Source organism: Agromyces ramosus (assembly GCF_004216665.1).
In the GTDB taxonomy this organism is placed as follows: Bacteria; Actinomycetota; Actinomycetes; order Actinomycetales; family Microbacteriaceae; genus Agromyces; species Agromyces ramosus.
The window spans coordinates 891,962-1,003,844 of the sequence record NZ_SGWY01000002.1 but is presented as its reverse complement, the minus strand read 5'-3'; the positions used below and the strand labels follow the sequence as shown (position 1 = coordinate 1,003,844).

The window sequence follows — 111,883 nt, the reverse complement described above, 5'->3', positions numbered from 1 at the left end:
TGTCGATGCCCGACTTCGACGTGGACTTCGACGAGCGTCGGCGCGGCGAGGTGATCCGCTACGTCACTGAGAAGTACGGCGACGAGCGCGTCGCCCAGATCGTGACGTACGGCACGATCAAGGCCAAGCAGGCGCTGAAGGACTCGAGCCGCGTGCTCGGCTTCCCCTTCGGCATGGGCGAGAAGCTCACCAAGGCGATGCCGCCGGCCATCATGGGCAAGGACATCCCGTTGGCCGGCATCCTCGACAAGGACCATCCCCGCTTCAAGGAGGCGGGCGACATCCGGGCACTCATCGAGACCGACGCCGAGGCGAAGACCGTCTTCGAGACGGCGCTCGGACTCGAGAACCTGAAGCGCCAGTGGGGCGTGCATGCCGCGGGCGTCATCATGTCGAGCGACCCGCTCATCGACATCATCCCGATCATGAAGCGGGAGCAGGACGGCCAGATCGTCACGCAGTTCGACTATCCGGCGTGCGAGGCGCTCGGCCTCATCAAGATGGACTTCCTGGGGCTGCGCAACCTCACCATCATCGATGACGCGCTCGACAACATCGAGGCGAACCGCGGCTTCCGCCCCGTGCTCGAAGACCTGGCCCTCGACGATGCGGGCGCCTACGAGCTGCTCTCCAGGGGCGACACGCTCGGGGTGTTCCAGCTCGACGGCGGGCCCATGCGCTCCCTGCTCCGCCAGATGAAGCCCGACAACTTCGAGGACATCTCGGCCGTCATCGCGCTCTACCGCCCGGGGCCGATGGGCGCGAACTCGCACATCAACTACGCACTGCGCAAGAACGGCCTGCAGCCGATCTCGCCGATCCACCCCGAGCTCGAGGAACCGCTGAAGGACATCCTCGACACGAGCTACGGCCTGATCATCTACCAGGAACAGGTCATGGCGATCGCGCAGCGGGTGGCGGGCTTCTCGCTCGGCCAGGCCGACATCCTGCGTCGCGCCATGGGCAAGAAGAAGAAGTCCGAGCTCGACAAGCAGTACGAGGGATTCTCGGGCGGCATGAAGGCCAACGGCTTCTCGGATGCCGCGGTCAAGACGCTCTGGGACATCCTGCTGCCGTTCTCCGACTACGCGTTCAACAAGGCGCACTCGGCCGCCTACGGCGTGCTCAGCTACTGGACGGCCTACCTCAAGGCCCACTTCCCGGCCGAATACATGGCCGCGCTGCTCACGAGCGTCGGCGACGCGCGCGACAAGCTCGCGCTCTACCTGAACGAGTGTCGCCGCATGGGCATCAGGGTGCTGCCGCCCGACGTCAACGAGTCGATCGGCTACTTCGCGGCCGTCGGCGACGACATCCGCTTCGGCCTCGGCGCGGTGCGCAACGTCGGCTTCAACGTGGTCGACGCCATCCGTGCTGCGCGAGAGGAGAAGGGCCGCTTCGAGTCGTTCCACGACTTCCTGAAGAAGGTCCCCATCCAGGTCGCCAACAAGCGCACGGTGGAGTCGCTGGTGAAGGCGGGTGCGTTCGACTCGCTCGGGCACACGCGCCGTGCGCTCGTCGAGATCCACGAGGGCGCCGTCGAGTCCGCCGTGAAGGAGAAGCGCGCCGAGGAGGTCGGCGACATCGGGTTCGACTTCGACAGCCTCTTCGAAGAGCATGAGCGCGAGGCGGCACCATCGCTCGTGCCCGACCGGCCCGAGTGGGCCAAGCGCGACAAGCTGGCGTTCGAGCGCGAGATGCTCGGACTGTACGTCTCGGACCACCCGCTCGCCGGCCTCGAGGTGCCGCTCGCGAAGCACGCGTCGACCACCATCACCGAGCTGATGTCGTCGGATGCCACGCAGGACGGCGACACCGTCACGATCGCCGGCCTCGTCACGAGCGTGCAGCACCGCGTCGCCCGGCAGAGCGGCAACCAGTACGGCATGATCCAGGTCGAGGACTTCTCGGGCGAGATCACGGTCATGTTCATGGGCAAGGCGTACCAGGAGTTCGCGCCGGGCCTGAAGGCCGACTCGATCGCGGTCGTGCGGGGCAGGGTCAGCATGCGCGACGACGGCATGAACCTGCACGCCTACAGCGTCTTCAGCCCCGAGCTCGGGCAGGGCGACGAGTCCGGACCCGTCGTCATCTCGCTGCCCGACATCCGCGCGACCACCGACACCATCACGGCCCTCGGCGACGTGCTCATCCGGCACCGGGGCGACACCGAGGTACGGCTCCGCCTCGTGCGCGGGCGAACCGCGCGCGTGTTCGAGCTGCCATACCCCGTGCAGGTGACCGCCGACCTCTACGGCGAACTGAAGAGCCTGCTCGGTCCGAACTGCCTCGTGTGACGGGGGCGGCGCTCCGGCGGGGCGCGGCTCGGTAGGCTGGTGTGGCCATGCTGCGAACGATCGACCTCCGGGGAATACGCCCGTCCGCGAGCGAGCTGCTCGCTCTCGTCCCGCGCGCCGCGACCGACGTCACGGCCGCGCTGAACTCCGCCCGCGCCCTCATCGACGACGTGCGCGAGCGCGGGGAGGCGGCGCTCCTCGACCAGGCCGAGCGCTTCGACGGGGTGCGCCCAGCGGCGGTGCGCGTGCCGGCCGACGAGCTCGCCGAGGCGCTCGAGTCGCTCGCTCCGCAGACGCGGGCCGCCCTGGAATCGACCATCGCACGGGTGCAGGCCGCGAGCGCCGCGCAGGTGCCGGCGCCCGAGCGCACCGAGCTCGGCGACGGCGCGATCGTGGAGCAGCGCTGGCAGCCCGTGGGCCGCGTCGGGCTCTACGTGCCGGGCGGCAAGGCCGTGTACCCGTCGAGCGTCGTCATGAACGTCGTGCCCGCCCAGGTGGCGGGCGTCCGCTCGATCGCGCTCGCGTCGCCGGCGCAGTCCGCCGCGGGCGGGCGCATCCACCCCTCGATCGCCGCCGCGGCCGCACTGCTCGGCATCGACGAGGTTTACGCGATGGGCGGAGCCGGAGCCATCGGCGCCCTGGCCTACGGGGTTCCGGGTATCGGGCTCGAGCCCGTGCAGCGCGTGACGGGTCCGGGAAACGTGTACGTCGCGGCGGCCAAGCGGCTCGTCCAGGGCGTCACGGGAATCGACGCCGAGGCGGGTCCCACCGACATCCTCGTGATCGCCGACGACGCGGCCGACGCCGACTTCGTGGCGGCCGACCTGGTGAGCCAGGCGGAGCACGACGAGCTCGCGGCATCCGTGCTCGTCACCGACTCGGCCGACTTCGCAGCGAGCGTGCGCGTCCACCTCGCCGCGCGCATTGCGGCGACGAAGCACGCGGAGCGGATCCGCAACGCCGTCGCGGGCCGGCAGTCGGCCGTCGTGCTCGTCGACGACCTCGAGCAGGCCGCCGACTTCTCGAACGCGTTCGGTCCCGAGCACCTCGAGATCCAGGTGCGCGATCCCGACGCGGTGCTCGCGCGCATCGAGAACGCGGGCGCGATCTTCATCGGCCCGTACTCGCCCGTGAGCCTGGGCGACTACGCGGCAGGGTCGAACCACGTGCTGCCGACGGGAGGTCAGGCACGCTCCGCGGCGGGCCTCTCCGCGGCGACGTTCCTCCGGCCGCAGCAGGTCGTGCGCTATGACGAGCACGCCCTGCGCGAGGTCGCGCCGGTGATCGCCGCGCTCTCGGCCGAGGAGGACCTCCCCGCGCATGGCGAGGCCGTCTCGGCGCGCTTCGAGCGCTGACGTCGGCCGTACGCCGATCCCGCCCCGCTAGGCTGGGAGCACCATGTACTGTCCGTTCTGCCGTCACCCGGATTCCCGCGTCATCGACTCGCGCACGAGTGACGACGGACTCTCCATCCGGCGCCGCAGGCAGTGCCCCGAGTGCGGCCGTCGCTTCTCCACGACCGAGACGGCGAGCTTGGCCGTGATCAAGCGCAGCGGCGTGATCGAGCCGTTCAGCCGCGAGAAGGTCGTGCTCGGCGTGAAGAAGGCGTGCCAGGGCCGCCCGGTCACGGACTCGGACCTCGCCGTGCTCGCACAGAAGGTGGAGGAGACGATCCGCTCGACCGGCGCCTCGCAGATCGAGGCGAACGACATCGGCCTCGCGATCCTGCCGCCGTTGCGCGAGCTCGACGAGGTGGCCTACCTCCGCTTCGCGAGCGTGTACCAGGCGTTCGAGTCGCTCGACGACTTCGAGGCCGCCATCGGCCAGCTCCGCGCCGAGCACGGGCGCCTCCCCGCACGCCCGGTGGAGTGACGCCGTCGCGTGGGCGCTCGGCGCCGTCATCGGCGCACAGGCGCCTCCGATAGCCTGAATCCCGGCATGTATCGACTCCTCTTCTCCCTCGTCTTCTCCCGCATGGATCCCGAGGACGCCCATCACGTCGCGTTCCGGGTCATCCGGATGCTCCCGACGCTCGGCTTCGGCCGCCTGGTCGAGCTGTTCACGCGACCCGACCCCGACCTGGCGGTCGAAGCCCTCGGCCTGCGGTTCCCGTCGCCGTTCGGCCTGGCCGCGGGGTTCGACAAGGACGCCGTCGCGGTGCAGGGGCTCGGCCAGCTCGGCTTCGGGCACGTCGAGGTGGGCACCATCACCGCCGTCGCGCAGCCGGGCAACGCGCGCCCGCGCCTGTTCCGCCTCATCGACGATCGCGCGCTGGTCAATCGCATGGGCTTCAACAACGGCGGGGCGGATGCCGCGGTCGGCCGCCTCTCGCGGCTCGCGCGCCGCCGGCACCGGCCGGTGCTCGGCGTGAACATCGGCAAGAGCCGGGTGACGGCCGTCGAGGACGCGGTCGGCGACTACGAGCGCAGCGCCCGCGTGCTCGCGCCCTACGCCGACTACCTCGTCGTGAACGTGAGCTCGCCCAACACGCCCGGGCTTCGCGGCCTGCAGGAGCTCGATGCCCTCGCACCGCTCCTCGAGGCCGTGCGCGCCGTCGCGGCCTCGACGCCGCTGCTCGTGAAGATCGCACCCGACCTCGCCGACGAGGAGGTGGTCCGCATCTGCGAGCTCGTCGCGCGGCTCGGACTCGACGGGATCATCGCCACGAACACCACGATCTCCCGCGAGGGGCTCCGGGCACCGGCATCCGTCGTCGAGGGGATCGGGGCGGGTGGGCTGTCGGGCGCGCCGCTCGCCGCCCGCTCGCTCGAGGTGCTGCGGCTGGTGAGGGCCAACGTGCCCCCCGGACTCTGCGTGATCTCCGTCGGCGGCGTGGAGACGGCGGCCGACGTGCAGAACCGCCTCGACGCGGGTGCGACGCTCGTGCAGGGGTACTCGGCGTTCGTCTATCGCGGACCGACGTGGGCCCGCCAGGTGAACCGCGGACTCTCGCGCATCCGGCGGACCCGCGCCGATCGCGCGGCGGTCGCCGCTCCCGCCTGAGCCGAGGCCGGCGACAGGCCGCCGCGGTGCCGTCAGGCGCCCGCAGCGCTCACAGGAGGCCGGCCTCGGTGAGCAGGTCGTCGAGCGTCGCGCCGTCGCTCGCCGACACCCACGGCACGTCGGCGCCGTGCTGCTCGGCCTTGGTGCGGCCACCGGCCAGCACCGCCTCGCCCGTGGAGAGGCGCCGGATGGCGACCGCGGCGACGCGGTCGGGATGCTCCGCGGCGAACCGCGCGTAGAGTTCCTCATCGTGCTGGCCGTCGTCGCCGATGAGGAGCCACCGGACCTGCGGGAACTCCTCGGCCAGCCGGCGGAGGTTCTCCTCCTTGTGGGCGCGCCCGCTCCGGAACAACCGGTCGTGGGTCGGTCCCCAGTCCGTCAGGAGCAGCGGGCCCGCGGGATAGAGGTTCCGCGACAGGAAGCGCGTGAGCGTCGGTGCGACGTTCCACGCGCCCGTCGACAGGTAGATGACGGGTGAGCCCGGGTGCGCGCGCACGAGGCGCTCGTAGAGCACGGCCATGCCGGGGGTCGGGATGCGCGCGTGCTCGTCGAGCACGAAGGTGTTCCAGGCGGCGACGAGCGGACGGGGGAGGGCGGTGACCATCACCGTGTCATCGACATCCGAGATGATGCCGAAGTCGACGTCGGGCCCGACGATCCAGATCGGCGCCTCGACGTCCTCGGATCCCTCGGTGCGCAGGATCGCCTGGTGCCACCCCGGTGTGAGGGCCACGGGGACCCGCGTGTCGACGACGCCGCCGCGGTCGGCGAGCACCTCGATCCGCTCGGCGCCGACCTCGATCACGACGGGGACGTCGCCGACCGGCACGCTCGTGAAGCTGCGCCAACCGCGGATGCCCTGCTCGCCGCGCCGGCGGCGGCGCTTCGAGGTCTCGTCGGGGTCGATCGGCTTGCTGAGGAGCACCCGGCAGAGCACGCGCACCCATTCGGTGGAACCGTAGCCCGTATAGGGGACGATCGTGGGAACGTGGCCGCGTCGCCGGGCCCAGCGCTCCCGGAGGTCGTGGACCCAGTCCTCGAGGCGCGCGGCACGGTGCCGGACCTGGCGCTCCAGGGATCCGGCCGGGGTGGGAGGACTGGCCGACATCCACTCAGTCTGTCATGCGGCCCGGCCGCGCCGGAAAACGCGCCGCCCGTTCTGGTCGGGCCGCGGCGGCGCGCCGGGTAGAGTGGAGGCCGCAAAGTGAGGGAGGTTCCGTGCCGAATGTCGACCTGATCCTAGGGGCCGATCCGCGCCGGAAGCGCTCGGTTCGCACCGAGCCGACCCAGCGGCGCAGCACCCAGCGGCTCGACGCGCTGCTCGATGCTGCCGCCGAGATCGTCGACGAGACCGGATTCGAGCGCCTGACGACCCAGATGGTCGCCGAGCGCGCGGGCGCCTCGATCGGCACGGTCTACCGCTACTTCCCCGATCGCGTGGCCGTGCTGCACGCGCTGCGCGAGCGCGCGATCCGTCGATTCCGCGAGCGCGTCGCCGATGACCTCGAAGGCACCGAGCTCGCGACCTGGTGGGACGTCATCGACGTCGCGCTCGATGCGTGCGCGGCGCTCTACCGCGACGAGCCGGGCTTCACGGTGGTGCACGCGGGCCGACGCGAACTCGCGGAGGGCGACATCGAGCCCGAGTTCGCGCATCGCATGGCGAAGCTGATCGAGGCCGAGTTCGACCTCGGCGCCGACGCCGAGGAGCTGCGCTTCCGGCTCGGCGTCATCATCGAGCTCGCCGACGCCCTGATCAGCCGGGCGTTCGAGCGCGATCCCGCGGGCGATGAGCGCTACCTCTCCGAGGCGAAGCGCCTCGTGCACGACTACCTCGCCGAGCACCTCGGCGAGGCGCGTGCGGCCAGCTCCGCCGCCTGATCGGGTTCGCGGCCCGCCGGCCGACGACCATGGCCGACACGACACGCGGTGTCAACGCGTTTGCCCTCGACTGGGAATGGTGTTTGGCTTGAACTCCGGCATCCGGGGCTCCGCCCGGTGCTTGGAGTGAGGCAGCCATGATCGAGTTCCGCCGCGTCACCAAGCAGTTCCCAGACGGCACCGTCGCGGTCGAGGACGTCGACATCGTCATGCCCCCGCACAAGACGACGGTCCTCGTCGGGTCGTCCGGCTCGGGCAAGACGACCCTGCTGCGCATGATCAACCGCATGGTCGACCCGACCGGCGGGCAGGTGCTCATCGACGGCATGGATGTCGCCACCCAGGATCCGGTGCAGCTGCGTCGGGGCATCGGGTACGTCATGCAGAACTCCGGCCTGCTGCCGCACCGCAAGGTGATCGACAACGTGGCCACCGTGCCGCTCCTCCGCGGGGTCGGCAAGCGGGAGGCGTACGCCCACGCCCTCGAGCTGCTCGACACCGTCGGGTTGGACCGGTCCCTCGCGGATCGCTATCCGAGCCAGCTCTCGGGCGGCCAGCAGCAGCGCGTCGGCGTGGCCCGTGGGCTCGCGGTGGACCCGAACATCCTCCTGATGGACGAACCCTTCGGCGCGGTCGACCCGATCGTCCGGGCGGAGCTGCAGCAGGAGCTGCTCCGCCTGCAGGGCGAACTGGGCAAGACGGTGGTCTTCGTGACGCACGACATCGACGAGGCGTTCCTGCTGGGCGACCAGGTCGTCATCATGCAGCAGGGGGGCAAGATCTCGCAGGCCGCGTCGCCGGCCGAGATCCTCGCGCATCCGGCCGACGACTTCGTGGCCGACTTCGTCGGGGCCGACCGAGGCAAGCGGGCGCTGCACGTCACCGAGGTCGACGGGCGCAACGTCGTGGTCGACGCCGACGGGCGCCCGGCGGGAGTCCTGACGTCGTGAACTGGCTCTGGTCGAACCTCGACCTCGTCGGCGAGCTCATGCTCGTGCACCTGGCATTGTCGGTGCCCGCGATCATACTGAGCTTCGTGATCTCGGTCCCGATCGGATGGCTCGCGCACCGCTATCGCTGGTCGCGCGGCGTGCTGCTCTCGCTCTGCGGGCTCCTCTACGCCATCCCGTCCCTGGCGCTCTTCGTCGCCCTGCCGCCGATCACCGGCCTGAGCCTGCGATCCCCCCTCAACCTCGTGATCGCCCTCACGCTGTACGGCATCGCGGTCATCGTGCGCACCTCGGCGGACGCGTTCGATTCGGTCGAGCCCGACATCCGGCAGTCGGCCACGGCCGTGGGGTACTCCGCGGTGGGCCGGTTCTGGGGCGTCGAGCTGCCGCTCGCCGGTCCGGTGCTGCTCTCCGGCGTCCGCGTGGTGATCGTGAGCACGGTCAGCCTCGCGACGGTCGGGGCGGTCATCGGGGTGCCGAGCCTGGGCAGCCTCTTCACCGACGGGTTCCAGCGCGGCATCCAGGCCGAGATCGTCACCGGCATCGTCGCGACGATCGTGCTCGCCCTGGCCCTCGACTGGGCGAGCGTGCTCATCGGCCGGCTGCTCCTGCCGTGGTCGCGACCGAGCGCGTCCGCACGGCGGCTCTCGGTCGCACGGGTCGAGCGGGTGGATGCCGCATGAACCTCTTCTTCGACGGCATCGCCTGGATCCTCGACCCGACGAACTGGACCGGCCCGGGCAGCATTCCCGAGCGCATCGGCCAGCACCTCGTGATCTCGGCCGTCGTGCTCGTGATCGCCTCGATCATCGCCCTTCCCGTCGGCGGGGCGGTGGGCCACACGGGGCGCGGCAAAGACCTGTCGGTGATGGTCTCGGGAGGACTCCGGGCACTGCCGACCCTCGGCGTGCTCACCCTGTTCGCCCTCTGGCTGGGCATCGGGCTGCAGGCGCCGATCATCGCGCTCGTCATCCTCGCCATCCCACCGCTGCTCGCCGGCGCCTACGCGGGGCTCGAGTCCGTCGATCGGCGCACGATCGACGCGGCGCGCGCGATGGGCATGCGAGAGGGCCAGATCGTCGGCCGGGTGGAGCTCCCGCTCGGCATGCCGATCGTCGTCGGGGGCATCCGTTCCGCGACCCTCCAGATCATCGCGACCGCGACGCTGGCCGCCTATGTCGCCGACTTCGGCCTCGGCCGCTTCATCTTCGCCGGCCTGAAGACCCGCGACTACGCCGAGATGCTCGGCGGCTCCATCCTCGTGATCATCCTCGCGCTCGTCGTCGACGGATGCTTCGCGATCACGCAGCGCCTCGTCGTCCCCGCCGGCGTGCGGGCCGCGATGGCCACCGATCTCCGCTCCCGGCCGACCCGGCCGCGGGCGGCCGTGGGGCGACCCATCACCGAAGGGAATCCAGAATGATCACAGCAGGAAAGGGCCGGCTCGTTGCGTTCGCAGCGGTCGCGGTCGGGGCGACAGTGGCCCTGGCAGGGTGTGCGTCGGGCGATCCGCTCGACGGTGGATCGACAGGCGACGGCGCGTCGTCGGAGACGATCGTCGTCGGCTCGCAGGACTACTACTCCAACGAGATCATCGCCGAGCTGTACGCGCAGGCGCTCGAGGAGAACGGCTACACCGTCGAGCGCGACTTCCGCATCGGCCAGCGCGAGGTGTACGTCCCCGAGATCGAGGACGGCGCCATCGACGTGTTCCCCGAGTACACGGGCAACCTCCTCCAGTACTACGTGCCCGACACCGAGGCCACCACGAGCGACGACGTGTACGCCGAGCTCGAGACCTCGCTGCCCGACGGGCTCAGGGTGCTCGACCAGTCGCCCGCGACCGACCAGGACTCGTACAACGTGACGAGGGCCTTCTCCGACGAGAACGGCGTCACGAGCCTGGCCGACCTCAAGAACGTGACGACGCCGATCACGCTCGGAGGCAACTCCGAGCTCGCGACGCGTCCGTACGGCCCCGAAGGCCTCAAGTCGGTGTACGGCGTCGACGTCGCCTTCACGCCGATCGAGGACAGCGGCGGCCCGCTCACCCTCAAGGCGCTCGTCGACAACCAGGTGCAGATGGTCAACATCTACAGCGCCGACCCGAACATCGCGGCGAACGACCTCGTCACGCTCGAGGACCCCGAGGGCCTGTTCCTGGCCTCGAACGTCGTGCCGGTCGTGAGCGAGAAGGTCACCGACGAGATCGCGGAGATCATCAACACCGTCAGCGCGGCGCTCTCCGCCGAGGACCTCGTGGCCCTCAACTCGCTGAGCGTGAACGACCAGGAGTCGGCCGACCAGATCGCGAGCGACTGGCTCGCGGAGAAGTCGCTCTTCTAGCGGTTCCGGTCGCGGTTCGAGGGGTCGGATGCTTCGGCATCCGGCCCTTCGTCGTCGGGGTCGACGCCCGCGGGCACCGAGCCGACGGCGTCGAGCAGGTCGTCCTCGTCGCGCGCCGGCGCGTCGAGGACGACCGCCATGTGCTTCGCCTCCGACCGCACGATGAGCTTCTTCACGCCCCAGACGACCAGCAGGAACGCCGCGATGACGGCGACGAACAGGTATCCGGCCCAGTGCAGCTCGCGGCTGAGCTCCCGGTAGCTGCCGGCCGCGAGCCAGCCGACCGTGACGTACGAGAACGACCAGATCACGCAGGCCGGCACCGTCCAGGCCATGAATCGCCGGTATCGCATGGTGCTCATGCCGACGGTGAGCGGGATGAGGGAGTGCAGCACCGGGAGGAACCGCGAGATGAACACGGCCGGACCGCCGCGGCGGTCGAGGTAGCGCTGCGCCTTCGCCCAGTTCTCCTGGCCGATGCGCTGTCCGACCCGCGAGCGCTGGATGTGCGGCCCGAACCAGCGTCCGAGGGCGAACCCGATGCTCTCGCCGATGAGCGCACCCGCGATCACCGCGAACGTGAGGGCGAGGTACTCGCCGACGCCGTCCACGGCGGTCGACGCCACGAGCACGATCGTGTCGCCCGGCACCACCAGGCCGACCAGCACCGAGGTCTCGAGCATGATGCCCAGCCCCGCGAGGAGCGTGCGCGCGACCGGATCCACGGCCTGCACCGTGTCGAGGACCCAGTCGAGGAGCTCGTTCACGGTTCGAGCGTATCCACGCCCCGGACTCCGCGCGTCACCCTAGGGGACGATTCCGAGGATCGCGATCAGCGCGACCACGGGCACCATGACGAGTGCGACGGATGCCGCGAGCGCCGCCGCGCGAACGGACCGGATGTCGCGCTCCCGGCGCTCGGCGACCGACGGATCGACGCCCAGCCGGCGGAGTCGAGCGTCGAGCATGGCCGCATCGGGATTCGCGCCGGACGAGGACTCGGGATACGCACCCGACTCACCGGCATCGCCGACCCGCTCCAGCGCCCGACGGAGCGCGTCCGTTCCGACGGCGCGCCGGGCGCCGTCGTCGGCGAGCATCTCGGTCAGCGTGATGACCGCTCGCTCGGCGCGATTCGCGATGGGGAACCACGGGATGGCGCTGTGCCAGGCGCGGAAGGCGAGGCGCACGAGGTGGTGGAGCTGGTCGAGGTGGGTGCGCTCGTGCGCGATCACGGCAGCGAGCTCGTCGTGTTCGAGCGCCTCGATGAGTCCGTCGGTGAGCACGGTCGCGGTGCGGATGCCGGGTACGCAGTACGCCAGCGGCACGGGGTGCGCGAGCACGCGCGTGCGGGGCTCGCCCGGCAGCGGGTCGCTCAGGAGGTCGATGAGCTGGTGCTGGCGGCGGCGCTCGCGCTCGGCCCGCACGGCGGTGAGGGCGAGGTTGAGCATGAGCAGCAGTGCGACGGCCGCGGCGAGCGTGAGCGCCGCGACCTGTGCCACCCCGAATCCGGCGGGCAGCGGCCCGGTGAACAGGTGCGGGGCGAGCGCGGCGACGGCCGCGGGCAGGGAACCCGCAGGTGCCGAACCGAACGCGAGGAGGCATCCGATCATCGACAGCCCGCCCGCGAGCGCGATCGCCTGCCAGAGCGCGAGCGCCGCCGCCGGAGCGCGCGTCGGCCATGCCGCGCGCGAGAGCGCCACCGGCACGGGCCAGGCGAGCGCGACGGCGAGGGCGCCGAGCACCGCCGAGACGGCGAGCATGCTCAGCTGCGCGCGAGCTCGTCGAGGAGGCGGCGCAGGGTGGCCGCCTCACCCGCGGTCGCGGTGCCGACGAACCGGGCGAGCGCGGCGTCGCGATCGGTGGTGCGGTCGAGCACCTCGTGCATCAACTCGGCGGTGTGCTCCTCGCGGCTGAGCAGCGCGCGGTAGCGGTGGGGTCGCACCTCGCGGGTGCGCGTGACGAAGCCCTTGCGCTCGAGGCGGGAGAGCACCGTGAGCACCGTGGTGGTGGCGACGGATCGGCCGGGCTCGTCGCGCAGCGCGAGCGCGTCGCGCAGCTCGTTCGCCGACAGGTCGGCGTCGGTCGTCCAGAGCACCTCCATCACGGAGCGTTCCAACTCGCCGAGACTCGCCATGTCACCAGACTACCGCCGTGCGGCCGAATGTTCTACGCTCTGTAGAAGAAAGACTCCGGGACGTCGCCACGTGCGAAAGGGACATCCGTGAACGAACTGCTCGACCCGCTGCTCCTCGCCAGGTGGCAGTTCGGACTCACCACCGTCTACCACTTCCTGTTCGTCCCCATCACGATCGGCCTCGCCACCACCGCGGCCGTCTTCCAGACCGCGTGGTACCGCACCGGCAAGGCCGAGTACCTGCGCATCACCCGCTTCTTCGGCACGATCTTCCTCATCAACTTCGCGATGGGCGTGGTCACCGGCATCGTCCAGGAGTTCCAGTTCGGCATGAACTGGTCGGAGTACTCCCGCTTCGTCGGCGACGTGTTCGGTGCGCCGCTCGCCATGGAGGGCCTGCTCGCATTCTTCTTCGAGGCGACGTTCATCGGGCTCTGGATCTTCGGCTGGGACAAGCTGCCGCGCGGCCTCCACCTCGCCACCATCTGGGCCACTGCGATCGGCAGCATCCTGTCGGCGTACTTCATCATCGCGGCGAACGCCTTCATGCAGAACCCGGTCGGCTACGAGATGAACGCCGAGCGGGGCAGGGCCGAGCTCGTGGACATCTGGGCCCTGCTCTCGAATCCGGTGGCCCTCGCGGCGTTCCCGCACACGATCGCCGCGAGCTTCATGGTCGCGGCCGGCCTGATCATCAGCGCGTCCGCATGGCATCTCGCCCGCAACCAGCACCTCGACACCATGCGGCCGGCCCTGAAGTTCGGCCTCTGGACGATGGTGGGCGCCGGCATCCTGACGACGCTGTTCGGAGACCAGCTGAGCCTCGCCATGGTCGCGACGCAGCCGATGAAGATGGCCGCGGCGGAGGCGACGTACGACACCGTCTGCGGAGCCGCGGCGTCGTTCTCCCTCTTCACGCTCGGCACGCCCGACGGCTCCACGGAGCTGTTCTCGATCCGCGTCCCCTACCTGCTCTCCTTCCTCTCGACGCACACGTTCGACGGCTGCGTGGAGGGCATCAACGACCTGCAGGCCGAGTACACGGCGCTGTACGGCCCGGGCGACTACGCGCCGATCATCTGGATCACCTACTGGTCGTTCCGCTGGATGATCGGGCTCGGCGTACTGCACGTGCTGATCGCGGTCGTCGGGCTGTGGCTCACGCGCAAGGGTCGGATGCCGAGGCAGGCCTGGATCTGGAAGATCGCGATCTGGAGCTTCCCGCTCTCGCTCGCCGCCATGATCGTCGGCTGGATCTTCACCGAGATGGGCCGGCAGCCCTGGATCGTGTTCAGCCTGCTGCCGACCGCGTCGGCCGTCTCGCCGAACGTCACCGGCCTCGACGTGCTGATCTCGCTCGTGGCGTTCACGCTGGTCTACGGAGCGCTCGCGGTCGTCGAGGTGCGGCTGGTCATCCGCGCGATCAGGAAGGGGCCGCCCGACGTCGGCGAGCCCGATCCCGAGACCGGTCGCGTCGAACCCGCCGCCACGGTGTACTAGGAGGAAGTGGACATGGATCTCTCGGTGCTCTGGTTCTGGATCGTCGCGTTCCTCTTCGTGGGCTACTTCGTACTCGACGGGTTCGACTTCGGCGTCGGCATGTCACTGCCGTTCCTCGGCAGGGACGACACCGATCGGCGCGTGCTCATCAACACCATCGGCCCGGTGTGGGACCTCAACGAGACCTGGGTCATCGTCGCCGGTGCATCACTGTTCGCGGCGTTCCCGGAGTGGTACGCGACGCTCTTCTCGGGGTTCTACCTCGCCCTGCTGCTGATCCTGCTCGCGCTCATCGCCCGTGGCGTCTCCTTCGAGTACCGTCACCAGCGTCCCGAGTCCCGGTGGAAGCGGTGGTTCGACGGCATGATCATCGTCGGCTCGGCGGTTCCCGCCCTCCTCTGGGGCGTCGCCTTCGCGAACATCGTCCAGGGCGTGCCGCTCGACGCCGACCACAACTACACGGGCACCCTCTTCGACCTGCTGAACCCCTACGCGCTGGTCGGCGGGCTCACGACCCTGCTCCTCTTCTTCACGCACGGCGTGGTGTTCGTCTCGCTGAAGACGGAGGGGGACCTCCGCGAGCGGGCACGGCGGCTCGCCGCGCGTTCGGGGCTCATCACCATCGTCGTGGCCGCCGGGTTCCTGGCCTGGACCGGACTCGCCTTCGGCACGCCGTGGTTCTGGATCTTCGCCGCCGTCGCCGCGCTGGCGCTGATCGGCGGGTGGCTCGCCAACGCGCGCGGAGCCGAGGGCACCGCCTTCACGCTCCTCGCGGTCACGGTCGCGGCCGCCGTGCTCGCCCTCTTCGCGTCGTTGTTCCCCGACGTGATGCCCGCGTCGAACGACCCCGCGAACAGCCTCACCGTCGCGAACGCGTCGAGCACGACCTATACGCTCACGGTCATGAGCTGGCTCGCGCTCGTCTTCCTCCCGCTCGTGCTCCTCTACCAGGGCTGGACGTACTGGGTGTTCCGCAAGCGGGTGACGCGCGCCTCCATCGAGGCGTCGGCGCACTGATCACGTGAAGCCACTCGATCCGAGGCTCGTGCGCCGCTCCCGCGCCGCGCGCTGGTTCCTCCTCGCGGGAGGAGCCCTCGCGGTCGCGCAGGCCGCCGCGGTCATCGTGTTCGCGTCGGCGCTCGCGTCGCTCGTGGCCGGGTTCGTCGACGGCATGCGGATGCCGCAGGCCTGGCCACTGCTCGCGACGCTCGTCGCCGCGGCATCCGCTCGCGCCGGGGCCGCGTGGCTCTGGGACCTGGTGGGCTCTGCGGGCGCGATGCGCGTGAAGGCCGAGCTGCGATCGGAGCTCCTGGCCGCGCTGGAGGCGAGGCCGGGCGGTGTGCCGGGCTTCCCGACGGCCCGGGTCGCGACCCTCCTCGGCCCCGGCCTCGACGCCCTCGACGAGTACTTCGGACGCTACCTCCCGCAGCTGGTGCTCACGCTCGTGGCGACGCCCGCGTTCGTGGTCGCCGCGTGGATCGCCGACCCCCTGTCGGGCCTCGTGCTCGTCATCGTGCTGCCGCTCATCCCCGTGTTCATGGCGCTCATCGGCATGGCCACGGCGGCGGTGCAGCGCCGGCAGTGGGACAGCCTCGCCGCGCTGTCGCGGGGATTCCTCGAGGTCGTCGGCGGGCTCTCGACGCTCATGGTGTTCGGCCGTGCCGAGCGGCAGGCCGCGCGCATCCGGGCGGTCACCGACGAGTACCGCCGGGGCACGATGAAGGTGCTGCGGATCACGTTCCTGTCGGGGTTCACGCTCGAGCTCGCGGCGAGCCTCTCGGTGGCGCTCGTGGCCGTGTCGATCGGGCTGCGGCTGGTGGCGGGCGACATGTCGCTGGCTCCGGGGCTCTTCGTGCTCGTGCTCGCACCCGAGGTGTTCCTGCCGCTGCGCAACGTCGGCGCCGCCTTCCACGCCTCGGCCGCGGGGGTCACGGCGTCGGGCGATGCGTTCGACCTGCTGGCGGCCGCGCGGGGGAGCGGACCCGGTGCGGGCGAACGCGGTGCGGCACCGTCCGACGGCGTCGGCGCGAGCAGCGCCGGCCCTGCCGGCGCACGGCCGGCCGCGGCATCCGCTGTCCATCACGGACTCGTGGTCGAGCATCTCCGCGTGCGCCGGGGGGCCCGCGTGGTGCTCGACGGATTCGACCTCGAGGCCCGCCCCGGGGAGGTCATCGCGGTCACGGGCGCGAGCGGCTCCGGCAAGTCGAGCCTGCTCGCCGCCCTGCTCGGATTCGCCGACGCGGACGGGAGCATCACGCTCGCCGGCCGGGCCCTGGCGCCGGGGGACCGGTCGTCGATCGCCTGGGCCGGGCAGTCGCCGTCGCTCCTCGGCGGCACGATCGCCTCGAACGTGCGCCTCGGCGACCCCGATGCCCGGCCCGAGCTGCTCGCGCGCGCCCTGCAGCTCGCCGGGGTCGAGCTCGACCCCGAACGCGTATTCGGACCGGCCGGCGGCGGACTCTCGGGCGGGCAGGCCCAGCGCGTCGCGACCGCGCGCGCGATGCACCGACTGCTGGCCAGGCACGCCCGGCTGCTGCTCCTCGACGAGCCCGGCTCGGCGCAGGACCCCGGCCGGGAGGCGGTGCTGGGCGAGCGCCTGCGGGAGCTCGCCGCCGACGGGCACGTGGTGCTCGTGACGACGCACCGTTCCGGTCTCGCCGCCGCCGCCGATCGCACCATCGAGCTGGAGGCCGTGCATGCCTGATCCGACGCGGGCGATGCTGCGCGGTGCCGTGCCGCGGTTCTCGCGGCTGGCGCCGTCGATCCTGCTGGGCATCGGATCGGCCGCCTCCAGCGTGGCCCTGCTCGCGTGCTCCGCCTGGCTCATCGCCCGCGCCGCCGAGCAGCCGCCGGTGCTCTACCTGTCGCTGGGGATCGTCGGCGTCCGCGCGTTCGCGCTCGGGCGTGCCACCTTCCGCTACCTCGAACGGCTCTCGGGCCATGACGCCTCCTTCCGGCAGCTCGCGACGATCCGCTCGGGGGTGTTCGAGCGGATGCTGCCGCTCGCCCCCGACGGACTCGCCTCGAGTCGGCGCGGCGACCTGCTTGCGCGGTTCGTCGGCGACGTCGACGAGCTCCAGAACGTGCCGCTTCGCGTCGTGCAGCCCCTCGTGAGCGCCGTGATCGTGCTCGTGCTGGCGGTCGTGGGCATCGGACTGCTCGCTCCGGCCTCCGCGTGGGCGGTGCTCGCCTGCCTCGTCCTCGGCATCGGAGCGACCCTCCTCGTGCAGCGTCGTGCCGCGGCTCGGGCGGAGCGCACGCTGGCGCCGCTCCGCGGCGACCTGCAGGCGGCCGTGGTCGAGCACGTGCAGGCGCTCGACGTGCTCATCGCGTTCGATGCGGCCGATGCGAGTCGGCGGCGGATCGACGACCTCGGGGCGCGGCTCGGCCGCGCCACGCGAGCGCGTGCCGCGGCGACGGGCGCGGCATCCGCTTCGATGACGGCGATCGGCGGAATCGCCGTCGCCGCGAGCCTCGCGGCCGCGGCACCGCTGCTCGACGCGGGACGGATCAGCGGTCCCACGTTCGCCGTGCTCTGCCTCGTGCCGCTCGCCATCGCGGAGGTCGCTGCGGCGATCCCCCTGGCGACGAGCGCACTGCGCCTGTCACGGGCGAGCGCCGAGCGGGTCGCCCATGCCGTCCCCGCCGACGTGCCCGCGGGCATTCCGATTCCGCCGGTCGACCCGGTCGATGCGCCCGCGACGGGTCGTGCGCCGGCCATCAGGCTGCGCGGAGTCCAAGCGCAGTGGCCGGCCGCGACGGGCGAGGTGCACGGGGCATCCGGAGCGGGCGACGGGGCGGAGTCGCGCACCGCGACCTCCGCGCACGTCGGCCGGCCCCCAGCCCTCGAGGGCCTCGACCTCACGATCGCGTCGGGCGAGCGGATCCTCGTCCGCGGGGCCTCCGGCGCCGGCAAGACGACGCTCGCGCACGTGCTGGTGCGGTTCCTCGACTACCGGGGGTCGTACCGGATCGGCGACGTCGAGGCATCCGACCTCGAGCCGTCGGCCGTGCGGCGGATCGTGGGGCTCGTGGAGCAGCGCCCGTGGCTCTTCGACGAGGATGTGCGCCAGAACCTCCTGTTCGCACGCGACACGGCGACCGACGATGACCTCCTCGACGTGCTCGACCGCGTCGGGCTGCGAGGGTGGCTCGCGGAACGCGGCGGACTCGACGCGAAGGTCGGCGAGCGCGGGGCGCTGGTGTCGGGCGGGCAGGCGCAGCGCATCGCCCTGGCCCGCGCCATGCTCGCCGACTTCCCGGTGCTCGTGCTGGACGAACCGACGGCGAGCGTCGACCCGGGTCGCGCCGATGCACTCCTCCGTGATCTCACGGATGCCGCCACAGGATCGGGACGCACGGTGGTGCTCATCTCGCACACCGGAGCGCCCGCCGGACTGGTCGACCGCGCGGTGACGCTCGATGCCGGAAGGCTGGTGGAATCCGCGGCCCGCGAAGCGGAGACCGACCTCCGGTCGACGCGGCCGCTGCGCGATGCGTGATCGCCGGCCCGCCGGGATCGGGGCACGCCGCGGCTCTAGGCTGAGAGGATGCCACGCCGCATCCGCTCACGCCTGCTCGAGGGGTGGCGCGACCCCGAGGCCGTCTTCACGGCCCGGTATTCGGATGCCGCGTACGCCGTGTGGCTCGACGGCGGCGCGGATGCCGCGACCGGGGTGAGCGTCATGGCCGCGGCCCACCGGGCGAGCGAGCTCGTCACGGCCGACGTCGCGCACGGAACCGTCACGCGCTCGACGCCGCTCGGCGTCGATGCCGCCGGGTCGACGGTCGCGGGATCGGTCTTCGACGTGCTGGCCGAGCGGCTGCCACTGCGCCGCGCCGAGGGGTCGTCGGAAGCGCTCGCGCCGGACGCGGGCGACGGCGGCCCGCTCGGCTGGTTCGGGTGGTTCGGGTACGAGCTCGGCGCCGCCCTCGACGACGTGCCGACCTCGCCGGCCGAGACACCGGATGCCGCGTTCCTCTTCGTCGACCGGGCCGTCGTGTTCGACCACGGCGCCCGCACCGTGCGACTCGTGTGGCTCGCGTCGGCGGAGCCGGTCGGCGACGAGGGGGAGCGTTGGGCGGACGAGCTCGCGGCGGCGCTGCAGCAGGTGCCCGCGGCATCCGCGTCGTCGGCATCCGCGCCCTCTGCGTCGCCGGTCGCGGGCCCGACGGCGCACACCGCTGCGGCGCCGGCGCGATGGCGACACGATGCGCGGCGGTACGCCGAGCTCATCGCGCGCTGCCAGGAGGCGATCGTGCGCGGCGACGCCTACCAGCTGTGCCTCACGAATCGCATCGACGTCGAGGTGCACCCCGATCCCGCCGCGGCATACCTCGCGCTGCGCGGGTCGAGTCCCAGCCATCACGGCGGATACGTGCGATTCGGCGACGTCGCCCTGCTCAGCGCCTCGCCAGAGCAGTTCCTGCAGGTCGACGCCGACGGCATCGTGTCGACGAAGCCGATGAAGGGCACGCGCCCGCGCGGGTCGGATCCGCGACGGGACGCCGAGCTGCGGCGCGAGCTCCTCGAGAGCGAGAAGGAGCGCGCCGAGAACCTCATGATCGTCGACCTCATGCGCAACGACCTCGGACGCATCGCCGAGCTCGGCACGGTCAGCGTTCCGAGCCTGCTCGACGTGGAGGAGTACGCCCACGTGCACCAGCTCGTCTCGACCGTGCGGGCCCGGATCCGGCATCCGCTGACCGTGCTCGACGTCGTGCAGGCGGCGTTCCCGGCCGGGTCGATGACGGGTGCGCCGAAGCGCAGCGCGATGACGATCCTGCACGAGCTCGAGGAGGGCCCGCGCGGCATCTACTCGGGAGCGTTCGGCTACCTCGGGATCGACGGCAGCGCAGACCTCGCGATGGTCATCCGATCGATCGTGCTCACACCCGACGGGGCGAGCATCGGCACGGGCGGCGGCATCACCGCACTCTCGGTCGCGGCGGAGGAGATCGAGGAGACCCGGGTGAAGGCGCGGGCCCTGCTCGCGGTGCTCGGCGCGGCATCCACACCGCTGGAGTGAGTAGGCTGGTTGTCCGAGTGCGCCGGGTTCCGGCGTGCCCGGAAGATGTGCGGAGCGAACCCCCGCAGCGACACGATTGAGAGTCACGTGGCACACGATCAGGATCAGGCCCACGCCGATGCCGGCGCGTACGACTTCGCCGCACTGCAGGCGAAGTGGCTTCCCGTGTGGGACGAACTCGAGCCCTTCCGCGCCGGGCGACCCGGCGAGACCAAGCCGCGCAAGTACATCCTCGACATGTTCCCGTACCCGTCGGGCGACCTGCACATGGGTCACGCCGAGGCGTTCGGCTACGGCGACACCGTGGCGCGCTACTGGCGCCACCAGGGCTTCGACGTGCTGCACCCGGTGGGCTGGGACTCGTTCGGGCTGCCCGCCGAGAACGCGGCCATCAAGCGCGGCATCGACCCGCGCGCCTGGACCTACGAGAACATCGAGCAGCAGAAGCGGTCGTTCCGCCAGTACGCGCCCTCCTTCGACTGGTCACGAGAGCTCCACACGAGCGATCCCGAGTACTACACCTGGAACCAGTGGCTGTTCCTGAAGCTCTACGAGAAGGGCATCGCCTACCGCAAGGCCGGCCTCGTGAACTGGTGCCCGAACGACCAGACCGTGCTCGCGAACGAGCAGGTCGTCGACGGGCACTGCGAGCGCTGCGGCTACGTCGTCACGAAGAAGGCGCTGACGCAGTGGTACTTCCGCGTCACCGACTACGCCGACCGCCTCCTCGACGACCTGAACCAGCTCGAAGGCTCGTGGCCGTCGAAGGTCGTCACGATGCAGCGCAACTGGATCGGCCGCTCGTCGGGCGCCGACGTCGAGTTCGAGATCGAGGGCCGCGACGAGCGGGTCACGGTCTTCACGACCCGACCCGACACGCTCTACGGCGCGACGTTCATGGTCGTCGCACCCGACTCCGAGCTCGCCGCCGAACTCGCGGCCGGGGCATCCGCCGACGTCCGCACCCGGTTCCAGGACTACCTCGACTCGGTGCGCGCCGAGAGCGACATCGACCGGCTGTCGACCGAACGGCCGAAGACCGGCGTCTTCCTCGACCGCTACGCCGTGAACCCCGTGAACGGCGAGCGGATGCCGATCTGGGCCGCGGACTACGTGCTCGCGGACTACGGCCACGGCGCCATCATGGCCGTGCCCGCGCACGACCAGCGCGACCTCGACTTCGCGCGCGCGTTCGGGCTGCCGGTGCGCGTCGTGGTGGACACGAACGCGCCCGTCACGGGCGTCATCCCCGTGATCCAGCTCGACGAGCAGGGCGACCCGATCCTCCCCGAGGACCTGCCGGCCGTCGATCCCGCATCCACGGGCATCGCCCTGGCCGGCGAGGGGCGGCTCGTGAACTCGGGGCCTCTCGACGGGCTCTCGAAGTCGAACGCGATCCGCCGGGTCATCGAGCTGCTCGAGCAGCGCGGCCTCGGGCGCGCCGCCAAGAACTTCCGCCTGCGCGACTGGCTCATCTCGCGCCAGCGCTACTGGGGCACGCCGATCCCGATCATCCACTGCGCCGAGTGCGGCGAGGTGCCGGTCCCCGAGGCCGACCTCCCGGTTCGACTGCCGGATGCCGCGGGCCTCGACCTGAAGCCGAAGGGGTCGAGCCCGCTCGGGGCGGCCGAGGACTGGGCGAACGTCGCCTGCCCGACCTGCGGCGGAGCCGCCCGCCGCGACTCGGACACGATGGACACGTTCGTCGACAGCTCGTGGTACTACCTGCGCTACCTGAACCCGAACGACGACACCAAGGCGTTCGACACGGCCGAGGCCGAGAAGTGGATGCCCGTCGACCAGTACGTGGGCGGCGTCGAGCACGCCATCCTGCACCTGCTCTACTCGCGGTTCATCACCAAGGTGCTGTTCGACCTCGGCTACCTGAGCTTCACCGAGCCGTTCACGTCCCTGCTCAACCAGGGCATGGTGATCATGGACGGCACGAAGATGTCGAAGTCGAAGGGCAACCTCGTCGAGTTCGCGAGCGAGCTGGGCGCGCACGGCGCCGACGCGCTCCGCGTGACGCTCGCGTTCGCCGGCCCGCCCGAGGACGACATCGACTGGGCGGATGTCTCGCCCGTCGGCGCCGCCAAGTTCCTCGCACGTGCGTGGCGCATCTCCGGCGAGGTCACGTCGAGCCCCGACGTCGAGTGGAAGACCGGCGACGCCGCGCTGCGCCGCATGACGCATCGCCTCCTCGCCGATGCCCCCTCGCTCGTCGAGGCGTTCAAGTTCAACGTTGTGGTCGCGCGCCTCATGGAGCTCGTGAACGCGACGCGCAAGGTGATCGACTCGGGCGCCGGCCCGGCGGATGCCGCGGTGCGGGAGGCATCCGAAGTCACCGCCATGATCCTCGACCTCTTCGCCCCGTACACGGCCGAGGACATGTGGGAGCGCCTCGGCTACCAGCCGAGCGTGGCCCTCGTGGCGTGGCGCAAGGCCGACCCCGCGCTCCTCGTGGAGGAGTCGGTGACGGCCATCGTGCAGGTCGACGGCAAGGTGCGCGATCGACTCGTGGTGTCGCCGAAGATCTCGGGCGAGGAGCTCGAGGGGCTCGCGCGCGCGTCGGCCGGGGTGGCCCGGGCGATCGGCGAGCGCGAGATCGTGAACGTCATCGTGCGCGCGCCGCGCATCGTGAACATCGCCACGCGCGCCTGATTTCCGCTTCGACGGGCTGACTCCTCCTCGACAGCGCCGATCCCTCGTCGCCGGTGCTCATCCGGGGCCGGGTGCGTCGAGACCGTGGGACGCGGGCGTAGCGTGCGGGCATGCCCGCGACCCCCGTTGCCGACCCGTTCGACGCGCTCGACCCCGTCGCACGCCGGGCGACGCCCCGCGTCCGCATCGCGGTCGGCGCGGCCGTCGTGCTGTTCATCGCCGCGGTGGCCATCGCCGCCCTCGTCTCGTCCGCGGCGACCGGTGGTGGAGCGCAGGGCACGATCGTCGCCGGTGGCGGTGCCCCCGCGACCGACCTGGGCGTGGCAGCGGCCTCCGATGGCGGGGCGAGCGGCTCGCCCCGCGTCGCGACGCCGCCGCTGCTGGTGCACGTGCTGGGGGCGGTGACGCGTCCGGGGCTCGTCGAGCTGGCCGCGGGCGCCCGCGTCGTCGACGCCGTGGCCGCGGCCGGCGGGTTCACCGCCGAGGCGGATCCTGCCGGAGTGAACCTGGCACGACCGGTGGTCGACGGCGAGCAGCTCATGGTGCTCGCCGTCGGCCAGGCTCCGCCGCCCGCCACCGGCGGTGCGGGCGCTTCCAGCGGTGCGACCGCCGACGGAACCGTGCACCTGAACACGGCCGACGTGGCCGCGCTCGACACGCTGCCGCGCATCGGTCCGGCCCTCGCCCAGCGCATCATCGACTGGCGCGAGGCCAACGGGCCGTTCACGAGCATCGACCAGCTGCTCGAGGTCGCCGGGATCGGCGACACGGTCTTCTCGGGGCTCGCCGACAAGGTCGCGCCCTGAGTGCGCGACCTGCGGCTGCTCGCCCCTGCCGGGGCGGCGTGGGCGACCGCCTGGTGCACGGTGGCGGCACCGGATGTGGGAGTCCCCGCCGCCGTCGTGGCGTGGGCGATCTGGGGGCTGGGCACCGCGACGCTCGCCGCGGTCCTGATCGGATCGAGCCGCGCAGCTCGCTGGACCTCCGCGGCGGCCATCGCGCTCGTGCTGCTCGCCGCGGCGGGCCTCGTCTCCGCAACCACGGCCGTCGGGCTGCAGCAACGAGCGGAGTCCCCACTCGCCGTCGTGGCGGACTCGCATCGTGTCGCCGACGTCGTCGTCGAGGTGGTCTCGGCTCCGCGGCCGATCCGCCCGCCGGCGTGGGGTGATCCGGCGCAGGCGCCGTCGTTCCGCGTCGACGCCCGCCTCGTCGCCGTCGACGCGCGGCCGGCGGTCGCCGTTCCGATCACGACCACGGTCGACCTCCCGCCCACGGCCCTCTCGATCGGCGCGCGCCTCGCGTTCGCCGCACGCGTCACGCCGCTGCCCGGTGCCGAGCAGAGCGGGTTCGAGCTGCGCCCCGCAGGCGACGTACGGGTCGCCGCGGTGCCCCCCGCCTGGCTCGGCTGGGCGGTCGGCCTGCGCACCGGCTTCGCAGGTGCCGCAGGCGGACTCGGTGGCGATGGCGGCGCACTCGTGCCCGGACTCGCCATCGGCGACACGAGCGGGGTCGACGAGGAGCTCGACGCGGCGATGCGGGCGAGCTCGCTCAGCCACCTCACCGCGGTATCCGGAGCGAACTGCGCCATCGTCACCGCCGCCGCGTTCGCCCTCGCCGCCCTCTGCCGACTCGGCAGGGGAACGCGCGTCGTCGCGGCCCTCGCCGCACTGTGCGGCTTCGTCGTGCTCGTGACGCCCCAGCCCAGCGTGGTCCGCGCGGGTGCGATGGCCATCGCGGTGCTCGTGGCCATCGCGGTGGGACGCCCGGGCGGCGGCATCGCGGCCCTCGCCGTCGCCGTCATCGGACTGCTCGCGTTCGACCCGTGGCTCGCCCGCGACTACGGGTTCGCGCTGTCCGCCGCGGCGACGGCAGGACTGCTGCTCCTGGCAGGCCCGCTCGCCGGCCGGCTCGCCCGGGTGATGCCGACGCCGCTCGCGGTCGTCCTCGCGGTGCCGCTCTCAGCCCAGCTCGCGTGCCAGCCCATCCTCATCCTGCTCGACCCGGCGATCGCCCTGTACGGCGTGCCCTCCAACCTGCTCGCAGCGCCGGCGGCTCCCGTGGCCACGGTCGTCGGACTCCTCGGCTGCCTCGTCCTGCCGGTGCTGCCGTCGGTCGGCGTGGGCCTCCTGCAGGTCGCGTGGCTGCCCGCGTCGTGGATCGCGCTCGTGGCGCACGGTGCCGCCGCGCTCCCGGGCGGCCGGTTGCCATGGCTTCCGGATGCCGCCGGTGCGCTGCTGCTCGCAGGCTGCACGGCGCTCGCCCTCGGCCTGGCCATGACGGGTCGGCGGCATCCTCGGGCGCGTGCGGTCGCAGCGGCCCTGCTCGCGGTGTGCCTCGCCGTGCCGATCGGCAGCGGGCTCGGAGCACCCGCGGTGATCGGCGCGACGCGCCCGGGTCGCTGGGATGTCGCCGCGTGCGACATCGGACAGGGCGATGCGGTCGTCGTGCGGTCGGCGCAGGCCACTGCGCTCATCGACACCGGCCCCGAACCGGCAGCGCTCGAGCGCTGCCTCGCACTGCTCGGGGTCGACCGCATCGACCTGCTCGTCGTGACGCACTGGGACGCCGACCACGCCGGCGGGGCGGCCGCCGTGGTGGGCCGCGTCGACACCGTCATCCACGGCCCGCTCGACGGCGGGCGCTCGGATCGCGTGCTGGGTCCGCTCGTGCGCGGCGGAGCGGAGGCCGTCGAGGTCGTGGCCGGCCACCAGGGGCGACTCGGCGACGCCGGTTGGCGCGTGGTCTGGCCGAAGCCTCGGGCCGCCCCGGGCAACGATGCCAGCGTCGTGATCGCCCTCGATGCTCCGACGTACCGCGCCGCGTTCCTGGGCGACCTCGGCGAGGGTGCCCAGGAGCGGATGCTCGCCTCGGTCGAGCTGGGTCCGGTCGACCTCGTGAAGGTGGCGCACCACGGATCCGCCGACCAGAGCGAACGGCTGTACGAGGAGCTCGACGCGACGGTCGGGGTCATCGGGGTCGGCGCCGACAACGGCTACGGACATCCGACCGATCGCCTGCTCGGCCTCCTGCTCGAGTCCGGCACGACCGCGGTGCGGACGGATCGGTCGGGTACGGCGACGCTCACCGCCGACGGCGAGGGCGGGTTCCGGCTCTGGTCGGAGCGGGGCGAGGTCGGTCCCCGCCCGTAGACTTGACCGGGACGGGGAGGTGCGTTGGCGGCACGAACAGGAGCGGTGCGATCCGGCGCGTCACGGGCCGGCGCACCCACGCGCGCGAAGGCGGCCGCGATTCCGCAGCTCGCCTGGAACGAGGTGCGTCCCGCACCGGTGGTGCTCATCACCGGACCTGAGACCGTACTGGCAGAGCGGGCCAGCGGCATGCTGCGCGACTTCCTCCGATCCGAGGACCCGGCGCTCGAGGTGAGCGATCTCGAGGCCGACGACTACCGGCGGGGCGAGCTCCTCACGCTCGCGAGTCCGTCGCTGTTCGGCGAGCCGCGCCTCATCCGCGTCGGCGCGGTCGAGCGGGCGAGCGACGACTTCCTCATCGACGCGCTCGAGTACCTCGAGCAGACCGCCGAGTCCACCACGCTGGTGCTCCGGCACGCGGGCGGGCAGCGCGGCAAGAAGCTCCTCGACGCGATCCGCGCGGGAGTCGGCGGCGGGGTCGAGATCGTCTGCGCCGAACTGAAGAAGGACGTCGAGAAGCAGGACTTCGCCGCGGCCGAGTTCCGCGCCGCCGGGCGTTCGATCCACCCGCGGGCGCTCCGGGCGCTCGTCGCCGCATTCGCCGACGACCTCGCGGAGCTGTCCGCCGCGTCTCGGCAGCTCATCGCCGACGCGCCGGGCGAGATCACCGAAGCCGTCGTGGCGCGGTACTACGGCGGCCGCGTCGAGACCAACGCCTTCGCGGTGGCCGACGCGGCCATCGCCGGCCGTCACGGCGAGGCGCTCATCGCCCTGCGCCATGCGCTCGAAAGCGGCGCCGATCCCGTGCCCATGGTCGCCGCGTTCGCGATGAAGGTGCGCACGATGGCGAAGGTGTCGGGGGTGCGCGGCGGCGGCCCGCAAGTGGCATCCTCCCTCGGGCTGGCGCCCTGGCAGGTCGACCGCGCCCGCCGCGACCTCGCCGGCTGGACCGACGAGGGCCTGCAGCGGGCGATCGAGTCGCTCGCCGCGACGGATGCCGCCGTCAAGGGCGCCGAGCGCGACCCCGTGTTCGCGCTCGAACGCCTGGTCGCCGTCATCGCCGCGCGGGGGCGCACCGTCTCCTGACCGGTCGGGTCGGCACGGGACCCGAAACGCCGAAGGCCCCGCACGACGTGCGGGGCCTTCGAGCGGGATGGCGTGCGTCAGAGCGCAGCGACCTGCTTCGCGATCGCCGACTTGCGGTTCGCGGCCTGGTTCTTGTGGATGACGCCCTTGCTGGCGGCCTTGTCGAGCTTGCGGGTGGCGGCGCGGAGAGCGGTCGTCGCCTTCTCCTTGTCGCCCGAGGCGATCGCCTCGCGCGCGGCGCGGACGGCGCTCTTGACCTCGCTCTTGACGGCCTTGTTGCGCTCCTGCGCCTTCAGGTTGGTGCGGATGCGCTTGATCTGCGACTTGATGTTTGCCACGTGGTTATCTTTCGTTCGTGTGTGGGTACCGGATGTGCCGAGCGAAGGTAGAGGGGCCTCGCCGGCGAATCGTGCGGGGTGGGACCCACACGCAAGCCAACAGACAACGATACCAGTAGGGTGCCGACCTCACCAAAGCGGGCGACGCGCGGCACCGGACCGCGCAGCTCCGCAGCGGCTCATCGCTCGGGCGGGATGAACTGGCTCGCCGTGAAGACGCCGCCCTGCGGATCGCGCACGAGCGCCTCACGCGTCCAGACCGTGTCGGTCGTCGCCAGCACGGTGCCGCCGAGCCGCTCCGCCGCCGCCGCGCTCTCATCGCGGTCGGCGACCGTGAAGCTCACGTGCCAGTGCGGCGGCTCGTCGTCGTGCGCCGGGGCGAGCCAGCCGATCGCGTCCTCGAAGCGAGTCGGCGTGACGTCGCTCGACTGGCGCTCCCGGATGTCGGGATCGACCGTCGCCGCCAGGTGGTCGCCGTAGCCCGGGCAGCGGATGAGGGTCCCGAAGCCGAGGTCGTCGAACTCCCACCCGAACACGGTCACGTAGAACCCGGGCTCGGCCGGGTCCGACGTGTGCAGGTCGGCGAAGTTCCATCCGCCGGGCACGTTCACCGCCTGCACCCCCGGTCGCTGCCCGGCCTGCCAGAGCCGGAACGGGGCGCCGGCGGGGTCGACCGCTCCCGCTGCACGTCCTGCGCCGTCGACGTCGGTCGGCGCCGTGACGATCCGCCCGCCCGCCTCCACGATGCGCCGGCCGACGGCATCGGCGTCGGCCGCGGCCACATAGGTGTTCCAGGTCGGTGCGCCCGGGGTGCCGTCATCCCGCGCCTCGCCGAGGCCGGCGGCCAACCTCCCGTCCAGCCGAGCGATCACGTACGCCGCGCGGGTGTCGGGTCCTGCGGCGGAGTCGAAGTCCCAGCCGAACAGCCCACCGTAGAACTCCTGCGCCGCGGGCAGGTCGGCCTGCTCGATGTCGATCCACGAGGGCACGCCCTCGGGGTACGTCCTGGTCCCGGTCATCAGCGGTCTCCCGTCCCTCCGTCGCCTCTCGACGATCGTCCGATCCGCAAGGTGCCGCAAGGGGTGGCGGGGGCGGCGGCGGCGCGTTACCCGGGCGGTGCGACGGGTTGGCGGCGGCGGTCGCGCGCCGCGCGTGCCTCGAGTTCCGCGGCGACGCCGAGCACCACGGCCGTGAAGTCGTCGGGCCGTGCCAGGCTCACCAGGTGCGTCGCGCCGGGCACGACGACGAGCCGACCCTCGTGGGCGGCGCGGAGCATGCGCCGTTCCTCGAAGCGGAAGTGGTCGAACCGGCCGTTGACGAACCACACCGGCAGGTCGATGCGACGCAACGCGGCCTCGGGGTCCAGCGAGCCGACCGCCTCGAGCGCCGGCGCCATCACGTCGAGCGCGACGCCGCCGGCGAGCACGTCGTCGACCCCCTCCTCGGAGAGGAACGCCTGCACCATCAGGTCGTTGAGCGCACGTCCGCGATCGGGCAGCCTCCCGATCGCCGCCGCGAGCCGCCGGTAGCCGGCGAGGCCGGCGCCGCGGGGCCGCGTGCCGCACGAGGCGGCGACCAGTCCATCGAGCCGGCCCCGATGCGTCGCCGCGTACTCGATCGCCAGGTAGCCGCCGAGGCTCAGCCCGACGAGCAGCCGGGGAACACGGGGGCCGTCGGCCGCCGCAGCCAGCGCCGCGTCGATGACCTCCATCGCGGCGTCGAGCGTGAAGGCCTCGTCCATGCGAGTCCCGTGTCCGGGCAGGTCTACGGCGGTCGCGTCGACGTCATGGCGCGCGAGGGCCGCGAGCTGCCGCCGCCACATCGTCGCCGAGGTGCGGAGTCCGTGCACGAGCACGACGCGGGCGCGCGGCATCCGTCAGCCCGCCCTGATCGCCCCGAGCTCGCGGGCGCGCGCGACCGCCGCCGTGCGCGAGCCGACGCCGAGCTTCGTGAAGATGTGCACGAGGTGCGACTTCACCGTCGCCTCGCTGAGGAACAGCTCGCGGCCGATGTCGCGATTCGAGCGACCGTCGGCGACGAGCGAGAGCACCTCGGCCTCACGCACGGTGAGCCGGTCGCCCGACGCCATGGACGCGTCGAGCCGCGACGACACCGCCGGTGCGAGGGCCGACTCGCCCACCGCGGCCGCCCGGACCGCCGCGACGAGCTCCGCGGGCGGTGCGTCCTTCAGCAGGTAGCCGCTCGCGCCGGCCTCGATCGCGCCGAGGATGTCCGCGTCGGTGTCGTAGTTCGTGAGCACCAGCACGCGTGGCGCGGCCGCGTGCGAGCGGATCCGGCGGGTCGCCTCCGCGCCCTGCATCGCGCCCGGGAACTGCAGGTCCATGAGCACGAGGTCGACGTCGGATGCCGCGGCGAGCCGCACCGCGTCCTCGGCCGTCGCCGCCTCGGCGACGACCTGGAGGTCGGCTTCCGACTCGAGGAGCGCGCGGATGCCCGCCCGCACCACCGGGTGGTCGTCGCTCAGCAACAGCCGGATCACGGTGCCTCCACCGGGATGCGAGCGGAGACCGCCGTGCCCTGGCCCGGTGCGGACTCGATCTCGATCGAGCCGCCCTGGCGCTCTGCCCGCTGCCGCATCGCGCGCAGGCCGAACGCGATCCCGTCGACCTCCTCGCGGTGCGCCGCCCGGGGGTCGAACCCGATCCCGTCGTCGACCACGTCGAGCGCGACCTCGTCGCCGAGGTAGCTGAGGGTCAGCTCGGCTCGAGCGGCATCCGCGTGACGCAGCACGTTCGCGAGCGAACCCTGGGCGATGCGCAGCAGGGTCGCGTCGACCGCCATCGGCAGCATCACGGGGTCGCCGCTGGTGCGGAACGTGACCCTGGTCGCCGAGCCCGACTGCTCCGCCTGCTCGTTGACCGCTTCGGCCAGCCGCCCGAGCGCGGCGGGCAGGGTCTGCTCGTCGAGGGACGGGGGAGTGAGCTCGCGGATGAACCGGCGCGTCTCGCCGAGGTTCTCGGCTGCGGTCTCCCGCGCGAGCCGGAGCTTCTCACGGGTGCGCTCGTCGTCGACATCGCGCTCGGCCGCGTGCAGCAGCATCTGGATGCTCGAGAGGCCCTGCGCCACCGTGTCGTGGATCTCACGCGCGAGGCGTTCGCGCTCGGCGAGCGTCCCCGCCTCGCGGCTCGCGGCCGCGAGCTCCTCTCGGGTCGCCAGCAGGTCGAGGATGAGCGCCTGCCGGTCGCTGGTCTCCTGCGACATGGCCCGATAGCCGAGCCCGATCACGATGGCGACCCCTGCGCTGATGAGGGGCCCGAGGATGGTGCCAACCTCGAACCCGAGGTGGGTCGCCGTGCCCCAGACCGACAGCCCGAAGGTGATCACGACGAGCGGCACCGCGATGGGGGCCTCGAGCACGTGCAGCTCGAGGAAGAACAGGGGGAACGCGAGGAACGCGGCATCGGGGGTGAGGAACGACATCGCCACCCACAGGCCGAGCAGCGCCACGAGCCACGCGACGCGCGCCCACGTGGGGAAGTGCCGGTGCGCGGCGGCCACACCCGCGCCGTACCAGGCGAGGAAGGCCACCGCGAGGATCGTGACGGAGACCTCGGTCGGCGCGTCGGCGAGCAGCGCTCGCACGACCACGAAGAGCGTGAGCCCGACGACGAGCAGGTGCAGTCCCAGCCGGAGGGTCAGGAAGACCGGGCGCAGGGCCGATGGCGCCACGCGCGCGTCGGTCTCGTCGATCACGGTCATGGTGCTGTCAGCGTAGCCCCGGCGCCGGCGACGCGGCATCCGTCGAAAGTGGGAAGCGAAGTCATGGGAGAATCGTCAGGATGTCCCCTCGAGCCGCCAATCCTCCGGTGCCCGCTGCCACCGACCCCGCGCTGATCCGCAACTTCTGCATCATCGCGCACATCGACCACGGCAAGTCGACCCTCGCCGACCGCATGCTCGGCATCACCGGCGTCGTGAGCGACCGGGACATGCGGGCGCAGTACCTCGACCGCATGGACATCGAGCGCGAGCGCGGCATCACCATCAAGAGCCAGGCCGTGCGCATGCCATGGCAGGTCGGCGACACGTCGTACGCGCTGAACATGATCGACACCCCGGGCCACGTCGACTTCAGCTACGAGGTCTCCCGCTCCCTCGCCGCCTGCGAGGGCGCGATCCTGCTCGTCGACGCGGCGCAGGGCATCGAGGCGCAGACCCTCGCGAACCTCTATCTCGCCCTCGAGAACGACCTCGAGATCATCCCGGTGCTCAACAAGATCGACCTGCCCGCGGCGGAGCCCGAGAAGTACGCGAAGGAGCTCGCCGACCTCATCGGCGGCTCGCCCGACGACGTGATGCGGGTCTCGGGCAAGACGGGCATCGGCGTCGAGGAGCTCCTCGACCGCGTCGTCGAGCGCATCCCGGCGCCGGTCGGCCGAGCGGATGCCCCGGCGCGGGCCATGATCTTCGACTCCGTCTACGACAGCTACCGCGGCGTGGTGACCTACGTGCGCATGGTCGACGGACACCTGAACCCGCGCGAGCGCATCCAGATGATGTCGACCCGGGCGACCCACGAGATCCTCGAGATCGGCGTGAGCGCTCCCGAGCCCACGCCCACCAAGGGCCTCGGCGTCGGCGAGGTCGGCTACCTCATCACGGGCGTGAAGGACGTGCGGCAGTCCAAGGTGGGCGACACGGTCACCACTGCGGCGAAGTCCGCCACCGAGGCGCTCCCCGGCTACACCGAGCCGTTGCCGATGGTGTTCTCGGGCCTCTACCCGATCGACGGCAGCGACTACCCCGAGCTCCGCGAGGCGCTCGACAAGCTGAAGCTCTCGGACGCGGCGCTCGTCTACGAGCCCGAGACCTCGGTCGCCCTCGGCTTCGGCTTCCGCGCCGGATTCCTCGGCCTGCTGCACCTCGAGATCGTCACCGAGCGGCTGCGCCGCGAGTTCGGGCTCGACATCATCGCGACGGCGCCGTCGGTGGTCTACGAGGTCACCACGGAGGACAAGAAGTCCGTCACGGTCACGAACCCGAGCGAGTTCCCGACCGGCGCGAAGATCTCCGAGGTGCGCGAGCCCATGGTGCGCGCCGCGATCCTCGCACCGAAAGACTACGTGGGCACGATCATGGAGCTCTGCCAGTCGCGCCGCGGCACCATGCTCGGCATGGAATACCTCGGCGAGGACCGCGTGGAGATCCGCTACAACATGCCGCTCGGCGAGATCGTGTTCGACTTCTTCGACCAGCTGAAGTCGAAGACCGCCGGCTACGCGAGCCTCGACTACGAGCCGACGGGCGACCAGGCCGCCGACCTCGTGAAGGTCGACATCCTGCTGCAGGGCGAGCAGGTCGACGCGTTCAGCGCGATCGTCCACCGCGACAAGGCCTACGCCTACGGGGTGCTGATGACCGGCCGGCTGCGGGAGCTCATCCCGCGCCAGCAGTTCGAGGTGCCGATCCAGGCGGCCATCGGCGCTCGCATCATCGCCCGCGAGTCGATCCGCGCCATGCGCAAGGACGTCCTGGCCAAGTGCTACGGCGGCGACATCACCCGCAAGCGCAAGCTGCTCGAGAAGCAGAAGGAGGGCAAGAAGCGCATGAAGATGGTGGGCCGCGTCGAAGTGCCCCAGGAGGCGTTCATCGCCGCACTCTCGGGCGACACCGAGAAGAAGGACGCGAAGAAGTAGGTACCGGATGACCCGACGCAGCACCTTCACCGACCAGTCGGTCACCTATGGCGCCATCGGGGCGACCCTCGCACCCGACCTGCTGCGCTACCCGCCCGCGGGCTACCGCCCGGCGGAGGACTCGGTGCGCCTCGGCAGCGGGCAGGAGCGCTTCGATCGCGCCGCCGAGGCGCTCATGACCTGGGGCGTCCAGCAGGGCGCCGGGTTCGAGGTCGTCGACGTCTCCGCAGGCACGGGTGCGCAGTACCCCGGCATCGTCTACGACGCCGAGGGCATGCCGCTCGCCGAGCAGCCCGCGCCGCGCTCCGAGGACCGCTTCGGCGCCGACGGCACGCCCTACATCACGGCCGGGGTGACGGCGACCCTCCGTCGCAGGGGGCGTTTCCGCGCCCACGACACACCCGTGCTCGTCGTGTACGTCATCGACGAGCCCGACCGCATCGGCTTCGCCTACGGCACGACCGCCGAGGGTCCGGAGAGCGGCGAGGAGTCGTTCATCCTCGAGCACCGCGAGGACGACACCGTGTGGCTCACGATCCGCTCGCTCCTCGGCACACGGGGCGGCATCCATCGCCTCGGCGCGCCGCGCCAGCGCCGCAAGCGCCGCGAGCTCACCCGCGTCGAGCTCCGCGCGCTGCACCCCGCGGGCGGCGTGTAGCCGGTGGCATCCGCCCTGCCGCTGGGCGAGCCCGCCCCGCTCGACGGCCTGCTGCCGCCCTCGGCGGCCGACGGTGCGCCCGACCGCGCGTTCGGGGTGTACGTGCACGTGCCCTTCTGCCGCGTCCGCTGCGGGTACTGCGACTTCAACACCTACACCGCCGGGGAGCTCCGCGGCGCCCGCCAGGTCGACTACGCCGATCATGCCATCGGCGAGATCCGGATCTCGCGGGGCGTGCTCGAGGCATCCGGAGTCCCCGCACGTCGGGCCGACACGGTCTTCTTCGGCGGCGGGACCCCGACCCTGCTGCCGGCCGACGACCTCGTGCGGATGCTCGCCGCCGTACGCGACGAGTTCGGGCTCGCACCCGATGCCGAGGTGACCACCGAGGCGAACCCCGACTCGGTCGGCCCCGACGACCTGCGGCGCCTCGCCGACGGCGGGTTCACGCGGGTGTCGTTCGGCATGCAGTCGGCCGTGCCGCACGTGCTCGCCGCCCTCGATCGCACGCACGACCCCGACCGCATCCCGTTCGTCGTCGGCTGGGCGCGCGACGCGGGACTCGACGTGAGCCTCGACCTCATCTACGGCACGCCGGGGGAGTCGCTCGCCGACTGGCGGCGGAGTGTGGAGGCGGTGGTCGCGCACCGGCCCGACCACGTGAGCGCCTACGCCCTCATCGTCGAGGACGGCACCAGCCTCGCTCGCCGGATCCGCCGCGGCGAGCTCGCCGAGCCCTCCGACGACCTCGAGGCCGACATGTACGAGCTGGCCGACGAGCTCCTCGGTGCCGCGGGCTACGAGTGGTACGAGGTGAGCAACTGGGCGACGGATGCCGCGCACCGATCCCGGCACAACCTCGGATACTGGCGCGGCGACGACTGGTGGGGCGTCGGCCCGGGGGCGCACAGCCACGTCGGCGGCGTGCGGTGGTGGAACGCGAAGCACCCGGCCGCCTACGCCGAGCGCGTGACCGCGGGCCTCTCGCCCGCGGTCGGCCGCGAGCGCCTCGACGATCCCACGCGCGAGACCGAGCGCGTGCTGCTCCTCACGCGCATCCGCGACGGGATCGAGATCCCATCGCTGCACGTCGGAGGCCGGCACGCGGTCGCGGGCCTCATCGCCGACGACCTCGTGGACGCGAAAGCCGCCCTCGCCGGTGTGCTGACGCTCACCAGGCGGGGGCGGCTGCTCGCGGACGCCGTCGTCAGGCGCCTGCTGGAGGAGTGAACCCGATCAGCTCACGAACTTGATCGAGAGCGGGTACGTGTAGAGCTGGCCCTGGTTGGCCTTCACCGCGGCGATGATGCTGAACACGATCACGACCACGCCGATCGCGATCGTGAGGAAGATGCCCACGACGGCCAGCCACAGGACGTAGCTGATCACGTAGGCGATCGCCATCGTGATCTGGAAGTTCAGGGCGGTCGCCGTGTGCTCCCGGATGAAGGGCCCCCGGTCCTTCAGGACCAGGTAGCCGATCAACGCGGGGATGAAGCTGAAGAAGATGCCTCCGATGTGGATGAGCGTCGCCCACAGCTTCTCGTCGCTCGGGTTGAGCTGCGAGCTCTGCTGGTAGGGGCTCTGCGGCGGTGGCGGGGGCCCCTGTGGGGGCGGCGGCGGGCCCTGCGGCGGCGGCGGCGGCGGAGGCGGGCTCTGCGGCGGCGGGGGAGGCGGGGTCTGATCGGACATGCGGACTCCTTCTTCGGGCTCGTCCTTCGGCGAGACTCGGTGGTCTCATGCTGGCACAGCAACGCCCGCCGCGGGAGTAGGACGCTCCTTCGACGGGCGAAACCGGGTGCCGGTGCTACTTGATGAGGCGGATGGCGAACGGGTAGCGGTAGTGCTTGCCGTCCTTCACCTGCAGGAAGGCGATGATCGAGAAGACCACGCCCACGATCCAGACGGCCCACGTGAGGAGGTAGCCGACGAAGACGATCCAGAGGATCGCCGAGATGATGTAGCCGAAGATGAGCGTGATCTGGAAGTTCAGCGCCTCCTTCGCCTCGGTGTTCGTGAAGGAGCCGCGATCCTTGAAGACGAGCCAGATGATGAGCGACGGCAGGATGCCGAGGACGCCGCCGAGGTGGGCGAACGAGCCCCACTGCACGTCCTGTTCGGGGGAGAGCTGGGCGCTGGTGGCCGTGGGAGATGCCGGCTGCTGGGGCGAGGTCGGGGGGACGTTCGGGTCGGACTGGGCATTGGGGTCGGTCATTGCGTGCCTTTCGGGGGTTCAGGGGTGAACCGCGACTGCGTGAAGGGGGGATCGCAGCCAAGGGGGTGACTCGCGGATTATCCATACGGTATCGCCGCCGCTGACGGGTGGCAACGGCCAGGTCACGGGATGTCGCGATAGGATTGGCACTCAGTCAGAACGAGTGCTAAGCGATGAGGGAAGCGAGGACCATGGTCTCCGAACGCAGTCTCGCGGTGCTCCGGGCCATCGTGCAGGACTACGTAGCGTCGCGTGAGCCGGTGGGCTCGAAGACGATCGTCGAGCGGCATGCGTTCGGCGTGTCCGCCGCGACGATCCGCAACGACATGGCGCTCCTCGAGGAGGAGGAGCTCATCGCGGCGCCGCACACCTCGTCGGGCCGCATCCCCACCGACAAGGGTTACCGCGTCTTCGTCGACCAGCTCACCGACGTCCGCCCGCTCAGCCACGCGCAGCGGCAGGCGATCGAGACGTTCCTGGGGGAGTCGAGCGACCTCGACGAACTGCTGGCCCGCACCGTGCGACTCATCGCGCAGCTCACCAAGCAGCTGGCCGTGGTGCAGTACCCGAGCTTCGGCAGCGCCCGCGTGCGCCACGTCGAGCTCGTCTCGCTCGCACCGAATCGGGTGCTCTGCATCCTGATCGCCGACTCCGGCCAGGTCGAGCAGCGCCTCGCCGAACTCGAGCAGCCGGTCGACGAGGAGACCCTCTCCGCCATGCGAGTGCGGCTGAACGACATCGCGGGCGGCCGCACGATGGCCGAGGCCGCCGAGGCGTTGAGCGCCGAGGCCGTCAGCACCGACCGCCGTCACGCGGTCGTGCCGCACACGCTGGCGGCGACGCTCGCCGAGCAGGCACGTGCGCAGCGGCAGGACCGCCTCGTCGTGGCCGGCGCCGCGAACCTCGTGCGAACCGAGCAGGACTTCGCCGGTTCGATCCTCGGGGTCATCGAGGCGATCGAGGAGCAGGTCGAGCTCTTGAAGCTCTTCGGCGAGATGGCCGGCGACGAGCACGCGGTCGCCGTGCGGATCGGCCGCGAGAACGCCTCGTTCGGACTCGGCGAGACGTCGATCGTCTCGAGCGCGTTCGAGATCCCCGGACGCGACATCTCGCGCCTCGGCGTCGTCGGCCCGACCCGCATGGACTACTCCAACAGCATGGCGGCCGTCCGCGCCGTCGCCCGCTACCTCTCCCGCACCCTCGGCGAGAGCTGACTCCCGCTGCCGAATCGCACCGGCATCCGGCAATCGAAAGGACACGCCCTCCGTGGCAGACCACTACGAGGTCCTCGGCGTCTCGCGTGACGCCACCCCCGACGAGATCAAGAAGGCGTACCGCCGCCTGGCGCGCGAACTCCACCCCGACGTGAACCCGGGTGCCGAGGCATCCGAGCGGTTCAAGGCCGTGACGCACGCGTACGACGTGCTCTCCGACCCCAAGCAGCGCCAGCAGTACGACCTCGGCGGCGGCCAGGCCGGCTTCGGCGGCCAGGGCTTCGGCGGGTTCGGCGACATCTTCGAGACGTTCTTCGGCGCCGGCCAGCAGACCCGAGGTCCCCGCTCGCGGCGCGAGCGCGGCCAGGACGCGCTCATCCGCGTCGAGGTCGGCCTCGACGAGGTGATCTTCGGCACCCACCGCGACATCGAGGTCGACACGGCCGTCACGTGCGACACGTGCCACGGATCCTGCTGCCAGCCCGGCACCTCGCCGGTGACGTGCGACATCTGCCACGGCACCGGGTCGATCCAGCGTTCCGTGCGGTCCCTCCTCGGCAACGTCATGACGTCGAGCCCGTGCGGCAGCTGCCGCGGCTACGGCACCATCATCGCGACGCCGTGCGTCACGTGCCAGGGCCAGGGCCGCGTGCGCGCCCGCCGCACCGTGCCGGTCGACATCCCCGCGGGCGTCGACACCGGCGTCCGCCTGCAGATGCCGGGTTCCGGCGAGTCGGGCCCAGCCGGCGGCCCCAACGGCGACCTGTACCTCGAGATCAAGGTGCGCAACCACGACGTCTTCAGCCGGAACGGCGACGACCTGCTCTGCACGCTCGAGGTGGCCATGACCGACGCCATCCTCGGCGCGCACACGACGATCCCCGCGCTCGACGGCGACGTCGACGTCGAGCTCCGGCCGGGGCTGCAGAGCGGCGAGATCCTCACCGTGAAGGACCGCGGGGTCACGAGGCTCCGCGGCACGGGTCGCGGCGAGCTGAAGATCGGCGTGCAGGTCGTGACGCCCACCAGGCTGTCGTCGAAGGAGCGCGACCTGGTGCAGCAGTTCGCGGCGTCGAAGAAGGCGCCCGCGCCCGAGCTCACGCACTTCCAGCAGGGGCTCTTCGCCCGCCTCCGTGACCGGTTCCTCGGCTGACGGATGCCGCGATGAGCCACCTCTACCTCGACGAGTCGCTCGACCTCGCCGGGCTCGCGCCGGGCGCCGTCGTGCAGCTCTCGGGCGATGAGGCGCGGCACGCCGTCACCGTGTCCCGGGTGCGCGCCGGCGAGCGGATCGCGATCGGCGACGGCCGCGGCATCGTCGTGCACGGCGTGGTGACCTCGACCGGCCCGCGCGAGCTCGCGCTCGAGGCCGACGACATCGTGATCGAGGCGCCGCCGACTCCGCGCATCACGCTCGTCCAGGCGCTCGCGAAGGGCGACCGCGACGAGCTGGCGGTGCAGGCGGCCACCGAGCTCGGCGTCGACGCGATCGTGCCGTGGGCCGCCGCGCGCTCCGTCTCGCGCTGGGAGGGTCCGAAGGCCGAGAAGGGCCGCCAGCGCTGGGCGACGATCGTGCGCGAGGCCGTGAAGCAGTCGATCCGGTCGTGGCTGCCGCCCGTCGCGCCCGTGACCCCGACCGCCGGCCTGGCGACGGCACTCGACGGCAGCCGGATGCTCCTCCTCGAGCCGACCGCCGCGATCGCGCTCACCGACGTCCGGCCCGACGGCCGCGACCTCGCGCTCGTCGTCGGACCCGAGGGCGGCATCGCGCCCGTCGAGCTGGAGCGACTCGTCGCCGCCGGCGCGGAACCCGTGCGGCTCGGGGCATCCGTGCTGCGCACGTCCACCGCGGGGCCCGCCGCCATCGCGGTGCTGAACGTCGCGCTCGGGCGGTGGTGAGTCATCCCTCGCTACGATGGGAGGATGACCGAGTCCGCTGCCGAGCCGACGCTCTTCGAGCGGATCGCCGCGCGTGAGATCCCCGCGCAGATCGTGGCGGAGACCGACCGGGTCATCGCGTTCCACGACATCGCCCCGAAGGCGCCCGTGCACGTCGTCGTGACCCCTAAGCAGGGCCACTACCGCGACGTCGTCGAACTCGCCGAAGGCGACCCCGAGCTGCTCGCGGAGCTGGTCGCGGTCGCCCGCGGCATCGCCGCCGACCTCTCCGACGGCGACTTCCGGCTCATCTTCAACACCGGCGGAGGGGCCGGGCAGACCATCTTCCACGTGCACGCCCACGTCCTCGCGGGCGGCCTCGAGGAGGCATCGCTTGCCGGCTGATCCGCAGGGTCCCGACGCGGCTGCGTCGCAGCCCGTCCGCGACGACGAGGTGCGACTCCGCATCGACGGCATCGCGATGGTGCGGCTCCTCGGCCCCCAGGATCGCCTGCTCACGTCGATCCAGCACGAGTACCCGGGCGTCGAGGTGCACGTGCGCGGCAACGAGATCGCGATCCGCGGCGACGCCGACGAGCGCAACCGGGTGCGCCGCCTCATCGAAGAACTCCTGGAGCTCGTGCGAGCCGGCCAGGATCCGACACCCACCGAAGTGAGGAGCTCGGCCCGAATGCTCGATGCCGATCCCAATGCCAAGCCGTCCGAACTGCTCGGACAGGTGATCGTCTCCGCGCGCGGCCGGACGATCCGCCCCAAGACCGAGGGCCAGCGCGAGTACGTCGACGCGATCGACGAGAACACCATCGTGTTCGGCATCGGCCCCGCCGGCACCGGCAAGACCTACCTGGCCATGGCGAAGGCCGTCCAGGCGCTGCAGCGCAAGGAGGTCAGCCGCATCATCCTGACCCGTCCCGCCGTCGAGGCCGGAGAGCGGCTCGGATTCCTGCCCGGCACGCTCACCGACAAGATCGACCCGTACCTCCGTCCGCTCTACGACGCGCTCAACGAGATGATGGACCCCGAGATGGTCCCGAAGCTCCTCGCGGCGGGCACCGTCGAGGTGGCGCCGCTCGCCTACATGCGCGGCCGCACGCTGAACGACTCGTTCGTCGTGCTCGACGAGGCGCAGAACACCACGCCCGAGCAGATGAAGATGTTCCTCACGCGCCTCGGCTTCGGCTCGAAGATGGTGGTGACGGGCGACATCACCCAGATCGACCTGCCAGGCGGCGCGAGCGGGCTGCGCCTCGTGACCCGCATCCTCGACCACGTCGACGACATCCACTTCGTCCGCCTCACGAGCGACGACGTCGTGCGCCACAGCCTCGTCGGCCGCATCGTCGACGCCTACACCGAGTACGACCAGCGCACGCAGGCGCAGCGGTTCGAGCGCGACCAGGCGCGCGAGTTCGCCAACCGCGCCGAGCGACGGGGCCACGCCGCGCCGCGCGATCACCTGCCCAGGAAGGGTGGCAAGGCGTGAGCATCGAGGTCAACAACGAATCCGCCGTCGCGGTCGACGAGGCCGCGCTGCAGCGCCTCGCGGTCTATGCGCTCGACGCGATGCACGTGCACCCCGACGCCGAGCTCGCGATCGTGCTCGTCGACGAGGGCGCGATGGAGCAGCTGCACGTGCAGTGGATGGACGAGCCCGGTCCCACCGACGTGCTGAGCTTCCCCATGGACGAGCTCCGCCCCGGCACCGAGGACCAGCCGGCGCCTCCTGGGCTGCTGGGCGACGTCGTGCTGTGCCCGCAGGTCGCCGAGGCGCAGGCGAGGAGCGCGGGGCATCCGCTCATCGACGAACTGCTCCTGCTCACGACGCACGGCATCCTGCACCTGCTCGGCTTCGACCACGCCGAGCCCGCTGAGGAGAAGGAGATGTTCGGCGTCCAGCGCGACCTCCTCGTCGGCTTCGCGATGCAGGAGCGACGCCGCTGACCATGCAGCCCTGGCTCTTCCTCGGCGCCGCGTTCGTGCTCGTCGCGTTCGGCGGTCTCATGGCCGCGGTCGACGCAGCCCTCGGGGTCTCCAGCCGGGCGGATGTCACCGAGCTCGCGTTCGGCGCCCGGGCCCGGCGGTCGCTGCTCGCCATTGCCGACGACACCGGCGCGCACGTCAACGCCGTGAACTTCATGCGCATCATCGCGGAGACGACCGCGGCCGTGCTCGTGACCCTCGCCTTCACGTCCTTCCTCGACAACGTGTGGCTCGTGCTGCTGTACTCCGCGCTCATCATGACGGCGGTCTCCTTCGTGCTCGTCGGCGCGAGCCCGAGGAGCGTGGGTCGGGCGCATGCCGCGACCGTGCTGCGGCTGACCGCGCCGCTCGTCCACTTCCTGCGCGTGCTCCTCGGTCCGCTCGCGAACGCCCTCGTGTCGCTCGGCAACCGGGTGACCCCCGGCCGCATCCGCTTCGCGGGCGTCTCGAGCGAGGAGCAGCTGCTGAGCATGGTCGACGAGGCCACCGAGCTCGACGTGCTCGAGGAGGGCGACCGCGAGCTCATCCACTCGATCTTCGAGTTCAACGACACGGTCGTGCGCGAGGTGATGGTGCCGCGCACCGACATGGTCACGATCGACGCGTCGGCGCACCTGCAGCAGGCGATGGCGCTGTTCCTCAGGGCCGGGTACTCGCGCATCCCCGTGATCGAGCGCGACGCCGACGACGTCACCGGCATCCTCTACCTGCGCGACCTCGCCAGGCTCGGCTTCGAACGACCGCTCGACGCCGAGGGGCTCACCGTCGGCGAGCTCGTGCGGCCTGCCGTGTTCGTGCCCGACTCGATGAAGGCCGACGCGCTGCTGCGCAAGATGCAGCTGGAGTCGAACCACCTCGCGATGGTCGTCGACGAGTACGGCGGCATCGCCGGTCTCGTGACCCTCGAGGACCTGATCGAGGAGCTCGTCGGCGACATCTCCGACGAGTACGACCGCGAGGCCGCCCAGGTGGAGGACCTCGGCGGCGGACGCTACCGCGTGAACGCGCGGCTGCCCGTCGACGAGCTCGGCGAGCTGTTCGGCCTCGACCTCGAGGACGAGGACGTCGACTCGGCAGGCGGGCTGCTCGCGAAGGAGCTCGGGCGGCTGCCGCAGCCGGGGGAGCGCGTGACCGTGTCGGGGCTGATCCTCGAGGCCGAGCGCACCGAGGGCCGGCGCAAGCGCATCGCCACCATCCTCGTCGAACGCGATCAGGCGCTGATCGACGCCCAGTCGGCCTTCGACCCGGGCGAGCTCGAAGGAAGGAACCACCGTGGCTGAGTACCGGGCCGGATTCGTCTCGATCGTCGGACGCCCCAACGTCGGCAAGTCGACCCTCACGAACGCGCTCGTCGGCGAGAAGGTGGCGATCACGAGCTCGAAGCCGCAGACCACGCGACGCGCCATCCGCGGGATCGTGCACCGCGAGCACGGGCAGCTCATCCTCGTCGACACCCCGGGACTGCATCGCCCGCGCACGCTCCTCGGCGAGCGCCTCAACACGCTCGTGCAGTCGACCCTCGGCGACGTCGACGTCATCGCGTTCTGCGTGCCGGCGAACGAGGCGGTCGGGCCGGGCGACCGCTACATCAACGAGCAGCTCGACCAGTACCCGAACGCGAGGAAGGTCGCGATCGTCACGAAGACGGATGCCACGTCGAAGGCCAAGGTCGCCGAGCAGCTGCTCGCGGTGTCGGAGCTGCGCGAATGGGCGGCCATCATCCCGGTGTCGGCGCCGAAGGGGGAGCAGCTCGACGTGCTCGTCGACGAGCTGCTCGCGCTCATGCCGACCGCGGAGCACGCCCTGTACCCGGCCGAGACGCTCACCGACGAGGACGTCACCGAGCGCATCGCCGAGTACGTCCGCGAGGCTGCACTCGAGGGCGTGTCCGACGAGCTGCCCCACTCCATCGCGGTCACGGTCGACGACATGATCGAGCGCGACGACAAGGACCTCGTCGAGGTGTACGCGAACCTCTACGTCGAGCGCGACAGCCAGAAGGGCATCATCATCGGCAAGGGCGGGTCCCGCCTCCGCGAGGTGGGGGCGACCGCGCGCGCGCAGATCGAGCACCTCCTCGGCCGCAAGGTCTACCTCGCCCTGCACGTGAAGGTGGCGAAGGACTGGCAGCGCGATCCCAAGCAGCTCGGGCGCCTCGGGTTCTGACCTCCTGCGGCCCGACCGTCGGCGGCGGGCGGCACCAGGGCGTACGACTCGAGGATGATTCCGCGCGGCCGCGCGGGAAGGCGGTCGCGGCACCGCGTACGGTGGTTCGGTGCGCACCTCCCTGAGCCGCGGCAGGCTGACGACCGACGTCGTCCTCGCCGTCGTGTTCGGGCTCTGCTGCCTCCCGTTCGCGCTCCTGGGCGACGCCGTCGACCTGGTGGTCCTCGTCGCCTTCGTCGGGGCGCTCGCGATCCGGCGGCTCTCGCCCGCGTGGTCGCTCGGCGTCGCCTGGGCGGCGGCGGTGCTGCAGATGGTCGCCCTGCGCGACCTCCAGTTGTACGACGCGGCCGTGCTCGGCGTGCTGTACTCCACGGCCGCGCACGGAGGTCGCGTCGTGAAGTGGGCCGGCCTCGCGAGCGCCGGCGCCGGTGCCGTGGTGGCGACGGTGTACCTCGGCGTCCTGAAGCCGGCGCTCGGCGGTGCGGCGTTCATCGCCGCGCCGGGCGACGCGTTCGGCCTGACGTTCCTCCTCGGGTTCCTGTTCGTCGCGTCGATCGCCGTGCTCGTCCTCGCGTGGACCGCGGGCCTGCTCGCCCGCTCGGTGCGCGACTCGCGCGAGGTGCGGCGCCGCGAGGACATCGCCAACCGCGAGCGCGCCCTCGTCGAGTACCGGTACGCCGTGGAGCAGGAGCGCAACCGCATCGCCCGCGACATGCACGACGTGGTGGCCCACTCGCTCGCGGTCGTCATCGCGCAGGCCGACGGCGCGCGGTTCGCCGCACGCACCCGGCCCGAGACGGCGGCTGGCGCGCTCGACACGATCGCGGGGGTCGCCCGCGGCGCGCTGGGCGACGTGCGCGTGCTGCTCGCCGAGCTCCGCCACGACGAGACGGACGCACCGCAGCCCGTGCTCGACGACCTCGAGGGACTGCTCGACCGCGTGCGCGCAGCGGGCCTCGACGTGCGGTTCGCCGAGTCGGGCGACCGGCTCGCGCTCGGCACCGGACATCAGATCGCGGTCTACCGCATCGCCCAGGAGGGCCTCACCAACGCCCTGCGCCACGGCGACGCGACGGCCCCCGTCGAGCTGCGACTGACCTGGGACGACGGCGGCGTCGACCTCGAGGTCGTCAACGCCATCCGGGCGGATGCCGCGACGGGCGAGTCCCACGGGATCCGGCACGGCATCCCGGGCATGCGCGAGCGCGCCCAGCTCGCCGGCGGGCGACTCAGCGCCGAAGCCGGCGACGACGGGATGTTCCGGGTGCGTGCGCGCATCCCCGTGCAGCCGGGGCGGCCGACTTGAGCGGCATCCGGGTGGCGCTGGTCGACGACCAGGCCCTCTTCCGTGCGGGTGTCCGCATGCTCGTCGAGTCGCAGGCCGACCTCGAGGTGGCCGGTGAGGCGGGTGACGGGGTGGCGGCCGTCGACCTCGCCGCGCGCGCACGGCCCGACGTGATGCTCATGGACGTGCGGATGCCGCTGCAGGACGGCATCGCCGCGACCGAGCGCATCATCGCGGACGCGGATCGCGACGGCCGCCCGCCGCCGCGCATCCTCGTGCTCACCACGTTCGACCTCGACGAGAACGCCGCCCGCGCGATCCGGGCGGGCGCGAGCGGCTTCGTGCTGAAGGACGCCGACCCCGAGTTCCTGCTCGCGGCGATCCGCACGGTGCACCAGGGCAACCAGGTGATCGCGGCGAACGCCACCCGCCAGCTGTTCGCGCACGTCGGCCGAGGCTCGGGACGGCGTCCCGCTCCGGCCGCCTGGTCGGAGCTCACGCCGCGCGAGCGCGAGATCTTCGCGCTCGCGGCTCGCGGCCTGTCGAACGGCGAGATCGCGGCATCCGAGTACCTCTCCGAGGCCACCGTGAAGACGCACGTGAGCCGCATCCTCGCGAAGCTCTCGCTGCGGGACCGCGTGCAGCTCGTGGTGTTCGCGTACCAGCACGACCTGGCCGGGTGACGCCCCGACGTCATCCCGCAGGATGACGTCGAACCATCCGGTGGCCGGATGCCGCGCCCGCGCCGCCGCCCGTAGCGTCGTCGACATGCAGATCCAACCCTCCGACCTCGGTCTCATCGCCCGCGTCACGGGCCTCGGCAAGCGCTACGGGCACGGCGCCGGCTCGGTCACGGCGCTCGACGACGTCTCGCTCGGCCTCCGCCGGGGCGAGTTCACCGCCATCATGGGCCCGTCGGGCTCGGGCAAGTCGACGCTCATGCACATCATGGCCGGGCTCGACTCGCCCACCGCCGGCCGCGCGTGGCTCGGCGACACCGAGATCACGGAGCTCTCCGACTCGGCGCTCACGGTGCTGCGGCGTCGTCGCGTCGGCTTCGTGTTCCAGTCGTTCAACCTCGTGCCGACCCTCGACGTGCGCGGCAACGTGCTCCTGCCGTTCGAGCTCGACGGCCGCCGGCCGAGCGGCGAGGAGCAGGCGTGGATCGACGAGCTCGTCGGCGCGCTCGGGCTCGGCGCGCGCCTGCGCCATCGGCCGTACGAGCTCTCGGGCGGCCAGCAGCAGCGCGTCGCCATCGCCAGGGCACTGGCGACCCGACCCGACCTCGTGTTCGCCGACGAGCCCACCGGCAACCTCGACTCGCGCACGGGGCGCGAGGTGCTCGGGCTCCTCGCCATCGCGAGCGCACGGTACGGCCAGTCGATCGCGATGGTGACGCACGATCCCGTCGCCGCGAGCCATGCCGACCGCATCCTCTTCCTCGCCGACGGGCGCATCGTGCGGGACGCGGCGCGCTCGTCGGCGGAGGAGATCTCCGCCTACATGCTGTCGATGGAGGTCGCGGCGTGATGCGCACCCGCCTGAAGGACCAGTGGCCGACGCTCCTGGTGGCGGCGCTCGCCGGCACGTTCGGCGTGGCGCTGCTGCACGTGACCGGCCTCCTCGGCGCGGCGATCGCGGCGGACGACGTGACCGGCGGGAGCGCCACGGTCGCGCTCCTGCTCGCCCTCGTGGCGACGGTGTTCATCGTCATCGCGGTGTACGTGAGTGCGATCGTCACGGCGAACACCGTCGCGACCGTGGTGGCCGGCCGCACCAGGCTCATCGCCCTGCTGCGCCTCATCGGCTCGAGCGCACGCGCCCAGCGCGCGCACATCGCGAGGGAGGGCCTCCTCCTCGGCGTCGCCGGCGCCGCTGCCGGCGTCGTGGCCGGCACGGGCGCGGCGTACGCGCTCGACCGGGTGGCCGTGGCGAACGACCTCATGCCCCCGACCGACTACGACTACCTCAACCCCGCCGTCGTGCTGCCCGCGGTCGCCGTCGTGATCACGACGTGGCTGGCCTCCTGGGTCGGCTCGCGGCGCGTGCTGCGGGTGCGGCCGATCCAGGCGATCGGCAACTCGCACGAGCAGGACCGCGAGGAGCTCGGGCGTCGCCGTGCACGCAACGTCATCGCCCTCGTGCTGTTCCTCGTGGGCGTCGCCCTGCTCGCCGCCGGCGTGGTGTGGGGACTCACGGAGCCCTACGGCGTGCTCGTCGGCATGGTCGGGGGGATCGTGTCGTTCACCGGCATCGTGCTCGGGGCCCACGTCGTCATGCCTCCCGTGCTGCGCTTCGTCGGACGTATCCTGGGCAGCTCGCCGGCCGCACGCCTCGCGGCGGAGAACGCGGTGCGCCACCCCGAGCGGAGCTCGCGGATGACGATCGGCCTCGTGATCGGCGTGACCCTCGTGACCACGTTCGCCGTGACGATGGAGTCGTATCGCGCGATGATCCTCGCGGCGCAGCAGGCGCACCCCGAGGTGTACGCCGGCGTCGACGAGATGCTGGACGTCACGGTGACCGTCTTCACGGTGCTCATCGGCTTCAGCGCCCTCATCGCCGCGATCGGCATGGTGAACACGCTGTCCCTCAGCGTCCTGCAGCGCACGCGGGAGCTCGGCCTGCTGCGGGCGCTGGGCTTCGAGCGGCGCCAGTTGCGCCGCATGATCATCGCCGAGAGCGCCGCCCTGACGCTCGCCGCGACGGTCGCCGGCATCGTGCTGGGCTTCGGCTACGGATGGGCGGGGGCGCAGGCGCTGCTCGGCGGCGCGCAGGGGGAACCCGCGTTCGTGCTCCCCGGGATTCCGTGGGTCATGTTCGGCGTGCTCCTGGTCGCGGCCGGCGCGCTCACGCTCGTCGCCTCGATCGCCCCGGCCAGGCGGGCGATGCGGGTCGCCCCGGTCGTCGCGCTGGCGGTCGAGTAGGGCTCGCCGCGACACGTCGACGGGCGGATGCCGCATGGCTGCGGCATCCGCCCGTTCGTCATGGTTGCGCCCCCGGGCGCCCCGGGTGTTAGCCTTGGCTCGTGCTTCACGGCCTGCTTCTCCTTAGCTGCCGCAGCGAGTCCTAACCCAGGCCTCCCTCGCTGCGGAGTTCGTCGTCGGCTGAATCCATCCGAACAAGCGAGAAGAGCACCCCATGCAGAACACCCAGAAGCCGTCGTCGATGCCCGTGCATCGATACCGCCCGTTCCACGAGCAGATCCGCGTCGAACTGCCCGATCGCACGTGGCCGTCCCAGCGCATCGAGAAGGCCCCGCGCTGGTGCGCCGTCGACCTGCGCGACGGCAACCAGGCCCTCATCGACCCGATGAGCCCCGAGCGCAAGCGCATCATGTTCGACCTGCTCGTGCGCATGGGCTACAAGGAGATCGAGGTCGGCTTCCCGAGCGCCAGCCAGACCGACTTCGACTTCGTGCGCAGCCTCATCGAGGAGGGCGCGATCCCCGACGATGTCACGATCCAGGTGCTGACGCAGGCGCGAGACCACCTCATCGAGCGCACGTACGAGTCGATCGCGGGCGCCAGGCAGGCGATCGTGCACCTCTACAACTCCACGAGCGTGCTGCAGCGCGAGGTCGTGTTCCGCACCGACCGGCAGGGCATCATCGACATCGCCCTGCACGGGGCGCGCACCTGTCGCAAGATGGAGGCTTCCGTCCCGGGCACGACCGTGTACTACGAGTACTCGCCCGAGAGCTACACCGGCACCGAGCTCGAGTTCGCCGTCGACGTCTGCAACCAGGTGATCGAGGTCTTCGAGCCGACGCCCGAGCGCAAGGTGATCATCAACCTGCCGGCGACCGTCGAGATGGCCACGCCGAACGTCTACGCCGATTCGATCGAGTGGATGAGCCGACACCTCGCCCACCGCGAGAATGTCATCCTGTCGCTGCACCCGCACAACGACCGGGGCACCGCGATCGCCGCGGCGGAGCTCGGCTACATGGCGGGGGCCGACCGCATCGAGGGATGCCTCTTCGGCAACGGCGAGCGCACCGGCAACGTCGACCTGGTCGCGCTCGGCATCAACCTGTTCACGCAGGGCATCGACCCGCAGATCGACTTCTCCGACGTCGACGAGGTCAAGCGCACCGCCGAGTACTGCAACCAGCTGGCCGTGCACGAGCGCAGCCCGTGGGCCGGCGACCTCGTGTACACGGCGTTCAGCGGATCGCACCAGGATGCGATCAAGAAGGGCTTCGAGGCGATGGAGGCCGACGCCGAGCGCCGTGGCGTCACGGTGGACGAGCTCCAGTGGGCGGTGCCCTACCTGCCGGTCGACCCGAAGGACCTCGGCCGCAGCTACGAGGCCGTGATCCGCGTCAACTCCCAGTCCGGCAAGGGCGGCGTGGCCTACCTGCTGAAGAACGACCATTCGCTCGACCTGCCGCGCCGGCTCCAGATCGAGTTCTCGGGCGTCGTGCAGGCGAAGACGGATGCCGAGGGCGGCGAGGTCTCGAGCGACGAGATCTGGCGCGTCTTCAACGACGAGTACCTGCCCGCACCGGCCGATCGGCCCGAGGCGAAGTGGGGCCGCTTCGAGCTGCTGTCGCTGCGCACCGAGAGCGCACTCGACGGCGTCGTCAACGTTCGCGTCGGACTGCGCGACGGCGACGAGCGCATCGAGGCCGACGTGAGCGGCAACGGGCCCATCTCGGCCTTCCTCGCCGTGCTCGGCGCCGAGGGCGTCGACGTGAAGCTCCGCGACTACGTCGAGCACACGCTGGCCGCGAGCGGCGACTCGCAGGCGGCGGCCTACGTCGAGCTCGAGGTCGAGGGCCGCGTGCTCTGGGGCGTGGGCATCGACGCCGACATCTCGACCGCATCGCTCAAGGCCGTCGTCTCCGCCGTGAATCGCGCGCTGCGCGGCACGGTCGCCGCCGAGAAGGCCCGCGAGGTCGTCGCGGTCTGACGGTGCACGGATGCCGCGGCCGCTCGCCGGCGCGCGGCATCCGTCGTCCGCCGTCGCAGTGCCGCGGCATCCGTCTGTCGTGCCCGCGCGTCAGGCGCGCCGCCACACCCGCCAGCTGCCCAGCGCCCGCTGCTCGGGCAGGCTCCAGCCGAAGCGCACGGAGCCCAGGCGGATGAGCGTCGTGACGATGACGCACGCCGTCCCGGCGACGACGATGTTGACGTCGACGGCGACGAGGACGACGAGGAGGGTCGTGCCGGCCGTCGCGGCGACCGCGTAGAGGGAGCCGACGTGCATGAGCGCGATGGGCAGGTTGAGCGCCACGTCGCGCAGGATCGAGCCGCCGACGGCCGAGAGCACCCCGACGAAGACCGCGGGCACCACCGGCACGCCGTACGCGAGTGCCTTCGAGGTGCCGATCGCGCCGAAGAGCCCGATCGTGACGGCGTCGAGCGCGATGATGAGTCCGTTCAGCCGGGTGAAGACCCGCAGCAGGAGCATCCCGAGCAGTGCCGCCGCGGTCGCGATCGGGATGTACCAGTTGTCGGAGATCGCCGCGGGCAGCTGGTTCAGCAGGATGTCGCGCATGAGGCCGCCGCCGAGTCCGACGATCACGCCGATGAGCGCGACGCCGAGCAGGTCGATCCGTCGTTCGGTGAGCCGCGCCGCGAACATGGCGCCCTGGATGGCGCCGATCGCGACGGCGGTGAGGTCGAGCCACAGGGGAATGACGAAGAGCGCGGATGCCACGGCACCAGTGAACCACGAGCGTGCGGGCGCGACATCCGCGTGACATCGGGCCGTGGGGTGGGCGCGGGATGGGAGAATCGACAGGTGCCGGTCTACCGAGATGAAGCCGTCGTGCTGCGCACCCACAAGCTGGGCGAGGCCGACCGCATCCTCACGCTGCTGACGCGACGGCACGGCAAGGTGCGCGCGGTCGCGAAGGGCGTGCGACGCACGGGTTCGAAGTTCGGGGCGCGACTCGAGCCGTTCATGGTGGCCGACCTGCAGCTGTACGAGGGCCGCTCCCTCGACATCGTGACGCAGGCCGAGTCGCTCGGGTCCTACGGCGCCGAGATCACGCAGGACTACGCCTCGTACACGGCCGCGAACGCCATGGTCGAGGCCGCCGACAAGCTCACCGAGGCCGAGGGGTCGCTGCAGCAGTACCTCCTGCTCGTGGGGGCCCTCCGTTCGCTCGCCCGGCGCGAGCACGGCGCGAGCCTCACCCTCGACTCCTACCTGCTGCGGGCGCTGGCCCTCGCCGGCTGGGCGCCGAGCTTCCAGGACTGCGCCCGGTGCGGCAAGGCCGGGGAGCACACGGCGGTGGTCGTGCAGCTCGGCGGCGTCGTCTGCGACGACTGCGCGCCGCCCGGAACCCCTCGCATCGCCCGCTCGACGGTCGCGCTGCTCGGTGCGCTGCTGTCGGGCGAGTGGGCCTTCGCCGAGGCGGCGGGCACGTCCGATCGCAACCAGGCGAGCGGCATCGTCGCCGCCTACACCCAGTGGCACCTCGAGCGCGGCCTCCGCTCGCTGCCGCACGTCTCCAGAGAAACGACCGCCACGTGAGCCCCAAGCCCTACACGCATCGCGACGCCGTGCCCTATCGGCCCCTCGACTGGACGGGCCGGTATCCGCCCGACTTCCCCAGGGGTTCCGTGCCGAACCACGTGGCGATCGTCATGGACGGCAACGGTCGCTGGGCGAACCGCCGCGGCCTCACGCGCATCGAGGGGCACAAGGCGGGGGAGGCGGCCCTGCTCGACGTCGTGGCGGGCGCGGTGCAGGCGGGCGTGAAGCACCTCTCGGTCTACGCGTTCTCGACCGAGAACTGGAAGCGGTCGCCCGACGAGGTGCGGTTCCTCATGGGCTACAACCGCGACGTGCTGCACCGGCGGCGCGACCAGCTCAACGAGTGGGGCGTCCGCATCCGGTGGGCCGGGCGCCGGCCGCGCCTGTGGGCGTCGGTCATCAACGAGCTGCAGTACGCCGAGCAGCTCACCGCCGGCAACGACACGCTGACCCTCACGATGTGCGTCAACTACGGCGGCCGCAACGAGATCACGGATGCGGTGCGGTCGATCGCCGACGACGTGGCATCCGGTCGCATCACGCCGTCGGCGGTGTCGGAGAAGCTCATCGCGAAGCGGCTGTACGTGCCCGAGCTGCCCGACGTCGACCTGTTCGTCCGCAGCTCTGGCGAGCAGCGCACGTCGAACTTCATGCTGTGGCAGTCGGCCTACGCCGAGATGGTGTTCCTCGACACGCTCTGGCCCGATTTCTCCCGCACCGACCTGTGGGAGGCGATCGAACGGTACGCGGCCCGCAATCGCCGCTTCGGCGGGGCGATCGACGCCCCGAGCGCCTGACACCGCCGCGACGTCGGCCGCTCGGGGAATACGAACGCATGGAGCCGGGTTGCCCTTCGTCGTGACGTCCCCCATCAAGATCGACATCTGGTCCGACATCGCCTGCCCGTGGTGCTACATCGGCAAGCGCCACCTCGAGGGCGGCATCGCTGCGCTCGGCGCCGACGCGCCCGAGGTGGAGATCGAGTACCACTCGTTCGAGCTCGCGCCCGACACCCCGGTCGATTTCGAGGGCTCGGAGGTCGACTTCCTCGCCGGGCACAAGGGACTGCCTGCCGAACGCGTGCAGCAGATGCTGCAGCACGTGACGGGCGTCGCCGCGAACGCGGGCCTCGACTACGACTTCGACGCCCTGCAGCACACGAAGACGCTGAAGGCGCACGAGCTGCTGCACTTCGCGAAGGCGCAGGGTCGACAGCTCGAGCTGTCGGAGCGGCTGTTCCGTGCCTACTTCACCGAGGGCCGGCACGTGGGCCGCATCGACGAGCTCGTCGAGCTCGCGGTCGAGGTCGGGCTCGACGCGGATGCCGCGCGCGAGGCGCTCGAGTCGGGCCGATACGGTTCCGCGGTGCAGGCCGACATCGCCCAGGCCGGCGCCTACGGCATCAACGGGGTGCCCTTCTTCGTGTTCGAGGGCAAGTACGGCGTCTCGGGTGCGCAGCCCGCAGAGGTGTTCGCGCAGGTGCTGACGCAGGTCGCCGGCGAGCGCGACGGGGTCGCGGCGTGAGCGAGGGGCCCGCGTCGTTCACGATGCTCGGTGGCGAGGGGGTCGTCTGCGAGGGCGACGTCTGCTTCGTGCCGGGCGTCACGGATGCCGGCGCCGAGCCGGGGGCCGTTCCGTCGGCAGGCGGGTAGGTCTCGTACCGGTCGTGGGGTCGCGGTCCCACCTCGTTGAGCGGGGTCCTACTCCGGCTCGGTGATGTCCGCGACCGTCGCGTCGAGGGCGCGGATGAGCTCGTCGGCCTCGACCCACAGGCTCCGCCCGTGCTCGCCCGCGCCCATCGACACCCGGCGTCCGGGGATCGTGGCGTCGACGACGACGGGCCACGCCGTGGTCGAGCCCAGCGGGGTGATGGTGCCGCGCTCGTAGCCGGTGGCCGCGAGGGCGAGCGAGGCATCCGGCAGCTGCAGCTTGTTCACTCCCAGGAGGCTGCGCAGCTTCGGCCACGAGATCTTGCGGCCCCCGGGAACGAGCGCGAACACGTAGGTGTCGTCGCTGCGCTTGACGACGAGGGACTTCACGATGTCGCCCGGCGTGATGCCGAGCAGGTCGGCCGCCTCCTCGAGGCTCCGGGCGGGCGGGCGGGTGATGATCTCGACGTCGAGGCCGCGCGCCGCGGCATCCGCTCGCACCCGCTCGGCGCCGGTCGGCCCGCTCTCGGTCATCTCGCCCTCCACACCTCGTCCTCCTCGGAATCCTAGGCGCGGGACGCCGCGGCGGGCGACGAGCCCCGTATCTCTGGGAGAATCGACGGTGATGTCCGCTTCCTCCACGCTTCCGGCCGCTCCGCTCACGATCGGCGACCTCGATCTCGACGTGCCCGTCGTGCTCGCACCCATGGCCGGCATCACCAACACGGCGTTCCGCCGGCTGTGCCGCGAGTTCGGCGCCGGGCTGTACGTGAGCGAGATGATCACCTCGCGTGCGCTGGTCGAGCGCACGCCCGAGTCGATGCGGCTCATCACGCACCACGAGTCCGAGACGTCGCGCTCGATACAGCTCTACGGCGTCGACCCCAGGACGGTCGCCGAGGCCGTCACGATGCTCGTCGCCGAAGACCGCGCCGACCACATCGACCTGAACTTCGGATGCCCCGTGCCCAAGGTCACGCGAAAGGGCGGGGGAGCCGCGCTGCCGTGGAAGAGCGGGCTGTTCCGCGACATCGTCGAGGGCGCCGTGCGCGCCGCGGGCGACATCCCGCTCACGGTGAAGATGCGCAAGGGCATCGATGCCGACCACCTCACCTACCTCGAGGCCGGGCGCATCGCCGAGGGTGCCGGGGTCGCCGCGGTGGCGCTGCACGCGCGCACCGCGGCCGAGTTCTACTCCGGCGAGGCCGACTGGTCGGCCATCGCGAGGCTCAAGCAGGCCGTCACGTCGGTTCCGGTGCTCGGCAACGGCGACATCTGGTCGGCCGACGACGCGCTGCGCATGGTCGCCGAGACCGGGTGCGACGGCGTCGTCGTCGGTCGCGGATGCCTCGGCCGGCCCTGGCTCTTCGGCGATCTCGCCGCGGCGTTCCGCGGGGAGTCGGCCACCGCGCACCCTTCGCTCGGCGAGGTCGCGCAGACCTTCCGCCGTCACGCCGAGCTGCTCACGGAGTTCTTCGACAGCGAGGAGCGCGGCTGCCGCGACATCCGCAAGCACGTGGCCTGGTACTTCAAGGGCTACCCGGTGGGCGGCGAGCTCCGGGCGAGGCTGGCGACGGTCGAGTCGCTGGCCCAGCTCGACGACCTGCTCGGCACGCTCGACTGGTCGATGCCCTACCCCGGTGAGGGCGCCGAGGGGCCGCGCGGGCGCGCGGGCACGCCGAAGAACCCGGCGCTGCCCGAGGGCTGGCTCGAATCGCAGGAGCTCGCCGGCCACGACCGCACCACCCTCGTCGACGCCGAGCTCGACACGAGCGGCGGCTGAGATGCGGGAGCGACTCTTCGGCGGCTACCACGACGCCGACGTCGAACGGTGGCTGCCCGAGGAGCACGCGAGCGGTCGCAGCGACTTCGCACGCGACCGGGCGCGGCTGCTCCACTCGAGTGCGTTGCGGCGGCTCGCCGCGAAGACCCAGGTGCTGAGCCCCACGGCCGGTCTCGACTTCGCGCGGAACCGGCTCACGCATTCGCTCGAGGTGGCACAGGTGGGCCGGGAGCTCGCGACGAGCCTCGGCCTCGACCCCGACGTCGTCGACACGGCGTGCCTCGCGCACGACCTCGGGCACCCGCCGTTCGGCCACAACGGCGAGCGCGCGCTCAACACCTGGGCCGCCGACATCGGCGGCTTCGAGGGCAACGCGCAGACGCTCCGCATCCTCACGCGACTCGAGCCCAAGGTGTTCGACGAGGCCGGCCGCAGCTTCGGACTCAACCTCACGCGGGCCAGCCTCGACGCGAGCTGCAAGTACCCCTGGCCCGAGGCGACGTCGGTCGCCGACCCGAGCGGGCGTGCGAAGTTCGGCTTCTACCGCGATGACCTCGCGGTCTTCGAGTGGATGCGCGCCGGGGCACCCGAGCGCCGGCTCTGCATCGAGGCCCAGGTGATGGACCTGTCCGACGACATCGCCTACTCGGTGCACGACTTCGAGGACGCGATCGTGAACGGCTACGTCGACGTCGAAGCACTCAGCGCGCGCGTCGACCACGACGCGCTCGTCACGTCGATGTACGAGTGGATCGGCGGAGCCTTCTCGCACGACGAGCTCATCGCCGCGTTCGACCGGCTCGACTCGCTCGACGGCTGGCTCGAGACGTGGAGCGGAAGCCGTCACGAGCAGGGGCGACTCAAGAACCTCACGAGCCAGCTCATCGGGCGCTTCGCGCACGCCGCCACCGATGCGACGCGATCGGCCTTCCCGCTCGCGAGCCTGATCCGCTTCGACGCCGACGTGGTCGTGCCGCGGGAGATCCAGGCCGAGATCGCGGTGCTCAAGGGCATCGTGGCCGCCTTCGTGATGTCGCGGAACACGAGGCAGCCGATCTACACGCAGCAGCGGCAGGTGCTCTCCTCCCTCGCCGACGTGCTGTTCGCGTCGGGCGACGAGCACCTCGATCCGGGATTCGCGGCGGACTGGAACGGCGCGGCCGACGACGACGCCCGCAGGCGGGTCGTCGTCGACCAGCTCGCGAGCCTCACCGACCAGTCCGCCCTCGCCTGGTACGAGCGGCTGGTGCAGCGATGACGCCGACCCCCGTCGCCATCCCGGCGACCGGCCGCCGGTGCGCCGGGGCGAACTAGGATGAAGTCCATGGCGGGCCGGATTCGACAGAGCGACGTCGAGGAGGTGAAGGCCCGCACCAACATCGCCGACATCGTCGGCGAGCACGTCAGCCTCAAGTCCGCCGGCGTCGGCTCGCTCAAGGGCCTCTGCCCGTTCCACGACGAGCGCAGCCCGAGCTTCCACGTGCGACCGGGGCTCGGGTACTACCACTGCTTCGGATGCGGCGAGTCCGGCGACGCCTACACCTTCCTGCAGCGCATGGACCACGTCTCGTTCACCGAGGCCGTCGAGCGACTCGCCGGCCGCATCGGCTTCGAACTGCACTACGAGGACGGCGGGCAGGCGTCCGACCACGGCAACCGGGCGCGGCTGCTCGCCGCCAACCAGGCCGCCGCCGAGTTCTTCGTCGAGCGCCTCGGGGCGCCCGACGCGGACGTCGGTCGGCGGTTCCTCGGCGAGCGCGGATTCGACGCGGCGGCGGCGCGCCGATTCGGCGTGGGCTTCGCACCGAAGAGCTGGGACGCGCTCACGAACCACCTCAAGGGCCGGGGGTTCACGACCGAGGAGCTCGCGGCATCCGGTCTCGTCTCCCAGGGCGACCGCGGCGTGTACGACCGGTTCCGCGGCCGCCTCGTGTGGCCGATCCGCGACGTCACCGGGCAGACCGTCGGATTCGGCGCGCGCCGGCTCCTCGACGACGACCAGGGCCCGAAGTACCTGAACACCCCCGAGACGGCGATCTACCACAAGGCGCAGGTGCTCTACGGCCTCGACCTCGCCAGGCGCGACATCGCGAAGACCCACCGCGTGGTCGTGGTCGAGGGCTACACCGACGTGATGGCGTGCCATCTCGCCGGCGTCACCACCGCGATCGCGACGTGCGGCACGTCGTTCGGCGTCGAGCACATCAAGGTGCTGCGTCGCGTGCTCGGCGACGACTCGGGCGTGGGCGAGGTCGTGTTCACGTTCGACGGCGACGCGGCCGGCCAGCAGGCGGCGATGCGCGCCTTCGGCGAGGAGCAGCGCTTCGCGGCCCAGACGTTCGTGGCCGTCGCCCCCGACGGCCTCGATCCCTGCGACCTCCGCATCGCGCGCGGCGACGCCGCGGTGCGCTCCCTCGTCGAGGCGCGCACGCCGATGTTCGAGTTCGTGATCCGGCACACCCTGGCCCGCTACGACCTCGAGACCGTCGAGGGTCGCGTGGCCGCCCTTCGCGTGGCCGCGCCGGTCGTCGCCGACATCCGCGACCCCGCCCTGCGGCCCGGCTACACCCGCGAGCTCGCACGCATGCTGGGCATGGAGCTCGGCGAGGTCACGCGCGCGGTGCGCACGGCGAGCGGCCGGCCCAAGGGGGCCGCGGGGGAGCGCCCGTCGTCGGCGGCCCATCCATCGACCGACGGGGCCGGGCGCCCGACCGCTCCTGCAGCGGATGCCCCGTCGCGGCCGTTCTCGATCGCCGACCTGCCCAACGACCCCTCGACACGACTCGAGCGCGATGCGCTCCAGGTCATGCTCCAGTACCCCGATGCGGTGGGCGCCGACCTCCTGCGCCACGCGCTCGACAGCCGCTTCGGCAACGCCTCGCTCGCCGTGGTCCGAGACGGCATCGCCTCGGTGCTCGCGTCGCCCGACCCGTCGATCCGGGTCGACCGCATCGTCGAGGAGGTGCCGGCGCCGTTCGCCGGTATCGTGCACCAGCTCGCGGTCTCCCCGGTGCCCCAGCGCAGCGAGGCGGAGCTCGCCGCCTACGTCACGGGCGTCGTGAGCGCCCTCGTCGACCGGGAGCTCCTGCGCCAGAAGTCCGAGCTGCTCGGACGCCTCCAGCGCACGGATCGCGACGACGTGGCGACCTACACGACCCTGCAGCGCGCGCTCGTCGAGCTCGAGACCGAGCGTCGGGCGCTCAGGGCCGACTGAGCGGCATCCGTCGTCGCACCGGCCTCCGCACGCGCATCGGTTGCGTGGAAGGTTGCAGATCAATAAACATTCCGCCGTCCGCCCGGCCGACCATGCAACATCCGCAGCGCCGTGTGCTAGGTCTGGGGGATACGACAACGCGCCGCGATCCTGTGCTGCGCGTTTCAGTCCTGACAGGAAGAGGTAGACGGATATGACATCCGCATCCACGAACCGGCGTCGCGCCCTCATCGCGGTGGCCGGTGCTTCGGTGGCCGCCCTCACACTCGCCGGTTGCACGGCGGGCGGCGGCGGCAGCACCGATGCGGCCGGCGGTACGCTGACCATCGGCACGACCGAGCAGATCACCGCGCTCGACCCCGCCGGCTCGTACGACAACGGCTCGTTCGCCGTCATGAACCAGGTGTACCCGTTCCTGATGAACACCCCCTACGGCAGCCCCGACCCCGAGCCCGACATCGCCGAGTCCGCGGAGTTCACGGGCCCGAGCGAGTACACCGTCACGCTCAAGCCCGACCTCAAGTTCGCGAACGGCAACGACCTCACCTCGTCCGACGTGAAGTTCACGTTCGACCGCCAGATCGCGATCGCCGACGAGAACGGCCCGTCGTCGCTGCTCTACAACCTCGACTCGGTCGACGCGGTCGACGACACCACCGTCGTCTTCAACCTGAAGTCCGAGAACGACCAGATCTTCCCGCAGATCCTGTCGAGCCCCGCGGGCCCGATCGTCGACGAGGAGGTCTTCTCGGCCGACGAGCTCACCTCCGACGACGAGATCGTCGAGGGCCACGCGTTCGCCGGCCAGTACGACATCACGAGCTACGACTTCAACAACCTGATCTCGTACAAGGCGAACCCCGACTACCAGGGCATCCTCGGCGAGGCGAAGACCGACACCGTCAACGTGAAGTACTACACGGATGCCTCGAACCTCAAGCTCGACGTCCAGGAGGGCAACATCGACGTGGCCCACCGCACGCTCAGCGCGACGGACATCGAGGACCTCCGCGGCAACGACAACGTGAAGGTCGTCGACGGCCCCGGCGGCGAGATCCGCTACCTCGTGTTCAACTTCAACACGATGCCGTTCGGCGCCACGACGCCCGAGGCCGACCCGGCCAAGGCGCTCGCGGTGCGCCAGGCGATCGCCAACCTCATCGACCGCGACGCGATCTCCGAGGACGTCTACAAGGGCACCTTCACCCCGCTGTACTCGTACGTGCCCGAGGGCCTGACCGGCGCCAACGAGGCGCTCAAGGAGCTCTACGGCGACGGCAACGGCGCACCGGATGTCGCGAAGGCCGAAGAGGTCCTCACGGCCGCCGGCATCACGACGCCGCTCGACATCTCGATCCAGTACGTGGCCGAGCGCTACGGACCGTCGTCGAGCGACGAGTACGCGATCATCAAGGACAACCTCGAGTCGAGCGGCCTGTTCACCGTGAACCTGCAGTCGACCGAGTGGGTCCAGTATTCCGAGGACCGCGTCGCCGACCTGTACCCGGCCTACCAGCTGGGCTGGTTCCCCGACTACTCGGACGCCGACAACTACCTCTCGCCGTTCTTCCTCACGGAGAACTTCCTCGCGAACCACTACGACAACCCCGAGGTGAACGACCTGATCCTGGAGCAGGCCGTCACCACGGACCCCGCGGCTCGCGAGGCCCTCATCGGCGAGATCCAGGACAAGGTCGCGGCCGACCTGTCCACGATCCCGTACATGCAGGGCGCGCAGGTCGCCGTCGTCGGCTCCGACGTGGAGGGTGCGGAGGACACGCTGGACGCGTCGTTCAAGTTCCGCTACGGCGCGCTCTCGAAGGGCTGACGACGGACTAGAGTCGTTGAAGCTCGACGACGGGGGCGACCTGCTACCGCGGGTCGCCCCCGTTCCCCTGTACCCCTGAGGATTCCATGAGCACACTAGACACCGTTCCATCGACGGAGGACCTGCCCGCCGCGGGCCGTCCGAAGCCGAAATCGTCGGGCGGAGGCTTCGGCAGGTACCTGCTGGTCCGCTTCCTCCTGATCTTCCCGACGATCTTCATCCTCGTCACCCTCGTGTTCTTCCTGATGCGCACGACGGGCGACCCGATCACGGCCGCGCAGGGCGGCCGGCTCGGACCCGAGGCGCTCGCAGAGCTGCGCGCCGCCGCCGGATACGATCGCCCGATCATCGTCCAGTTCCTCGAGTACCTGGGCCAGATCGTGACCCTGAACTTCGGCGACACGTTGACGACGAACCGTCCGGTCGTCGAGGTCCTCGCCACCTACGGCCCCGCGACGTTCGAGCTCGTCTTCTACTCGCTCATCGTCGCGTTCGTCGTTGGAATCCCGCTGGGCCTGTTCGCCGCGTACTACCGCGACAAGCCGCAGGACGCCGTGTTCCGCGTGCTCGCGATCTACTGGTACGCCGTCCCGATCTTCTTCGCGGGCCTGATCCTGAAGCTGATCTTCTCCGTGTGGCTGAAGTGGCTCCCCGTCGCGGGCCGGGCCAGCGTCGGCGCCGAACTGCAGATGCAGGCGCTGCCCAACAAGACGGGGTTCTACACGATCGATGCGCTGATGACCGGGAACCCCGCGGTGCTCGGTGACGTGCTCGCCCACGTGGTGCTCCCGGCGACCGCCCTGGGCCTGCTGACGGCGGGCATCTTCCTCCGGCTCGTCCGCACGAACGTGATCGGCACGCTCGCGACGGACTACGTCGACGCGGCACGGTCGCGCGGCGTGCACGAGTACCGGCTGCTGCGCAAGCACGCCTACCGCCCGGCCCTCATCCCGATCATCACGGTCATCGGACTGCAGATCGCGCTCCTCCTCTCGGGCGCGGTGCTGACCGAGACGACGTTCGAGTGGAAGGGGCTCGGCTTCATCCTCGTGGAGTTCATCGAGTCCCGTGACTACGTCGCCGTGCAGGGCATCGTCGTGCTCCTCGCGATCATCGTCGCCCTCACGAACTTCATCGTCGACATCATCGCGGCGTTCATCGACCCGAGGGTGAGGTACTGACATGACCGCTGCATCCGTCACCCAGGCCCCACCGCGCCGGCGACTCCGCGACCGGCTCCCCGTCCTGCACCAGCTGCGCCAGAGCGTGGGACTCCAGCGCGGCATGCTCGTGGCCGGGCTCATCATGCTCGGCGTCTTCATCCTGTGCGCGATCTTCGCGCCGCTGATCGCCCCCTACGGCTTCGCGCAGCGAGCGGATGCGTCGGGCTCGTTCGGCACCCAGCAGCCGCCGTCTCCCGAGCACCTGTTCGGCACGACGGTCGGCGGCTACGACGTGCTCTCGCGGGTCGTCTTCGGCTCGCAGACCGCGATCCTCGTGGTCATCGTGGCCGTCACGCTCTCGCTCTTCATCGGCGTCGCGCTGGGCCTCTACGGCGGGTACTTCGGCGGCTGGCTCGACAAGGTGATGGTCGTCGTGTTCGACGCGATCTACGCCTTCCCGTCCCTGTTGCTCGCGATCGTCCTCTCGATCGTCATCTCGGGCGGCCAGTCGAGCCTGTGGGGCGGCGTCCTCGCCGCGGGCGGTTCGATCATCGTGGTGTTCATCCCGCAGTACTTCCGGGTGATCCGCGCCGAGACGGTGCGCATCAAGGCGGAGCCGTTCGTCGAGTCGGCGAAGGTGCTCGGCGCCTCGAGCACGCGGATCGTGTTCAAGCACGTGTTCCGCAACGCCACTCGCACGCTGCCGCTCATCATCACGCTGAACTCGGCGGAGGCGATCCTGACCCTGGCGGGGCTCGGCTACATCGGCTTCGGCATCGAGCCGACGGCCGCGGCCGACTGGGGCTACGACCTGAACAAGGCCCAGTCCGACGTCACGAGCGGCATCTGGTGGACCGCCCTCTACCCCGGGCTCGCCATCGTGATCGCGGTGCTCGGCATCATGCTCGTGGGCGAGAGCCTCAACGACCTCGCCGACCCGCGCCTGCGTGCTCGCCGGCGGGTCTCGCAGGCGTCCGGGCAGGTCGCGGAGACCTCGGTCGTCCCCGGCGGCACGCTGACCGCGGGCCCCGGCGGAATCGACGGGCTCGAAGACGGCGAGACATTCGACGAGCACGGGATCGAGGTCAAGCGATGAGCACGGTGGTCGACATCAGGAACCTCGGGGTCTCCTTCTCCACCGACGCCGGAGCCGTGAAGGCCGTCGAGGACGTCTCCATCTCGGTCGAACGCGGCGAGGTGCTCGCCATCGTGGGCGAGTCCGGCAGCGGCAAGACCGTGACGGCGAAGACCATCCTCGGGCTCCTGCCCGAGACCGCCACCACCAAGGGCGCGGTCGTGCTCTCGAACCGGGAGGGCACCCGCGAGAGCGACGTCATCAGCATCTCGAAGCAGAAGCTGCGCGACATCCGAGGCACCGACGTGGCGATGGTGTTCCAGGAGCCCTCGACGGCGCTGAACCCGGTCTACACGGTGGGCTGGCAGATCGCTGAGGGCCTCCAGGCCCACAGCGACATGTCGAAGAAGGAGGCGCGGGCGAAGGCCATCGAGATCCTCGGACGCGTCGGCATCCCCGACCCCGAGGTGCGGGTCGATCACTATCCGCACCAGTTCTCGGGCGGCCAGAAGCAGCGCGTGGTCATCGCCATGGCGCTCGTGCTCGACCCCGGGCTCATAGTGGCCGACGAGCCGACGACGGCCCTCGACGTGACCGTGCAGGCCGAGATCCTCGACCTGCTGCGTCGATGCCGTGACGAGTTCGGCACGGCGATCGTGCTCATCACCCACAACATGGGCGTCGTCGCCGACCTGGCCGACCGCGTGGCGGTCATGTACCAGGGCAACGTGGTGGAGCAGGCCGACGTGAAGACGCTGTTCGCGGCCCCGCAGGCCGACTACACCAAAGCGCTGCTGGCGGCCGTTCCGTACGTCGGCCACGGCACCGTCCGGGCGGCCGAGCGTGCGGCGGCCCGCCCGACCAACTGGACGGACCAGCCGCCGGTCGTCGAGGCCACGGACCTCGAGATCGTCTATCCGGGTCGGTTCGGGCGCGCCGGATTCCGGGCCGTCGACGGCGTCGACCTCGTGATCCGGCCCGGGGAGGTGCTCGGCCTCGTCGGCGAGTCCGGTTCGGGCAAGACCACCATCGGACGCGCGATCGCCGGGCTCACCAAGGTCACCGGAGGCTCGCTGAAGGTGCTGGACGCCGAGATGAACGGCATCCGCGAGCGCCAGTTCCGCCCCTTGCGGAGCCGGATCGGGTTCGTCTTCCAGGACCCGGCGTCGAGCTTCAACCCGCTGCTCACGATCGCGGAGTGCGTCGCCGAGCCGCTCGTCATCCACGGTCGGGCGAAGGATGCCTCGTCGGCACGGGCGCGGGTGAACGAGCTGCTCGAAGCGGTGCAGCTGCCGCGCGCCTACGGCGACCGCTACCCGCACGAGCTCTCGGGTGGCCAGCGCCAGCGCGCGAGCCTGGCCCGCGCGCTCGCCCTCGAACCCGAGCTGCTGATCGCCGACGAGCCGACCTCCGCGCTCGACGTGTCGGTGCAGGCCCGCGTGCTGGAGCTCTTCGCCGAGCTGCAGCGCGAGTTCGGCTTCGCCTCGCTCTTCATCAGCCACGACCTCGCGGTCGTCGACCTGCTCGCCGACCGCATCGCGGTGCTCTACCGCGGCAGGCTCGTCGAGGAGGGCACCGGAACCGAGGTGCTCGGCTCGCCCGCCGACCCGTACACCCAGCGGCTGCTGGCATCGCTCCCGGTGCCCGATCCGGTCGCCCAGGCAGAGCGTCGGGAGGAACTCCGCCGCCTTCGGGAGGCGGAGTGATGCGCAGTGCCGCGCACGGGTTCCCCATCGTCCTCAGCGACCTGACGCTGGAGTACCCGCCGCACGGCGCGAGTCCGGCGCACGTGGCCCTGCACGGACTCTCGCTCACGATCCAGCCGGGCGAGGTCCTGGGGCTCCTGGGCAGCGCCGGCAGCGGCAAGAGCACCCTCGCCAAGGTGCTCTCGGGCGTGGCGTTCGAGCCGCGGGCGGGAGGCGACGTGCGCCCCGTCATCACCGGCGGGGAGGCGAACGTGCTCGGTCGTCGCCTGCGCACGCTGACTCGGCGCAAGGTGCCCGAGTTCCGATTCCACGTGGGCTACCTGCCGCAGGATGCCGCGGCGACCCTGCCGCCCGACCGGACGGTGGCCGAGATCGTGGGCGAGCCGATCCTCGAGCGCGATCGGCGGTACAACCGGCGTGCCCTCCAGACGCGCGTCGCCACGATGATCGACGCCGTGCGGCTGCCGCTCGGCATGCTCGACAAGTACCCCTACCAGCTGAGCGGCGGCCAGCGTCAACGCGTCGCCCTGGCGCGTGCGCTCGTGCTGGGTCCGTCGCTGCTCATCGCGGACGAGCCGACCGCCGGAATCGACCTCACCGTGCGCGACGCGGTGGCGCAGCTGATCGGCGAGCTGCGCGACCGCGAGCACCACTCGTTCTCGGCGCTCATCATCAGCCACGACCTGCCGGTGCTGCGCCGCACCGCCGACCGCATCGCGGTGCTCGACCGGGGCGAGCTCGCGGCGCTCGGCACGATCGACGAGGTGTTCCACGACCCCGGGCATCCGTACGTCATGGCCCTCGCCGGGGCGCTCGACGCGGGGCACGCGGTGATCGACGACCTCGAGGACGGGCCCGGGGCATGACGGATGCCGCGGCCTCGCGTGGGCGGCACCGTGCGCTCCCCGGATCCGCCGTCACGACGGCGGCCGACGCCACGGCGGTCGTGCCCGGACCGATCGCGGTGCTCCCGCATGGCGACGCCGTGATCGAGGCCGCCGTGGTGGCCGGGGGCGGAGTCGTCGCGCCGCTCGACGAGGCGACGCGCGGGATCGTATGGACCGCGGCATCCGGAGCCGGCGAGCTCGAGGCCGTGCTCGACGCGCACCCCCGGGTCGGATGGGTGCAGCTGCCGTGGGCGGGCGTCGATGCCTTCGCCCCCGTGCTCCGGCGGTTCGCGGGCGACGGCCGCGTGTGGACGAGCGCGAAGGGCGCCTATGCGCAGCCCGTCGCCGAGCACGCCCTGATGCTCGCCCTCGCGGTCCTGCGCGAGATCCCGCGACGTGTCCGCGCCCGAAGCTGGGAGGTGGACGAGCGCGGGCGAAGCCTCTACGGGGCCGAGGTGGTGATCCTCGGTGCGGGTGGCATCGCGACCGAGCTCCTGCGCCTGATGCAGCCGTTCGACGTGCGTGCCACGGTCGTGCGCCGTCGCGACGAACCCGTGGCCGGCGCCGCACGCACGGTGACCGCCGAGGGTCTCGCCGACGCGCTGGCTCGCGCCGAGGTGGTCTTCGTCGCCGCGGCGCTCACCGAGGGCACCCGCGGGTTCATCGGCCGTGCAGAGCTCGAGCGGATGCCGCCGGGCGGCGTACTGGTGAACGTCGCGCGCGGCGGGCTCGTCGACACCGCCGCCCTCGTCGCGGCGCTCGAGTCGGGCCTCCTCGGCGGGGCGGGCCTCGACGTGACCGATCCCGAGCCGCTCCCCGAGGGGCATCCGCTCTGGACGGCGGCGAACTGCATCGTCACGCCGCACGTCGCCGACACCGAGGAGATGGTGGTGCCGCTCTTCGCCGAGCGGGTCATCCGGAACGTCCGCGCGTTCGAATCGGGCGGCGGATTCGAGGGACGCATCGACCTGCACGCTGGGTACTGACCGGCGCCCCGTTCGCGAGGGTGCCTCGATTGGGACTCCGTGCGTCACTTTGCTAGAGTGTCTCTGCTGAACAAGCGATCCTCCATAGCTCAATTGGCAGAGCAATCGGCTGTTAACCGATAGGTTCTTGGTTCGAGTCCAAGTGGGGGAGCAACAGAGGGCCGTCCGGTCGAACCGGGCGGCCCTTCGTCGACTCGGGAGGGAAACGTGGAGGAGCGCGAGACGGCCGTCCGGCGGAGCGGCGTCCTGCGCGACAGCGTCGGCGTGGGGCTGGCAACCGCCGCCTACGGCATCTCCTTCGGGGCCCTCGCCGTTGCCGCGGGCCTCGACGTCTGGCAGACGTGCTTCCTCAGCCTCGTGATGTTCACCGGCGGCTCGCAGTTCGCCCTCGTCGGCGTGCTCGCGACCGGGGGCGTGGCCGCGGGCGGCTCGGCGATCGCCACGGCGGCGCTCCTCGGCATCCGCAACGTCGTCTACGGCATGCGGATGAAGCCCATCGTCGACCGCGGTGGGGTCGCCCGACGCGTCGCCGCCGCCTGGATCACGATCGACGAGTCGACCGCCGTGGCCCTCGCGCAGACCGAGGACCGCGCGGCGCGCACGGGCTTCTGGGTGACCGGTGCGGTCATCTTCGTCGGCTGGAACCTCACCACGCTGGCCGGCGCCCTCATCGGCGACGCGCTCGGCGACACCCGGGCCTGGGGGCTGGATGCCGCGGCGGCGGCCGCCTTCCTTGGGCTCCTGTGGCCCCGCCTGAAGCGGTTCCAGGCCGGCGCGGTCGCCGTGGCGGCGGCGCTCGTCGCCACCCTGACGACGCCCGTGCTCATGCCCGGGCTCCCCGTGCTGGTGGCCGCCCTCGTGGCCGTCGGGGTCGGCTGGTTCGACCTGTTCTCCCGTCGGAGCGCCGCGTGACCACGTGGCACGTCATCCTCATCGCCTCCGCCGCCACGCTGGCGCTGAAGGTCGGCGGGTACCTCGTGCCCGCGGGACTCCTCGAGCGCGAGCGTCCGGCGCGGATCGCCGACCTGCTGACCGTGGCGCTGCTCGCCGCGCTCATCGCCGTGCAGACGCTCGGCGCCGGCCAGGCGATCGTGTTCGACGCGCGCGTTCCCGCGCTCGTCGTCGCCGCGGCCCTCTACGCGCTGCGCGTGCCGTTCCTCGTCGTCGTGATCGTCGCGGCGCTCGTCGCCGCGGGCATCCGCGCCTTCACCTGACGCGGCGGACGGGCGTTGACGCGGAGGATCGGGCGCTGCTGCAGGCTCCGCGGAGGGGCGCTCGTCGCGGGACGTCTCGAGCCGGTCAGTCCTCGAGGTGGTCGACGCCCGGCATCCACGAGACGCCCGGCCTGCCCCACCCGACCTTGCGCGTGATCTTCGCGACGATCCGCTGGTCCTTCTCGCCGAGGCGGTCGGTGTAGAGCGTGCCGTCGAGGTGGTCGTACTCGTGCTGGAAGATGCGGGCGAGCCATCCCTCCGCAGCGATCTCGAACGACTGGCCGTCGAGGTCCGTCGCCCGCAGGATCGCGCGATCGGCCCGACGGAGCCCGAACCGCTCGCCCGGGAACGAGAGGCAGCCCTCGGACTCCTCGTCGACGTCGGGCTCGCCGGCGGGCGGCGGGGAGATCCACAGTTCGGGGTTGATCGCGACGCCCCGCCACCGCGCTCCGGCCTCGTCGACCCATCCGTAGGTGAAGAGCCGCAGCGGCACGCCGACCTGCGGTGCCGCGAGGCCGACGCCCGGCGCGGCATCCATCGTCTCGAACAGGTCGCGCACGAGGGAGCGGAGGTCGCCGTCGATGGTCTCGACCGGGAGTGCGGGGGAGTGCAGCACCGGATCGCCGGTGATGCGTATGGGGAGCACGGCCATTCGCCAAGGATATCGATCGACGAGCGGGTAGGGTCGTTGCGTGGATCCGGACCTGAGCGACCTCTCCGAGCAGATCGCACTCGACCCCACGTCGTTCATCGGAATCCCGCTGGCCCTCGTCGGCGCGGTGTTCCTCTCGCTCGGTGCGCAGTTCCAGCACCGCGGCGTCGTGAAAGTCGAGGCGCGCACGGTCGACACGCTCGGCAAGGGCCTGAGCGGGCGACAGCTGGCGTTGCTGCTCGCCCGGCCGTCGTGGGTCATCGGCACGGTCATGCTCGGCCTCGCGATCCTGTTCCAGCTCTCGAGCCTCTACTTCGCCCCCATCATCGTCGTGCAGCCGCTCGGCGCGATCGCGCTCGTGATCACCTCGATCCTCAACTCGCGGCTCAACCACGTGAAGCTGAATCGCAAGTCGATCATCGCGATCGTCATGTGCGTCGGCGGCGTGTTCCTCTTCGTGGGCGTCGCGGCGTTCACCGCCGTCGACAGGCCCGTCACCGACACGCAGCTCGTCACGATCCTCGTCATCCTCGCCGTCGTGCTCGCCCTGGCCGGCGTGGCGTTCGGTCTGTTCCGTCGCCGCATCCGCGCCATCTTCTACGTGATCATGGCCGGCGTGCTGTACGGCTTCGTGGCCACCCTGGCGAAGGTGGTGCTCGGGCGCATCGAGCAGGGCGAATTCGAGTGGCTCACCTTCACCTGCCTGCTCGGACTGCTCCTCGCGACCGCGCTCGGCGCGTACTTCGTGCAGAACGCCTACGCCACCGGGCCGCCCGACCTCGTGATCGCCGGACTCACGGTGGTCGACCCGATGGTCGCGGTCGTGATCGGCATCGTCGTGCTCGGCGAGGCGTCGCAGGCGCCGGTCTGGGCCAACGGCGTGTTCCTGCTCGCCGGCGTGATCGCCGTGTGGGGCGTGTTCATGCTCGCGCGCAACCACCCCCAGACCCGCCTCTGAGCGAGCCGAACGACATGCGCACAGGCGACTGCGCAGGTGACGATGCGTAGACTATGGTCGGATTCAGTCACGCGCCGAACCCCCGGGCCGCGCACTCGACGGGCCGATCGGCCCCCATCCGACGAACTGTGAGGAACAACACCACGTGTCTGACACACCCGGTGCGACTACCCCCGCCGGCACCGACGGCGCAGAGACGGAACGGCCGCTCACGATCCTGATCGGCGCCGACACGTTCGCTCCCGACGTCAATGGCGCCGCGCGCTTCGCCGAGCGCCTCGCGGCCGGCCTCGTCGAGCGCGGCCACGACGTGCACGTGATGGCGCCCGCGGCGAACCGGAAGCACGGGACGTGGAAGGAGGTGCACGAAGGCCAGGAGGTCACCGCCCACCGCTTGTACAGCTGGCGCTGGTATCCGCACGACTGGCTGCGATTCGCACTCCCGTGGCGGATCAAGCAGAACAGCGCCCGGGTCCTCGACGCGGTGCGGCCAGACGTGGTGCACTTCCAGTCGCACATCATCGTGGGCCGCGGCCTTTCGGTGGAGGCCGCGAAGCGCGGCATCCGGCTCGTCGGAACCAACCACTTCATGCCCGAGAACATGCTCGAGTTCACCCTGCTGCCCAAGGCCTGGCAGGAATGGGCGGTCGGGCTCGCGTGGAAGGCGGCGGGCCGCACCTTCGGGCGCGCCGAGGCGGTGACGACGCCGACCCGCAAGGCGGCGCAGTTCCTCGAGAAGCACACCCAGCTCAGCGGCGTGCACGCGATCTCCTGCGGCATCGATGCGCACAAGTACTCGCCCGACTGGTCCCCGCGCACCGAGAACCGGATCCTCTTCGTCGGCCGGGTCACCGGCGAGAAGCAGATCGACGTCCTGCTGCGCGCCCTCACCCTCCTGCCGGCCGAGCTCGACGCGAAGGTCGAGATCGTCGGCGGCGGCGACCAGAAGCGCAACCTCGAGCACCTCGCGGGCGAGCTGGGCATCGCCGACCGCGTCACCTTCACGGGCTACGTGACCGACGACGAGTTGCGCGAGGCCTACCATCGCGCCTCGGTGCTCGCCATGCCGTCGATCGCCGAGCTGCAGAGCATCGTGACGATGGAGGCGATGGCCTCGGCGCTGCCGGTCGTCGCCGCCAACGCGATGGCGCTGCCGCACCTGGTGCACCACGGCGAGAACGGCTACCTCTTCGATCCCGGCAGCCCCGAGGACCTCGCGGCGAAGCTCAGGCAGGTGCTCGAGGCCTCGCCCGACGAGTACCGGGCGCTGAAGGAGGGGTCGGTCCGCCTCATCGCCGCGCACGACATCCAGCGCACCCTCTCGACATTCGAGAGCCTGTATCGTGGAAAAGCGGTGACCGATCCGGTCACCGATATCGCGCCCGCTGCACTTCCCGAGTGACGCGGCGCGGGGGGCGGTAGCTCAGCCGGTCAGAGCAGTGGACTCATAATCCATCGGTCACGGGTTCAAGTCCCGTCCGCCCTACGGAAACAGCCTCTGATCAGTGATTTCATCCTGGTATCAGCTGTTCCATGCACACGAATTGACTTCTAGGGCGGTCCGGCTAAGGTGCTGGGCTGAGTTCGATTCGTCTCGGATGCGCTGGTACTCGGACCCTGCAGTCGATGTTCGCGGGCCCTCTCGTACTCTTGGCGGTGGCGCGTTCGGCGGTCGCGGCTGAGTTGGTCTGAGCCCACGTTGTGACGCATTGCGTCGATGGGCGGTGCGTCCACGCACGCAATTAATCACCGGCGCTGGCACCGCGGGGCCGGCGAGTTCTGCCCTCGGTTCTAGGTGCCGCGCTGCTGCTCGCGGCCGGGCGATTCCCTCTGCGACGTGCACTCGGTTCGAGTCGCGTCGAACGCCACGCGCCTGTCTCGCCGACGCGTCTAGCCGGCTCGGCTGTCCGTTGATGTCCAGGTTAGCCCGGCGGCATCCGTTGTCGCGCTCGGTAGTCGCCCGAGCCGGCCAGCCGCCGGCGTCCTCGAGCACCTGCGGCAGATCCCAGTGGTACAGCGTGACGAGGGGCCGGATGCCCCGCTCCCGCATCCCTGCGAGGAGTGAGCGGTAGAACGCCACGGCCGCGGGGTTGAGCGCTCCGACACCACCTGGGGCTTGCTGAGGAATCGGCATGCAATATGTTGCGCACGGTGTTGGCCCTGAACTCAAGTCGAAACGCCTTACTGCTTTCTGGATTCATCATGCAATATATTACGTATCGCTGGTGTTACACCTTCACAACAACCCGCCCCGGCTCATGGGAGCCGAATCTGGAAGGAAAGTCATGACAACCACCGAAGAGATCAAGAACGTCGTCCTCGTGCACGGGGCGTTCGCGGACGGGTCCGGCTGGCGCCGGGTCTACGACCTCCTCACCGCTCGCGGCTACCGCGTCTCGATCGTGCAGAACCCGCTCACCTCGTTCGCCGACGACGTCGCCGCAACCAACCGCGTCCTGGACGCACAGGACGGACCGGCCATCCTTGTCGGCCACTCGTGGGGAGGCACAGTCATCACGGAGGCGGGCGTCCACCCGAAGGTCGCCGGCCTGGTTTATGTGTCTGCTCTCATCCCGGATGTCGGTGAGACCAGCGGGCAGCAGTACGAGGGCTTCGCGGCCACGCCCGAGTTCGTCATCGACGTGACCGACAACGGCTTTGGCTACCTCAACCGCGACGCCTTCCACTCCGGATTCGCCGCCGACGTGAGTGAGGCCGACGCGATGTTTCTGGCCGACAGCCAAGTGCCGGTGAACATGGCCGTCTTCGGCGAGGCAGTCACGGAGGCCGCGTGGCGCGACAAGCCGAGCTGGGCGGTCATCGCGACCGAGGACAAGGCGTTCGACCAGGCGATGCTCCAGCACATGGCCAGCCGCATCGGCGCCCACATCACCAACGTCCCCGGCAGCCACGCCCTCTTCATCACGCAGGCCGAGGCCGTCGCCGACGTGATCGCCACTGCCACGAACTCCGCGGCCAAGGTGGCGGCCGAAGCCGGCGCTCGCTGACGCCTCGCAACCCGCCCGGGGTCAGCTTGCCTGCGACGACGAGCTGACCCCGGTCCCACTCCGGAGAAGCATCATGTCGATCACGACGTTTCAGGTGGCGCTCTGGGTCGAACTGCTTGCTGCAGGGCTCGGAGGACTTCAAGGTGCATTGTTCGCAGCTGTCTCCCGTCATCGGCGCATCGATGTCCTCGGCGTGCTCGTGATCGGATTGATCGTCGCGCTCGGCGGAAGCTTGCTGCGCGATGTCGTCCTGAACCAGCCTCCGGTGGTGATCTGGATGAACTGGTATCTGGTTGTCGCCGGCGCCGCGGCCCTGATCGGTATGATCCTCCAGCCCTTGATCGCCCATGTCGGTTGGCTGATCACCGTGCTCGACGCCATCGTGATGGGGCTGTTCGGTGCGATTGGCGCCACCAAAGCGCTCTCTCTCGGCGTCGGCGAGGTGGGTGCGTTGGTCGTCGGAGTGATCGGCGCCATCGGCGGCGGCATGCTCCGCGACATCGTTCTCAGCCTGCCGGTGTCGTTCCTGCAGGTCGGAACGCTCTACGCCGTCGCCGCCGGCTCCGGGGTCGGCCTCCTCGTTCTGCTCATCGGGCTCGGAACTCCCGTGCCGCTCGCGGGAGCCATCTGCGTTGCAGCGACCACGATCCTCCGCCTCGTGGCCGTTGTCTTCGGCTGGACCTTCCCCGAGCAGCGGTCACTCCCCAGACCCCATCGCCGGACACGGGAGCAATCGTGAACCACCACGACCTCGCCCTCCAGGCGGGAGGCTATCGACCACAGTCGGCGCACGGTCCTCCTACCAGAGGAACTGAGATGACAACGACCGCCACCATCCGGACCATGACGGCCGCGCTGGATTCCAGCAACGACGGCGACTACGAGGGCCTGTGCTCGCTGTTCACCCGAACGGTAGCGTGACGCACAAGGAATATCACCATCACAGGCGGCGGGAAATCGCCGCCTGGTTCTCCCAAATCCTCGCGGTGCTGATCGGCCCAATCAGCGTTTTCCGGCGCGGGGTGCAGTACATCATCGACGCGGAGGTCGACGGCGTTTCACCGGACGGCTCCCAGCTGCACCGCTTCACGTTCGTCCTCGTCGAACATCAGATCCGATCGATGTCCGTCAACGTCGTCCGATAAGGGGCCCGTCGCAGCACGTGAACGCCAACCGCACGCTACCACCTGTGGAGCACCGCGACGATCGGACGATGATCGCTCTCGTGTCATCGAAGGACGTGACCACATACGCTCCTGGCACCCTCCACGCCGACCCGGTCAAGACGTGATCGATCGGGGACGCTAGCCAGGGCGGTGCGGAGACCGGGCAGGTGCCGATCGCAGCAGCGCCCGCGCTCAGGGACGCATCCTCACAGGACCCGATCAGCCCGTCGCCGTCACCCAATCCTCACAGGTGATCGAGCGTCGCGTTCAGGTCGCCCACGACCATCACGTCCGGGGAGTCGCACTGGTCGGCGACCACTACAGCCCGGCCCGCCAGGTGCCCATCTGCGACGGGCCAGAATAGTCGGCCCTGTTCCGTCCACCGGCCGCAGTACGACGCTTGGCAGACCAGGCGTCGCACCCGCGACTTGGTCCACCTGGTAGTCGCCGAGATGGTCGGCCATCCGAATGGAGGTAACGAGACCGGCGGCGAGTTCTCCTACGCGACGACCCTCACCGGGCAGCGTCAGGACGGACCCGATAAGTGAACGGTCATAGCGCACCTAGAGGGGGAGTTCTGGGCGGCGTCGTCGACCTGCCGTTCCGGTTCACCCTCCGTGGCGAGATGTTTTCGAAGCTGATCATCGCGCTCTGGAAGCCCGGCCGCGGCGCCGCCACCGGTACCGCACCTGATGGCACAGCGACGGGGGGTGCCAGCGTCATTCACGCGGGCACCTCCTGTTGCTGTGCGCGGGACCATCAGGATGCGGCGCCGCTCACGGACACCGCGGGCATGCTGGCCCGGCCTATCAGTTGGTCGACGCTGGTGTTGCCGAGCTCCCGCTGCACGAGGGGGCGCACCTCGGTCCCGAACAGCTCGATCGCGTGGAGTAGGTCCTTCTGCGGGACGGCCCCCATGTCGATGTGGATGTACTGACGCACGTGACCCCAGTGCTCGTGCATGAGCAGAATGCGTTCGGCGATCTCCTCCGGGGAGCCGATGAGCAGCCCTCCGCCGGCGGCGGTGTCGCGCTCATAGGATGCGCGATCGGGGGGCAGGAACCCACGCTGCTCTCCAACGGTCTTCATGAACTGGCGCCAGTGCGGCCACCACGCCTCGCGAGCCTGCCTACCGTCCTGCATCAGAAATCCGGGGCTTCCGAGCATGATCAGCGTCTGTTCCGGGGTGTTGCCGAACTGTTGGGCGGCGTGACGATACAGCTGGGCGTTGGTGGAGCTACGGGTGGCGCTGCCACCGAGAACTCCGGTCGCCATGGGTAGCCCAAGGCTCGCCGCGCGGATGACGGAGTTCGGATTACCGCCCACACCGAGCCAGATCGGGATCTGGCCGTGCTCAGCACGGGGCGGAACGTACTGGCCAGTGAGTGTCGGACGGGTCGTGCCCTCCCAGGTGACGTGCGCGGACCGGTTTACCTCAAGCAGCAGGTCGAGCTTGTCGGCGAATAAGCGGTCGTAGTCCTGTAGGTCGTATCCGAACAGCGGGTAGGACTCGATCGACGATCCACGGCCGGGGATCATTTCCACCCGCCCGTTCGAGATCGCGTCGACGGTGGAGTATTGCTCGTAGATCCGCACGGGATCGTCAGTGCTCAGCACCGTTACCGCGCTGGAGAGCTTGATCCGGTTGGTCACCTGGGCCGCCGCCGCAAGGACTGGGGCCGCGGCCGAGACAGGGAAGTCCGGGACGTGGTGCTCCCCGAGCCCGAACCAGTCGAGTCCCGCCTGCTCGGCCACGACGATGGACTCGACGACGTTGCGTACAGCCTGCGCCTCCGAGATACGTGTTCCAGTGCGGGGATCGCGGCTTGCGTCGCCGAATGCGCCAATACCGAGTTCCATGGGTTGTTCTCCTTCAATCGGGTGCACCTGCACGACTGCGGGGACGTGTCCTCGGTGCTGGTCGTTGCTAGGCCGAGTGGACGACGCTCGATGTCACCGACCGGCGGATGTCGTCGGCTGTCGGACGGGCTCCGAAAAGCGGGGTGCCTGGCTGGAGCTGCTGACCGTGCTCGAGCCTGTCAAGGGCGACGGGTTCGTATCCGATTCGGTTGATCAGCTCCGCGACCAGGGCGACATCTTGTGCCACGTCTCCCGCCACGGCCATCCCGAGACGTTCGGGGTGCCCGGCTGGACGACGGTCGGGTTCGAGATCGTGGTAGCCGGTGTGGTTGAACGTCTTCACGAGATGCGAGATCCCGAGCAACTCACGCACCACCACGCTGGATCCCGCCGGGGCGTCCTCGAACGCGGCAATGGTCCCGTCGACCGGGGGCCAGTAGTTCATCGCATCGATGACCAGCTTCCCGGCGAGCACCACTGGGTTCACCGACGAGAGTCGGTGGAGCGGGAGCGCTAGGATCACCAGGTCAGCGTCCGCGGTCGCTTCATGCGCCCACCGTGCGGACGCTCCCGGCGCGGTGAACGCCGCGATCATTTCAACATTCGCCGGGCGCCCCGATCCCGCAAGCGTGACCTCGTATCCGGCGTCGACGAGCGTGCGGGCGATCGAGGTGCCGACACGGCCGGCACCGAGGATCGCAACCCGATTGATCGGCACCGTCATCGCGTCGCCGCCTCGGCCGGTTGCATCATCAGTGCACGCACACGGGGGGCCACGTCAGTGCCGAAGCGTTCGATGCTCTCCTTCTTGTCGTGATGCGGCATCCGGCTGGCTGCCGCGACGAAGTCAAACCGTGATGCGCCGACCAGCTGCATGCCGGCTGCGATTCGCTGGGCGACAGTCTCCGCGGAGCCGACCAGCAGACTTCCGGCGGCCACCTCGGCGTCGAATCGTTCGCGCCGGTAGGGAGCCCAGCCGCGCTTGGGCGCCTCGGCGTTCATCACGGCCGACCACACCGGCCAGAACCGTTCCACCGCTTCCTCTTCGGTATCGGCGATGTATCCATGGACGTGCATCCCGATCGGCTGCTCGACCTGCCCGAACTCGGCCGACGCTTCGCGATACAGCCGTGACAGGGCGGCGAACCGGGACAGTGAGCCGCCGATGATGCCGAACATCAGTGGGAGCCCGAACCGTGCGGCGCGCACGACGGATTGCGGACTGCCGCCCACACCAACCCATACCGGGATTGCGCCGGCGGAGACCTGGGGCTCCAGCACCTGCTCAGTCAAGGCGGTGCGGAAGCGGCCAGACCACGTGACCGGTTGATCCCGCAACAGCCTCATCAGCAGGTCGACCTTCTCGTCGAACAGCTCCTCGTACTGTGCTAAGTCGTACCCGAACAGCGGGAATGACTCGATCGCCGACCCGCGCCCCACGATCATCTGAGCACGGCCACTCGACACCGCATCCAGCGTCGCGAACTCGTTGAACACCCGCACCGGGTCCTGCGTGCTCAGAACGGTCACGGCGGTGCCGAGCCGGAGCGTTTCGGTCCGCGACGCGATCGCTGCCAGAACGACGGGGCCAGCGGAGTCCATCATTCCGCGGCGGTAGTGCTCAGCGATGCCGAACGAATCCAGACCGGCCCGTTCAGCAGCAACAGCCTCGTCGACGACATCCCGCAGCACCTGGGCGCCGGGGACAGGAGTTCCCGTGGCGTCGTCGTATTGGAAAGCGAAGGTGCCGATCCCGAAGTGCAAACCGCCGGGGGCCGGGTCGCTGATTCGCGGCTCGGGGGGCCGGGATGGCAGCTGATTTCGATCCGATGGGTTACTCATGGTAACTTGAGTACCACCCGGTAACCGGTCACTTCAATGTTACCCGTGCCCCAGTGACCAAATTGAGGAAAGAGGGACAAGATGGACTACTCCGCGAGCCCCATGCTGCACATCTGCAACGAGGGAGACCCGGCTCTCTTTCGATCGATCCTCGACCGCGTGGGCAGTAAGTGGACCGTCATCGTCATCGGCTTGCTCGAGCAGCGGCCGCATCGTTTCACAGAGCTCCTGAACGCGATCCCGGGCATCTCGCGCAGGATGCTGACGATTAGCCTGCGCACGCTGGAGCGTGACGGGCTGATCGAGCGCGAGGTGTTTGCGGAGGTGCCCCCTCGTGTCGAGTACCGCGCGACAGCTCTGGGAATCAGCCTGAGCGAACCGGTGATCGCACTGGCCACGTGGGTCGCCGATCACAAGGCCGAGATTGCGGCTACCCGGGCCACGGTCGACGCAGCAGCCGACAGCGAGTGAGCAACGGGCGGGTGTCCGCGCGGTGCCGCGTGCCTTTCCCGTCAGAAGAGGGTGGGTTCGGTGGACCGCTGGGCAGGCGCCTTAGACGCGCCATTCAGGCCGAATTTGTCCGCGGTGTCCGCGTCAGGAAGCGGTAGGCCGTACTTCTTCAGAAGAGGGAAAAGCTGGCCCCGCAGCCACACCCGATAGCTCTCCGGCGCGCTTGCGCCTGTTTTGTACAGGCTCTGATAGCGCGCGACCAACTCCGGATGGGATCGGCTCAGCCACGAGAAAAAGGTCGGTCTGACCCTCGGCGAGAGGAACAGCGACGTGTACAGCACGCTCGTCGCCCCGGCTTCGGCAATGGACCGCACCATAGCCTCAAGCTGGTCTGGCCGGTCGCTGAGGAGCGGCAGAATCGGTGCGATGAAAACCGCGCAATCTAGGCCGGCCTCACGGATCTCTGTCACGGTCTTGAGGCGCGCTGCGGTGCTGGGGGTTCCAGGTTCGAGCGACTGTTGAAGGGCGTCGTCGATGAGCGAGATTGACAGCCCCGGCTCGACGTGCGCTCTCTCATTCGCAGCCGCCAGGAGAGTAAGGTCCCGACGAATAAGCGTCCCCTTCGTGAGGATTGAGAACGGTACCCGGGTATCGCCGAGGGCCTGGATGATGCCCGGCATCAACTTGTAACGGCCTTCGGCTCGCTGATAAGGGTCAGTGCTCGTTCCGAGCGAGACACGCGGCGGTAGTTCCCGCTTCCGTTTGAGCTCGTTTCGAAGCACCTCAGCGATGTTCGTCTTGACAACGATCTGCGTCTCGAACTCCTCAGCGCCGAAGCCGAGATGACCATGGGTGGGCCTCGCATAGCAGTAGAAGCATGCATGAGTGCATCCCCGATACGGGTTGATCGTCCACTCATCCGGCAGCATGCGAGACGCTGAATCGACGTGATTGAGGGCCGATTTCGCGAGCACCTCATGGAACGTCACATTGTGGAATTCAGGAGATTGCACGCTTCGTATCAGGTTCGATACCCGCGCCAGAGCTGGGAGCGCATCCGGTGCGATCGCGTCAGTGCGCTGACCCGCCCACCGCAGCCCCGAGGGGGGCGACTGCTCACCCGGATTGGTGCCGTTCGACATCACACCGGCATAGTACGGCCGACATGCGACATCCCAGGAACGAGGCAAGGAGAGGTGCCAGCACCCTTCGTCCTGTGTGTAGCGCGGGCGCCGCTCGCCATGCAGGCGGGCGACGCCCGGGGGTTACCTCGACCCGCTGGAGATGCCTCAGATGACTGCGTGCACCCACTGTGCGTTCGAGAAGTCCAGGGTCTCGGCGAACCGGCCGAGGTAGGGGTACAGGTCCGGGTTCTCGATGTGCTTGCGCAGATCCTCTCCGGTCACCCAACGCTCGCTGATTCGGTACGAGCCGATCTCATCGGGGCTCTGGTAGATCGCGTACATCTCGTAGCCCGGCTCTTCTCGCGCGATGTCCATCACGGCTCGCATCGTCTTCTCGACATCGGCGGCGTCCACGCCCGCCTTCAATCGGGCGTCGCCCCAGTATCCGACCGGCTGCGCTTGAAGCAATTGCAGGAACGCCACCTCGTCGAGCGCACGGTCATCCCCAGTACGCCGGTGCAGATCACGTACACGCTCACCTCTGAGGCGAAGGAACTCATCGCCATTCTCCACCCGCTGGCGCAATGGAGTGAACGCCACCTCCCGCCCGACGAGGCCAAACAGCCGGAGTAATCCTCTGACCTCAACGGCGTGCTGCGCCGACACTGCCTCAGGAAAACCTCGCCGATTAGTGTCCCCAGAGACAGTAAATGTGATACTGTCCTGTAGGACGGTTTCTGGCAGGGACCGCGGCTGTCAAAGGAGGTTCTGGCAATGAGGTTCGAGGCGAAGGTAGCAGTCGTCACCGGAGGCGCTTCGGGAATGGGGGAGGCGACGGCGCGACGGCTGGCTGCCGAAGGCGCCAAGGTGGTCGTTGCCGATCGAAACATCGAAGCGGCCGAGTCCGTGGCGCTGACCATCGCCGCTGCGGGCGGCATTGCGGTTTCGCAGTACACCGACGTGGCGGACCCAGCGTCGGTCGCGAAGATGGTCGAGCGGGCCGTGAGTGAGTTCGGGCGCTTGGATCTTGCCGCGAACGTGGCAGGTGTCGCGCAGGCACCGACCTCGCTTGCCGAGACGACGCTCGAGCTCTGGGACCGCGTACACGCGGTCAACGACCGAGGGCTGTTCCTCTGCCTTCAGAGCGAGATCCCGGAAATGCTGAAGGCCGGGGGCGGCGCGATCGTCAACGTGTCATCACTCAATGGCCTTCGCTCTTTCGCTCAGATGACGGCCTACGGCAGCAGCAAGTTCGGCGCGACATCGACCACCGGGACGATCGCCGCCGAGTTCGCCGGCCGCAAGATCCGCGTCAATGGTGTCGCACCGGGCTCGATCGACACTCCCATGCTGGCCACTCTCCCGCGCGAAACGCTCGATGCCTTCTCGGCGACGCTGCCGATGAAGCGATTGGGGACCGCCGACGAGATCGCAAACGTGATCGCCTTTCTCCTGTCGGACGAAGCGTCGTACGTGTCGGGCGTAATGCTCCCCGTCGACGGCGGCTGGCTCGCGTCGTCCTAAGCAACCCCCACCCCGAAGCATCCCGTTTCTCACCAACTCGCACAGAAAGAATCCGATGACCAACACGATCCTCGACGCCCCGGCGCTGCACACACACCCGGCACCGCATACACATATCCGCGGTAAGGCGTTAGCGCTGCTTGCGGTGCTATGCGGAGCTCTCTTCCTCGACGCGCTCGACGTGTCGATGCTTGCGGTGGCGATCCCGCGAGTCGGCATAGACCTGAACATGACCACGACGCTTCCTTGGGTGATCGCGGGATACGTGCTCGGCTACGGAGGCTTCCTGCTTTTCGGAGGTCGAGCCGCCGACCTTCTCGGCCGCCGGCGCGTGTTCCTGATCGCCCTAGCTGGATTCGTTCTTATGTCGGTGTTGGGCGGCTTCGCCTGGAACGGGGAAGTGCTGATCGCGACTCGCTTCCTCAAGGGCATCGCGGCGGCGTTTACCGCGCCAGCGGCGCTATCCCTTGTCGCAACCTCGTTCCAAGAAGGCCCGGCGCGGAATCGTGCACTGTCCTTCTACACGGCGACCGGATCGGCAGGCTTCACGTTCGGACTGATCTTCGGCGGGCTGCTGACCGAGTGGGACTGGCGCGCAGTGTTCTTCGGGCCGGCGATCGTCGGCGCAGTCCTTTTCATCGCAGGCCTCTTGGTGATCCCCGCTCACCCGCGCAGCGAGCAGCGAGCGCGGCTGGATGTGCCGGGGGCGGTGCTCATCACGCTCGCGATGATGGCGATTGTTTATGGCTTGACTCTCGGTCCAGACCAGGGCTTGGGCAACGTGGCCACATGGGGTCCGCTCCTGCTGAGTGTGATTCTTCTCGGGGTCTTTGTTGTTGTGGAACGTCGGCAGCCCTACCCGCTTCTTCCCTCGCACGTGTTGAAGTCGTGGCCGAGAATCAGAGCCAATCTCGGAGTTCTGGTTTTGGTGGGGTCGTGGAACGCCACACAGTTCCTGCTGACCATTCACTTCCAAGACACGCTCCAGTGGTCCCCTGTGGTCACCGCAGCGGCGTTCTGGCCGGCCGGGGTGCTCGGGCTGTTCGTGGCCCCATTCATGGCCCGGCTGATCAAGAGATTCACCTTGCTTGGTGTGATGGCCTTCGGTCTGCTGCTCACGGTGGTGGCGTACGGGCTCCTGCACTTCGTGTCCCTCGATTCGATGTACTGGGTTGCTTTCTTCCCGGCCTTCGCACTGGTCGGCATTGCATTCACTCTGATCTTCAGCACGGGAGCCATCGGAGCCACGAGCGGCCTACCGGGAAACGAGCAAGGCGTCGCCGGCGGAGTTCTTCAGACCGCCGCGCAATTCGGGGTGGCGGTGATGCTGGCGATTACGACCGCGGTTTACCGGGGAAACCTGCCTGCGAATGCCTCACCCGAGCAGGAGTTGTCCGCCTATGAAGCCGGCTGGGTCGTCCCGCTTGTCGCCTCCGTACTCGTTTTCAGCGTGGTCGCAGTCAGCGTCCGCCCCACCAAGCGCACGAGAAACCTCGTCGAAGAAGGGAACAAATAATGAGCAAGACACTGAAGAACGACGAACTGCCGGCCGCGGTGCACGGCTTCGTCGACGGATGGCAGGGACGCGAAGCGGGCAAGGTCGAAGCACTGTTCGCCGAGAACGCGGTGGTCACCGACCAGGGCGAGACCCATCGCGGCCTGGACGAGATCCGCACCTGGATCAACGAGGCGATCAACCTCTTCACCACCACCCTCACCTTCCTCGGTGCGCGCGAGGTCGACGGGATGGTGGGAGCGTCGTACCGCCTCGAGGGCGACTTCCCCGGCGGAGTCGCGGAGCTGGAGTACCAGTTCCATCTCAACGACGAGGGACAGATCGTCCAGCTCGTTTTCGCCCCGTCGGCCGCTTGACCGATCGACACGAGAAGAAGAGGCTGCCTCCAATTGGAGGCAGCCTCTTCGTCATTGCTCGACATGGGCGCGGCCCCAGTCTGTAGCCCGAAGCTGACACCGCCGGCGGCCAAAGACAACGCGCCGGCCAGCCAAAGGGCGACTGACCGGCGCGTGAAGTGACGTGTGTTGTCAGGTGGTGGGGACTGTTCCGCCGTCGATCACAAACTCGGCGCCCACGATGGCTGATGCCCGGTCGGAGACGAGGAAGCCCACCAGGTCAGCGACCTCTTCCGTCTCCGCAAAGCGCCCCAGGGGGACGCCTCCGAGCGAGTCCATGACGCGCTGCTCAGCCTCATCGCGGGTTATACTGTTCGATTCTGCGATCCGGTCGAAGAACACCGCGGCGCCCTCGGTCCTGATGCCACCGGGGCTGATCGCGTTCACGCGCACGCCCTTCGGTGCGAGCTCGGTGGCGAGTCCCTTGCTGTACGTACGTAGCGCTCCCTTAGCCGCCGCATAGGGGAGCGTCGCCTCCCACTGAGGCAGCTCGCGCTGGATCGAGGTGAAGTGCAGAACGACTCCCGACCCCTTGGCGATCATGCCGGGGATGAGCGCGCGATCCAGCCGCACGGCGCCGAGAAGGCCTTGACCAACTCGGCAGCAACGAGTTCGGTGCCCTCCTTCGTCGAGGTGTCGGCAGCGATGAATCGGTCGGGGTATTCATATCCCTCGGGCATCGACCGGGCCGACACGAACACGTCCGCACCGAGCTCTCGCAGCCTCTTCACGACGGCGACGCCGGTGCCCTTCGTACCTCCGGTGACCAACGTTCGGCGACCGTCCAGGCGATCGCGATCTGCATGTGACATGTGTGTGTGCTTCCCATCCCTCGATGAAGTCTTCAGCATCGACATGAGCCGTTGCGAAGATCCTGTCCTATAGGACAGTATAACGACTGCTGTCCGCTGGGACATGAATAAGCGACGGGGTAAAGCGTTACTTCTTGGGTGGGAGAAGGCCTCGTTCGAGCATCTGCTCGGCGGAGCTGATCGCGTCTTTGACGAATCTCGCTGTGAGGTCGGTGTAGGTGCGGACGTCGCTGTCGGACCATCCCTCGAGAACCTCGGCGATCATCCGGTCGCCGAGCGCGTACACACCATGAGCTGCGGCCACGCCGGCTTCCGTGAGGCTGATGAGCGTTGCCCGACCGTCGGAGGGGTCGGTCGTGCGCTGCACCCACCCGTCTGCTTCAAGTCGGCGCACGATTTTGCTCACGTGCGACGCTCCGGTCGCGAGGACTTCAGACAGGGCGGTCGGTCGCATCGGACCCCAGGCGAGCAGGTGCCGGAGGGTCGCGTGGGCCGGCTGGTCGATGCTCTCCCCGCTCTTCGCGAGGATCTCGCCCTGGAAGCGTGGCGAGTCCCACAGCAGGATCAGTGCGCTGAGGTTGGCCAGCAGCTCGGAACGGTACGGGAAGTCGCTCGCGCGGCGCGGTCTTGTCGCTTGGGAGTCTGCGCTGGTGGCCATCCCAAAATTCTACTGAATGCGACTCAGAATAGTGTCGCTCAAGACACTAAGAAGTTATACTGTCCCACAAGACAGGAAATCGCCGGTGCAGAGACTAGTGACTCGCTCTGGGCTGTGGGGGCTCCGTTGACGACGTAGACCCACGAGAAAGAAGAACATGAGCACCATCACTCTCCCCAAGGCGGTCGAGGATTTCGTCGCCGCGAACAACGCGCACGACGCCGACGCGCTGGCGGCCGTGTTCACGGACGGCGCCGTCGTCCACGACGACGGCAAGACGTTCACCGGCGAGGCTGAGGTCAGCGGATGGGTGACAGTCGCACCTGATCGAGCCGAAGGTCATCATCACTCCCATCTCCTTCGAGGAGGGCCGCCTCATCGCCTCTTCCACGGCGGACCCCCCGGGCGGGCCGTAGACGTTCGCATTCGCCTTCGCCACGGAGGGCGATCGCGTCAGCGAGATAAGCATCGACCTGGCCCGACGGCGAAGCGACTCGGGGGAGCGCCGACGCTGCCCCCGGTCCTCGATGAAAGGACGTCGCTATGGGAGCGATGGACGAGCTGATCAACCCGAGGGTGATCGGCAACCTGCGGTCGTCGCTGAAGACGGTCGAGCCGACGCTTGAGCTGTCGACGTTGACCCGGGCACGTTCGGTCCTCGACGGGATGCGGCTCCGGGACAGGGTCGACCTCGTTCGCGACGCGCTACTCAGGGATCTTCCTGGGGGGTTCCCTGAAACAGTGCGCATCGTGGGTGAGCTCCTGTCGGTGCCGGAGTTCGCGGGCTGGATGATCTGGCCCACGACAGAGTTCGTCGCCGCACGAGCGCTGCACGACGGGTCGACGGTCGCTTTCGATGGGGGCATGGCGCTTCTTGCCCGACTCACTGTGGGGCTGAGCAGCGAGTTCGCGATCCGCGAGATGCTGATCGCCAGACCCCAACGCGCGCTCGGCACCATCGAGACGTGGACGGACCGTGAGAACGAGCACGTGCGTCGCCTGGCCAGTGAGGGCACGCGCGCTTACCTGCCGTGGGCGAAACGCGTGCCCTGGCTGATCGAGAATCCCGATGCCACTCGAGGAATTCTGGATGCGCTCTACCGCGACGGCGCCGAGTATGTGCGGCGGTCGGTGGCGAACCACCTGAACGACCTCAGCCGAGTCGACCCCGCTACCGTGACGAGCACGGCTCGGGGGTGGGCCGAGAACGCCGACGCACATACACCCTGGGTCATCCGCCAGGGCCTCCGCACCCTGATCAAGAACGCGGACCCGGAGGCATTGGCGTTGGTCGGGTACTCCGGTGACCGAGTGCGCGTTGATCGGCCGCAGGTATCGAACACCGTTGTGCGCGTCGACGAGGATGCGCTGACCTTCACCGCGGTTGTCACCAACGAGGACGACACTGACGCCGCTGTAGCGATCGACTACTCGATCGGATTCCAGCGCGCCAACGGGACCGTCAGCCCGAAGACGTTCAAGCTCACCTCGCGAAAACTCGCGCCCGGCGAGAGCGTCACCGTCACCAAGACGCACTCCTTCCGGCGCATCACCACCCGCACTTACTACCCCGGGCGGCACTTCGTCACCGTGCAAGCCAACGGCACACGCTCACCGGAAGCGGAGTTCACGGTGGTCGACGTCAGCAAAGGCGCTGTGACGTTAGGCGCGTGAGAGAGGGGACAAACCGGTGAGCAATCTGACAGAACGAATCCTCCACACCGTGAGAGCGATTCCTGAGGGACGTGCGATGACGTATGGCGACATCGCCCGCGCGACCGGCACTGGCGCCCGCGCCGTTGGCCGCATCCTTCACAACGGCGGACATGAGATTCCGTGGTGGCGCGTCGTCGACGCGGACGGGCGCCCGTACCCCGCTGCCGCCGACGCTGTGCGCGCCAAGTTCCACGAGGAGTCCACCCCGCTCCTGGAAGACAGCACGAGCAGCGTTCGCGTCGACCTCGCAGAGGCGTCATGGACCCCGCGCGACGTGTAAGCCTTCCCGCCCGCTCGGCGCGGGGAATGACAGGCGCGGCACGACGTGCCACGCCCGACACACTCACCCATGATCCGCGACTACGCGGGGAAGAAAGACACCATGCCATTCACACTGGACCCAGAGGTCGCGGCACTCATGGCAGCGGCGGGGCCGCAAACCGAGGCAAACACGAGCGAACGCGACGACCCGATAACCCTGCGGGAAATCGGTAACAGGAACCTCGCTCTCGCCGACGCCACAGCACCGGATGCGCCCAACGTTGAGCGCGAGGACATCGAGGTCCCGGTTGCCGATGGCTCGTCGATTCCGGCTCGCTGGTACACGAAGGCTGGCTCCAACCGCGGGTCGGCCGTCGTGTACGCGCATGGCGGCGGCATGATCTGCGGCTCTGTCGCGGTCTACGACCGGTTCGTCGCGAGCTACGTCGAGAAGACCGGTGTGCCGTTCCTATCGGTCGACTACCGGCTGTCGCCGGAGTACCCGGGGACGACCCTCGTCGACGACACCCACGAGGCGTTGAAGTGGCTGATCGCGCACGCGGCCGAACGCGGTATCGACCCCCAGCGCGTCGCCATCATGGGTGACAGTGGTGGCGGCGGCATAGCCGCCGGAGTCGCCATCGCCGCCCGCGACGCCGGGACACCGATCGCGATGCAGATCCTTATCTACCCGATGCTGAATGACCGCACCACCACCCCGGACCCCGAACTGGCGGCGTTTGCCGCCTGGACCTGGGACAACAACTACACCGGGTGGCACGCGCTCCTTGGCGACGACATCGGTACGGATGAGGTGTCGCACTACGCGGTGCCGGCACGGATCACCGAATACCGCGGGCTCGCCCCCGCGTTCGTCGACTGCGGCGAGCTGGACATCTTCCGCGACGAAAGTGTGGCATGGGCGCGCGGGCTCTGGGAGGCGGGCGTCTCATGCGAGCTGCACATCCGCCCCGGGTCCGGACACGGATTCGACCGGCTCCCGATCGAAACGGCGATCGCGTCAGGAGCTTGGACCGACCGGCTCCGCGTCCTCGGCAACCTCTGAACCGTATGGCCTCCGCCGGCATGATCCGCGGAGGCCAACTTCTCAGCGATTGCGCCGCGCCGTCAAGCTAGGGGCGCGGGCGATCAGCCCCGAAGGCGTCCTCGGTGTCCTGATCCTGGCTGATGAGCGAGATTTCAGCGATCCGGCCGCCGTCCACACGGAGGACGTCGACGCCGCCCTGATCCATAGGGGGTGCCCTTCGCGGGTGGCGGAGAAGCGCACCGTCGTCGCGACAAGACCCCCGCCTCGGCCACCGAAAGTGTCGCGCGCCGGAACGTCTCTCCGTTGAGCTCCATGAACCGCCCGAGGTGCGCGACGATCGCATCCGGGCCGGCGTGGTCACCCGAGAGCTGATTACGCCCCGGCTGATGCCAAACCGCATCCCCATGCAACGTGGCAGCGAGTTCCGCAATGTCGCCGGCTGCGGCTACAGCGCCGTAACGGGCGATCACATCAGTAGGCTCATCGTTCACTCCTTAAGTCTGGGTGTTCCGGTTTCTCGTAGACCGGGCCTGTCGTGCGACCATCGTCGCGATCAATGCCCGGTTACTTCAACGTCACCGACACCAACCCGGTGAGGCGCTGCGAGTTGACCGACCTGGGGCGGGCGCTCCGGGACCCATTGCTCGCGCTGCAAGTGTCGGCGGAGTCCCACGCTGACGACGTGCTCGCCGCGCAGACGCGATTCGACCACCGACAGACCCCGCTGCTGGAGGACGTCAGGACCGAGTGAGGAAGTCATGGTCGAGTCCGTGCCCGCGCATCTGGACGGCTGACTCGATCACGTCGCTCACGAAACGCTCTGTGAGGGCGGTGTACTGCCGGACGTCGTCCAATGACCATCCTTCGAGCACCTCCGCAATCATCCGGTCGCCCAGGCCGTACACCTCCCGAGCCGCCGTCTCTCCTCGCGGGGTGAGGGTGATCAGGCAGGCGCGCCCGTCGGCCACATCCGCCTCACGTTCCACGTACCCGTCATCCGCCAATCGACGAACGATTTTGCTGACGTTCGACGCACCCGTGCCGAGCGCTTCCGCGAGAACGCTCGGGCGGATCGGCCCCCACGCAAAGAGGTGACGGAGGGCCTGGTGCGAGGCCTGATCGAGAGCTTCCCCCGACTTCGCGAGTATTTCCTCCTGGAGCGCAGGTGAATCCCACACCAGGATGAGCTCGCTCAGGGTGCTCGACAGGCGCGACCGGTACGGAAAGTTTCGAGGGCCGGGCAGGACGGAACGCAACGAGCCACCCTGAATCGCGGAACCCTCCTGCTCACTCATGTCACCATCCTACTGCCATACTGTCCCGCAGGACATTAAATGAGTGAACGGACGCCGGTCGGTGAGGTTCTCGACACCGCAATGCCACCGGTAACCGGGTCGCAGCTAACGGCGCCTGCTCGTCGATGGGCCGGGGTGTTTGATGTACTCCCACGAGGTGCATGCGACCGCGAGTCGCATGGCATCTACCGGGAAGTGTCCGATGAGCTGCCGCATCGACGGATCGGGATGGAAGGCCATCGAGCGCAGCAGTCGGCGGCCGCGGATCTCGACGTGCCGGATGATCGCGATGCGCCGGCTCTTGTTCGTACAAGTACAGACGCCGGGGTCAGGGGAGAGTGCTGTAACTGTGACATGGGGGACAGTGCTGCACCACGACCTGACCCTATAAGGATTCGAACACTTGCTCTAAGAGCTTCGGGGAGCGTGATGGCAGACCACCTGCGCCATCGTCGCGAACTCGTTGAGCACCCGCACAGGATCCTGCGTGTCCAGCACGGTCACCCCAGTGCCAAGTCGAATCGTCTCGGTCCGAGACGCGACTCCGCCGTCCATCGACCCGCCGGTATCAGGGCGGCGCACCGTAGCAGGAGACGTCAGTCGCGCGGGAACCGTCTCGGAGTATCGCGGCCTTCACGCGCTCAGTGATCCGCTCCGCAGCTCGTTCACGGCCCCACCCGAAATCCTCGGCCGCAAGGCGGAATTGCTCAGCCCGGAAATGGAAGAAGACGATACGGGCCGCATCGTCGACCGTCAGTCCTTGTGCAAGGTCACCGCACTCACGTCCTCCCTCGATGATCTGGCGCAGCCAATCAAGGTGGCGTTCATCCGCGTTGCGGAGGACGGAAGACGTTCGCGCCGGCGGATGAGCTCGGCCGCGTAGAGCCCGTTGACGGCCTCGGCGAAGGCGTTGTCGTACGAGTCGCCGACGGCTCCGGTGCACGGTTCCGCGCCGAGCTCGACGATCCGGTCGGTGTACACGACGGCGCCACCCGGGATTCAATTGGGATCGGCCGGAGTCGGGTCGGCACGTATCCGCACTGCTTTCAGCGGAGACTCCTCCCGAATGTCGTCGGCCGGTCCGGTGCGAAGCAGACGGTCAGAAGCCTTCGTTCATGACAGGTGGGACGGCGCGGCGGCGTACGAGTGGATGCTCCGGGGAGCGGATCCCCGGAGCATCCGCAGTTCGACTTCTCGTTCACCTTGCCGCCGGAATCGACATCGAGGTTCGCGGGACGTCGGCCCGCGGGACGATCCTCTCGGCTCGGCCCGCGGGGTCGTCGTTCACGCGGCTGCGCTGAGTGCCGAGGCGGCGACGAAGTTGGTGAGTGCCTCGTTGACCTCTTCTGCGTGGGTCCAGAGCAGGCCGTGCGGGGCTCCCTCGATCTCCACGTAGTCGGCGTCGGGAAGAAGGTCGCGAAGTCGGCGCCCGGTCACGTCGATCGGCAGGATGCGGTCTGCCGACCCGTGCAGGATCAAGGTCGGCTTCGCGGCCTTGCGCACCGCGTCGACATCCGCGCGGAAGTCCTCGATCCAGGTCGGCACCACGGCAAAGGCAGCGACGGGGGCGCTCTTGGTCGCGGTGTTCCAGCTCGCCGTCACGACCTCCTGGCTGATCCGCTCGCCGAGCGTCTCGTCGAGGTTGTAGAAGTTGCGGTAGAACTCGGTGAACCAGGCGTACCGGTCGTTCCGCGCGGCGTCGACGATGCCGTCGAAGACCTCCTGTGAAACACCCGCGGGGTTGTCGTGCGCCTGCACGAGGAACGGCTCGAGCGAGGCGAGGAACGCCAGCTTCGCCACCCGCTCGTGGCCGTAGTTCTTCACGTAGCGCGCGAGCTCACCGGTGCCCATCGAGAATCCGACGAGGATCACGTCGCGCAGGTCGAGGGTCTCGAGCAGCACGTTCAGGTCGGCGGCGAACGTGTCGTAGTCATAGCCCTCGGCGACCTTGCTGGAATCGCCGAAGCCGCGCCGGTCGTAGGTGATGACGCGGTAGCCGGCGGCGATGAGCTCGCGGGCCTGCAGCTCCCAGCTGTGGCCGTCGAGCGGGTAGCCGTGGATCAGCACGATCGGCTGGCCCTGCCCCTGGTCCTCGTAGTAGAGCTCGATGTCGGTGCTGTTCTGCGTTCCCACCGTGATGTATCCCATGTCAGGACTCCTTCTCAGTCTCGTGAGAACGAGCGTTCTCGAGATTGACGGTACGCTAGAGAACGAGGGTTCTCAAGTCGAGGAGAGAAATGACCGACGAAGACGAAGCGCGCGCTCGAATCGTCGCGGCCGCTGACGCGCTGTACTACGCCCGCGGCATCCACGAGGTCGGGATGGACGCGGTACGCGATGCGTCGGGACTCTCGCTCAAGCGGATCTACTCGATCTTCCCGTCGAAGGTCGAACTCGTCGTGGCGGTGCTGAGCGAGCGTCGGCACGTGTGGGACCGCGGCCTCGCGCAGGCCATGGCCACGCAGCCCGGGCCTCGCGGACAGCTGCTCGCGATCTACGACTTCCTGCGGGACTGGTTCGAGTCGGAGGACTTCCGGGGCTGCATCTTCATCAACTCCTTCGGTGAGTCCGGCCCGACGTCCGACCTCGTGGGGGTGATGGTCCGCACACAGAAGGCCGATTTCCAGCGTCTCGTGGAGCGACTCTCGCTCGAAGCCGGCGGGACCGCGACGCTCGCCCGTCAGCTCGCGCTGCTCGCCGAGGGAGCCCAGACGTCTGCGGCGATCGGAAACGACCCGAGCTGGGCCGACGATGCGCGCGCGGCAGCCGAGGCGCTCATCGACCTCGCCCTGGGCCGCCGCGCTGCCTGATCGGCGGCGCACCTGCGCCCAGGCAGCCTCGGTGCGGGTGGCCGCACCGAGGCTGCGGAGGATCGCGGACACGAGCACGCTCGCGGTCTTGCCGGTGATGAAGAGGCGCTCGCCGATCTGCCAATCGGCAGCGCCCGGTCGCGTCCCGTGTCGTCACCACCCACGCGCGCGACGTCGCACGACCCGCCGGGCCGGCGACGTCGCGCAACGCCGCCTCAGGCGGCCTGTTGTGCGTCGCTCTCGCGCTTGATCGCCGAGATCTCGAACTCGAGCGTGATCTTCTCCGAGACGAGCCAACCGCCCGAGTCGAGCGCCATGTTCCACTCCAGGCCGTATTCCCGGCGGTCGATGCGCCGCGTGCCCTCGAACCCGGCACGCAGTGCGCCGAAGGCGTCGGTCTCCACGCCGGTGAACTCGATCGGGATGGTGATCGGTTTCGTGATGTCTCGGATCGTCAGGTCGCCCGAGACCACGAGGGCGTTGTCGCCGACTTCCTCGATCCTGGTGCTCTTGAAGACGATGTCGGGCCACTTCTCCGCGTTGAAGAAGTCGGCGCTGCGCAAGTGGTCGTCGCGTTGTGTGTTGCGGGTGTCGACACTGGCGACCTTGAGCACGATCTCGGCGGTCGACTTGGTCGTGTCGTCGAAATCGACGTGCAGGCTGCCGGTCACGTCGTTGAAGGCACCGCGGACATTCGCCACCATGGCGTGTTTGGCCGAGAAGCCGATGCGAGTGTGGGCGGGGTCCAGGTCCCAGTCGCCGCTCAGGTCTGGTCGGTTGTCGGTCATGATCTCCCCATGGGTCGTTGCACGAACCCCAACAGTCTTTCACCCGCGGGCTGATCGAATGCTCCGCGGTGCCTGCGGCCGTCATCGGGGTCGGCCATGGACCACTCGAGAGCAGCTCCGACTCGCGATCGTGTGGATCGAAGCGCGCTATCACCGGCGCCGCCAACAACTCAGACTCGGGAAGTTGAGCCCCATCGACTTCGAGGCCATCATGAAGGACGCCGTCGCCCTGGCGGCGTAAGGAAACGAGTCAACCAAAGGCTCAGCATTCCCGAGCGAGTGGGGGAGACGTGCAGTCCTCCACGCTTGAGCGGATTCTTCGCCCGTCCCGCTGTTTGGGGAGAGGGCACCATTTCTAGCTCGAACTCGGAGACGAGCGTAGCCAGATCGCATGAGCGGCAAGGCGGTCGGATTCACATCTGTGACTTGATCCGCGCACGTTTATTCAACACTTTTGACTCGAGATCGCCCGAGACCGGTCGAACTGAATGCGTAGAGTTGAAGGACTGACAGCAACCGCCGGGCAAGGAATAACTGATGATCCCAAGATCGGTCGAGATCGCCGTTGACAGGGCGAGACGAAGGATCCGGGTCGAGTAGATCCATCGGTCACGGGTTCAAGTCCCGTCCGCCCTACGGTGAAATCGGTCTGATCAGGGTTTCTTGCCTTCATTGAAAGGCGGAGACTTGATGAGCTCTCCACGTATTCACTCGCATATTCCTGCGGTGTCGCATCCCGCGCCCCCTTCATGAGGAGGTGCACGTCCTGACTCGACGTTCCACGACGGGTTTGAATTCTGCTGTCGAACGATCTCCGCACGCTGCTCGGCTTCGCGGTGCGTCGGGGCGTCATCGCGGCGAATCCGGTCAAGGATATCGCTCGCATGAAGCGACCCAAGCGCATTCGGAAGGCGCTGACCGAACGCCGACGCGCCCGTCAGTCAATGGCAGCTGGTGGCCGGGTCCCCGTCGATGTCGCCGAGGAAGCTGCCGAACTCGCCGACGTGGGCGTCTTCGCCCAGGATCTCTCGGGTGACGTTCCCGAGTCCGAGTCGTGGCTCCTCCTGGGACGATGCGTGCTCGCCGATGTCGTGGTGGGCTATCGCTCGCTGCTGGGTCACCACGCCCAGGCAGTTGGCGGAGTCGGGCGTGTCTGCCGCGACCGGTCCGGCGGCTCCGAGTACGAGGAGCGACGCCGCCACCGCTGTCGCCAGTGTCCTGTTCATGTTGTCTCCTGATTTGTCGTCTGGGCTCGAAGGGGTGTCCTCGAACCGGCGCACAATTAAAATTCAGCGCTGCCGAGCGCCGCAATCATTTCGGGCCCAGCTGAAACCTGGCGGCCGTCGTTGACATGATCCGGCCTCGCGGGCCGACAATGAATTCATGCTGCGTCTTCACTTCGGGGTCGACGACCTTGCCCGGACGACGTTCGAGATGCCGTCGGTGATCGACGACATCGCCGGCAGCGCGCAGTCCGTGCAGCAACCTCACAGCCGGGTGCGAAGGCAATTCCAGGGTGCCAGGATGCCGCTGCCCCCCGCGACCCGGCCGCTGCTGGAGCTGGCCGCTGCCCACGGTGATGTGCCCGGCTTCCTCATCCCGGAGGCGACCGGCACGGTCGAGGAGCTGTTGGACCTGGTGATGGCCACCCCTCCAGCGCAGGTTCGCGCCGACTTGGAAGCCGCGGCGGCCACGTCGCCGCGAGCAGCCTGGGCGAGCGAACTCGCCACCGGGAGTGGGCGCGCGATGGATCTGCTTGGCGCGGCGATGGACGCCTTCCACCGGGAAGTAGTGGCACCGATGCGGCCCGGGTTCCGCAGGATCGTAACCGCCGAGCTCGGCCGCCTGGCCTGGCAGGCCGCCACACTAGGGATGGAGTCGGTCCTGAACAGTATGCATCCTGCGATCAAGTGGCGCGAAGGGCGGCTCGATGTCGATCTCCCGGTCGACGCCGACGTTCATCTGGAAGGGCGTGGCCTGATCATCAGCCCGTCCGCCGCCTGGTCCCGTCCGGGGTTCACGTTCCATTGGCGCGATCAGCTGGGCCTGATCTACCCGGTCCAGGCCGACTGGGGAGCACCGGCTGCGGTCGCCGACGACCTGAATCTCCGACTGGGCACCGTCCTCGGGGCGACCCGGGCGAAGGTGCTCACTGCTCTCGCCGAGGGACCGGCCGAGGGGCACACCACCAGCAGCCTGGCGACCAGCCTCGGCATCAGCCTGGCATCGGCCTCCTCCCATGCGGCGGCACTGCGCGGCGTCGGCCTCGTCAGTACCAGGCGTGCCGGGCGGGCCGTGCGGCACACTCTCTCAGACCTGGGCCGCAGGATGGTCACCGCCGAGCCGAGCGCCGAACCCGGCAATGCCGACCTGCGCCTGCTCCGCCCGTGACAGGCAGATCGTGAATCTTTGATTCGAGATCGCCCGAGAATGCTCGAGGTCGACGGGTAGCATCGAGGCTCGACAGTCATTGTCACCGCAAGGAACTCCTGATCACGTCGAGATTGTTCGAGGCATCCCATGCCGACGGCACGCGAGTGGAGGTCGTCGAGCGCATCGGCGGTCCATTCTTCCCATTCTTCGCCCGGCTGATCCCGCCGTTCGACGAGAACTTCGAGCAGTTCACCGCCGACCTGAAGAAGGCAGCGGAAGCCGCGGCCACCTAGGGCGCGTCCCCGAAGCCCGTCCCTCGATTTGGACACGTTATCTGACATGTGTAAGGTAGTGTACCTAACATCTGTTAGATAAGAGTCTTCGACGACGAGGAGCGGCGTGACCGATCTCATCACCACCCCCGGCCCCCAGCCGCCGAGCGCTGCGAGCGTCCTCTCGACGGCGGCCATCCCGGCCATCCACGTCGCTCACTCCCTGCCCGGCAGCTGGCGCGTCTCCTCGGGCGCGTGCGTGAGCGGTCCGGAATCGCTCGCCGGCCTGCTGCACCGCTTCGCCGACGATGTCGCGACTGACTCGGGCATCGCGCTCGTGGTCGCGTCCGATGATGACGACGCCGCGACGGCCGACATCCTCGTCGACCTTGACGCCACGGGTCTCGACCACCTCCCACTCGCAACCGGCGTGCGCGCCGATGGTCGCGACGTCGAGGAAGCGGACGAACGGTACGCGATCGAGATCGAGCCGACCGGGGTCAGGCTTCGAGGCGCTACTCACGAAGCAGTGCACCGTGCGCTCACGACCCTCCGCCAGCTCATCACGGCAGGCACTGCGGGGAGCATCGCCGACGTGCCAGGCGCGCGCCTCACCGACGGTCCGCGCTTCGCCTGGCGTGGACTCTCCGTCGACGTCGTCCGGACGTTCCACGACCCCGAGTCCATCCGCCGGGTCATCGACATGTGCTCGCTGTACAAACTCAACGTGCTGCACCTGCACCTCACGGACGACCAGGGCTGGCGGTTCGAAGTCCCGACCTGGCCCCTCCTCACCGAGATCGGCGGGGCCGGCGCGCTCGGCGACCGCCCGGGCGGGTATTACTCGCAGGCGGATGTCGCCGAGCTCGTGCAGTACGCAAGCGAGCGGTTCGTCACGATCGTGCCCGAGGTCGACCTGCCCGGCCACGTGCAGGCCGTGTTCCGTGCGTACCCGGTGCTCGCCCCCGAGCCGAACCCTGCGGCCCAGGCGGCGTCGGCTGCCGGCCTCGCGATCGGCACGCTCGACCTCGACCGCGGCCCCACAAGGCAATTCGTCGCGGACGCGCTCACGGCGGTGGCCGAGCAGTTCCACACGGCCGCCTACGTCCACGTCGGCGGCGACGAGGCATTCGGCATGTCCGACGAGGCGCACGCCGAGTTCGTCGATGAGGCCATGGCCGTCGTCCGAGGGCTCGGCAAGCGTGCGATCGGCTGGCAGGAGGCTGCTCGAGCGAACGTCGGCGCCGACGACGTGGTGCAGTACTGGATCGAACCGAACCAGATGGCCGCGATGATGGACTCCGGCGCCCTGGATGGGATGCTCCCGCCCGAGCTCGCCACGGTGTTCCTGGAGACGATGGGCAAATCGTCCGACGACGTTCCGACCGCGCTTGCAAAGGGCTCCCGGGTGCTCGTCTCGCCGAACACGGTCCTCTACTTCGACCAGCCGCACGCCGAGACGGCCGCGACCGAAGACCAGGAAGCCCTTCGAGCCCGGGTCGGCCTGCCGTTCTACCCAGGGGCCACGCTCCGCGAGATGGTCGAGTGGGACCCGGTGTCGGTGACACCCGGGATCGATTCGGATGACCGCATCGCCGGGGTCGAGGCCGCGGTCTGGTGCGAGACCGTCACCAACCGCGACGACCTCGAGTTCTTGCTCATGCCCCGCCTCGCCGGACTCGGCGAGCGTGCTTGGTCGGCGACGCCGACCGACTGGGACGAGTACGTCCACCGCCTGACGGCGGCATCCCGAGCCTGGGATCGCCGGGGCTGGGCGTGGTTCCGTCCCGCCTCGATCGATTGGCAGGGCGTCATGTAACGGGTCGCAGGGCGCAGCCCATCGGCGCGCACTCGGCACCCACTCGACGCCAGACCTCGCGCGGTTCGCGCGCTCACCAATTCCCTCGGCCCGCATACGCGGGCCGACCCTACCTACACAAGGATGTGCAGTGGACACCACCACCAACCCCGTCGCCCCGGCGACCACGGCGAAGAAGTCGAACCCGACCTTCCTCACCTCGCGCCGCGAGCGCCTCGGGTACAACTCGTTCTGGTTCGGCCAGAACGTACTGTTCATGATCACCACGACCTTCCTGGCCGTGTACTACACCACCACGCTCGGCATTCCCGCCGCGGTGGTCGGCACGATCCTGCTCGTCGCGCGGCTCTATGACGCGCTCGTCGACCCGATCCTCGCGACGATCATCGAGCGGATCGACCTCAAGGGCGGCAAGTTCAAGCCCTGGGTCTTCCTCGCGGCGATCACCGTGCCGCTGTTCACCGTGCTCTGCTTCGGATTCCAAGACGTCCTGCTCGAGCAGGATCTCGCCGTGCGGATCGGGTATGCGTTCATCACCTACCTGATCTGGGGCACGGTTTACGCGGCGTCGGACGGCCCGGGCTACGCCCTCGGCGCCGTCATGTCGCCGCTGCCGGCCGAGCGCAACGTGCTGCTCTCCAACAACCACGTCGCGGGCATCCTGGGCATCCTGGTCGGCATCGTCGCGCTGCCGCAGCTGCTGGCCGCCACGGCGAACAACTGGATGTTCAGCATTCTCGTGCTCGGCGTCGTCGGCCTGATCACGATGATCCCCATCCGGGCCGCGAAGGAGCGGGTCCGCCCAGAGGTCCGCGAGCGTCCGTCGATCCTCGGGATCTGGCGTGGCGTGATCTCGAACAAGTACCTGATGCTCACGGTCGTGATGGGCCTGCTCGCCAACGGCACGAACTTCGCAATGTCGCTCGCTCCGTTCGTGGCATCCGACCTCTACGGCAGCCCTGAGGCGGCCTCGCTGCTGCTCATGCTCGGCATCCTCCCCGTCGTGGTCGTCGCCCCGTTCGGCGCCCGCCTGATCCGCCGATTCGGCAAGATCCGGCTGCTCGCCTTCTCGTACATCGCCGGCGCGCTGCTCGGGCTGGTCGCGTTCCTGTTCTGCCGCGACTCGTTCGCGCTGCTCATCGCGGTGACGGCGCTGAAGGGCGTCGTGCTGGCCCCGCAGGTGTTCATGTTCTCGCTGCTGTTCGCGGACTCGATCGAGTACGACTTCTACAGGAACAAGCGCCGCGTCGAGGCCGCGACCTTCGCCATGCAGACGATGATGGCCAAGGCCTCGATGGCGATCTCCGGCGGCGTCGCGCTCTGGATCATCGGCATCGCCGGGTACCAGTCGACGGTGGCGGGCGAGGCAGTGACGCAGTCGGCGCAGGCGCTCGACGTGATGTGGGCGACCTTCAATCTGGGTGCCGTCGTGGGCTCCGCGATCGGCGCGTTCATCCTGCTGAAGTTCTACGACCTGACCGAGGCCAAGCTCAAGGTCATGGTCGAGGACAACCGCAAGCACGAGCAGATCGTCGACTGACGAACTGCCAGAGTAGAGGGGCGGATGCCGCCACGGTATCCGCCCCTTCGCCATCACCCGTATCTGTCGGATGTCAGATACGATGAGAGTTCGTTCTCTGGAGGTTGGACGCATGGCACGCAGGCTGAGCCCCGAGGTCCGTCGGGAGGAGATCGTCGAGACCACCGACGCGATCATCGCCGCCGAGGGCTACCGCTCGCTGAGCCTCCGCGAGGTCGCACGCCGCTGCGGGATGTCCGCCCCCGGGCTGATGCACTACTTCCCCGACATGGAGAGCCTGCTGCACGCCGTGCTCCAGCATCGCGACGAGGTCGACCTCGCCGCGATCGCCGCCAGCCAGCCCGAGGATGCCCGATTCGACGACTTCGTCGAGACCGCACTCCGCTACTACGAGCGCGCGGGCGAGACGACCCGGCGGTACGACGCGCTCGAGGCCGAAGCCATCGATCCGAAGCATCCGGCCCACGCCTACTACCTGGAGCGCGACGCGCGCTCGTTCGCCGCGCTCCGCCCGCTGGTGGAGCGCGAGTTCGAAGACCCCGACCGCGTCTTCATGCTGCTTCGGGCGGTGTTCGAAGGGCTGCGATTCCGCCGGCTCCGTGACCCCGAGCACGTCGACCTGCGGCGCGAATGGCATGAGGTACGCGACATCGTGCTCGACAAGCTCGAGCGCCGCGTCGGGCAGGAAAACCTCTCGGCTCGCTGATCCACTCCACTTCTACGCGGGCCTTCCCCCTACGGGCAAGGTCAATCGACGTGCAGAGGACCTTCAGCCACCCGAGAGCGTGCCGCGGCCGCGTCAGACGTCGAGCAGCCCGACTTCGGTCATGGTCAGGAGCCGAGGGCGAACGAATACGTGGAGAGCCGACCGCACATGCCGAATCGTGGCGCGGGTTCCTGAGCGTTCACCCGTCCGGCCGCGAGATGATCGGCGAGACCGCGTTCAAGGGCGTCCAACTGCTCACCCGTGGCGGTGGCCGCCCGCATCGGTCCATCGCGCCATGCCTGACGCCACCGAGGCACCTTCGGCCCCACGATGCGAGCGGCTGCGTCGTAGAAGCGCTGGAGTGCTGCCGGTCCTTCAGCGTCCAGTTGCGCTCGGAGCTCGGTGAATCCCGCCACTGCGCGCGATTGCCGCTGACGCGCCGACGTCTCCTCGTCTCCGGGCGTGAGTTTGGCCCACTCGGCATACCGGTCGTTGTCGCCCACGACCTCGGCTGTGAAGGTCAGCACAGCATCTCCGGCCTCAGGGAGTCCATTGTTCTGCATCACCACGACGATGCGCAGGTCTTCGTCGTTGATGAGCCGATGAATCACGCCCGGCCCGAACCACACCACCGACCGCTCGTGGAGCGGCGTCTCGCGGAAGCCGCTCGCGTCCAGCGTCTGCACTCGCCCACGACCGCCGACGACGACGTAGCCCTCCGTGCATGCCGTGTGCAGGTGCGGACTTCCACCCGGCAACCCGTCGGGTGCCTCCCAGGAGTAGACGTCGAGGATCGAAACGCTCGTCGCCCCCGGGAACGGGATCGTCATGGTCGGCTCCAATCGATTGCGATTCCCAGGTGTCGGGCGGGGTCGTCGGCGAGGGCGTCGAACGCCGCCGGAGCCTCCGTGGGCGCGACGAAGTCGGTGACGAGCCCATCGACGTCGAGTCGGCTGTCGGCGATCAGTTCCAGCAGCAGGCGGCGATTCTCCGCCTCGGTCCACTTGTCTCGGACCGTCGCCTGGCGCGGGGAGGTGGAGACATGTGCGCCGACCACGGTAAGCCCCTTCAGGTGGATGTCATCGTACGGGCTGAAGTCGGGGATCGTTCCGCGGGTGCTGCCAAGCAGCACGACGCGCCCGCCTCGCGTTGCGAGCCGTAGCGCCGGAACGAATGCGAGGGGCGAGCCCGTTGCCTCGATGACGACGTCGAAGCCGTCAGGTGCGAGTTCGTGCAGCTCCGCCTGATCGTGAGCGTTGTCGGAGTCGAAGCTCGCGAAGCCCAGTTCTGCGGCCTTCGCCCGTCGTTCGGGGAAGAGGTCGAGCGTGACCACCGGATGGGCGCCATTCAGGCGTGCAAGCTGGGCGGCGAGGAGGCCCACCAGTCCTGCCCCGATGACGACGACGCGATGGCCGAGCTGGAGTTCACCTGCTCGGACGGCGTTGAGCGCGATGGCGGCGAGCTGCGTGAATGCGGCCTCGGTGTCGCTGACGCCGTCGGGGATGCGGGTCATCCGCGCGAGTCGCTCGGGTCGGGCCTCGTCGGCCACCGAGGCATGGGGCAGCGGGCCGGCGATGCGGTCGCCGACCTGGAAGGGTGCATCCGGGTGGGCCGCGGTGACGATGCCCGCGAACGAGTACCCGGGCAGGTAGGGCTCGGTCGTCTCGGGGGTGCGCTGTGTCGTCTTGCCGAGGTAGTTCGCGACCTCGGTGCCAGGGCTGATGAGCGTGGCGCCGGCCGTGGCGATGATGCCGCCGGATGCCGGTGCGTCGGGGATCTCGACCGATTCGAGGTCGATCTGCCCGACGGCGCGGGAGACGAGTTGGCGGACGTGCATGCGAGAGTGCCTTTCGGAGGGCGTTTGTCAGGTGGTGGGGATGCCCGCGGCCCGGGCGGCGAGCCGCAGGGTTCGGATGCTGCCGGTGACCACGGTCATCGGGTCGGGTCGGTAGTCGAATGCCTCGACGGAGACATCCCCGTCGTAGCCGATTTCGTGCAGGGCCGACAGGATCGGCACGAAATCGGTATCGCCGAACCCTGGGCCTCCGCGGTTCGCGTCGTTCGCTTGCACGTGTGCGACGTATGGGGCCGCGAGGTGGATGAGTTCGGGCATCGGGGTTCTCTCATCGGCCATGCTCTTCACGTCGAGCACCAGACGAACCGCGGGCGAGTCCAGCTCTCGAACGACGTCGATGACCTCCTGGGTCGTGGTCATGAAGTCGGTCTCGTCGCGCGGGAGCGCCTCGAGGCAGACCGTCACGCCCGCGTCGTGGGCGCTCTCGGCCCACGCGCCGAATACCTCCAACGCACGCGAACGCGCCTCGGCCGGGTCCATGCCGGGAGGGGTGCTTCGTTGCGCGGGCGAGCCGAACACCATGATGCTGCCACCCATCGCGGCACAGGCTCGGGTGAGCGAGCGGAGTCGCTCGAGGGTCTGCTCCCGGCGGGCGGGATCGGCGACGTGGAGGCCTTCGGTGCGGGCGAGCAGCCAGTGCATGCCCAGGATCGCGAGCCCCTGGTCGGCGGCGATGCGCCGCACGCGCTCGGCGTCGAGTTCGCTCGGCGCCGCGCCGGCCGCGAGTGTGAACGGGGCGATCTCGAGCGCCTTGTAGCCTGCGTCCGCGAACGCAGCGAAGGCGACGGCGAGCGGTCGGTCCTCGAGGATCTCATTGCAGATGGCCCACCGCATCAGGCATCCGCGAATCGCTCGAAATGGCGGTCGAGGGATGGCGCGTCGACTGCGCCGCGGAACGTCAGCAGACGGTAGCGGAACGTGGCGCGCTCACCGATCGCAAGGGTCATCGTGCCGTCGGCGAGGTCGTCGGATTCACCGTCGCCGAGGAAATCCGAGAGACCGAACGGGTTGGCTGCCAGCAAGCCGTAGTCGCGGACGTGCCACCGCACCGGATGCCGCGGATTCGAAGGGTGGTCGAACACGGCGAGCCCGACCTCTGCGTCTCCCACGAGTCCGGAGTAAGCGCACCACCGCGCCGGCGTTCCCCATGCCTGCGCCTCGCCGATCGCGCCGGTCGCGGTCTGGATCTGCCCACCCCTTCGCTCCTCGAGACTCGGTGCAAGGCGCACCGCGACGAGTCCGGCTTCTTTCGTATCGCCGAGTCTCACAGGCCCCGCGCCGGCGATGAGCGTGCCCTCGAGGTCGAGCGCCTGCGTTCCGTCGGCATTGGGCCGGTGGGCGCGGATGGTGCGCTGCTCCGACAGCAGCACGTCGCCCGAGGCATCCAGCCAGTCGGCCTCGTGGGCGATGTCGACGACCTCGGATGTCTCGGTGCGCGTCACGTCGCCGTGGGAGACGATCGAGCCGTGGCCGGGATACTCGGTCCAGACGTCTGCGCCGTTCACGTTCCGGTGGCCCCACCAGATGCCGCGATGGTGCGGATGGTCATCCGATCCTCCTGGCAGCGGTGCATCGAGCACCCGCAGGAGTTGTACGCCGTCGACGGTGGCCAGTCGATCCAGGTGCGGGCGTGGAGTGGCGTCGGGTCGATAGCGGGCGAACTCGTGTCCCTCGAACGTGAGGTCCATTCATCCCACCAGCTCGAGGCGCGAGTCGACGGCGTCGGCGGAGAACGTCTGGTCGATGACCAGATGGCGGGCGCCTTGGATTGCCGCATCGGCGCCCAGCGAGCTGGAAGCGATGAAGAGCTCCCGAGTCGCCAGCGGCACGGTGCGCTCGTAGATCCGCTCGCGCGCGGCTTCGAGCAGCGTGGTGCCGTGTGCCGACATTGCACCCCCGAGCACCAGGACCGACGGGTTGAGGAGCGCCACAGAGGTTGCCAGCACATCGCCCAGCAGGTGGCCGGCCCGCTCCGTGAGGGCGATCGCGCGCGGGTCGCCCTCGCCGACGAGCCGGCTCACCTCGGTGGCCGAGAGCACGTCGCGACCCTCATCGCGGAGCATCCGCGCGATGGCGCCGCCGCTCGCCTCGGTGGCGAGACATCCGGATGCGCCGCAGGTGCAGCGGTGGTGGGCGTCGGGAAGGCGGATGTGCCCGATATCACCCGCGCCTCCGGCGATGCCGCGCTCCGGTTCGCCGTGCAGGATGACACCTGCGCCGATGCCGGTGCCGATCTTCACGAACAGCAGGCTGGGCGCGTCGGGGTACCGCTCCCGGGTCTCGCCGAGTCCCATCAGGTTGGCGTCGTTGTCGACGAACACCGGCACCCCGAGCAAGGATCGAAGGGTCTCGCCGACCGGGAAATCGTGCCAACTGGGCATCAGCGGCGGATTATTCGGACGCTGCGTCGCGAAGCGCACCGGCGCCGGGATGCCGACGCCGACGCCGACGACCTCGGAGATTCCGCGTCCGGCACGGGCGAGCAGCTCGCCGAGTCGCTTGGCCAGCATTCGAAGTGTTTCGTCGGGTGCGACCTCGATCCTGAGCTCGGCGTGCGCCTGCGCGATGATCTGGCCGCCAGCGTCGACGATGGCGAGGTTGGCGTGGGTGGCCCCGAGGTCGACCGCGAGCACGAGTTGCCGTGCCTCATCGAACGAGAGGATCTTCGCGGGGCGGCCGGTGGACCCCGCGGCCTGACCCACCTCGCGCACGTATCCGGCGTTGATGAGCTGCGACATCCGCAAGGCGAGGGTCGATCGCGAAAGGCCGGTGATCTCCTGCACGTCGCGACGCGTGCGCGCCCGGCCCGACCTGACCAGTGCCAGGATCTCGCCGGCCGATGCGCTTGCTGAGGTGCCCGCCACGCTCACTACCCCTTCTCGGCCCCGGCGGTGAGCCCGCCGGTGAGGAGCCGCTCGGTCAGGAAGAACAGGATGATGATCGGCAACGTCAGCACGACGGACCCCGCCATCAGCACGGTCGTCGGAACCTCGATACTGCCAGACAACTGGGACAGGCCGAGCGAGACCGTCCAGAGCGGGCGCTTGTCGACGAGGAACAGCAGCGCGAACAGGAACTCGTTCCAGGCGATCATGAAGACGAACAGCCCCGTGGCCATCAGCGACGGCATCGACAGCGGGAGCGTAATCCGCCACATGACGCCGAGCCGCGAGAGCCCGTCCATCAGTCCGGCCTCCTCGACCGACTCGGGAACGGTCTGGAAGTAGTTGCGCATCATGTAGATCGCGACCGGTACGGTCTGCGCAAGATAGACGATCACCAATCCGACGAGCGACCCGCGCAGCCCGATCCTCGTGAAGATGACGAACAACGGGATGGCGATGATGATCGCCGGGAAGAGGTACGTCGCGAGGAACAGCCCGCTGACCTGCCGTCTCCCGCGGAAGGGCAGCCGGGCGATGGCGTACGCGCCCGGGATTCCGATCACGAGCGCGAGGATCACCGAGCTGACCGCCACGATCGCGCTATTGCCGAGGAAGGTCAGGAAGCCCTGCCCGCCCTCGGACACCGGCGCGAGCACGTCGCGGTATGTCTCGAGCGTGAGCTCGTCGAGTGAGGGGAGCAGTGAGCTCGGGTCGCGCAGCAGACTCTCGATGGGTCGAACCGACAGCAGCAGCATGTAGAGGAACGGCAGCAGGGTCGCGATGAGGAAGAGCGCGATCGTCACCCACCTCAGGGTTCCGAGGAACGCACGCTGTCGTCGCGAGGCCGGCGGCCGGCTCCGTCGCCTGCGGGCCGGGGCTTCGACGACTTCGGCGGCGACGGCGCTCGCGGTTGCGGTGCTCACAGCTTCTCTCCCCTCCGTCGCATGATGAGCACGTACGCGCCCAGCATGATGATGAGCAGCACGGCGAGCACGACCGACATGGCCGACGCGGCACCGACGTTTCGCTGCACGGTGAGCAGTTGGTACACGAGGACGCTTGCGACCTCGGTCCCGGCCGCGCCGCCGGTGAGCAGGAAGATGTCGTCGAACTCGTTGAAGGTCCAGATCGTGCGCAGCACCGCCAGCACCCCGATGATGGGCACGAGTTGCGGCCATACGATGTACCGGAACGTCTGCCAGGGGCCGGCGCCGTCGACGAGCGCGGCCTCCTCGGGCTCCGCCGACATCCCCTCGAGGCGGGCCATGATGAAGAGGAACGCGAACGGGAAGTACCGCCAGCCCTCGAAGACGATGACGGTCAGCAGCGCGGTCGGCACGGGGATGGTGAGCCCGAGGACCTCCCATTCGGCCACGGCCTGGGTGAGGAAGGGGATCGGCGCCTCCCATCCGAGCACGTTCTGGCCGAACTCGTTGACGATGCCGAACTCGGGGTTCAGCATGATGCGCCACACGAACGTGACGGCGACGACGGGAGCCACATACGGCAGCAGGAATGCCGCGCGGACCAACGTGCGGCCGCGGAACGGGCGACGTACCACGAGCGCGGCGATCGTACCGAACAGAATGACGAGGAACACCGATCCGATGGTGTAGCCGATGGTCGTCGCGAGGCTCGACCACAGCGCGCCGGAGCTCAGTACCCGCTGGTAATTCTCGAGCGTGAATCCGCTGAACGGATCGGCGGTGCCGATCTGGATGAGCGTCAGCTCCTGGAACGAGATGATCACGGCCCAGATGAGGGGCAGCACGACCACGGTGAGCAGGATGATCAGCGTCGGACTCATCAGCACGAAGCCGGTTCGCGCGTCGTGCTGGGTGAGCGTGCGTCGCCGCCTGGTTCGCGACGTCGGCGCAGCGGTGGGCTCGGGGGGCGGCGTCGCCTGCTCGAGGCCTGGCTCGGTTGCCGTCATGGGTTCTTCCTCCGATCAGGTGCCCGGTCCGCGTCCTCCGCGAACCGGGCACCCATCGCTCGGTCGGCTAGAGGCCGAGGTCTTCCTTGATCACGTTGGCTTCCTCGGCCGCCTGGTTCGCCGCGTCCTCGGCGCTCACGCCGGAGTTGATCGTCTCCGACAGCACGCCAGGCATCACGAACTGGCCGGCGACCGCGCCGGCGAGGGCGCCCTGACCCTGCGGCAGGCCCCATCGGTTGAACGATTCGGGCGCCTCGACGACCGACTGGAGCACCTCCGCGGGGTAGACCGATGACAGCAGCGCCTTGGTGTCGACACCCGCTTCGAGCTCCTTCCAACCGTCGGCGTACGCGGTGGCCTCGTCGGCGGTGCCGAGTCGCGTCGGCACCTTGCCCTCGGGCGCGATGGCCAGCCACTCCAGGTAGCCGTCGCCCATCAGGTACTCGACGAGTTCGTTGGTGCCGTCGGATGCCCCATCGAGGACGGCCCACGACACGACCTCGCCGAACGAGGCGGGCTCCGACCCGCTCGGTCCCTCGACCGCGCTCACGATGCCGGTGTTCTCCGCGAGGAACGTCGCGTCAGCCTGGCACTCAGGGCAGGTCGGCAGTGCGTCGGCTCGCAGGCCCGCGAGCTCGTCGAGGAGGAACGACGACCACACGATCATGCCGGCGCCGCCGGAGAAGTACTCGGCGCGCGTCGTGTCGGCGTCCTGGTTGCCGGCCACGGAGCCGTCGCGGATGAGCGAGGTGTAGAAGTCGATCGCCTCCACACACTCAGGGCTGTCGAGCACGATCTCGGCGTCGTCGTCCACGAGTTCGCAGCCGTTGGCGAGCGCGAAATGCTCGAACGTCTGCTGCGTGAAGGAGTCGGCAGGTGCGGTCGCGGCGACGATGCCGGCGAGCTCCGGGGATTGGAGCGTCGTGGCAGCCGTCATGATCGAGTCGTAGTCGGTGGGCGCCTCGAGCCCGGCCGCCTCGAAGAGGTCAGCGCGATAGAACAGCAGCTGGGCCCAGGCGTCGCTCGGCACGCCGAGCTGGTCGCCGTCGGACTGGGTCAGCGCGAGCGGTCGCTCAGCGAACGTGTCGGCGCCGAGTGAGTCGACGATCTGGGCGGCGGCAGACTCGTCGAGCACGCCGTCGGTCTGCAGCTGGTACAGCGAGTTGAGCGGAACCGCCCCGATCACGTCGGGCAGCTCGCCCGCGGCTGCGGACGAGGCGAGCACCGTGGCGAGCTGGTCGGTGGCGAGGGCCACGAGCTCGATCTCAACGCCGGCGTCGGCCGCGTACTCGTCGAGGATCGCCTGCTGCGCCTCGACTCGCTCGGCGACGTCTTCGAGTGTCCAGACGGTGATGGTCTCATCACCGGTGGCGTCGTCGCCGCCATCGGGTGAGCAGCCGGTGAGGAGAAGGGCGGATGCCGCTACAGCGGCGATGATGCCTGCGCGGACGTTGCGCATGAGTTCTCATTTCGATCGCACGGTCATGGTGCCGCCGGAGGGCGGAGCACTCGCATGGTCGACGTCGACACATTCCACGAGACCGTGCAGTGCTGCGCTCATTGAACACCGATATATGTCCGACCACAAGTCCTAATGACAGAATTGATGGAATGGACCCCCGAAATCACGGCTCACGTTCCGTCCGATTCCCGGACGAAACTGGTTGCAAGTTCTGACGCGGCCGCGTATGGTGTCACCGTCGCCACGACGTGGAGGGTGACGAGGAGGGTAGGGACGAATGGGCTCGAGCGTGACGTTCCCCGAGGCTCGGGTCGTTGATCTCGTCGATGAGGCGGAGGCGCTGCTCCGACCGGGGCAGGTGCGGGTGCGCACCCTCTTCTCGGGCATCTCGGCCGGCACCGAACTCACGGCCTACCGGGGCACGAGCCCGCATCTCACCAAGCAATGGGATGCCGAGTCCAGGCTGTTCACCGAGGGCGCTTCGACTCCTTCGTTCCCAGTCACCACGCTGGGCTACGAGGAGGTCGGCGAGATCGTCGAGGTCGCCGATCCCGATGCTGCGGGCGTGGTCGTGGGCGACCGGGTCTGGGGAACTTGGGGGCACCGCACGTCCGCGGTCATCGACGCGGAGTTCGCCGGCGCGCGACTGCTCGCCGATGGCGTCGACCCGCGGATCGGGATCTTCTCGCATATCGGTGCAGTGGCGCTGAACGCCGTGATCGACGCCGACATCCACGTCGGCGAGACGGTGGCGGTGTTCGGGCTTGGCGTGCCTGGGCAGATCGTCGCACAGCTCGCACGCCTCAACGGCGCTCGCGTGATCGCCGTCGATGGCATCGAGCCTCGTCGGGCACTCGCGACCAGGCTCGGGGCGGAGTACGTGCTCGATCCCGCGGAGCCCGTCGCCGAGCGTATCCGCGAACTGACCGACGGCCGCGGCGCCGACGTGGCGATCGAGATCACCGGCAATGCCCGTGCCCTGCACGAGGCGGTGCGGTCGGTGGGCTATAACTCGCGCGTCGTCGCGGCCGGCTTCCTCCAGGGCGACGCCGTGGGACTGCGACTCGGCGAGGAGTTCCACCACAACCGCGTCCAACTCATCAGCTCCCAGATCTCAGGATCCGGTCCGGCGGTGGCGCATCGCTGGAACCGGCTCCGGCTGAACCGCACGGCCATCGAGCTCGCCGCGGCCGGCCGGCTCGATCTCCTCTCGCTCATCTCGCGCACCGTCCCTCTGCGCGATGTCGCCGACGTCTACCGCATGCTCGACGAACATCCGGGCGACGCATTGCAGGTCGTGATCGACATGAGGGAGGAGGGGCGATGACCGTCCTCAACGCCATCTGCGTGCAGGAGCAAGTGCTCGAGGGCGACACCTTGGAGCAGAAGTGGGAGATCGCGCAGGCATGGGGATTCGACGGCATCGAGCTCCGCGGCGGTGGCGACGGTGCCTTCGCGGCTCGGCTGAGGGACCTGCGCCGAGCGGCGGCGAACGGCGTGCCGATGCCCACGGTCTGCGTGGAGATGAGCCACTTCATCGGGGCATTTGATGACGACCTGCGGCGTGACGCCATCACGCAGATGGGGGAGCAGCTCAGGGTCATCGCCGACCTCGGCGGTCGCGGCGCCATGACGCCGGCCTCGTGGGGCATGTTCTCGCGACGCCTGCCACCGTTCGAGCCGCCGCGCTCGCCCGAGGACGACACGACGGTGCTCGTAGACGCGCTCGGCACGCTCGGCGAGCTCGCATCCGAACTCGCGGTCACGCTCTACCTCGAGCCTCTCAATCGGTATGAGGACCACATGGTCAACCGGCTCGGTGACGCCGTCGAGCTGATCCGCCTCGTCGGCCTCGACTCCGTGCGAATCGGCGCCGATACCTACCATATGAACATCGAGGAGGCCGACCCCGCGGCGGCCCTCATCGAGGCAGGCCCGTACATCGGCCACGTGCAGGCAAGCGATTCCAACCGGCTCGAGCCGGGTGCCGGCCACATCGACTGGGCACTCTTCGGCGCCACGCTCCAGGCCATCGGCTACGACGGTCCGATCGCGATCGAGAGCCGACTCTCCGGCGCGGCGGCTGACGTGCTGCCGTCGGTTCCGCCCCTGCTGCGGCGGTACCTGTGAACGACCTCGCGATGGCTGCGGCGACCCGCGTGCTCGCCCGCAACTGGCGCGGCAGCTACACGGTGCCTGCCGCGGGACTCTACCCGCACCAGTGGAGCTGGGACTCCGCCTTCATCGCCATCGGCCTGCGCCACATCTCACCACGTCGCGCCCAGCAGGAGCTCGACACCATCTTCAGCGCCCAGTGGGCCGACGGCCGCCTGCCGCAGATCGTCTTCAACCCGCGGCTCGACGTGCACTACTCGCCCGGGGCCGCATTCTGGCGCAGCGAGCGGATCCCGGGCTCGCCCCCGGTGCCGACCTCAGGCCTCATCCAGCCGCCGAACCACGCCCTCGCCGTGTTGCTCGTGCACCAAGCCGACCCCGAGGCATCCGCTCGTCGCCGGTTCCTGCCACGGGCCTACGAGCGACTGCTCGCCTGGCACGGCTATCTCGCCGACCGCCGCACAGACCCATCGGGGCTCGTGCACGTGCTGCATCCCTGGGAGAGCGGAATGGACAACTCGCCGTACTGGGATGCACCGCTCGCGGCCATCGGCGAGACCTTCCGCGGGGACATCCCGCGCCCCGATCTCGACCACGCCGACGCGAGCCACCGACCCTCGAACGCCGAGTACGGCAAGTACCTCTACCTCGCGGCCCGCTATCGCGACCACGACTGCGACGACCGCGACGCCGGGTACCCGTTCGTGCTGGAGGACCCGGCGGTGAATGCCCTGTACGCGCGGTCGGAGTGGGCGCTCGGCAGAATCGCGGAGCTGCTGGGCAATGACCCGGCGCCGCACGCTGATCGCGCGCACGCGCTGACCGAGGCGCTCGAGACCCTCTGGGCACCCGAGCTCGGGTGCTATGTCGCCCGCGATGTGGTCTCAGGTGAGCTGCAGCCGTACCGCACTGTCTCGGGCCTCGCGCCGCTGCTGATTCCAGACCTCCCGCACACCGACGAACTCCTCACGATGCTCGAGAGCGAGCACTTCGGGCTCGGGCAGGCCGCACTCGTGCCCAGCCACGACCTCACCGCGCCGACGTTCGACTCCTCTCGGTACTGGCGCGGCCCGTCGTGGTTCAACACCGCCTGGCTCATCGCCGAGGCGCTGCACGAGCGCGGCTTCCACGACGAAGCCCGATCGCTCGCCAGCCAAATGGCCGACCTCGGACTCGAGCACGACTTCCCCGAGTACGTCGACCCGATCAGCGGCGAGCCTCGCGGCACGTTGCGGTTCAGCTGGACGGCGGCGCTCAGCCTCGACCTGTATGAGCGCCTCCACGGGCGCGAAGGCGCAGCACTGTGACGGAATCTGCCCAGTTCGCGCCATTAGGCGTCGGCGTCGTCGGCGCGGGAATGTGGGCCCGCACGGCCCACATTCCGATGCACACGAGCCCCGGCCCGACCGTGCTGACCGGCGTGTGGGCGCGGGCCACGGACGCGCGCGAACGGCTCCAGGCCGACGGGGTACCGGTCTTCGACACGTTCGACGCGCTCCTCGAAGCCTCGGAGGCCGTCGACTTCGCCGTGCCGCCGACAGTGCAGTCCTCGCTCGCGATGCGCGCGGTACACGCCGGTCGCCACGTCCTCCTCGAGAAGCCGTCGGCGATCGACCCTGCCGATGCCTGGCAGCTCGCCGATGCCGTCGCGGCGTCTGGAGTCGTGAGCGCGCTCACGCTGACCCGGCGATTCCACCCTGTCGTGCGAAGGTTTCTCGAAACGGTCAACGCCCTCGAGGCGCCTCCGACGGGCGTTGCAGGAGTCCACGTCCATGGTGGATTCCTCACGGGCGGCTTCGTGGCGGAGCCGTCAGGCTGGCGCGACGAGCTCGGAGCGCTCGTCGACCTCGGGCCGCACCTGCTCGATCTCGCCGAGCAGGTCGCCGGCCCGATCCTCCGCGTCAAGGTTCGAGACCACGGCGGCTACACTGCCATCGACGCCGACCACGCAAGCGGGGCTCTCGGGCAGTACGCCGTGTCGGGCTCGGTTCGCACCCCCGCCGCGACGACGCTCACGGCATACGGACCAGCAGGCCGGGAGGAGCTCGACACCCGCGGCCTCGATATGGCACCGGCGTTCGATCAGCTGCGTGAGGAGTTCGCCCGCGCGGCACGCACCGGTTCGCCCGTCACCGTCGACGCCGATCGCGGCGCCGAGCTCGCCGAGTTGATCGACGCGTGCCGCCGTTCGCTCGCGGAGCAGGCGTCCTTCATCGACGTTCACCGGAAGAAATGACCCCATCGTGTTTGATGCCGCCGAGAAACGCACCGCTGCCCCGATGTTGAACGATCGACTCGTCCTGCTCGCCGCGCCGACGCAGGCGTGGTGCGAGCTCGACGGCTCGACGCGACCGGAAACGATCGACGGCCTCTACCACGGGGACTGGCGCATCGCCAGCGGGATCGAGCTGACCGTCGATGGACGGCGACCCGAGCCGCTCGGCACGCGGCGCACGACCGGCCGTGCCGTGTTCACCGGCGTCTGCCCGCACCTCGACGATGCCACCAAGGATCCGCGTGTCATCACCGAGCACACTCGCGAGGTGCGCCCGGGTGCTGTCAGCGAGACGGTGAAGCTCGCCAACGCGACCGATCGCCTCGTCCGGGCTCGGATCACCCTGACCGTCACGCTGGCTTTCACTTCCCTCGACCTCGTGCGTGCCGGCAGCGACGTCGTCGCACCGTTCACTGCAGCGGGGTCGGGGTCCCGACTCACGATCACCCAGGACACCCGCACCGTCCACGCGAGCGCCGGCGGAGGGGTCGTCCTCCGCCGCGACGAAAGCCGCGTCGCGGCGACGTGGTTCGTCGCCGTCGAGTCGGGGAACGCCGCGGAGGTGCAGCTGGACCTCGCGATCGCCGACAGCGCTGCGGTGACCGCAGCCATCTCGCGCCCGCTGTGGGCGGAGCCCGCTCCCACGGGCGATGCCCGCCTCGATCGGTGGGCATCGACCGCGTCCCTCGAGCTCGCCGGGCTCGCCATGGTCACTGTTGATCACTCCGACGAACCGTTCCTCGCCGCTGGCGCCCCCTGGTACCTGACCCTGTTCGGCCGCGACTCGATCACGGCCGCCCGCCTGCTGCTGCCGCTGGGCACCGACCTCGCGCTCGGAACGCTCCGAGCGCTCGCGCGACGGCAGGGCACCAAGGACGATCCGATCGGCGCCGAGTCGCCGGGCAAGATACTGCACGAGCTGCGCGCCGCTCCCCTGCGGATCCCGCGCGAGGGTATCGTCCTACCGCCGGTGTACTACGGCACGATCGACGCCACTCCGTTGTGGATCTGCCTGCTGCACGACACATGGCGGGCGGGAGTTCCGATCGAGGATCTTCGACCGCTGCTGCCCAACCTGATCGCCGCGCTCGGATGGCTCCGTGACTCGGGCGATAGCGATGACGACGGGTTCCTGGAGTACATCGACCGCAGCGGGCGCGGGCTCGCCAACCAGGGCTGGAAGGACTCGTTCGATGCGGTCCGCCACCGCAACGGCAGCCGCGCCGAGGGCCCGATCGCGCTCTGCGAGGCGCAGGGTTATGCGTGCGAGGCCGCGCTCGACGCGGCGGCGATGCTCGACGCCTTCGGCGAGCCGGGTTCCGGGGCCTGGCGGGCCTACGCGGATGCGCTTCGTACGCGGTTCCGCGAGCGATTCTGGGTCGAAGTCGACGGCGTTCGCTTTCCGGCGATTGCGCTCGACGGTGCGAAGCACCCCGTGGCCTCGCTGAGCTCGAACATCGGCCACCTGCTCGGCACAGGCTTGCTCGATGGCAACGAGGAACGTCTCGTGGCCGACCTTCTCCTCTCCACGCGTTTGGCCAGCGGTTTCGGCGTGCGCACCCTCAGCAACGATGAGGCGGGATACTGGCCGCTCTCCTATCATTGCGGCTCGGTGTGGCCACACGACACGGCGATCATCATCAATGGCCTACGGCGGTCCGGATTCACCGAGCATGCGCGGCGACTGGCGCAACAGCTTGTTGACGCCGCTGAATGGTTCGACTATCGCATTCCCGAGCTCTATAGCGGCAACGGCGATGGCCCAACGCCCTACCCGACCGCGTGCAGGCCACAAGCGTGGAGCGCAGCAGCGTTCGTGCCCGTCATGCAGGCGCTGGCACCTGATCAGCATCCCGAACGCCAGTGACCTGCGTACCCGCTGACGCCCGTGATCCTCCTGTTCGCGTGCCGGAGGGCAGATGCTCGACGAGGACCGACTCGAGGAGTTGTGCCGGTCGCCTCGACCACCTCGGTTCGCCGGTGCACGCTGATCCGCGGATGAGCCTCCACCTGGGCGACCAGGTATCGCGCCATGCTCGCCGTCAGGTCCGCCGCGCGCACGACCAGGTGAACGCGCGAGGCGGTCCCGGCCAGGAAGACGGCCGCCTGCCCGGCCGAGTTTCCGCCACCGACCACGACGACCGGTTCGGTGCCGCACTCGCGCGCCTCGGCGAGTTCTGCGCCCGAGATCCCCGAGGGGATTCCGAGGTGGTTCTCGATCCGCGCCGGGCGCCGTCGGAGCACAACCTGACGATCCACTCAAGCGGGTGACCGTGCGCCCTACAACCGGCCTCAAGCAGAGAACGGGGAATCACAT

115 protein-coding genes, 2 tRNA genes and 2 pseudogenes (2 of these 119 cut by a window edge) are annotated in these 111,883 nt (G+C 69.7%); 80 read left to right on the top strand and 39 right to left on the bottom strand.

The window, feature by feature from the left end; all coding sequences use genetic code 11:
• From dnaE to EV187_RS11285, 4 genes are all read left to right on the top strand, one after another.
• Positions 1-2,297, top strand: partial view of a DNA polymerase III subunit alpha gene (gene dnaE / locus EV187_RS11300; RefSeq protein WP_130353115.1) — the 3' portion only. It extends 1,234 nt beyond the left edge of the window; 2,297 of the gene's 3,531 nt are visible here — the last part of the coding sequence; its start codon lies off the left edge, out of view; its stop codon occupies positions 2,295-2,297.
• Positions 2,298-2,344: 47 nt separating this feature from the next.
• On the top strand, positions 2,345-3,652 hold the full coding sequence (gene hisD, locus EV187_RS11295; protein ID WP_130353114.1) for a histidinol dehydrogenase: 1,308 nt from the start codon (positions 2,345-2,347) through the stop codon (positions 3,650-3,652).
• A 43-nt stretch (positions 3,653-3,695) separates the two neighbouring features.
• On the top strand, positions 3,696-4,169 hold the full coding sequence (nrdR, locus tag EV187_RS11290) for a transcriptional regulator NrdR (protein WP_130353113.1): 474 nt from the start codon (positions 3,696-3,698) through the stop codon (positions 4,167-4,169).
• A gap of 66 nt (positions 4,170-4,235) precedes the next feature.
• Positions 4,236-5,300: a quinone-dependent dihydroorotate dehydrogenase gene (locus tag EV187_RS11285; RefSeq protein ID WP_130353112.1), complete on the top strand. Its 1,065-nt coding sequence runs from the start codon at positions 4,236-4,238 to the stop codon at positions 5,298-5,300.
• A 49-nt stretch (positions 5,301-5,349) separates the two neighbouring features.
• Here the strand turns inward: EV187_RS11285 and EV187_RS11280 are convergent, their stop codons facing one another.
• A complete protein-coding gene (locus EV187_RS11280; RefSeq protein WP_130353111.1) occupies positions 5,350-6,408 on the bottom strand; it encodes an App1 family protein in 1,059 nt (352 codons plus the stop codon).
• A gap of 110 nt (positions 6,409-6,518) precedes the next feature.
• Between EV187_RS11280 and EV187_RS11275 the strand changes: the two genes are divergently transcribed.
• The 5 genes from EV187_RS11275 (at position 6,519) to EV187_RS11255 (ending at position 10,477) form a co-directional block, all read left to right on the top strand.
• Positions 6,519-7,181, top strand: a complete 663-nt coding sequence (locus EV187_RS11275; RefSeq protein ID WP_242609547.1) for a TetR/AcrR family transcriptional regulator — start codon at positions 6,519-6,521, stop codon at positions 7,179-7,181.
• Positions 7,182-7,318: 137 nt separating this feature from the next.
• A complete protein-coding gene (locus EV187_RS11270) occupies positions 7,319-8,131 on the top strand; it encodes an ABC transporter ATP-binding protein (RefSeq protein ID WP_130353109.1) in 813 nt (270 codons plus the stop codon).
• Complete coding sequence (locus EV187_RS11265) at positions 8,128-8,814, top strand: ABC transporter permease (protein WP_130353108.1); 687 nt, start codon at positions 8,128-8,130, stop codon at positions 8,812-8,814. Before EV187_RS11270 ends, EV187_RS11265 begins: the two co-directional genes overlap by 4 nt.
• Positions 8,811-9,554 (top strand): ABC transporter permease, encoded by a 744-nt coding sequence (locus EV187_RS11260; protein WP_130353107.1) that lies wholly within the window; start codon positions 8,811-8,813, stop codon positions 9,552-9,554. Before EV187_RS11265 ends, EV187_RS11260 begins: the two co-directional genes overlap by 4 nt.
• Entirely contained in the window at positions 9,551-10,477 is a 927-nt protein-coding gene (locus tag EV187_RS11255; protein WP_130353106.1) for an ABC transporter substrate-binding protein, read from the top strand. Before EV187_RS11260 ends, EV187_RS11255 begins: the two co-directional genes overlap by 4 nt.
• Here the strand turns inward: EV187_RS11255 and EV187_RS11250 are convergent.
• The 3 genes from EV187_RS11250 to EV187_RS11240 are packed head-to-tail and all read right to left on the bottom strand — an operon-like array spanning position 10,474 to position 12,614.
• Positions 10,474-11,244 (bottom strand): DedA family protein, encoded by a 771-nt coding sequence (locus tag EV187_RS11250; protein ID WP_130353105.1) that lies wholly within the window; start codon positions 11,242-11,244, stop codon positions 10,474-10,476. The genes EV187_RS11255 and EV187_RS11250 overlap by 4 nt on opposite strands.
• A gap of 39 nt (positions 11,245-11,283) precedes the next feature.
• Positions 11,284-12,240, bottom strand: coding sequence for a M56 family metallopeptidase (locus tag EV187_RS11245; protein ID WP_130353104.1), 957 nt, complete (start codon positions 12,238-12,240; stop codon positions 11,284-11,286).
• A gap of 2 nt (positions 12,241-12,242) precedes the next feature.
• A complete protein-coding gene (locus EV187_RS11240; protein WP_130353103.1) occupies positions 12,243-12,614 on the bottom strand; it encodes a BlaI/MecI/CopY family transcriptional regulator in 372 nt (123 codons plus the stop codon).
• 87 nt (positions 12,615-12,701) lie between these two features.
• On the opposite strand from EV187_RS11240, the gene EV187_RS11235 reads away from it, so the two are divergent.
• From EV187_RS11235 to holA, 9 genes are all read left to right on the top strand, one after another.
• Positions 12,702-14,114 carry a cytochrome ubiquinol oxidase subunit I gene (locus tag EV187_RS11235; RefSeq protein WP_130353102.1) on the top strand — a complete coding sequence of 471 codons (1,413 nt, stop codon included), beginning with the start codon at positions 12,702-12,704 and terminating at the stop codon, positions 14,112-14,114.
• Between the two features lie 12 nt (positions 14,115-14,126).
• On the top strand, positions 14,127-15,131 hold the full coding sequence (gene cydB / locus EV187_RS11230) for a cytochrome d ubiquinol oxidase subunit II (protein WP_130353101.1): 1,005 nt from the start codon (positions 14,127-14,129) through the stop codon (positions 15,129-15,131).
• Positions 15,132-15,135: 4 nt separating this feature from the next.
• Positions 15,136-16,818: a thiol reductant ABC exporter subunit CydD gene (gene cydD, locus EV187_RS11225; RefSeq protein WP_130353100.1), complete on the top strand. Its 1,683-nt coding sequence runs from the start codon at positions 15,136-15,138 to the stop codon at positions 16,816-16,818.
• Positions 16,811-18,616 carry a thiol reductant ABC exporter subunit CydC gene (gene cydC, locus EV187_RS11220; protein ID WP_130353099.1) on the top strand — a complete coding sequence of 602 codons (1,806 nt, stop codon included), beginning with the start codon at positions 16,811-16,813 and terminating at the stop codon, positions 18,614-18,616. The genes cydD and cydC overlap by 8 nt, the downstream gene beginning before the upstream one ends.
• A gap of 48 nt (positions 18,617-18,664) precedes the next feature.
• On the top strand, positions 18,665-20,143 hold the full coding sequence (pabB, locus tag EV187_RS11215; protein ID WP_130353098.1) for an aminodeoxychorismate synthase component I: 1,479 nt from the start codon (positions 18,665-18,667) through the stop codon (positions 20,141-20,143).
• A gap of 45 nt (positions 20,144-20,188) precedes the next feature.
• Positions 20,189-22,804, top strand: a complete 2,616-nt coding sequence (leuS, locus tag EV187_RS11210) for a leucine--tRNA ligase (RefSeq protein WP_130353097.1) — start codon at positions 20,189-20,191, stop codon at positions 22,802-22,804.
• Between the two features lie 110 nt (positions 22,805-22,914).
• Positions 22,915-23,610 (top strand): ComEA family DNA-binding protein, encoded by a 696-nt coding sequence (locus tag EV187_RS11205; protein ID WP_130353096.1) that lies wholly within the window; start codon positions 22,915-22,917, stop codon positions 23,608-23,610.
• The gene (locus tag EV187_RS11200; protein WP_130353095.1) at positions 23,611-25,953 is read left to right on the top strand and encodes a ComEC/Rec2 family competence protein; all 2,343 of its coding nucleotides are present in this window, start codon (positions 23,611-23,613) and stop codon (positions 25,951-25,953) included.
• A gap of 24 nt (positions 25,954-25,977) precedes the next feature.
• Positions 25,978-27,039 (top strand): DNA polymerase III subunit delta, encoded by a 1,062-nt coding sequence (gene holA / locus EV187_RS11195; protein WP_242609545.1) that lies wholly within the window; start codon positions 25,978-25,980, stop codon positions 27,037-27,039.
• A 77-nt stretch (positions 27,040-27,116) separates the two neighbouring features.
• Here holA and rpsT read toward each other — a convergent pair whose 3' ends face one another.
• The 5 genes from rpsT to EV187_RS11170 all read right to left on the bottom strand — a co-directional run bounded on the left by rpsT (position 27,117) and on the right by EV187_RS11170 (position 31,097).
• Positions 27,117-27,377 (bottom strand): 30S ribosomal protein S20, encoded by a 261-nt coding sequence (rpsT, locus tag EV187_RS11190; protein WP_130353094.1) that lies wholly within the window; start codon positions 27,375-27,377, stop codon positions 27,117-27,119.
• Between the two features lie 179 nt (positions 27,378-27,556).
• Entirely contained in the window at positions 27,557-28,396 is an 840-nt protein-coding gene (locus EV187_RS11185; RefSeq protein ID WP_130353093.1) for a VOC family protein, read from the bottom strand.
• A gap of 86 nt (positions 28,397-28,482) precedes the next feature.
• On the bottom strand, positions 28,483-29,250 hold the full coding sequence (locus EV187_RS11180; RefSeq protein ID WP_130353092.1) for an alpha/beta fold hydrolase: 768 nt from the start codon (positions 29,248-29,250) through the stop codon (positions 28,483-28,485).
• A 3-nt stretch (positions 29,251-29,253) separates the two neighbouring features.
• Positions 29,254-29,877, bottom strand: coding sequence for a response regulator (locus tag EV187_RS11175; protein ID WP_130353091.1), 624 nt, complete (start codon positions 29,875-29,877; stop codon positions 29,254-29,256).
• The gene (locus EV187_RS11170) at positions 29,874-31,097 is read right to left on the bottom strand and encodes a sensor histidine kinase (protein WP_130353090.1); all 1,224 of its coding nucleotides are present in this window, start codon (positions 31,095-31,097) and stop codon (positions 29,874-29,876) included. The genes EV187_RS11175 and EV187_RS11170 overlap by 4 nt, the downstream gene beginning before the upstream one ends.
• Positions 31,098-31,177: 80 nt before the next feature.
• Between EV187_RS11170 and lepA the strand changes: the two genes are divergently transcribed.
• From lepA to hemW, 3 genes are read left to right on the top strand one after another with little or no spacing between them, the layout of a single operon-like run.
• Positions 31,178-33,034: a translation elongation factor 4 gene (gene lepA / locus EV187_RS11165; RefSeq protein ID WP_130353089.1), complete on the top strand. Its 1,857-nt coding sequence runs from the start codon at positions 31,178-31,180 to the stop codon at positions 33,032-33,034.
• Between the two features lie 7 nt (positions 33,035-33,041).
• The gene (locus EV187_RS11160) at positions 33,042-33,692 is read left to right on the top strand and encodes a DUF1990 family protein (protein ID WP_130353088.1); all 651 of its coding nucleotides are present in this window, start codon (positions 33,042-33,044) and stop codon (positions 33,690-33,692) included.
• Between the two features lie 3 nt (positions 33,693-33,695).
• Positions 33,696-34,922 (top strand): radical SAM family heme chaperone HemW, encoded by a 1,227-nt coding sequence (gene hemW, locus EV187_RS11155; protein WP_130353087.1) that lies wholly within the window; start codon positions 33,696-33,698, stop codon positions 34,920-34,922.
• Positions 34,923-34,928: 6 nt separating this feature from the next.
• On the opposite strand, the gene EV187_RS11150 is transcribed toward hemW, so the two are convergent.
• A complete protein-coding gene (locus EV187_RS11150; protein ID WP_130353086.1) occupies positions 34,929-35,384 on the bottom strand; it encodes a DUF4870 domain-containing protein in 456 nt (151 codons plus the stop codon).
• 115 nt (positions 35,385-35,499) lie between these two features.
• Entirely contained in the window at positions 35,500-35,907 is a 408-nt protein-coding gene (locus EV187_RS11145; RefSeq protein WP_130353085.1) for a DUF4870 domain-containing protein, read from the bottom strand.
• 191 nt (positions 35,908-36,098) lie between these two features.
• Between EV187_RS11145 and hrcA the strand changes: the two genes are divergently transcribed.
• The 13 genes from hrcA to leuA all read left to right on the top strand — a co-directional run bounded on the left by hrcA (position 36,099) and on the right by leuA (position 49,368).
• Positions 36,099-37,121 carry a heat-inducible transcriptional repressor HrcA gene (gene hrcA, locus EV187_RS11140; protein ID WP_130353298.1) on the top strand — a complete coding sequence of 341 codons (1,023 nt, stop codon included), beginning with the start codon at positions 36,099-36,101 and terminating at the stop codon, positions 37,119-37,121.
• A 52-nt stretch (positions 37,122-37,173) separates the two neighbouring features.
• Positions 37,174-38,274: a molecular chaperone DnaJ gene (dnaJ, locus tag EV187_RS11135; RefSeq protein ID WP_130353084.1), complete on the top strand. Its 1,101-nt coding sequence runs from the start codon at positions 37,174-37,176 to the stop codon at positions 38,272-38,274.
• Between the two features lie 11 nt (positions 38,275-38,285).
• Positions 38,286-39,020: a 16S rRNA (uracil(1498)-N(3))-methyltransferase gene (locus EV187_RS11130; protein ID WP_130353083.1), complete on the top strand. Its 735-nt coding sequence runs from the start codon at positions 38,286-38,288 to the stop codon at positions 39,018-39,020.
• A gap of 24 nt (positions 39,021-39,044) precedes the next feature.
• Positions 39,045-39,404, top strand: a complete 360-nt coding sequence (locus tag EV187_RS11125; protein WP_130353082.1) for a histidine triad nucleotide-binding protein — start codon at positions 39,045-39,047, stop codon at positions 39,402-39,404.
• Positions 39,405-39,480: 76 nt separating this feature from the next.
• A complete protein-coding gene (locus EV187_RS11120) occupies positions 39,481-40,503 on the top strand; it encodes a PhoH family protein (RefSeq protein ID WP_130353297.1) in 1,023 nt (340 codons plus the stop codon).
• The gene (ybeY, locus tag EV187_RS11115; protein ID WP_130353081.1) at positions 40,500-40,961 is read left to right on the top strand and encodes an rRNA maturation RNase YbeY; all 462 of its coding nucleotides are present in this window, start codon (positions 40,500-40,502) and stop codon (positions 40,959-40,961) included. The genes EV187_RS11120 and ybeY overlap by 4 nt, the downstream gene beginning before the upstream one ends.
• Positions 40,962-40,963: 2 nt before the next feature.
• Entirely contained in the window at positions 40,964-42,280 is a 1,317-nt protein-coding gene (locus tag EV187_RS11110; RefSeq protein WP_130353080.1) for a hemolysin family protein, read from the top strand.
• Positions 42,273-43,166 (top strand): GTPase Era, encoded by an 894-nt coding sequence (gene era / locus EV187_RS11105; RefSeq protein ID WP_130353079.1) that lies wholly within the window; start codon positions 42,273-42,275, stop codon positions 43,164-43,166. The genes EV187_RS11110 and era overlap by 8 nt, the downstream gene beginning before the upstream one ends.
• A 109-nt stretch (positions 43,167-43,275) precedes the next feature.
• A complete protein-coding gene (locus tag EV187_RS11100) occupies positions 43,276-44,472 on the top strand; it encodes a sensor histidine kinase (protein ID WP_130353078.1) in 1,197 nt (398 codons plus the stop codon).
• Positions 44,469-45,134, top strand: a complete 666-nt coding sequence (locus tag EV187_RS11095; RefSeq protein ID WP_130353077.1) for a response regulator — start codon at positions 44,469-44,471, stop codon at positions 45,132-45,134. The genes EV187_RS11100 and EV187_RS11095 overlap by 4 nt, the downstream gene beginning before the upstream one ends.
• Before the next feature lie 85 nt (positions 45,135-45,219).
• Complete coding sequence (locus EV187_RS11090) at positions 45,220-45,981, top strand: ABC transporter ATP-binding protein (protein WP_130353076.1); 762 nt, start codon at positions 45,220-45,222, stop codon at positions 45,979-45,981.
• Positions 45,981-47,378 (top strand): ABC transporter permease, encoded by a 1,398-nt coding sequence (locus tag EV187_RS11085; protein ID WP_130353296.1) that lies wholly within the window; start codon positions 45,981-45,983, stop codon positions 47,376-47,378. Before EV187_RS11090 ends, EV187_RS11085 begins: the two co-directional genes overlap by 1 nt.
• 214 nt (positions 47,379-47,592) lie before the next feature.
• Positions 47,593-49,368 carry a 2-isopropylmalate synthase gene (gene leuA / locus EV187_RS11080; RefSeq protein ID WP_130353075.1) on the top strand — a complete coding sequence of 592 codons (1,776 nt, stop codon included), beginning with the start codon at positions 47,593-47,595 and terminating at the stop codon, positions 49,366-49,368.
• A 90-nt stretch (positions 49,369-49,458) separates the two neighbouring features.
• Here leuA and EV187_RS11075 read toward each other — a convergent pair whose 3' ends face one another.
• Positions 49,459-50,118, bottom strand: a complete 660-nt coding sequence (locus tag EV187_RS11075; RefSeq protein WP_130353074.1) for a trimeric intracellular cation channel family protein — start codon at positions 50,116-50,118, stop codon at positions 49,459-49,461.
• Between the two features lie 84 nt (positions 50,119-50,202).
• Here EV187_RS11075 and recO point away from each other — a divergent pair, with 84 nt between their 5' ends.
• From recO to EV187_RS18875, 4 genes are all read left to right on the top strand, one after another.
• Positions 50,203-50,940 (top strand): DNA repair protein RecO, encoded by a 738-nt coding sequence (recO, locus tag EV187_RS11070; protein WP_130353073.1) that lies wholly within the window; start codon positions 50,203-50,205, stop codon positions 50,938-50,940.
• Positions 50,937-51,740 (top strand): isoprenyl transferase, encoded by an 804-nt coding sequence (locus EV187_RS11065; protein WP_130353072.1) that lies wholly within the window; start codon positions 50,937-50,939, stop codon positions 51,738-51,740. The genes recO and EV187_RS11065 overlap by 4 nt, the downstream gene beginning before the upstream one ends.
• 61 nt (positions 51,741-51,801) lie before the next feature.
• On the top strand, positions 51,802-52,467 hold the full coding sequence (locus tag EV187_RS11060; protein WP_130353071.1) for a DsbA family oxidoreductase: 666 nt from the start codon (positions 51,802-51,804) through the stop codon (positions 52,465-52,467).
• Entirely contained in the window at positions 52,464-52,595 is a 132-nt protein-coding gene (locus EV187_RS18875; protein ID WP_278039357.1) for a hypothetical protein, read from the top strand. Before EV187_RS11060 ends, EV187_RS18875 begins: the two co-directional genes overlap by 4 nt.
• Positions 52,596-52,643: 48 nt before the next feature.
• Here EV187_RS18875 and EV187_RS11055 read toward each other — a convergent pair whose 3' ends face one another.
• Entirely contained in the window at positions 52,644-53,126 is a 483-nt protein-coding gene (locus EV187_RS11055) for an aminoacyl-tRNA deacylase (RefSeq protein WP_130353070.1), read from the bottom strand.
• Positions 53,127-53,217: 91 nt separating this feature from the next.
• Here EV187_RS11055 and dusB point away from each other — a divergent pair, with 91 nt between their 5' ends.
• The 12 genes from dusB to EV187_RS10995 all read left to right on the top strand — a co-directional run bounded on the left by dusB (position 53,218) and on the right by EV187_RS10995 (position 66,448).
• The gene (dusB, locus tag EV187_RS11050; protein WP_130353069.1) at positions 53,218-54,375 is read left to right on the top strand and encodes a tRNA dihydrouridine synthase DusB; all 1,158 of its coding nucleotides are present in this window, start codon (positions 53,218-53,220) and stop codon (positions 54,373-54,375) included.
• Between the two features lies 1 nt (position 54,376).
• A complete protein-coding gene (locus EV187_RS11045; protein ID WP_130353068.1) occupies positions 54,377-55,633 on the top strand; it encodes a deoxyguanosinetriphosphate triphosphohydrolase in 1,257 nt (418 codons plus the stop codon).
• Between the two features lie 66 nt (positions 55,634-55,699).
• On the top strand, positions 55,700-57,589 hold the full coding sequence (dnaG, locus tag EV187_RS11040; protein WP_130353067.1) for a DNA primase: 1,890 nt from the start codon (positions 55,700-55,702) through the stop codon (positions 57,587-57,589).
• 193 nt (positions 57,590-57,782) lie between these two features.
• Positions 57,783-59,417, top strand: coding sequence for an ABC transporter substrate-binding protein (locus EV187_RS11035; RefSeq protein WP_130353066.1), 1,635 nt, complete (start codon positions 57,783-57,785; stop codon positions 59,415-59,417).
• A gap of 86 nt (positions 59,418-59,503) precedes the next feature.
• Entirely contained in the window at positions 59,504-60,598 is a 1,095-nt protein-coding gene (locus EV187_RS11030; RefSeq protein WP_130353065.1) for an ABC transporter permease, read from the top strand.
• 1 nt (position 60,599) lies between these two features.
• The gene (locus EV187_RS11025; RefSeq protein ID WP_130353064.1) at positions 60,600-61,676 is read left to right on the top strand and encodes an ABC transporter permease; all 1,077 of its coding nucleotides are present in this window, start codon (positions 60,600-60,602) and stop codon (positions 61,674-61,676) included.
• A complete protein-coding gene (locus EV187_RS11020) occupies positions 61,673-63,361 on the top strand; it encodes an ABC transporter ATP-binding protein (RefSeq protein ID WP_130353063.1) in 1,689 nt (562 codons plus the stop codon). The genes EV187_RS11025 and EV187_RS11020 overlap by 4 nt, the downstream gene beginning before the upstream one ends.
• Positions 63,361-64,227 (top strand): ATP-binding cassette domain-containing protein, encoded by an 867-nt coding sequence (locus EV187_RS11015; protein WP_242609544.1) that lies wholly within the window; start codon positions 63,361-63,363, stop codon positions 64,225-64,227. Before EV187_RS11020 ends, EV187_RS11015 begins: the two co-directional genes overlap by 1 nt.
• Positions 64,224-65,234, top strand: a complete 1,011-nt coding sequence (locus EV187_RS11010; protein ID WP_130353295.1) for a D-isomer specific 2-hydroxyacid dehydrogenase family protein — start codon at positions 64,224-64,226, stop codon at positions 65,232-65,234. Before EV187_RS11015 ends, EV187_RS11010 begins: the two co-directional genes overlap by 4 nt.
• A 78-nt stretch (positions 65,235-65,312) precedes the next feature.
• Positions 65,313-65,385 (top strand) — tRNA-Asn (locus tag EV187_RS11005).
• Between the two features lie 56 nt (positions 65,386-65,441).
• A complete protein-coding gene (locus EV187_RS11000) occupies positions 65,442-66,146 on the top strand; it encodes an AzlC family ABC transporter permease (protein WP_130353062.1) in 705 nt (234 codons plus the stop codon).
• On the top strand, positions 66,143-66,448 hold the full coding sequence (locus EV187_RS10995) for an AzlD domain-containing protein (RefSeq protein ID WP_130353061.1): 306 nt from the start codon (positions 66,143-66,145) through the stop codon (positions 66,446-66,448). Before EV187_RS11000 ends, EV187_RS10995 begins: the two co-directional genes overlap by 4 nt.
• 85 nt (positions 66,449-66,533) lie before the next feature.
• Here the strand turns inward: EV187_RS10995 and def are convergent, their stop codons facing one another.
• A complete protein-coding gene (def, locus tag EV187_RS10990; protein WP_130353060.1) occupies positions 66,534-67,100 on the bottom strand; it encodes a peptide deformylase in 567 nt (188 codons plus the stop codon).
• Between the two features lie 40 nt (positions 67,101-67,140).
• Between def and EV187_RS10985 the strand changes: the two genes are divergently transcribed.
• The 3 genes from EV187_RS10985 to EV187_RS10975 all read left to right on the top strand — a co-directional run bounded on the left by EV187_RS10985 (position 67,141) and on the right by EV187_RS10975 (position 69,544).
• Positions 67,141-68,058: a DMT family transporter gene (locus EV187_RS10985; protein WP_130353059.1), complete on the top strand. Its 918-nt coding sequence runs from the start codon at positions 67,141-67,143 to the stop codon at positions 68,056-68,058.
• A 145-nt stretch (positions 68,059-68,203) separates the two neighbouring features.
• On the top strand, positions 68,204-69,460 hold the full coding sequence (locus tag EV187_RS10980; protein ID WP_242609543.1) for a glycosyltransferase: 1,257 nt from the start codon (positions 68,204-68,206) through the stop codon (positions 69,458-69,460).
• Between the two features lie 10 nt (positions 69,461-69,470).
• Positions 69,471-69,544 (top strand) — tRNA-Ile (locus EV187_RS10975).
• A 462-nt stretch (positions 69,545-70,006) separates the two neighbouring features.
• Here EV187_RS10975 and EV187_RS18755 read toward each other — a convergent pair.
• Positions 70,007-70,171, bottom strand: a pseudogene (locus EV187_RS18755) (family 1 glycosylhydrolase); the annotation flags it as partial.
• Positions 70,172-70,343: 172 nt separating this feature from the next.
• Between EV187_RS18755 and EV187_RS10965 the strand changes: the two are divergent.
• From EV187_RS10965 to EV187_RS10955, 3 genes are all read left to right on the top strand, one after another.
• On the top strand, positions 70,344-71,066 hold the full coding sequence (locus tag EV187_RS10965; RefSeq protein WP_207221806.1) for an alpha/beta fold hydrolase: 723 nt from the start codon (positions 70,344-70,346) through the stop codon (positions 71,064-71,066).
• A gap of 73 nt (positions 71,067-71,139) precedes the next feature.
• Positions 71,140-71,805, top strand: coding sequence for a trimeric intracellular cation channel family protein (locus tag EV187_RS10960; protein WP_130353057.1), 666 nt, complete (start codon positions 71,140-71,142; stop codon positions 71,803-71,805).
• 178 nt (positions 71,806-71,983) lie between these two features.
• Positions 71,984-72,211, top strand: coding sequence for a hypothetical protein (locus tag EV187_RS10955; protein ID WP_130353056.1), 228 nt, complete (start codon positions 71,984-71,986; stop codon positions 72,209-72,211).
• 780 nt (positions 72,212-72,991) lie between these two features.
• Here the strand turns inward: EV187_RS10955 and EV187_RS10950 are convergent.
• From EV187_RS10950 to EV187_RS10940, 3 genes are all read right to left on the bottom strand, one after another.
• On the bottom strand, positions 72,992-74,092 hold the full coding sequence (locus EV187_RS10950) for an LLM class flavin-dependent oxidoreductase (protein ID WP_130353055.1): 1,101 nt from the start codon (positions 74,090-74,092) through the stop codon (positions 72,992-72,994).
• A 67-nt stretch (positions 74,093-74,159) separates the two neighbouring features.
• Positions 74,160-74,816 carry an NADPH-dependent F420 reductase gene (locus tag EV187_RS10945; RefSeq protein ID WP_130353054.1) on the bottom strand — a complete coding sequence of 219 codons (657 nt, stop codon included), beginning with the start codon at positions 74,814-74,816 and terminating at the stop codon, positions 74,160-74,162.
• Positions 74,813-75,934 carry an LLM class flavin-dependent oxidoreductase gene (locus EV187_RS10940; protein WP_130353053.1) on the bottom strand — a complete coding sequence of 374 codons (1,122 nt, stop codon included), beginning with the start codon at positions 75,932-75,934 and terminating at the stop codon, positions 74,813-74,815. The genes EV187_RS10945 and EV187_RS10940 overlap by 4 nt, the downstream gene beginning before the upstream one ends.
• 81 nt (positions 75,935-76,015) lie before the next feature.
• Between EV187_RS10940 and EV187_RS10935 the strand changes: the two genes are divergently transcribed.
• Positions 76,016-76,405, top strand: coding sequence for a winged helix-turn-helix transcriptional regulator (locus tag EV187_RS10935; protein WP_278039346.1), 390 nt, complete (start codon positions 76,016-76,018; stop codon positions 76,403-76,405).
• Positions 76,406-76,446: 41 nt separating this feature from the next.
• Here EV187_RS10935 and EV187_RS10930 read toward each other — a convergent pair whose 3' ends face one another.
• Together EV187_RS10930 and EV187_RS10925 are read right to left on the bottom strand one after the other, a co-directional pair.
• Positions 76,447-77,526, bottom strand: coding sequence for a radical SAM protein (locus EV187_RS10930; RefSeq protein ID WP_242609542.1), 1,080 nt, complete (start codon positions 77,524-77,526; stop codon positions 76,447-76,449).
• 147 nt (positions 77,527-77,673) lie between these two features.
• Positions 77,674-77,922 carry a putative quinol monooxygenase gene (locus EV187_RS10925; protein WP_278039455.1) on the bottom strand — a complete coding sequence of 83 codons (249 nt, stop codon included), beginning with the start codon at positions 77,920-77,922 and terminating at the stop codon, positions 77,674-77,676.
• A 45-nt stretch (positions 77,923-77,967) separates the two neighbouring features.
• On the opposite strand from EV187_RS10925, the gene EV187_RS18750 reads away from it, so the two are divergent.
• The 4 genes from EV187_RS18750 to EV187_RS10905 all read left to right on the top strand — a co-directional run bounded on the left by EV187_RS18750 (position 77,968) and on the right by EV187_RS10905 (position 80,904).
• The gene (locus tag EV187_RS18750) at positions 77,968-78,141 is read left to right on the top strand and encodes a winged helix-turn-helix transcriptional regulator (protein WP_242609541.1); all 174 of its coding nucleotides are present in this window, start codon (positions 77,968-77,970) and stop codon (positions 78,139-78,141) included.
• Between the two features lie 141 nt (positions 78,142-78,282).
• Entirely contained in the window at positions 78,283-79,032 is a 750-nt protein-coding gene (locus tag EV187_RS10915) for an SDR family NAD(P)-dependent oxidoreductase (protein ID WP_130353051.1), read from the top strand.
• A gap of 55 nt (positions 79,033-79,087) precedes the next feature.
• Positions 79,088-80,548 (top strand): MFS transporter, encoded by a 1,461-nt coding sequence (locus EV187_RS10910; protein WP_130353050.1) that lies wholly within the window; start codon positions 79,088-79,090, stop codon positions 80,546-80,548.
• Positions 80,548-80,904 (top strand): nuclear transport factor 2 family protein, encoded by a 357-nt coding sequence (locus EV187_RS10905; RefSeq protein WP_130353049.1) that lies wholly within the window; start codon positions 80,548-80,550, stop codon positions 80,902-80,904. The genes EV187_RS10910 and EV187_RS10905 overlap by 1 nt, the downstream gene beginning before the upstream one ends.
• Positions 80,905-81,075: 171 nt before the next feature.
• Here the strand turns inward: EV187_RS10905 and EV187_RS18550 are convergent, their stop codons facing one another.
• From EV187_RS18550 to EV187_RS10895, 3 genes are all read right to left on the bottom strand, one after another.
• Positions 81,076-81,486: an SDR family oxidoreductase gene (locus EV187_RS18550; RefSeq protein WP_207221805.1), complete on the bottom strand. Its 411-nt coding sequence runs from the start codon at positions 81,484-81,486 to the stop codon at positions 81,076-81,078.
• A complete protein-coding gene (locus EV187_RS18545; RefSeq protein WP_207221804.1) occupies positions 81,483-81,800 on the bottom strand; it encodes an SDR family oxidoreductase in 318 nt (105 codons plus the stop codon). Before EV187_RS18545 ends, EV187_RS18550 begins: the two co-directional genes overlap by 4 nt.
• A gap of 82 nt (positions 81,801-81,882) precedes the next feature.
• Positions 81,883-82,413, bottom strand: coding sequence for a MarR family winged helix-turn-helix transcriptional regulator (locus EV187_RS10895; protein ID WP_130353048.1), 531 nt, complete (start codon positions 82,411-82,413; stop codon positions 81,883-81,885).
• 157 nt (positions 82,414-82,570) lie between these two features.
• On the opposite strand from EV187_RS10895, the gene EV187_RS10890 reads away from it, so the two are divergent.
• The 4 genes from EV187_RS10890 (at position 82,571) to EV187_RS10875 (ending at position 85,456) form a co-directional block, all read left to right on the top strand.
• A complete protein-coding gene (locus tag EV187_RS10890) occupies positions 82,571-82,978 on the top strand; it encodes a nuclear transport factor 2 family protein (RefSeq protein WP_130353047.1) in 408 nt (135 codons plus the stop codon).
• Positions 82,966-84,087, top strand: a complete 1,122-nt coding sequence (locus EV187_RS10885; protein ID WP_207221803.1) for a DNA alkylation repair protein — start codon at positions 82,966-82,968, stop codon at positions 84,085-84,087. Before EV187_RS10890 ends, EV187_RS10885 begins: the two co-directional genes overlap by 13 nt.
• A 16-nt stretch (positions 84,088-84,103) precedes the next feature.
• Complete coding sequence (locus EV187_RS10880) at positions 84,104-84,409, top strand: MGMT family protein (RefSeq protein WP_130353045.1); 306 nt, start codon at positions 84,104-84,106, stop codon at positions 84,407-84,409.
• A 69-nt stretch (positions 84,410-84,478) separates the two neighbouring features.
• Entirely contained in the window at positions 84,479-85,456 is a 978-nt protein-coding gene (locus EV187_RS10875) for an alpha/beta hydrolase (protein WP_207221802.1), read from the top strand.
• Between the two features lie 134 nt (positions 85,457-85,590).
• Here the strand turns inward: EV187_RS10875 and EV187_RS18940 are convergent, their stop codons facing one another.
• Positions 85,591-85,908: a nuclear transport factor 2 family protein gene (locus tag EV187_RS18940; RefSeq protein WP_423190886.1), complete on the bottom strand. Its 318-nt coding sequence runs from the start codon at positions 85,906-85,908 to the stop codon at positions 85,591-85,593.
• Between the two features lie 86 nt (positions 85,909-85,994).
• Between EV187_RS18940 and EV187_RS10865 the strand changes: the two genes are divergently transcribed.
• Positions 85,995-86,189 (top strand): hypothetical protein, encoded by a 195-nt coding sequence (locus EV187_RS10865; RefSeq protein ID WP_130353044.1) that lies wholly within the window; start codon positions 85,995-85,997, stop codon positions 86,187-86,189.
• On the opposite strand, the gene EV187_RS10860 is transcribed toward EV187_RS10865, so the two are convergent.
• The 4 genes from EV187_RS10860 to EV187_RS10845 all read right to left on the bottom strand — a co-directional run bounded on the left by EV187_RS10860 (position 86,176) and on the right by EV187_RS10845 (position 88,881).
• Positions 86,176-86,733, bottom strand: coding sequence for a MarR family winged helix-turn-helix transcriptional regulator (locus EV187_RS10860; protein WP_130353043.1), 558 nt, complete (start codon positions 86,731-86,733; stop codon positions 86,176-86,178). The two genes, EV187_RS10865 and EV187_RS10860, sit on opposite strands and share 14 nt — an antisense overlap.
• 408 nt (positions 86,734-87,141) lie before the next feature.
• Positions 87,142-87,288 (bottom strand): LLM class flavin-dependent oxidoreductase, encoded by a 147-nt coding sequence (locus tag EV187_RS10855; RefSeq protein ID WP_130353042.1) that lies wholly within the window; start codon positions 87,286-87,288, stop codon positions 87,142-87,144.
• Between the two features lie 198 nt (positions 87,289-87,486).
• Entirely contained in the window at positions 87,487-87,714 is a 228-nt protein-coding gene (locus tag EV187_RS18935) for a hypothetical protein (RefSeq protein WP_130353041.1), read from the bottom strand.
• Between the two features lie 303 nt (positions 87,715-88,017).
• The gene (locus EV187_RS10845) at positions 88,018-88,881 is read right to left on the bottom strand and encodes an alpha/beta fold hydrolase (RefSeq protein ID WP_130353040.1); all 864 of its coding nucleotides are present in this window, start codon (positions 88,879-88,881) and stop codon (positions 88,018-88,020) included.
• A gap of 89 nt (positions 88,882-88,970) precedes the next feature.
• On the opposite strand from EV187_RS10845, the gene EV187_RS10840 reads away from it, so the two are divergent.
• A complete protein-coding gene (locus EV187_RS10840) occupies positions 88,971-89,543 on the top strand; it encodes a TetR/AcrR family transcriptional regulator (RefSeq protein ID WP_130353039.1) in 573 nt (190 codons plus the stop codon).
• A gap of 215 nt (positions 89,544-89,758) precedes the next feature.
• On the opposite strand, the gene EV187_RS10835 is transcribed toward EV187_RS10840, so the two are convergent.
• Positions 89,759-90,331, bottom strand: a complete 573-nt coding sequence (locus EV187_RS10835) for a YceI family protein (RefSeq protein ID WP_130353038.1) — start codon at positions 90,329-90,331, stop codon at positions 89,759-89,761.
• Between the two features lie 91 nt (positions 90,332-90,422).
• On the opposite strand from EV187_RS10835, the pseudogene EV187_RS18740 reads away from it, so the two are divergent.
• Positions 90,423-90,572, top strand: a pseudogene (locus tag EV187_RS18740) (IS3-like element ISAar45 family transposase); the annotation flags it as partial.
• 700 nt (positions 90,573-91,272) lie between these two features.
• On the opposite strand, the gene EV187_RS10830 reads toward EV187_RS18740, so the two are convergent.
• Positions 91,273-91,557 (bottom strand): hypothetical protein, encoded by a 285-nt coding sequence (locus tag EV187_RS10830; RefSeq protein ID WP_130353037.1) that lies wholly within the window; start codon positions 91,555-91,557, stop codon positions 91,273-91,275.
• Positions 91,558-91,714: 157 nt separating this feature from the next.
• Between EV187_RS10830 and EV187_RS10825 the strand changes: the two genes are divergently transcribed.
• From EV187_RS10825 to EV187_RS10810, 5 genes are all read left to right on the top strand, one after another.
• Complete coding sequence (locus EV187_RS10825; protein ID WP_130353036.1) at positions 91,715-92,722, top strand: helix-turn-helix domain-containing protein; 1,008 nt, start codon at positions 91,715-91,717, stop codon at positions 92,720-92,722.
• Between the two features lie 146 nt (positions 92,723-92,868).
• Positions 92,869-92,997, top strand: a complete 129-nt coding sequence (locus tag EV187_RS18870) for a hypothetical protein (protein WP_278039333.1) — start codon at positions 92,869-92,871, stop codon at positions 92,995-92,997.
• A 106-nt stretch (positions 92,998-93,103) separates the two neighbouring features.
• Positions 93,104-94,795 (top strand): family 20 glycosylhydrolase, encoded by a 1,692-nt coding sequence (locus EV187_RS10820; protein WP_130353035.1) that lies wholly within the window; start codon positions 93,104-93,106, stop codon positions 94,793-94,795.
• A 130-nt stretch (positions 94,796-94,925) separates the two neighbouring features.
• A complete protein-coding gene (locus EV187_RS10815) occupies positions 94,926-96,335 on the top strand; it encodes an MFS transporter (RefSeq protein WP_130353034.1) in 1,410 nt (469 codons plus the stop codon).
• 112 nt (positions 96,336-96,447) lie between these two features.
• Complete coding sequence (locus EV187_RS10810) at positions 96,448-97,041, top strand: TetR/AcrR family transcriptional regulator (protein ID WP_165391162.1); 594 nt, start codon at positions 96,448-96,450, stop codon at positions 97,039-97,041.
• Between the two features lie 125 nt (positions 97,042-97,166).
• Here the strand turns inward: EV187_RS10810 and EV187_RS10805 are convergent, their stop codons facing one another.
• From EV187_RS10805 to EV187_RS10770, 8 genes are all read right to left on the bottom strand, one after another.
• On the bottom strand, positions 97,167-97,871 hold the full coding sequence (locus EV187_RS10805) for a cupin domain-containing protein (protein WP_130353032.1): 705 nt from the start codon (positions 97,869-97,871) through the stop codon (positions 97,167-97,169).
• Positions 97,868-98,878, bottom strand: a complete 1,011-nt coding sequence (locus EV187_RS10800) for a zinc-dependent alcohol dehydrogenase (RefSeq protein WP_130353031.1) — start codon at positions 98,876-98,878, stop codon at positions 97,868-97,870. Before EV187_RS10800 ends, EV187_RS10805 begins: the two co-directional genes overlap by 4 nt.
• Before the next feature lie 27 nt (positions 98,879-98,905).
• Positions 98,906-99,730 (bottom strand): sugar phosphate isomerase/epimerase family protein, encoded by an 825-nt coding sequence (locus tag EV187_RS10795; RefSeq protein WP_130353030.1) that lies wholly within the window; start codon positions 99,728-99,730, stop codon positions 98,906-98,908.
• On the bottom strand, positions 99,730-100,584 hold the full coding sequence (locus EV187_RS10790) for a DUF6807 domain-containing protein (RefSeq protein WP_130353029.1): 855 nt from the start codon (positions 100,582-100,584) through the stop codon (positions 99,730-99,732). The genes EV187_RS10795 and EV187_RS10790 overlap by 1 nt, the downstream gene beginning before the upstream one ends.
• Positions 100,585-101,760 carry an ROK family transcriptional regulator gene (locus EV187_RS10785; protein WP_130353028.1) on the bottom strand — a complete coding sequence of 392 codons (1,176 nt, stop codon included), beginning with the start codon at positions 101,758-101,760 and terminating at the stop codon, positions 100,585-100,587.
• Positions 101,761-101,765: 5 nt separating this feature from the next.
• Positions 101,766-102,584 carry a carbohydrate ABC transporter permease gene (locus EV187_RS10780; RefSeq protein WP_242609540.1) on the bottom strand — a complete coding sequence of 273 codons (819 nt, stop codon included), beginning with the start codon at positions 102,582-102,584 and terminating at the stop codon, positions 101,766-101,768.
• Between the two features lie 116 nt (positions 102,585-102,700).
• Positions 102,701-103,714: a carbohydrate ABC transporter permease gene (locus EV187_RS10775; RefSeq protein WP_130353027.1), complete on the bottom strand. Its 1,014-nt coding sequence runs from the start codon at positions 103,712-103,714 to the stop codon at positions 102,701-102,703.
• Positions 103,715-103,781: 67 nt separating this feature from the next.
• Positions 103,782-105,173 carry an ABC transporter substrate-binding protein gene (locus EV187_RS10770; RefSeq protein ID WP_130353026.1) on the bottom strand — a complete coding sequence of 464 codons (1,392 nt, stop codon included), beginning with the start codon at positions 105,171-105,173 and terminating at the stop codon, positions 103,782-103,784.
• A gap of 280 nt (positions 105,174-105,453) precedes the next feature.
• On the opposite strand from EV187_RS10770, the gene EV187_RS10765 reads away from it, so the two are divergent.
• Genes EV187_RS10765 through EV187_RS10745 form a run of 5 tightly spaced genes read left to right on the top strand, consistent with a single transcriptional unit; the run spans position 105,454 to position 111,433 of the window.
• Entirely contained in the window at positions 105,454-106,503 is a 1,050-nt protein-coding gene (locus tag EV187_RS10765; protein WP_130353025.1) for a zinc-dependent alcohol dehydrogenase, read from the top strand.
• A complete protein-coding gene (locus tag EV187_RS10760; protein ID WP_130353024.1) occupies positions 106,500-107,306 on the top strand; it encodes a sugar phosphate isomerase/epimerase family protein in 807 nt (268 codons plus the stop codon). The genes EV187_RS10765 and EV187_RS10760 overlap by 4 nt, the downstream gene beginning before the upstream one ends.
• An 11-nt stretch (positions 107,307-107,317) precedes the next feature.
• The gene (locus EV187_RS10755) at positions 107,318-108,598 is read left to right on the top strand and encodes an MGH1-like glycoside hydrolase domain-containing protein (protein ID WP_130353023.1); all 1,281 of its coding nucleotides are present in this window, start codon (positions 107,318-107,320) and stop codon (positions 108,596-108,598) included.
• Complete coding sequence (locus EV187_RS10750) at positions 108,595-109,527, top strand: Gfo/Idh/MocA family protein (protein WP_130353022.1); 933 nt, start codon at positions 108,595-108,597, stop codon at positions 109,525-109,527. Before EV187_RS10755 ends, EV187_RS10750 begins: the two co-directional genes overlap by 4 nt.
• Positions 109,528-109,534: 7 nt before the next feature.
• Positions 109,535-111,433, top strand: a complete 1,899-nt coding sequence (locus EV187_RS10745) for a glycogen debranching N-terminal domain-containing protein (RefSeq protein WP_242609538.1) — start codon at positions 109,535-109,537, stop codon at positions 111,431-111,433.
• On the opposite strand, the gene EV187_RS18735 is transcribed toward EV187_RS10745, so the two are convergent.
• Positions 111,412-111,660, bottom strand: a complete 249-nt coding sequence (locus EV187_RS18735; protein WP_242609578.1) for a hypothetical protein — start codon at positions 111,658-111,660, stop codon at positions 111,412-111,414. The two genes, EV187_RS10745 and EV187_RS18735, sit on opposite strands and share 22 nt — an antisense overlap.
• On the opposite strand from EV187_RS18735, the gene EV187_RS18730 reads away from it, so the two are divergent.
• Together EV187_RS18730 and EV187_RS10735 are read left to right on the top strand one after the other, a co-directional pair.
• Positions 111,565-111,837 carry a hypothetical protein gene (locus tag EV187_RS18730; RefSeq protein WP_242609586.1) on the top strand — a complete coding sequence of 91 codons (273 nt, stop codon included), beginning with the start codon at positions 111,565-111,567 and terminating at the stop codon, positions 111,835-111,837. The genes EV187_RS18735 and EV187_RS18730 overlap by 96 nt on opposite strands.
• A 44-nt stretch (positions 111,838-111,881) precedes the next feature.
• Positions 111,882-111,883 carry a 2-nt sliver of an SRPBCC family protein gene (locus EV187_RS10735; protein ID WP_130353021.1) on the top strand. The gene runs 457 nt beyond the window's last position, so a 2-nt sliver of its 459-nt coding sequence is all that appears in the window; its start codon straddles the right edge of the window (only 2 of its three bases are visible, at positions 111,882-111,883); the stop codon falls past the right edge of the window.

What these genes read in the sequence shown, in the direction of transcription:
- hisD (WP_130353114.1), top strand. Translation starts at nt 2,345, where the DNA reads ATGCTGCGAACGATCGACCTCCGGGGAATACGCCCGTCCGCGAGCGAG.
- nrdR (WP_130353113.1), top strand. Translation starts at nt 3,696, where the DNA reads ATGTACTGTCCGTTCTGCCGTCACCCGGATTCCCGCGTCATCGACTCG.
- EV187_RS11285 (WP_130353112.1), top strand. Translation starts at nt 4,236, where the DNA reads ATGTATCGACTCCTCTTCTCCCTCGTCTTCTCCCGCATGGATCCCGAG.
- EV187_RS11280 (WP_130353111.1), bottom strand. Translation starts at nt 6,408, where the DNA reads ATGTCGGCCAGTCCTCCCACCCCGGCCGGATCCCTGGAGCGCCAGGTC.
- EV187_RS11270 (WP_130353109.1), top strand. Translation starts at nt 7,319, where the DNA reads ATGATCGAGTTCCGCCGCGTCACCAAGCAGTTCCCAGACGGCACCGTC.
- EV187_RS11260 (WP_130353107.1), top strand. Translation starts at nt 8,811, where the DNA reads ATGAACCTCTTCTTCGACGGCATCGCCTGGATCCTCGACCCGACGAAC.
- EV187_RS11255 (WP_130353106.1), top strand. Translation starts at nt 9,551, where the DNA reads ATGATCACAGCAGGAAAGGGCCGGCTCGTTGCGTTCGCAGCGGTCGCG.
- EV187_RS11245 (WP_130353104.1), bottom strand. Translation starts at nt 12,240, where the DNA reads ATGCTCGCCGTCTCGGCGGTGCTCGGCGCCCTCGCCGTCGCGCTCGCC.
- EV187_RS11240 (WP_130353103.1), bottom strand. Translation starts at nt 12,614, where the DNA reads ATGGCGAGTCTCGGCGAGTTGGAACGCTCCGTGATGGAGGTGCTCTGG.
- cydB (WP_130353101.1), top strand. Translation starts at nt 14,127, where the DNA reads ATGGATCTCTCGGTGCTCTGGTTCTGGATCGTCGCGTTCCTCTTCGTG.
- cydC (WP_130353099.1), top strand. Translation starts at nt 16,811, where the DNA reads ATGCCTGATCCGACGCGGGCGATGCTGCGCGGTGCCGTGCCGCGGTTC.
- pabB (WP_130353098.1), top strand. Translation starts at nt 18,665, where the DNA reads ATGCCACGCCGCATCCGCTCACGCCTGCTCGAGGGGTGGCGCGACCCC.
- leuS (WP_130353097.1), top strand. Translation starts at nt 20,189, where the DNA reads ATGTGCGGAGCGAACCCCCGCAGCGACACGATTGAGAGTCACGTGGCA.
- EV187_RS11205 (WP_130353096.1), top strand. Translation starts at nt 22,915, where the DNA reads ATGCCCGCGACCCCCGTTGCCGACCCGTTCGACGCGCTCGACCCCGTC.
- EV187_RS11185 (WP_130353093.1), bottom strand. Translation starts at nt 28,396, where the DNA reads ATGACCGGGACCAGGACGTACCCCGAGGGCGTGCCCTCGTGGATCGAC.
- EV187_RS11180 (WP_130353092.1), bottom strand. Translation starts at nt 29,250, where the DNA reads ATGCCGCGCGCCCGCGTCGTGCTCGTGCACGGACTCCGCACCTCGGCG.
- EV187_RS11170 (WP_130353090.1), bottom strand. Translation starts at nt 31,097, where the DNA reads ATGACCGTGATCGACGAGACCGACGCGCGCGTGGCGCCATCGGCCCTG.
- lepA (WP_130353089.1), top strand. Translation starts at nt 31,178, where the DNA reads ATGTCCCCTCGAGCCGCCAATCCTCCGGTGCCCGCTGCCACCGACCCC.
- EV187_RS11160 (WP_130353088.1), top strand. Translation starts at nt 33,042, where the DNA reads ATGACCCGACGCAGCACCTTCACCGACCAGTCGGTCACCTATGGCGCC.
- EV187_RS11150 (WP_130353086.1), bottom strand. Translation starts at nt 35,384, where the DNA reads ATGTCCGATCAGACCCCGCCTCCCCCGCCGCCGCAGAGCCCGCCTCCG.
- EV187_RS11145 (WP_130353085.1), bottom strand. Translation starts at nt 35,907, where the DNA reads ATGACCGACCCCAATGCCCAGTCCGACCCGAACGTCCCCCCGACCTCG.
- hrcA (WP_130353298.1), top strand. Translation starts at nt 36,099, where the DNA reads ATGGTCTCCGAACGCAGTCTCGCGGTGCTCCGGGCCATCGTGCAGGAC.
- EV187_RS11130 (WP_130353083.1), top strand. Translation starts at nt 38,286, where the DNA reads ATGAGCCACCTCTACCTCGACGAGTCGCTCGACCTCGCCGGGCTCGCG.
- EV187_RS11125 (WP_130353082.1), top strand. Translation starts at nt 39,045, where the DNA reads ATGACCGAGTCCGCTGCCGAGCCGACGCTCTTCGAGCGGATCGCCGCG.
- EV187_RS11120 (WP_130353297.1), top strand. Translation starts at nt 39,481, where the DNA reads ATGGTGCGGCTCCTCGGCCCCCAGGATCGCCTGCTCACGTCGATCCAG.
- EV187_RS11110 (WP_130353080.1), top strand. Translation starts at nt 40,964, where the DNA reads ATGCAGCCCTGGCTCTTCCTCGGCGCCGCGTTCGTGCTCGTCGCGTTC.
- EV187_RS11090 (WP_130353076.1), top strand. Translation starts at nt 45,220, where the DNA reads ATGCAGATCCAACCCTCCGACCTCGGTCTCATCGCCCGCGTCACGGGC.
- EV187_RS11085 (WP_130353296.1), top strand. Translation starts at nt 45,981, where the DNA reads ATGCGCACCCGCCTGAAGGACCAGTGGCCGACGCTCCTGGTGGCGGCG.
- leuA (WP_130353075.1), top strand. Translation starts at nt 47,593, where the DNA reads ATGCAGAACACCCAGAAGCCGTCGTCGATGCCCGTGCATCGATACCGC.
- EV187_RS11055 (WP_130353070.1), bottom strand. Translation starts at nt 53,126, where the DNA reads ATGACCGAGAGCGGGCCGACCGGCGCCGAGCGGGTGCGAGCGGATGCC.
- dusB (WP_130353069.1), top strand. Translation starts at nt 53,218, where the DNA reads ATGTCCGCTTCCTCCACGCTTCCGGCCGCTCCGCTCACGATCGGCGAC.
- EV187_RS11045 (WP_130353068.1), top strand. Translation starts at nt 54,377, where the DNA reads ATGCGGGAGCGACTCTTCGGCGGCTACCACGACGCCGACGTCGAACGG.
- dnaG (WP_130353067.1), top strand. Translation starts at nt 55,700, where the DNA reads ATGGCGGGCCGGATTCGACAGAGCGACGTCGAGGAGGTGAAGGCCCGC.
- EV187_RS11035 (WP_130353066.1), top strand. Translation starts at nt 57,783, where the DNA reads ATGACATCCGCATCCACGAACCGGCGTCGCGCCCTCATCGCGGTGGCC.
- EV187_RS11030 (WP_130353065.1), top strand. Translation starts at nt 59,504, where the DNA reads ATGAGCACACTAGACACCGTTCCATCGACGGAGGACCTGCCCGCCGCG.
- EV187_RS11025 (WP_130353064.1), top strand. Translation starts at nt 60,600, where the DNA reads ATGACCGCTGCATCCGTCACCCAGGCCCCACCGCGCCGGCGACTCCGC.
- EV187_RS11020 (WP_130353063.1), top strand. Translation starts at nt 61,673, where the DNA reads ATGAGCACGGTGGTCGACATCAGGAACCTCGGGGTCTCCTTCTCCACC.
- EV187_RS11015 (WP_242609544.1), top strand. Translation starts at nt 63,361, where the DNA reads ATGCGCAGTGCCGCGCACGGGTTCCCCATCGTCCTCAGCGACCTGACG.
- EV187_RS11010 (WP_130353295.1), top strand. Translation starts at nt 64,224, where the DNA reads ATGACGGATGCCGCGGCCTCGCGTGGGCGGCACCGTGCGCTCCCCGGA.
- def (WP_130353060.1), bottom strand. Translation starts at nt 67,100, where the DNA reads ATGGCCGTGCTCCCCATACGCATCACCGGCGATCCGGTGCTGCACTCC.
- EV187_RS10965 (WP_207221806.1), top strand. Translation starts at nt 70,344, where the DNA reads ATGACAACCACCGAAGAGATCAAGAACGTCGTCCTCGTGCACGGGGCG.
- EV187_RS10960 (WP_130353057.1), top strand. Translation starts at nt 71,140, where the DNA reads ATGTCGATCACGACGTTTCAGGTGGCGCTCTGGGTCGAACTGCTTGCT.
- EV187_RS10950 (WP_130353055.1), bottom strand. Translation starts at nt 74,092, where the DNA reads ATGGAACTCGGTATTGGCGCATTCGGCGACGCAAGCCGCGATCCCCGC.
- EV187_RS10945 (WP_130353054.1), bottom strand. Translation starts at nt 74,816, where the DNA reads ATGACGGTGCCGATCAATCGGGTTGCGATCCTCGGTGCCGGCCGTGTC.
- EV187_RS10940 (WP_130353053.1), bottom strand. Translation starts at nt 75,934, where the DNA reads ATGAGTAACCCATCGGATCGAAATCAGCTGCCATCCCGGCCCCCCGAG.
- EV187_RS10935 (WP_278039346.1), top strand. Translation starts at nt 76,016, where the DNA reads ATGGACTACTCCGCGAGCCCCATGCTGCACATCTGCAACGAGGGAGAC.
- EV187_RS10930 (WP_242609542.1), bottom strand. Translation starts at nt 77,526, where the DNA reads ATGTCGAACGGCACCAATCCGGGTGAGCAGTCGCCCCCCTCGGGGCTG.
- EV187_RS10915 (WP_130353051.1), top strand. Translation starts at nt 78,283, where the DNA reads ATGAGGTTCGAGGCGAAGGTAGCAGTCGTCACCGGAGGCGCTTCGGGA.
- EV187_RS10910 (WP_130353050.1), top strand. Translation starts at nt 79,088, where the DNA reads ATGACCAACACGATCCTCGACGCCCCGGCGCTGCACACACACCCGGCA.
- EV187_RS10905 (WP_130353049.1), top strand. Translation starts at nt 80,548, where the DNA reads ATGAGCAAGACACTGAAGAACGACGAACTGCCGGCCGCGGTGCACGGC.
- EV187_RS18550 (WP_207221805.1), bottom strand. Translation starts at nt 81,486, where the DNA reads ATGATCGCCAAGGGGTCGGGAGTCGTTCTGCACTTCACCTCGATCCAG.
- EV187_RS18545 (WP_207221804.1), bottom strand. Translation starts at nt 81,800, where the DNA reads ATGTCGATGCTGAAGACTTCATCGAGGGATGGGAAGCACACACACATG.
- EV187_RS10895 (WP_130353048.1), bottom strand. Translation starts at nt 82,413, where the DNA reads ATGGCCACCAGCGCAGACTCCCAAGCGACAAGACCGCGCCGCGCGAGC.
- EV187_RS10890 (WP_130353047.1), top strand. Translation starts at nt 82,571, where the DNA reads ATGAGCACCATCACTCTCCCCAAGGCGGTCGAGGATTTCGTCGCCGCG.
- EV187_RS10885 (WP_207221803.1), top strand. Translation starts at nt 82,966, where the DNA reads ATGGACGAGCTGATCAACCCGAGGGTGATCGGCAACCTGCGGTCGTCG.
- EV187_RS10875 (WP_207221802.1), top strand. Translation starts at nt 84,479, where the DNA reads ATGATCCGCGACTACGCGGGGAAGAAAGACACCATGCCATTCACACTG.
- EV187_RS10865 (WP_130353044.1), top strand. Translation starts at nt 85,995, where the DNA reads ATGCCCGGTTACTTCAACGTCACCGACACCAACCCGGTGAGGCGCTGC.
- EV187_RS10860 (WP_130353043.1), bottom strand. Translation starts at nt 86,733, where the DNA reads ATGAGTGAGCAGGAGGGTTCCGCGATTCAGGGTGGCTCGTTGCGTTCC.
- EV187_RS10855 (WP_130353042.1), bottom strand. Translation starts at nt 87,288, where the DNA reads ATGGACGGCGGAGTCGCGTCTCGGACCGAGACGATTCGACTTGGCACT.
- EV187_RS10845 (WP_130353040.1), bottom strand. Translation starts at nt 88,881, where the DNA reads ATGGGATACATCACGGTGGGAACGCAGAACAGCACCGACATCGAGCTC.
- EV187_RS10840 (WP_130353039.1), top strand. Translation starts at nt 88,971, where the DNA reads ATGACCGACGAAGACGAAGCGCGCGCTCGAATCGTCGCGGCCGCTGAC.
- EV187_RS10835 (WP_130353038.1), bottom strand. Translation starts at nt 90,331, where the DNA reads ATGACCGACAACCGACCAGACCTGAGCGGCGACTGGGACCTGGACCCC.
- EV187_RS10830 (WP_130353037.1), bottom strand. Translation starts at nt 91,557, where the DNA reads ATGAACAGGACACTGGCGACAGCGGTGGCGGCGTCGCTCCTCGTACTC.
- EV187_RS10825 (WP_130353036.1), top strand. Translation starts at nt 91,715, where the DNA reads ATGCTGCGTCTTCACTTCGGGGTCGACGACCTTGCCCGGACGACGTTC.
- EV187_RS10810 (WP_165391162.1), top strand. Translation starts at nt 96,448, where the DNA reads ATGGCACGCAGGCTGAGCCCCGAGGTCCGTCGGGAGGAGATCGTCGAG.
- EV187_RS10805 (WP_130353032.1), bottom strand. Translation starts at nt 97,871, where the DNA reads ATGACGATCCCGTTCCCGGGGGCGACGAGCGTTTCGATCCTCGACGTC.
- EV187_RS10800 (WP_130353031.1), bottom strand. Translation starts at nt 98,878, where the DNA reads ATGCACGTCCGCCAACTCGTCTCCCGCGCCGTCGGGCAGATCGACCTC.
- EV187_RS10795 (WP_130353030.1), bottom strand. Translation starts at nt 99,730, where the DNA reads ATGCGGTGGGCCATCTGCAATGAGATCCTCGAGGACCGACCGCTCGCC.
- EV187_RS10790 (WP_130353029.1), bottom strand. Translation starts at nt 100,584, where the DNA reads ATGGACCTCACGTTCGAGGGACACGAGTTCGCCCGCTATCGACCCGAC.
- EV187_RS10775 (WP_130353027.1), bottom strand. Translation starts at nt 103,714, where the DNA reads ATGACGGCAACCGAGCCAGGCCTCGAGCAGGCGACGCCGCCCCCCGAG.
- EV187_RS10770 (WP_130353026.1), bottom strand. Translation starts at nt 105,173, where the DNA reads ATGCGCAACGTCCGCGCAGGCATCATCGCCGCTGTAGCGGCATCCGCC.
- EV187_RS10765 (WP_130353025.1), top strand. Translation starts at nt 105,454, where the DNA reads ATGGGCTCGAGCGTGACGTTCCCCGAGGCTCGGGTCGTTGATCTCGTC.
- EV187_RS10760 (WP_130353024.1), top strand. Translation starts at nt 106,500, where the DNA reads ATGACCGTCCTCAACGCCATCTGCGTGCAGGAGCAAGTGCTCGAGGGC.
- EV187_RS10755 (WP_130353023.1), top strand. Translation starts at nt 107,318, where the DNA reads ATGGCTGCGGCGACCCGCGTGCTCGCCCGCAACTGGCGCGGCAGCTAC.
- EV187_RS18730 (WP_242609586.1), top strand. Translation starts at nt 111,565, where the DNA reads ATGAGCCTCCACCTGGGCGACCAGGTATCGCGCCATGCTCGCCGTCAG.